Consider the following 115343-nt stretch of genomic DNA (forward strand, 5'->3'; position numbering starts at 1 on the left):
AAGTTCTTGAACAGGAAGACTTTTTCCAGCTGCATCACGCCGTCGCGAACTTCGATGTTCCAGTCAGGGATCTGCTTGATCAGCACCGGCAGTTCTTCGTCGCTGACCTGAGGGGCATCGGCGCGGCAGGCTTCGCAGTGGGCTTGGTTCAGAGCGGTCATGGTGTATTCCCGAAATCGATTCTTGTTGGGGCGGGCTGGGGAAAACTGCTGCGCTGGGCAATCTCTTCCGGGTGTCGGCGAAAAGTGTCGGTCCGAACTGGCCGGACCGCCATTTGCCACCTGTCCCAGGCGGGATTGCCTGCGCTCGTGAGATTTCGCGCAGCCCGTGGACGTTACTATCTTTCGCAGCGGCTCGCGAGTGCGGGCCGCTCAGGCCGCCTTGGGTTTTGGCGGAAACTTGGGTGCGTGCAGGCCCAGCTGCATGCCCTGGTGGACCAGGGCCATGATGTCTTCATGGGCCAGGTCGAACAGGCGCTTGAGCTCCGGCAGGACGAAGTAGATCGGCTGCAGGATGTCGATGCGATACGGCGTGCGCATGGCCTCCAGCGGATCGAAAGCCTGGTGCTCCGGTTCCCCGGACAGGCTGTAGACGGTCTCCTTGGGCGAAGACAGGATGCCGCCGCCATAGATGCGCCGGCCGGCTGGGGTCTCCACCAGGCCGAACTCGATGGTCATCCAGTACAGGCGGGCCAGGTATACCCGTTCTTCCTTGGTGGCTTGCAAGCCGAGCTTGCCGTAGGTGTGGGTGAACTCGGCGAACCAGGGGTTGGTCAGCAGCGGGCAGTGGCCGAAGATCTCGTGGAAGATGTCCGGTTCCTGCAGGTAGTCCAGTTCTTCGCGGGTACGGATGAAGGTCGCGACAGGGAAGCGCTTGCTGGCCAGCAGTTCGAAAAAGGTCTGGAAAGGAATCAGCGCCGGGACCCGGGCCACTTGCCAGCCGGTGGTTTCGCCCAGGACCTTGTTTATTTCGCCGAGTTGCGGAATGCGATCGTGGGGCAGTCCCAGCTTCTCGATGCCGTCCAGGTATTCCTGGCACGCACGGCCCTCGATCACTTTCAACTGGCGAGTGATCAGGGTGTTCCACACCGCGTGTTCTTCGGGTGGATAGTCGATAAAACCTTGCGCGTCGGGCTCGCGGGCCACGTACTGCGTCTGCTTCATGCTGCTCTCCTGCCAGGGGATGCGTTCTTGTTATGAATGACCCCAGTGATACGCCAGGGTGCGACGCTTTGCAGCAGGTGGCGGTGGTTGAAGGGGCGACTTTGAAGGGACTTGTCGTAAAGTTATCGTTACGAATATGGCCAAGGCCCTGCATTGTTGGGGATGAACCATTTGAAAATAGCGGAAGCTGTCACATAATCTTGACGATTATCTGCGGCATCCAGCAGAAACTTTGCTGGCCATGGCGCCAAAAGCGTCGCTCGTCGGCGTTTATGCCCTCCATATTTCCTTTCGGGCCTTTATTCCATGCGCATCAAGGTTCACTGCCAGAACCGTATCGGCATCCTGCGGGACATCCTCAATCTGCTGGTGGAGTACGGCATCAACGTTGCTCGGGGCGAAGTGGGCGGCGAGCATGGCAACGCCATCTATCTGCACTGCCCGAACCTGATCAACCTGCAGTTCCAGGCCCTGCGGCCCAAGTTCGAATCCATCGCCGGGGTGTTCGGGGTCAAGCGTGTCGGGCTGATGCCCAGCGAGCGCCGGCACATGGAGCTCAATGCGCTGCTGGGGGCCCTGGATTTTCCCGTACTGTCCATTGACATGGGCGGTTCCATCGTCGCTGCCAACCGCGCCGCCGCCCAGTTGCTGGGGGTGCGGGTGGACGAGGTACCGGGCATCCCGTTGTCGCGCTATGCCGAGGATTTCGACCTGCCGGAGCTGGTGCGGGCCAACAAGTCGCGGATCAACGGATTGCGGGTCAAGGTCAAGGGCGACGTATTCCTGGCGGATATCGCGCCCTTGCAGTCCGAGCATGACGACAGCGAGGCCATGGCCGGCGCGGTGCTGACCCTGCACCGCGCGGACCGGGTCGGCGAGCGCATCTACAACGTGCGCAAGCAGGAGCTGCGCGGCTTCGACAGTATCTTCCAGAGCTCCAAGGTGATGGCTGCGGTGGTGCGTGAGGCGCGGCGCATGGCGCCCCTGGACGCGCCCCTGCTGATCGAAGGGGAAACCGGTACCGGCAAGGAGCTGCTGGCCCGCGCCTGCCACCTGGCCAGCCCGCGCGGCCAGTCGCCGTTGATGGCGCTGAACTGCGCCGGGTTGCCTGAATCCATGGCCGAAACCGAACTGTTCGGTTACGGCCCCGGGGCGTTCGAAGGTGCGCGGGCGGAAGGCAAGCTGGGCCTGCTGGAGTTGACGGCGGGCGGTACCCTGTTCCTCGATGGCGTGGGGGAAATGAGCCCGCGGTTGCAGGTCAAGTTGCTGCGCTTTTTGCAGGACGGCTGTTTCCGCCGGGTCGGCAGCGACGAAGAGGTGTACCTGGATGTGCGGGTGATCTGCGCCACCCAGCTGGATCTTTCCGAGCTTTGTGCCCGTGGTGAGTTCCGCCAGGATCTCTACCATCGGCTCAATGTACTGTCCCTGCACATTCCGCCGCTGCGCGAGTGCCTGGATGGCCTCGGGCCCCTGGTGGAGCACTTTCTCGACCAGGCCAGCCGGCAGATCGGCTGCCCCTTGCCGCAGCTGGCGCCGGCGGCCATGGAGCGGCTCAGTCACTACCATTGGCCAGGCAACGTCCGGCAGTTGGAAAACGTACTGTTCCAGGCGGTGTCGTTGTGCGATGGCGGCATGGTCAAGGCCGAGCACATCCGCTTGCCGGACTATGGCGCGCGCCAGCCTCTTGGCGAGTTTTCCCTGGACGGCGGGCTGGAGCAGATCGTCGGGCGCTTCGAGAAAGCCGTGCTCGAAAGCCTTTACGCCGAATTTCCCAGCAGCCGGCAGTTGGGCAAGCGCCTGGGAGTGTCCCATACCACCATCGCCAACAAACTGCGCCAGTACGAGGTCGGCAAGGATTGCCAGGAATGAAAAAGCCCCGCTGTAGCGGGGCTTTTTCATGGGGCAGGTCGGGCTTCAGATGTGGAAGTAGCCGACGCAGGAGTCGAACGGCAGGCGCTTGAGTTCGATCTTGTTCATGTCGAACACTTCACGCAGGGCCTTGGTCTCGCCCGGGAAGTTGCGATAGGCGACTTCGTCGAGCACCACGATGGCGCCCTTGGGCATGTAGGGCAGGAAAGTTTCCAGGGCTACCTTGGTCGGTTCGTACAGGTCGGTGTCGAGGATCAGCATGGCCACCACCAGGTCTGGGCGCGACTTGACGAACTCCGGCGCGGTCTTGCAGATGTCGCCCTTGACCAGCTCGCAGCGAGGGATCCGATTGACCGGGCGCAGCAGGTCGTTGGCGTCGATCATGTCCTGGATCAGCGACTGGTCGGTGTCGGAGAACATGGTCTCGTTGATGTCGGCCGGGTCTTCATCCTTGTTGATGCTGGTGAAGCCTTCGAAAGTGTCGAAGCCGACGATGGAGCGGTTGATCGCATAGGGCTCGAGGATCATCGACAGGTGCATGTAGAGCATCAGCGAATTGCCCTTGTACACACCGCACTCGATGATCGCGCCGGGGACGTCCATGACTTTCTTGAACAGTTCCATGCGCGACAGCGCCGCAGTGACGTTGATGCGGTTGGCAAACACGAACGGCGCGTCGGCGACGTACTCGGCGTCGACCCGTTTGAGAACCCCGGCGCGGGTGGCGTTGTATTCGGCTTCGGCGGGGGTGAGGCGACGTTTGGTCATGGGTGGAATCCTTGGAAATTCGAGAAGTCGTGGGCGTGGAAATAGTCTTTGAAGCCGGAGCCGACGTCTGGGCAGGCGCTGTCGACGTTGGGGGCTCCGCGATTGTGTTTCAGGTCGTCCAGGTGCATCAGGCGGAAATCCACGCTGAAGCGCGTGCGGTCGGTGCGGTTGGCGACGGTACCGTGCAGGTGCGAGCCGGAGAAGACCAGCATCTCGCCGCAGTTGCCGGCGATGCGGATCTCCGATGAGGCGTCGATTTCGCCCAGGGGTACCGGGTGCACCCGTACCTCCTCGGTCAGGTTGTCCTTGGCCTTGTGGCGCTGGTTGCTGATCCAGTCCTTGAGGCTCCAGTCCTTTGACGTATTGGGTACCGGCTTATCGAAATAGCTCGGGTTGATCATCATGGTCTGGTCCGGGGTGATGCTGTAGACCGGCATCCAGGTGTTGATCTGGCAGTCGACGCTGCCGTACCAGCTGTCACGGTGGGGTTTGTAGGCGTAGCTGACGCCGGCGTGCAGGTAGTCGTAGTTGGGCACCACACGCAGGCGTGGCACGTCGAAGATGTATTCGCGCGGATCGATGCCGACTTCGTGGATGAAGCCGAGGATCAATTCCTTGACGCGCTGGCTATTGGTGAACTGGCCCTTGAGGCGGGTGACCCGGGTGACGAATTCTTCCACCGGCATCATGGTGTGCAGGGCTTGGTGGTTCTTCTCGCCGTCGAAGGCCGCGGTGATGTTTTCCTTGGCGAATTCGCATAGTTCCTTGGCGGTAGCCAGCTGGGTATCCAGGAAGATGTCTCCTGAATAGATGGCTTGCTTGAAGTCAGCTGTCTTGCTCAGCTGATTGAGATGCAGGTTCAAAGCGGTTCTCCTTGGCGGTCACTGGCTAGAGTGTCGGCCATCCCTGCGTAAACTGAAGTCGCGATGGCCGGACGCTATCCCTAGCAAGATCCGTTCTCAAAATCCTGCGGCCATGGAATTGTCCAAGGTGCGACCCGGCCTTGCCGGTAGCGGCATAAGTCCGCCGTTTTTTCGTCTCTGGGATTTCCCTCCGTAACCACCTGATTTGCGCCAGAGTCCCGGCCAGCATGGAGTGCGCCGCTAGAAATAAAAGTTGGTGCAGAAATTGCTTAGGCCATGCCCAGTACAGCGGCGGGCGGCAAACGTCCGGCAGATGAGGAACGACAGTGGACAAGTACCTTTATGTGGCGATGACCGGCGCCAGCCAGAACGCGCTGGCGCAAAAGGCCCATGCCAACAATTTGGCGAACATCTCCACCAACGGTTTTCAGCGTGACCTGGAACAGGCTCGCGCGATGCCGGTATTTGGTGACAGTTTTCCGGCACGGGCGTTTGCCATGAGCGAGCGTCCGGCGACGGATTTCTCCCAGGGTTCGCTGGTCGAGACCGGTCGTGACCTGGACGTGGCCGTCAGTGGCAGGGGCTGGATCGCCGTGCAGAGTCCCGACGGCAGCGAGAGCTACGTGCGTACCGGTAGCTTGAATGTCGATGCGCTGGGGGTTCTGCGTGCCGGCAACGGCATGCCGGTGATGGGTAACGGTGGTCCTATCGCCGTGCCGCCCGAGCAGAAGATCGAAGTTGGCCAGGATGGCACCATCACCATTCGCGCCATGGGCGAGGGGCCGCGAGTCATGGCCGAGGTCGACCGGATCAAGCTGGTCAATCCGGATACCCGCAACCTGGTCAAGGGCCTGGATGGCTCGATCAAGACCAAGGACGGGCAGCCAGCAGCGGCCGATGCCAACGTGCAGTTGGTCTCGGGTTTCCTCGAGTCGAGCAACGTCAATGCAGTGGAAGAAATGACCGCGGTGCTGGCCTTGTCCCGGCAGTTCGAGCTGCACGTCAAGATGATGAACAGCGCCAAAGAAGACGACCAGGCCATGGCTCGGGTCTTGCAGATCAGCTAATTACCAGTACCTAGCGCCGTAAAACAGGCGCGTGAGGAGAATCGAATGCTTCCGGCTCTATGGGTTGCCAAAACCGGTCTGTCCGCCCAGGACACCAACCTGAGTGTTATTTCCAACAACCTGGCGAACGTTTCGACCACGGGCTTCAAGCGTGACCGTGCCGAGTTCCAGGACCTTCTGTACCAAATCAAGCGCCAGCCGGGTGCCCAGTCGACCCAGGACAGCGAACTGCCCTCCGGCCTGCAGGTCGGTACCGGCGTGCGGATCGTCGGCACTCAGAAGAACTTCAGTGCCGGCAGCTTGCAGACCACCCAGCAGCCGCTGGACCTGGCGATCAACGGTCGTGGGTTCTTCCAGATCCTGCAGCCCGATGGCACTACTTCCTATACCCGTGACGGCACGTTCCACCTGAACTCCAATGGCCAGATCGTCACCGCCAATGGTTTCGCCCTGGAGCCGGCAATCGTCGTACCCGACAACGCGCAGACCTTCACTGTGGGCAACGACGGCACCGTCTCCATCACCGTGGCCGGCAACCCGGCGTCCCAGGTGATCGGCAACCTGCAGACCGCCGACTTCATCAACCCGGCAGGCCTGCAAGCGCTGGGCAATAACCTGTTCCTGGAGACCGCCGCCAGTGGTGCGCCGCAGGTTGGTACCCCGGGCCTGAACGGCTTCGGCACCACGCTGCAGAACACCCTGGAAGCGTCCAACGTCAGTACCGTGGAAGAGATGGTCAACATGATCACCACCCAGCGGGCCTACGAGATGAACTCCAAGGTGATCTCCACCGCCGACCAGATGCTGTCGTTCGTAACGCAGAAGCTGTAATCAAGTCTTGAGGCCGTCATGAGTCGATGACGTGCCGGTAACATCGTGAGGAAGGGTCATGAATCGGTTTATCTGTGTATTAGCGCTGAGTGGGAGTGCCGTGCTCGCGGGCTGTGTCGCCCCGCCACCCAAGCCCAATGACCCTTACTACGCGCCAGTGTTGCCGCGCACGCCGCTGCCTTCGGCCTCCAATAACGGTTCGATCTACCAGGCCGGCTTCGAGCAGAGCCTGTATACCGATCGCAAGGCGTTCCGGGTCGGTGACATCATCACCATCACCCTGAACGAGCGGACCGCGGCCAGTAAAGGCGCCAACTCGGCGTCGAGCAAGAACAGCAGCAACAGCATCGGCCTGACGTCGTTGTTCGGTGCTGTGCCCAACACCAACAACCCGTTCGGCGATGGCGACCTGAGCTTGAATGCCGGCTACAAGGGTGATCGCTCCACCAAGGGCGATAGCAAGGCGGCGCAAAGCAACAGCCTGACCGGTTCGATCACCGTCACCGTGGCCGACGTATTGCCCAACGGTATCCTCGCCGTGCGTGGCGAGAAGTGGATGACCCTCAATACCGGTGACGAGCTGGTGCGTATCGCCGGCCTGATCCGTGCGGACGATATCGCCACGGACAATACCGTGTCCTCGACCCGGGTGGCAGATGCGCGCATCACCTATTCGGGTACCGGGTCGTTCGCCGACGCCAACCAGCCTGGCTGGTTCGATCGTTTCTTCCTCAGCCCGCTGTTCCCTTTCTAGGCGCACTATGTTGAATTTCAAGCACCTGATGGCGGCCGCCTTGTTGCTGTCCGTGTCCCTCGGCGTCCAGGCCGAGCGGCTCAAGGACATCGCCAGTATTTCCGGCGTGCGTTCCAACCAGCTGATCGGCTATGGCCTGGTGGTGGGACTCAATGGCACGGGTGACCAGACAACCCAGACGCCGTTCACCCTGCAGACCTTCAACAACATGCTGTCGCAGTTCGGTATCAAGGTTCCGCCTGGGGCGGGCAACGTGCAGCTCAAGAACGTCGCCGCGGTATCGATCAGTGCCGACCTGCCGGCGTTCGCCAAGCCGGGCCAGCAGGTGGATGTCACGGTTTCGTCCATCGGTAACTCCAAGAGTCTGCGTGGCGGCACCTTGCTGTTGACTCCCCTCAAGGGTATCGACGGTAATGTCTACGCCATCGCCCAGGGCAACCTGGTGGTGGGTGGTTTCGATGCCGAGGGCCGGGATGGTTCGAAGATCACCGTCAACGTTCCGTCGGCGGGGCGAATCCCGGGTGGGGCCTCGGTGGAGCGCGCGGTGCCCAGTGGCTTCAACCAGGGCAACAGCCTGACCCTGAACCTCAACCGTTCGGACTTCACCACGGCCAAGCGCATCGTCGACAAGATCAACGACATGCTCGGCCCGGGCGTGGCCCAGGCCATCGATGGCGGCTCGATCCGCGTCACTGCACCGCTGGACCCGAGCCAGCGGGTGGACTACCTGTCGATCCTGGAGAACCTGGAGATCGATCCGGGCCAGGCGGTGGCCAAGGTCATCATCAACTCCCGCACCGGCACCATCGTGATCGGCCAGAACGTCAAGGTCTCGCCGGCGGCGGTGACCCACGGCAGTCTGACGGTGACCATCACCGAGGATCCGATCGTCAGCCAGCCCGGCCCCCTGTCCAGTGGGCAGACCGCCGTGGTGCCTCGCTCGCGGGTCAATGCCCAGCAGGAAGCCAAGCCGATGTTCAAGTTCGGCCCGGGCACCACCCTCGACGAGATCGTGCGGGCGGTGAACCAGGTGGGAGCAGCGCCAGGCGACCTGATGGCGATTCTCGAAGCCCTGAAACAGGCCGGCGCCTTGCAGGCCGACCTGATCGTGATTTGAGGGGTGGCCATGGATATACATAAGAGCGGTCTGGTCGCCAGCGGGGATTCCGGGGCCTATTCGGACCTCAATCGCCTGCAGCAGCTGAAGGTCGGCGATACCAACAGCGAGGCCAACGTGCGCAAGGTGGCGCAGGAGTTCGAGTCGTTGTTCCTCAACGAGATGCTCAAGTCCATGCGCAAGGCCACCGACGTGCTGGCCCAGGACAACCCGCTCAATACCCCGACCACCAAGCAGTACCAGGACATGTACGACCAGCAACTGGCGGTGTCCCTGTCCCGCGAGGGTGGTGGTATCGGCTTGGCCAACGTGCTGGTGCGCCAGATGATGCAGAACAAGCCAAGGGCGGCGCCTACCGGGCTGACCTCGGCGCCGCCGGTAGCTCCGCCAGTCGCGACGCCGACGCCGATCGCGGCCGGTACCGCGGCCCAGGATGGTCCTCTGAGCCGGCTCAATGGCCAGCGGCCGTTGTGGGCCTCCCGTACTGCCGATCCGGTGCGTACCAGCCTGGCCCATAACGACATGGCCTTGCTCAATCAGCGGCGCTTGTCGCTGCCGAGCAAGCTCACCGATCGCTTGCTGGCCGGCATCGTGCCTTCGGCGGGAGGTGTGGAAGTCACCGCACAGAACGCCGCGCCTACCCGCAATAGCGCGGCCGCCGATGCAGTGCTGCGTGGTGAGTGGCGGGTCAACCAGGGGTACGCCGCGGCCCAGGGCAAGATGCGTGTCTATGGCCGGGCCATGGCCCAGCCACCATTGGCGCCGGCCAAGCGCGCCTTCGGTTCGTCCGATGAATTCGTCGCCACCATGCTGCCCATGGCGGAGCAGGCGGCCAAGCGTATTGGTGTGGACCCACGCTACCTGGTGGCCCAGGCGGCCCTGGAAACCGGCTGGGGCAAGTCGGTCATGCGCCAGCAGGATGGTCGCAGCAGCCATAACCTGTTCGGCATCAAGGCCGGCAGCAGCTGGCAGGGCGGCCAGGCCCGGGCGATCACCAGCGAGTTCCGCAACGGCCAGATGGTCAAGGAGACGGCGGCGTTCCGTTCCTATGATTCCTACCAGGACAGCTTCCACGATCTGGTGACTTTGCTGCAGAGCAATAATCGCTATCAAGAAGTGCTGAAGGTTGCCGATAAACCAGAACAGTTTGTTCGCGAGTTGCAAAAAGCCGGGTATGCAACCGACCCGGATTACGCAAGCAAGATTTCGCAGATAGCCAAGCAGATGAAGAGTTACCAGAACTACGCTGCGGCAGGCGCTCCCACGAATTTATAAGGTCTGAATCATGAGTTTGCTCAATATCGGGATGTCCGGGCTGGCTGCCAGCCAATCGTCTTTGATGACCACGGGTAACAACATCGCCAACGCCGATACCGCCGGGTATTCGCGGCAGCAGACCGTACAGGGCACCAAGGCCTCCAGCCAGTTCGGCAACGTCTTCATCGGCACCGGCACCACCCTGGCCGATGTGCGCCGGGTGTACAACAGCTTCCTGGATGCCCAGCTGCGTACCGCGACTTCGCTCAACAGCGACGTGGCGGCCTACCAGCAGCAGATCACGCCGATCGACAAGCTGCTCTCCGAGGCCGGTACCGGCATGACTGGCGCCCTGACCAAGTTCTTCGCCTCGGTGCAGAACCTCAACGCCAAGCCTACCGACGAAGCCTCCCGGCAGTTGCTGCTCAGCGATGCCCAGGCCCTGAGCAATCGCTTCAACTCGGTTTCCAATCAGCTCAACGAGCAGAACAAAACCATCAACGGCAACCTGTCGACCATGGCCGATCAGGTGAACAAGCTGGCCACCACCGTGGCCCAGCTCAACCAGAAGATCTCCGAGCTGTCGAACGACGGCAAGGGCATGCCCAACGAGCTGCTCGACGCCCGTAACGAAACCGTGCGCCAGCTTTCGCAGTTCATCAAGGTCGACGTATCCGAGCGTGGCTCCAGCGTCGATCTGTACCTGGGCAGCGGTCAGCCGTTGGTGATGGGCAACAGCGCCAACTCCCTGGAAGTGGTGCAGGGCAAGAACGACCCGACCCGCTCCATGCTGCAGATCAATCGCGGTAGCAGCACCGTGGACATCACCAATCTCACCACCGGTGGCGAGATCGGCGGCCTGCTGCGTTATCGCAGCGAGGTGCTGGACCCGGCGATGAATGAACTGGGGCGTGTGGCCCTGGTGGTCGCCGACCAGATGAACAGCCAGATGGCCCAGGGCATCGACAAGAACGGTGATTTCGGCGGCAATCTGTTCAATGACATCAACAGCGCTCGCCTGATCAGTCAGCGCAGCATCGCCAGCGGCGGTAACAACACGGCGTCGGGCAACTTCGATGTCACCATCAAGGACTCCGGCAAGCTGACCACCAGCGACTACACGGTGACCTTCAGCAGCCCGACGGACTACAGCGTCAAGCGTTCCGATGGCACCGACCTGGGCTCCTTCAGCATCACCACCAACCCGCCGCCGGTCATCGATGGCTTCGCGTTGAAGCTCAATGGCAGCGCTGCCGTGGGCGACAGTTTCAAGATCACCCCGACCCGCAATGGTGCGAGCGCGATCCAGACCGAGATGACCGACGCCAAGCGCCTGGCGATCGCCGCACCGCTCAAGGCCGAGATCGCTGCCGGGGTCAAGAGCTCGCTGAGCATCGGCTCGCAACCATCGCTGGTAACGCCGATCGACAATTACGATGCGGCCGCCAAGCTGGAGCTGCAGACTGCGCTGAAGAACTCCGGCCCGGTGAAGGTGGTGTTCAACGCACCTGCCGGTGGCAGCCAGACTTATGACTACTTCGATGCCAAGGGCACGAAGATGGGCAGCGGCACCATCGTTCCCGGGCAGACCAACACCCTCAACCTGAACATCAAGATGGTCGATGCCAGCGGCGCACCGATCCTCGATGGCGCCGGTGTGCAGAAAACCTTCGCGGTGAAGATGGACGTGGCAGGTGCGCCGAACTCCGGCGACAGCATGAACATCTCGGTCAACGGCGCCGGCTCTTCGGACAACCGCAACGGCCTGGCGCTGGCTGGCCTGCAGAGCAAGCAGACCGTCGATACCGGTTCGGCGAGCAAGGGCATCACCTTGGTGGATGCCTACGGCAAGCTGATCGAGAACGTCGGCGCCAAGGCCAGCCAGGCCAAGCTCGATTCGGCCGCCAACGGGGTGATCCTGAGCAACGCCAAGGGCGCGCGTGATTCGCTGTCGGGGGTCAACCTGGACGACGAGACCGGCAACCTGGTCAAGTACCAGCAGTACTACACCGCGTCTTCGCAGATCATCAAGGCCGCACAAACCATCTTCAGCACGCTGATCAGCAGCCTTTAAGGAGCCGTAGCCCATGCGTATTTCCACTTCTCAGTTCTTCGAGACTTCGGCTGCCAACTACCAGCGCAACTTCTCCAATGCGATCAAGAGCAGTGAAGAGGCCAGCAGCCTGGTGCGGATCAATACCGCGGCCGACGATCCGGTAGGCGCGGCGCGCTTGTTGCAGCTCGGCCAGCAGGCCTCGCTGCTCGACCAGTACAAGACCAATACCACTTCGATCAAGGCCTCCCTGGGGCAGGCCGAATCGGTGATGACCAGCATCAACAACGTCCTGACCCGCGCCAAGGAACTGGCCGCTGGTGCCGGTAACGCCGGTTACACCGACAAGGACCGCCAGGCCAATGCTTCGGAGCTGGGACAGATCGAAGAACAATTGCTCAGCCTGATGAATACCCAGGATGAAAACGGCAAGTACATTTTCGGTGGTTCCAAGGATGACGTACCGCCGTTCAGCCGCAACTCCGACGGTACCTACAGCTACAACGGCGACCAGAGTAGCCTGAAGCTGCCAGTGGGCGACACCATGCTGATGGCCGCCAACAGCACCGGTTGGGATGTGTTCCAGAAGGCGCCGAACACCAGTCGTACCCAGGTCACCACCCAGACCGCGCCGGTCCCGGACAGCGGCAAGGTGTTCCTGTCCAACGGGCAGATGTCCAACGCCGGCAAGTACAACACCGATTTCCGCAAGGGCGAGCCCTACAGCGTGTCGTTCGTCAGTGGCACCCAGCTGAAGATCACCGATGCCGCTGGCAACGACGTGACGTCCGAGGCCAGCCAAGGTGGTGTGATCGGTAATACGCCAAACCAGACCGTGAGCTTCCGTGGTGTCGACTTGAGTCTGAATGTCAATCTCAAGGCCGGTGACAATGCCGCTGCACTACTGCCGCAGTATTCGTTCAGCCTGGGTTCCAAGCCGGATACCTTCAACGTCGCGCGCAGCCCGGGCAACCCCAGCACCGCCCAGGTCTCCAGCGCCAGCGTGACCAACCAGGCGGACTATAACTCGACCTTCCCCAGTGGCTCGGCAGTGCTGAAGTTCACCAGCGCCACCAATTTCGACCTGTATGCCGCGCCGCTGACCGCCGACAGCAAGCCGGTATCCTCCGGTACCCTGGCAGGCAACGTGGCCACTGCGGCGGGTGTGAGCTTCAACCTGAGCGGTACCCCGGCGGCCAACGACCAGTTCAGCGTCGCGGTCAACACCCACGAGACCCAGAACATCCTGGATACCGTGAGCCAGTTGAAAAGCGCCCTGAACACTCCGACCGACGGCAATACCGTAGCGACCCAGAAACAACTGGCCGACCTGGCTTCGGGCATGGCCAACCTGGCCAGTGGTACCGATCAGCTGACGATCGGCATCAGTTCGGTAGGTGGTCGTGGCTCGGCCCTGGATACCCAGATCGAGATCAACACCAACCTGGCGGCGGCCAACGTCACCACCCGTTCGGCGATCGCCGATTCCGATCCGGCCGAGGTGATGACCCGCCTGACCCTGCAGCAGACCATGTTGCAGGCCTCGCAACTGGCCTTCAGCAAGATCAGCCAGCTCGGCCTGTTCAACCAGGGCTGAGCCTGGTCCGTGGCGCCCTGAGCGGGGCGCCACGACCGTCGAGCCGCCAACCGTCTTTCTACAAGCGGTTCTGCAGTCCCGGCCCTGCTGCCGGGGCTCGCCGCTCGAGAGTTTCATGCCGTGAACCAAGCCCCTCTAGTCAGCATCGTCATTCCCGCCTTCAACCCGCGTTTTTTTGCCCAGGCCCTGGAAAGCGCCCTGGCGCAGACCTATCAACCGCTGGAAATCGTCGTGTGCGACGACAGTGCCGGTGATGAGATCGAGCGTATCGTCCAAGGTCTGGTCGAGCCGGCCCATCCTGTGCGCTATTTGCGTAATCCGCGGCGCCTGGGGTTACAGCGCAACATCCTGCGGTGCGTGGAAGAGGCCCGGGGGGAGCTGCTCAAGATCCTCTGCGACGACGATCGTCTGTTTGCTCCGAGCATTGCCTTGCAAGCCCCGGCCCTGGCTCAGCACCCGGAGGTCAGCCTGGTGTGCGGGCTGCGGATATTCAGTGATGCGGGGAGTTCGGCCCTGCCATCGCGGGTGGAAAACAGTTGTTTTTCCCTCTGCGACTCGCTGTTCAAGGGCGACGACATGCTGGCGATCCTCGAGGCTTGGCAGAGTAGCTACCTGGGTAATTTCAGCTCGTCGCTGATGCGTCGTGCCGATGTGCTGGAGCTGCTGCCGGAGTTGATCCAGGAGGGCGCCGGTTTTGTCGCACTGCTGGACACGGCCTTGTTCATCTGCCTGTTGCGGCGCGGCAACCTGGTGGCGCTCAATACCGTCTTGAGCAGCGAGCGGCTCTACCCTGGCCGCCTCAGTGGCACTCCGGAGATGCTCAAGCTGGCCGCTACCGAATGGGGCTGGCTGAAGCAAATGCTGGCTGCGCGGGCCGGTGAGTCGGCACCGGCTTCCGGTTGGGTGCGTTATGTGGACCTGGTTCGGGCCAGTGTGCAGCCGCGCCAGTGGCAAGAATTGTGCGTGACCCGGGTGCTGGGCAACCGCGAGACCGTGATCCATGGGCGAGTCGGTGGTGCGAGCCAGAGCTACGAGGAGTTCTACCGCGAGTGGCTGGCCAACCGCTGTTTGTCGAAACCGGAGCGGCGACACCTGTCGCAGCGTATCGATAGCTGGCCACGCCAGGTGCGCATCGTGCCGGTGGTCATCGATGTCGAGGGTTGCGCTGCGGCGCTCGAGCGTACCCTGGAGAGCCTGGATGCCCAGCTGTATCCATCCCAGGCGGTGCTCTTGCTGTCCGAGGCCGATTGTCCGCAGCGGCCATGGCTACTCCAGCAACCCCTGCGTAGCGATTGGGCCCGGCAGCTCAATGAACTGGTGCCGCAATTGGAAGGTTGTGACTGGTTCTATTTGCTGCAAGCCGGTGATCGCCTGTCGGCCTCGGCGTTGCTGGTGCTGGCCGAGCGCATTGCCCATACCCCGGCAATGCTTTGCGCCTACAGCGACGAGGGGGCCCTGGTGGAAGGGGAGTCCACCGAGCCGGTATTCAAGCCTGATTTCAACCTCGACCTCATGCGTTCCTACCCTTATGTCGGGCGTGCCCTGGCTTTCTCCCGTGAGCGTTTCCTCGCCGAGGGTGGGTTCGATCCGCTTCGCGACGAGCTGGCTGCCCACGATCTGCTCTGGCGCCTGGTGGAAGCCGCGGGTCCGCAGGCCATCGAGCATATCGCCGAGATCCAGCTGGAGTCGGAGTTTTCCTTTGCCCAATGGTTGTCGCGGCCGCAGGTGATCGAGGCCAGCGAGGGGCTGGTGAGCGCCCACTTGCAGCGCATCGGCGTGGAGCACCGGATCTACCACGATGATCTGCCATTGCTCAATCGCATTGATTACCTGCACGGCAAGCGACCGCTGGTGTCGATCATCGTTACCTGTGGTGATTCCCTGGTTGCCTTGCAGCGTTGCGTCGAAAGCCTGATCGAGCAAACGGCCTACAACCACTACGAGATCCTGCTGGTGGACTCCGGTAGCCGTGATCCGGCCATGGCCGACTGGCTGGCGGCCATGGCGCAGTTGGGTGCTTCCTTGCTGCGTGTATTGCCCTACGACGGCCCCGCCGGGCAGGTTGCGTTGATCAATGCTGTCGCGGCCCAGGCCCGCGGCGAGTACCTGCTGTTGCTCAGCCATGATGCGCGGATCTGTACCGGCGACTGGCTGGACGAGTTGCTCAACCAGGCCCAGCGTCCGGAAGTAGGAGTGGTGGGTGCGCGGATCCTGGCGGAAGATGGCTCCATCCTGCATGCCGGGCAGGTGCTGGGGCTGGCGGGCCCGGTGGGCTCGCCCTTCGTCGGGGAAGCCCTCGGTGCCCGTGGCTACATGCAGCGTTTGCAGGTGGTGCAGAACTGGAGCGCCGTCAGTGCCGATTGCCTGATGGTGCGCAAGGAGGTCTTCGACAACCTTGGCGGTTTGGATCAGGAGGGCTTCAGCGGTGCTCTGGGTGCTGCCGACCTGTGCTTGCGAGTCGAGCGCAATGGCTACCTGGTGGTCTGGACTCCCCATGCCACCTTGATGCAAGGGGCCGCCTCGGAGGCCGAGAGGTCTGTGGCGCAACAGGTGCAATTGGTCGACCAGGAGATTTTCCACAGTCGCTGGTTGCCGAAGATCGCTCGTGATCCGGCCTACAACCCGGCCCTGAGCCTGGGGTTCTCCAGCTTCAGCCTGGAGCCGACGTTGCGCAACAACTGGAACCCGTTCAGCAGTCGTGATCTGCCCCTGATCCTCGGATTGCCGGTCAACAGCACTGCAGCCGGACACTATCGGGTCACTGGGCCGCTCAGCGCCCTGGAAGAATCAGGCCGAGTGATCGCCCGGGTGTCCTACGAGTCGCCCTCGACGGTCGAGATCGAGCGCCTGTCTCCCGATACCATCGTGCTCCAGGGCCGCTACAGCGAGGGTGCGGTCAGTGACATTTTGCGCATGAAGAAGTACTCCAGCGCGCTGCGAATCTATGAGCTTGACGACTATGTGATCAGCGCGCCGAAGAAAAACAGCCACACCCGCAACAAGCCTGCCAATACCGAGCAGATGGTGCGTGACGGCATCGCCTTGTGCGATCGGGTGGTGGTGACCACCCAGCCCCTGGCCGACGCGTTGTCCAGCATGCACAGCGATATCCGGGTAGTGCCCAACATGCTCGCGCCGGACCCCTGGGCGACCCTGACCAGTCTCCGGGCTACCTCCAGCAAGCCGCGGGTGGGCTGGGGCGGTGGCACCAGCCATACCGGCGACCTGGAAATCATCGCCGATGTAGTGCGTGAGTTGGCCAACGACGTGGAGTGGGTGTTCTTCGGGATGTGCCCTGATGAACTGCGTCCGTATGTGCATGAGTTCTATCCAGCGATCAACTTGCAGAACTATCCGTACAAGCTGGCCAGCCTGAACCTGGACTTGGCCCTGGCGCCCCTGGAGTTCCATATCTTCAACGACTGCAAGAGCAACCTGCGGCTCTTGGAGTACGGTGCTTGCGGCTACCCGGTGATCTGCACCGACACCGAGGCCTATCGCGGTTTCCTGCCATGCACCAGGGTCTACAGCAACAGCACCGAAGAGTGGTTGCAGGCGATTCGCATGCACCTGGCCGATCCGGCTGCCAGCTATCGCATGGGCGATGAGCTGCGCGAGGCGGTGCATCGCGATTTCATGCTGCGCAGTGACAACCTGCAGCACTGGCTGTGGGGGTGGCTGCCGGACTGATCCGCCAGTCGAAGAAACCAGGCCAGGTCGGCCTGGTTTTTTTTCGCCCGGGTTTTTTCCAGTTGGCCTGGGCTCCGGTTCGAATGCCGGATCTGTGCATGGTCCCCTCCCGGCTCTTGTCGAATAGGCCCGGTGCAGGCTTGGCGAATAGCTGGCGCGTTTCCTGCAAGCCCCGTGGCAATCGCCATAAAACGAGCGTTTCCGGCTCGTTCGTCAGTGCAGAGCATGCCTTAGGCATCTCATTCGGAGCCCCGCCGGGCCGTTTCGACCCGGCCAAGGGTGCAGATGAGTCAGAGGGGGGAAAATGAAGGCAGTAATTCTGGCAGGTGGGTTGGGGACACGTATCAGCGAGGAGTCCCACCTCAAGCCCAAGCCCATGATCGAGATCGGTGGCAAGCCAATTCTTTGGCACATCATGAAGCAGTATTCCGCCCACGGGATCCATGATTTCGTGATTTGCCTGGGCTACAAGGGCTACGCGATCAAGGACTTCTTTGCCAACTACTTCCTGCACACCTCGGATGTGACCTTCGACATGCGCAACAACCGCATGGACGTGCACCAGAACTACAGCGAGCCCTGGAGCGTAACGCTGATCGACACTGGCGAGGAAACCATGACCGGCGGGCGCCTGCGCCGGGCCGGACGCTACCTGCAGGATGAAGAGGCGTTCTGCTTCACCTACGGTGACGGCGTATCGAACCTGGATATCGCTGCCCTGGTGCAGTTCCACAAATCCCACGGCAAGCTGGCCACGGTCACCGCAGTGCAGCCGCCCGGCCGCTACGGTGCCCTGGAGCGCGACGGCGACCAGGTTCGCGGATTCGTCGAGAAACCTCGTGGCGACGGTGGCTGGATCAATGGCGGGTTCTTCGTCCTGTCCCCCAAGGTCTTGTCCTATATCCAGGGCGACAGCACTACCTGGGAAGCGGAGCCGCTGATGCAACTGGCCCGGGACGAACAGCTGCGAGCCTTCGAGCACAACGGTTTCTGGCAGCCGATGGATACCCTGCGCGACAAGAATCATCTTGAGCAACTCTGGCAAAGCGGGGAGGCCCCGTGGAAGCAGTGGGACTGAGTGCGCAGTTCTGGCGGGGCAAGCGTGTCCTGCTCACCGGCCATACCGGCTTCAAGGGCAGTTGGCTGAGCCTGTGGCTGCAGAGCATGGGGGCCCAGGTCAGTGGCTTCGCCCTGGATCCGGGGACCGAGCCGAGCCTGTTCGAGCTGGCCCGAGTGGCCGAGGGCATCGAGGACCACCGTGGAGACCTGCGCGACCTGGGCAGCCTGCTGGAGCTGGTGGCCCGGGTGGAGCCGGAAATCGTCCTGCACCTGGCCGCCCAGCCGCTGGTTCGCGAGGCCTATCGCGATCCGCTGGGTACTTACTCGAGCAACGTCATGGGAACCTTGAACCTGTTGGAGGCGATCCGCCAGGTTGGAGGTGTGCGCGCCTGTGTGCTGGTGACCACCGACAAGGTCTATGCCAACCAGGAGTGGCTGTGGCCCTATCGGGAAAACGAGCCCCTGGGCGGGCACGATCCATACAGCAGCAGCAAGGCTTGCTGCGAGTTGCTGGCCCAGTCCTACGCGTCATCGTTCTTTGCTGCCCAGCGTTATGAGGAGCACGGCCTGGCCTTGGCCACGGCGCGTGCCGGCAATGTCCTGGGCGGCGGTGATTTCGCGCCCGAGCGGTTGATCCCCGATGTACTCAAGGCCTGGTCCGCCGATGAACCGGTGACCTTGCGTTATCCCCAGGCGGTGCGCCCCTGGCAGCATGCCCTGGAGCCGCTGGCCGGCTACCTGCAACTGGCAGCCGGGCTGTACCAGCAGGGGCCGGAGTTCGCCGGGGCCTGGAACTTCGGGCCTGGCGAGCAGGACATGTGCAGTGTCGGCGACGTGGTCGAGCTGCTGGCCCGGCGTTGGCCTGCCGCCCCCGGGCTGCGTATCGAACCCAGCGAGTTGCATGAAGCCGGGCTGTTGCGCCTGGACAGCAGCCGTGCGCGCCAGGTGCTTGGCTGGCAGCCGCGCTGGAGTCTGGAACAGTGCCTGGCACAGACCCTGGACTGGCACCTGGCGTGGAAGAGCGGTGCCGACATGCGTGCTGTCACCCTGGGGCAACTGGACCTGTACCGGGGTGCGTTGTGAGCGAGTTCCAGGTCCTGGCCCTGCCATTGCCCGGGCTGTATGAAGTACGCCACAAGCGTTTCGAGGACCAGCGTGGACATTTCTCCCGGCTGTTCTGCGAGGGCAGCTTGAGCGCCTTCGGCCAGCCGTTCCACATCCGCCAGATCAACCATTCCTGCACCCGCGAACGAGGCAGTGTGCGGGGCTTGCACTACCAGACTGCGGCCAGGCCCGAGGCCAAGCTCATCACCTGCCTGCGTGGCGAGGTCTGGGACGTGGCGGTGGACCTGCGTAGCGACTCGCCGACTTTCCTGCACTGGCATGCCGAGCACCTGCGTGCTGGCGACGGTCGCAGCTTGTTGTTGCCTGCCGGTTTCGCCCATGGCTTCCAGACCCTGAGCGAGGATGCCGAGCTGTTGTACCTGCACAGCGCCGACTATGCCCCGGACCATGAGGCGGGTTTGTCGGTACTGGATCCGAGGCTGGCGATCGATTGGCCACTGCCTGTCAATAATCTGTCGAGCCGTGATGCCAGCCATCCGTTGCTCGATGCCGCCTTCGCTGGAGTGAAACTATGAATTGCCGCGGTTGTGGCGCCTGCCTGAGCCTGCCCCTGATCGACCTGGGCACGTCGCCGCCGTCCAATGCCTACCTGCGCGAGGAGCAACTGGACCAGGCCGAGCAATGGGTGCCGCTCAAGGTCCAGGTCTGCCAGCAGTGCTGGCTGGTGCAGACCGAGGACTACACCCGCGCCGACTATCTGTTCGATGCCGACTACGCCTACTTCAGCTCGTTCTCCAGCACCTGGCTCAAGCATGCCCAGGGCTATGTGGCGCAGATGGTCGAGCGCTTCGGGCTCGATGCGCAGAGCCGGGTGGTGGAGATCGCGGCGAACGATGGCTACCTGTTGCAGTATGTGGCCGCGCGCGGCATTCCCTGTCTGGGGGTCGAGCCGACCCGCAGCACCGCCCAGGCGGCGCGGGACAAGGGCTTGCTGATTCGCGAATCGTTCTTCGGCCTGGATACCGCCCGTCAATTGGTGGAGGAGGGCTGGGCCGCGGATCTGATGGCGGCCAACAACGTCTTGGCCCATGTCCCGGACATCAACGATTTCCTGGCCGGATTCGCCACCTTGCTCAAGCCGGCGGGCGTGGCCACCTTCGAGTTCCCGCAACTGCTGAGCCTGATGGCCGGGCAGCAGTTCGATACCCTGTACCACGAGCACTATTCCTATCTGTCGCTGATCGCGGTCCAGGCGTTGTGCCAGCGCAATGGCCTGGAAGTCTTCGATGTGCAGGCCCTGGCGACCCACGGCGGTTCGCTGCGGGTCTTCGTCCAGCGCCAGGAGGCCGCGCGCCGGCCGGTGCAGGACAGCGTTGCCCAGCAACTGCGGCTGGAGCGCGAGGCAGGGGTCGACACTGCCGGCTACTACGGGACCCTGGCACCGGCCGCCGAGCGGATCAAGCATGAATTGCTGCGCTTCCTGCTCCAGGCCAAGGCCGAGGGCAAGCGCGTGGTGGGCTATGGCGCGGCGGCCAAGGGCAACACCTTGCTCAACTACGCCGGGGTCCGTTCCGACCTGCTGGCCTGGGTTGCCGATGCCAGCCCGCACAAGCAGGGCAAGTTCCTGCCCGGCAGCCGGATTCCGGTCGTCGCCCCCGAGCGCATCGACCAGGAACGGCCGGACTACGTGCTGGTGCTGCCATGGAACCTGCTTGCCGAGGTCAGTGAGCAACTGGCCCAGGTTCGCCAGTGGGGGGGGCGCTTCGTGATCGCCGTACCCGAGTTGAAGCTGCTGTGAGCGCCATGACGGTCCTGGTCACCGGCGCCACAGGTTTCGTCGGCCAGCATCTGGTCACGGCGCTGCTGGCCCGGGGTTGCCGGGTACGTGCCGTGGCCCGGGACCTGGACAAGGCGCAGCGGTTGCCATGGTTCGATGCCGTGGAATTTCGTGCGCTGGACGTGCATGACGCGAGTCTCGACATGGCGGCGCTGGTGGATGGAGTCGATGCCCTGGCCCACCTGGCCTGGCCCGGGTTGCCCGACTATCGGGCGCTGTTCCACCTGGAGCACAACCTGATGGCCGACTACCGCTTCATCAAGGCGGCGGTCGAGGCGGGAGTGCCGCAGGTGCTAGTCACCGGTACCTGCTTCGAATACGGCATGCAGAGCGGGCCGCTGGACGAGCAGGCCGAGGCTCGGCCTGACAATCCCTACGGCCTGGCCAAGCACAGCCTGCATCTGTTCCTCCAGGCCCTGCGCCAGCAGTTGCCGTTCAACCTGCAATGGGCCCGCCTCTTCTACCTGCACGGCCCGGGGCAGAACCCCAGGAGCCTGCTGGCGGCGCTGGACCGCGCCATCGATGCCGGTGATCCGGTCTTCGACATGTCCGGTGGTGAGCAACTGCGCGACTACCTGGCCATCGAGGAGGCCGCCGGTCACCTGGCGGCATTGCTTAAGCGGCGGGATTTTTCCGGGGTGGTCAACTGTTCCAGCGGGCGGCCGATATCCGTGCGTGCGCTGGTGGAGCAGCGCATTGCCGAGCGACGCTCGGCGATCCGCCCGAACCTGGGTCACTACCCCTATCCAGACTACGAACCCATGGCGTTCTGGGGCTTGAACCAACGCCTGCTGCAATTGACAGGAGCCGAACATGGCGCATGAGTTGTATCGGGTCGCCGACCTGCCGGTCTTGCAGAACCGTACCTTCGCCGATGCCCGCAGTGCCCGGGAGTCTGCCAGCGCGGACATGGTCCTGGTGCAGGACCTTGAGAGCGGGCTGATCTACAACCAGGCCTTCGATGCCGACAAGCTCAGCTATGACAGCGACTATCAGAACGAACAGGCGCATTCAGGGCAGTTCCAGCAACACCTGATGGATGTCGAGGGCATAGTCGCTCGTCATTTCAAGGACCGGCAACTGATCGAAGTCGGTTGCGGCAAGGGCTACTTCCTCGAACTGCTGCGCGGCCTGGGTTACTCGATCACCGGCATCGACCCGGCTTACGAGGGCGATAATCCGCAGGTGATCAAGGCGCCTTTCACGCGCCAGCTGGGGTTGTCCGCCGAGGCCATCGTGTTGCGTCACGTGCTGGAGCACATCGCCGATCCGCTGGCGTTCCTGCAGGCCATCGCCGAAGCCAACCAGGGTGGGCAGATCTACATCGAGGTACCCTGTTTCGACTGGATCCTCGAGCACCAGGCCTGGTTCGACGTGTTCTACGAGCATGTGAATTATTTCCGCCTCGAAGACTTGCAGCGGATGTTCGGCACCGTGCATGAGGCCGGGCATCTGTTCGGCGGCCAGTACCTGTATGTGGTGGCAGACCTGGGCAGCCTCAAGCCACGCCTGCAAGCGCCCGAGGGACCATTGCAGATGCCGGCCGGCTTCACCGCCAGCCTCGAACGGGCCAAGCGCATCATCGAGTCGGCACCGGGGACCGGTGCCGGCATCTGGGGCGCGTCCTCCAAGGGCGTGATCTATTCGCTGTTCCTGCAACGAGCCGGGGTGACAGTGGACCAGGTGGTGGATATCAACCCCGCCAAGCAGGGCCGCTACCTGCCACTGAGCGGCATGCGCGTGTCCTCGCCGCAAGAGGCCATGGAGGCGCTGCCGGTGGGGGCCAACCTGTTCGTGATGAACTCCAACTACCTAGAAGAAATCAAGCGCATGACCGATGGCCGTTATGTCTATCACGCCGTCGACAGCGCGTCGTTCCGATAATTTGCCTCGAGAAACCGAACATGAGCGAGAACAACGTCATTCAAGCCTTCGAACAAGAGTGCCAGGCGCAGGTCAGCGCCCAGGGCCAGGATGAGAAGCTCAAGGGGCTGGCCCGGGACTTCTTCAACCAGTCCGCGCAGCACAAGTACAGCTACCACTTCTCCTGGATGGGTCGGCCGATCATCCAGCTGCCCCAGGACATGCTGGCGATGCAGGAGATCATCTGGCGGGTCAAGCCGGACCTGGTGATCGAGTGTGGTATCGCCCACGGCGGGTCGATCATCTACTACGCCTCGCTGCTGGAGTTGCAGGGCCATGGCGAGGTGTTGGGCATCGACCTGGATATCCGTCCGCACAACCGTGAGGCCATCGAGCAGCACCCGATGAGCAAGCGTATCCGCATGATCGAGGGCTCGAGCATCGATCCGGCCATCGCCGAGCAGGTGCGGGCCGCGGCAGCCGGCAAGAAGGTGATCCTGGTGCTGGACTCCAACCACACCCATGAGCACGTACTCGAAGAGCTGCGCCTGTATGCGCCACTGGTGTCGGTGGACAGCTACTGCGTGGTGATGGATACCGTGGTCGAGGACATGCCGGCGGACTTCTTCCCGGATCGTCCATGGGGTCCGGGCGACAACCCGAAGACCGCGGTCTGGGCCTACCTGGAAGAGAATCGCGATTTCGAGATCGACCAGCAGATGCAGAACAAGCTGCTGCTGACCGTGGCGCCGGACGGCTACCTGCGCCGGATTCGCTGATCATCAATGGTTGCAGCAGGCTGTCGCCGGTTGTGGGGAAGTACCTATGTGGGTTGAAGACAAAGAAATGAATGACACAGTACCGCTCGATCAACGTTTCACCCTGGTGTTGTTGTCCCACAACCGCCAAGCGTTCATGCGTCGCGCCTTGCAGTTCTACAGCAGCTATCCGTGTTCGATCCTGGTGCTGGATTCCTCGCCCGAGGCGGATGAGTCCATCGCCCGGCGCTATCCGCAGGTGGATTACCGGCACTTGCCGCAATACGCCTACAGCGGCCTGCAGGACAAGCTGACCTTTGGCGTGAATCAGGTGACCACGCCCTACATGGCGTTCGCTGCCGATGACGACTTCCTGATCCATGATGCGCTGACCGCCTCGGTGGAGTTCCTCGAGGAGCATCCCGACTACGGGTTGTGCCACGGCTACGGGATGATGTACCTGGCCCGCGCGGCGCAGACCAACTATTACCGCCGCGACCGGCGGGTGCCCGAGGACTACGCCAGCACCGATCCCAAGGATCGGGTCATGGACTTCCTGGGCAATTTCCTGCCGCCGTTCTATGCAGTGACTCGTACCGAGCTGCTGCAGCGCTGGTATCGCCAGTTGCCGGCTGGCACCAGCTTCGAATGGCAGGAAATCGGCCACAGCTTCTACTTGCTGGCCTGCGCCAAGGCGCGGATCCTGCCGATCCCCTCCGCGGTGCGCGAGGTCAACTATGGGGCTTCCGAGCACAAGACCAACGTCCTGACGGTGTTGACGTTCAAGGATGCTCAATCGGTGGCGCAACGGGAGGCGTTTGCCGAGTTCCTCGCTTCGTTGCCCACTGATTTCAGCGACCGCGATCCAGTCCAGGTCAAGCAGATCGCCCTGGACAGCTTCGCCGCCATGGCCGAGTGCCTGCTCGCTGGGCGTTCGCTCAGGATGACCGCGATCTTCGGTTCGGCGTGGGTCGAGGTGGGTGAGGAGCCGGTGCGTTCCTTCGGGCCGGAACAGTTCGTCGAGATGCCGTTCTACAACAAGCCGATGTTCGACCTGTTGACCGAATTCGAATTCCTGTTGCATGTCATGCCTGCCGGGCGCTTGCAGCTCCAGGAGCTCGAAGGTGTCCTGTTGCGCCAGCAGGAACTGATGCGGGTACAGCCCAACGATACGCCGCGCTCCCTGCGTAGCCGATTGTGGGAGGCCCTGGGCTTGAACCTGTTCAACCGCCAGGTGGTCAAGCGCCTGGCCGAATCGATGCGTGATAGCGACGAGCCCGAGGAGGCGCGCAAGCTGCAGGCCTGGGCCGAGCGCCTGGACTCGGTGCCGGGCCCGGATAGCCAGGAGTTGCTCGATGCGACCGAGTCAGGGCGTTTGCTCAACTGGCTCGAGGCGCGTGTCCCGCAGCCTGCGCAACTGAGCGCCATTGCCGCGCACCAGGCCCGCCAGGGCGGCGTGCCCCAGGTGCAGATCCTGCTGCTGGACCTGGATGCCGACATGGTCAAGTTGCAGGCCACCCTCGACAGCCTGGTCGCCAGTCACTACAAGGCGTTCAAGCTGGTGGTCTTCACTACCGGTGACCTGCCGGCTACCACTACCGCCCAGGACACCCTGCATTTCGTCAGGGTCACCCGGGACAACCATGTGGAGCGACTCAACCAGGCACTGGCCCAGTCCCGGGCCGACTGGGTGCTGTTGGCCGAGGCTGGCGACCAGTTCACCGCCAGTGGCTTGCTGCGGGCCAGCCTGGAGTTGGCCGGCGCCGAAGGGATTCGTGCGGTGGCCATGGATGAGGTCCAGCGGCGCAGTGACTCGACCCTGGAGATGGTGTGGCGTCCCGGGATCAATCTGGATCAGTTGCAAGGCGTGCCATCGTTGATGGCGCGGCATTGGCTGCTGCAGCGCGAAGTCTTGCTGGAGATTGGCGGTTTCTCCACTGAGCTCAAGCAGGCGCTGGAGTTCGATGTGTTGCTGCGCCTGATCCAGCAAGGCGGCCTGGGTGGCCTGGCGCACCTGGCCGAACCGCTGCTGATCTGCCGCGTCCCGGGCGAGGAAGCCCATGCCGAGGAACGCCAGGTACTGACGCGCAGCCTTGCGGCGCGGGGCTATCGGGCCCAGGTGTCTTCGGCGCAGCCTGGTACCTACCAGGTCGATTACCAGCATGCCGAGCGGCCGCTGGTGTCCATCATCCTGGCCAGCCAGGACAACTTCGCCGAGTTGCAACGGTGCCTGGTCAGCGTGCTGCAACGCACTCGCTACCAACGCTACGAAGTGCTGATCGCCGAGAACCACAGCCAGGATGCCGAGCTCGACAGCTGGCTGGCTAGCCTCGAGAGCCGTGGCGAGCGCATCCGCGTGCTACGCAGCGCGCACCGCGTGAGCCGCTCGGCGCTGTACAACGCCGCTTCTCGGGAGGCCAAGGGTGAGTACCTGGTGTTGTTGTCCTCCGATGCCGAGGTGGTCAACGCCAACTGGATGGAAAGCCTGCTCAACCAGGCCCAGCGTCCGGAAGTCGGGGTGGTCGGTGCACGGTTGGTGGACCAGCAGGGCGCGACCACCCAGGCGGGCCTGGTGCTGGGGCTCAATGGGCATCTGGGGGCGGCCTTCGCCGGTGCGGCCAAGGATGTGTCGGGCTATATGAACAGCTTGTGGGTAGAGAAGAACTACTCGGCGGTGTCCGGCATCTGCCTGATGATCGCCAAGGCGCTCTACGAGGCTGTGGGTGGGCTGGACGAAGAACACTTCGACCAGGCCTTCGCCGATGTCGACCTGTGCCTGAAAACCGCCGATGCGGGTTATCTCACCGTGCTCACGCCGCAGGCGCAAATCCTGCATCCGGGCACCCTGGCCGAGGATTCGCAGGCTGCGGCGGCGTTGCGGGACAAATGGGTGGAACGTTTTGCCCAAGATGCCCACTACAACGAAAACCTGGTGCTGACCGGCAAGGGGTTCGTCCTGGACTCCGGCAGCCGGGTGGACTGGCAGCGACTGATTGCCGGTTGACCCTTCCCGGAGGCTCCGGCCGGATTCGCAGCCTGCGCTACCAGCGCTGCGAATCCGGGGTGGGGTTGCAAGTTTCGATTCCCGATTGTTGGCGCGCCGGGCGCGGATGAGGTGTGGGCCAGTCGGCCTTTAATGCGACAGATTGGCAAAATGGCGTGACCTGTGGGTCAGAACGTGCATCTTCACTGTAGTGTATGGCCCGGGAAGATGGCGCCAGCCCTGCGTGCCAGGTCCGTGATAGCCCTTGGTTCTTCCCGATAACGCTGTGCTCGACGGAATTATCCGTGTTTTTCGGCAGCCCCTGCCAGGCAACTGAGCGGGGGTATTGAGCTGTTTATTATTGGGAAGCCGTGATGATTGGCATAAAAAGCATTGCGAGCTACGTGCCTGTAGCCGGCCTGGACAACTACGCACAAGGTGCAAAATTCGGCAAGGATGAGGAGTTCATCCTCGGCAAGATCGGCTCGGCCTTCCTGCCGCGCAAGGAGGCTACGCAAGAGACCTCCGATCTGTGTGTCGAAGCTGTCAATGCATTGTTCGCCACCAACCCAGAGCTGAAGCGCGAAGCCATCGATGTGCTGATCGTCGTCACCCAGAACGGCGATGAAGAGGGTTTGCCCCATACAGCGGCGATCGTCCAGGACAAGCTCGGTCTTCCGACCAGCGTGGCGGCGTTCGATATCTCCCTGGGTTGCTCCGGTTATGTCTATGGCATCTACGCCATCAAGGGTTTCATGGAGGCGGCGGGGCTGAAGAACGGCCTGCTGGTGACCGCAGACCCTTATTCGAAGATCGTCGATCCCGAGGATCGCAATACCACCATGCTGTTCGGTGATGCCGCCACCGCCACATGGCTGGGCGAGGATGCGGCCTGGCAACTTGGCAAGGCCAAGTTCGGTACCGACGGTTCCGGGGCGCCGCACCTGAAGGTCACTGACGGTGTGTTCTTCATGAATGGCCGCCAGGTGTTCAACTTCGCCTTGCTCAAGGTTCCGGCCCACCTGCATGAGTTGCTGGAGGAGTCTAACCTTGTGCCTGGGGATATCGATGCCTTCTGCATCCATCAGGGCAGTGCGGCCATCGTCGACGCCGTGGCCCGGCGTTTCGAGGGCGATCCGGACAAGTTCGTCAAGGACATGGTGGAGACTGGCAATACCGTATCCTCGAGCATCCCTCTGCTGCTGGAGAAACACATGTTCGACTCCAGCTGGCAGCGAGTGGCCTTGAGTGGTTTTGGCGTCGGCTTGTCCTGGGGTTCGGCGATCATTTATCGCGCCTGATACCTGGCTCGCGGCGGCACAACAAGCGCTCAAGGTGTATCTTGAGCGCTTTTTTTTGCATGAAGGATAAGCGAGGCAACATGAGCGACAGCTTTGAACGCAACGCCCAGGTGATTGGCCGGCGCTGGCCGGGAGTGCTGGAGCGCTTGCAGGCCGAGGACGGTACCGCTTTGCAGGCTGACCTGGTGGAGGGGTTGGGCGCTACGTTGAGTGTTGCTGGTGTCCAGCTCAGTAGTCGCCATGATCGTGCCAGTGAGGCTCGGTTCCAGGCGACGAGCCTGCCTGATGACGCAGTTCTGCACCTGTATGGCTGTGGCCTGGGAGACCTGCAGCTGGAATTGTTGGCGCGTTCCCGGCTTCAGCGCCTGCATGTGCATATCCTCAATGGTGCGGTGTTCAAGCTGGTCCTGCAGTTGTTGGAGCAGGATGCCTGGCTGTCCGATCCGCGGGTGGAGTTGCAGTACGCTGGTGACCTGCGTGAAATCCAGTTGCCGTTCTTCGCCTCGCCGGCCGAGCTGGTGCTGGCCGATGACTACAACGCGAAGATTCGTGATCGGCTGATCAGCGAAACCCACCTGACATTCAACAATCGCGTCTTCAGCAAGGACTTGGCGCGGATTTCCGATCGTCTTGAAGCCAGCGAGCCCTGGGTGGCCAGGGATCGTGACGTGGCCGAGCTATTCGGGACCTATGCCGGGGAGGAGGTGTTCGTCATAGGAACCGGGCCCAGCCTGGAGCAGCACTTCGATGCGTTGCGTGCGCATGCCGCGAAAGCGCAGAGGCCACTGTTGATCTGTGTGGATACTGCCTACCAGCCCTTGCGCAGGGAAGGCATCCAGCCTGACCTGGTGATCAGCATCGATCAGCGTATTTCTATCCGCCACCTGCCGGCCGAGGGTAGCGAAAACACGGTTCTTGTCTATATGCCGCTGGCGGCTCCGCAGATACTGGAAGGCTGGTTGGGCCCCCGCTATGCCAGTTACTCCCCGAGCCCGATGTTCGAGGACCTGTCCCGGCGGATACCCCGCGGGCAATTGCATGCAGGCGGTAGCGTGATTCATCCTGCGGTGGATCTTGCGGTGAAGATGGGTGGCAAGCAAATCACCTTGTTCGGTGCCGATTTCTCCTTTCCGATGAACCGTACCCATGCTGGCTGGCAGGATGGCGAGCTGGGGCCGTTGCTCCGGGACGCCAGGCACTGGGTGTTGGATGGTCATGGCCAGCGGGTCAGAACCCAGCTCAACTTTCGGGGCTATCTATGCGAGTTGGAGCGTTATATCCACAGTCATCCAGAGGTTGCATTCTTCAATACCAGTCGTAGCGGTGCGCTGATCGCTGGCGCTGCCTTTCATGCGGATTTTGTTCAATGAATAAACTTGAACCGTTGTTGGCCCAGGCTCGGGAGATTGCCGGATTGTTTCGCCTGGGGCGGGACGTCGAGGCGGGTGTTGCCATGATCGAATTGTTCGACCCGATACAGTCGCTGGTCGACGGGGCGTCGCTGCCGGTCCGGCAGGACTGGAACGAATTGTTGCAGAGAATGCTGTCATGCCAGGAAGCGCAGGACTGGTTGGGGCTGGCCGACTATATCGAGTATGAACTGGTGGATTGGTTGCCGGCTTCGTTTGGTGGTTGAGCTCAGCTTGTAGTGGACAGGGTGTTGTCGAGAGGCGCTTTTTCTGGCGTCAGTTTTTCGTTCGGTCTGGGCTTAAGCCCTTGTATTTAAAGGGGTGGCAGGGTGATGGCAAATATTTTTCAAAAAGCCCTAAAGCAACTTGCCTCCGCGACGATAACTATTACGAAGGTTCTCTAGGCCATTACCCGGCGGTTGCCAGGGCCGGAAGCCGCAGTACCCAACCAACGAGGAATTCGTCATGGCTTTAACAGTAAACACCAACGTTACGTCGCTGAACGTTCAGAAAAACCTGAACCGCGCTTCCGACGCTCTGTCGACTTCGATGACTCGCCTGTCTTCCGGCCTGAAAATCAACAGCGCTAAAGACGACGCCGCCGGCCTGCAGATCGCTACCCGTATGACTTCGCAGATCCGTGGCCAGACCATGGCGATCAAGAACGCCAACGACGGTATCTCCATCGCCCAGACCGCTGAAGGCGCGATGCAAGAATCCACCAACATCCTGCAGCGTATGCGTGAACTGGCTGTTCAGTCGCGAAACGACTCCAACGGTACTGCAGACCGCGCCGCTCTGAACAAAGAATTTGGTCAGATGTCGGACGAACTGACCCGTATCGCCAAGTCGACCAACCTGAACGGCAAGAACCTGATCGACGGTTCCGCTGGCACCATGACCTTCCAGGTCGGTTCCAACACCGGTGCTGACAACCAGATCACCATCACCCTGGCCAGCGGCTTCGACGCTTCGACCCTGGGCGTTAACTCCGGCGCCATCGCCATCACCGGTACCGACAGCACCACTGCTGAAGCCAGCACCAAGGCTGCAATGATCGCTATCGACAAGGCTCTGCAGACCATCAACTCCAGCCGTGCCGACCTCGGTGCTGCCCAGAACCGTCTGACCAGCACCATCTCCAACCTGCAGAACATCAACGAAAACGCCAGTGCTGCACTGGGTCGCGTACAAGATACCGACTTCGCTGCTGAAACTGCCCAGCTGACCAAGCAGCAGACTCTGCAACAAGCTTCGACCGCAGTTCTGGCCCAGGCCAACCAACTGCCATCCGCTGTACTGAAACTGCTTCAGTAATAGCCGGCTAAGCTTTGGCGGGGGAGTGCGCTGGTCGTGCTCTCTCGCTTTTTTACTTTAAGAGGTGGTGGACATGGATATGAGCGTGAAGCTGAACTTGTCTTATCCTGTGGCCAAGCCCGCGACGCCTGTTGCTGACCACCCTGTGGAGAAGTCTCGAGACAGTGTTCCTGCTGTTGGCGCAATTGATCCAGCTGCGCATACACAGGTAGACAAGAAAGAGGCTCAATCCGAGCAGGAAAAAGTAAAGATGGCCGTGCAGGAAATCGAGAAGTTCGTCCAGTCGGTCAAGCGTAACCTGGAGTTCTCCATCGACGAGCCCTCCGGCAAGGTTGTAGTCAAGGTCATTGCCAGCGATTCGGGGGAGGTGGTTCGCCAGATTCCCAACGAAGAAGTTCTGAGGTTGGCCAATAGCTTGAATGATGCCAGCAGCCTGCTTTTTAGCGCCAAGGTCTGATAACTGGCACGAAATTTGTTTTTGCTCTTTTGATCGCTGTGGTGGTCAAAAGACCGGCGGCATACTGAAGGGAGATACACATGGCAAGTCCAATTCTACCGGGTACCGGTCTGGGTTCTGGTCTCGACACCGGTGCTATCGTCAAGGCGTTGGTAGCCGCTGACAAGGCGGCCAAGCAGGGTCAGATCGACCGTGCGACCGAGACCAACAGCGCGAGTATCTCCGGCATCGGCACTTTGCAATCGTTGTTGTCGTCCTTCCAGAGCACGCTATCCGTCGCGGGCCTGGGGAGTTCGGTCAACCCCTCCTTTACCGCGTATACCGCCACGACCACCGACGCCAAGTTCGTAACGGCCACCGCAGGCAATGATGCCGTGAAAGGTACGTACAAGGTGACGGTTTCCGATCTGGCAACTTCGTCGAAGGTGGCGAGTGCGGCCTTTGCCGGAGGCGCGTCCAGCGCGATTCCAAGTGGTACGTTGAACATCACTCAAAATGGCACCAGCTACCCGATTACCATAGGTCCCAATGCGACGTTGCAATCGGTGCGCGACGCTATCAACAACGATACCAACGCGAAAGCAGCCAGTATCAACGCCAACATCATCACCGACTCCTTTGGCTCGCGATTGGTCATCGGCTCCGGGAAAACCGGTGCTGGTTCCGACATTTCCGTGAGCGGTATTACCGGGCTGGCAATCGACGGTAACCAGGAGATGACCAAGCCACCCACCGCTACGTCTTCCGGTTCCATCGCTGGCCTGGCCCAGGATGCGAAGTTCACCGTTGATGGCATGGCGCTGACCAGTAAGAGCAACACCGTCAGCCAGGCAGTTTCCGGGTTGAAAATCACCCTGGTGGCCAAGACGACCGATCCGATCACGGTGGAAGTGAAAGACAACACCGACGGTCTCAAGGCCTCGGTTCAGAAGTTCATCGAGTCCTATAACGCGGTAGTCAATGGTATCGGCACCCTGACCAAGCCTTCCTTGGACGATAACGGCAAGCTGACCGTGCCGGCGCAGTTGACGGGTGATTCGTTGCCGCGCTCGATTCTGTCGGCCATTCGTGGTCCCTTGTCGGAAGTGGGTGCCGGTGACCGGTTGACTGTATTGTCGCAGTTGGGGATCACGACCAACCAGAAAACCGGCGCCCTGGATTTCGACGACAAGAAGTTCACCGCAGCGGTGCAGGACAAGGGGCTGGGCGGTGAGGTGCAGACCCTGTTCAGTGGCGATGGCACCAAGCCGGGTTTGCTTGAGCGCATGACCAATGCCATCAAGCCGTTCACCCAGGGTGTCGGCACGATGACCGAAGGGATCCTGACCACTCGCACCAAGACCCTCGACCTGACCAAGAAAAAACTGGCTGATCAGCAATTGGCGCTGGATCGACGGATTGAAACCCTGACGGCTGTACTGACCAAGAAGTACAACGACATGGATACCCTGGTTGGCAAGCTGAAGGCCACCGCCAGCAACATCACCTCCATGTTCGAAGCCATGAACGCGCAGAAGAAAGGCTGATATATAATCTGCGCCAAAAGCCCGGCAGCGTTTCCCAGCGCTCCGGGCTTTTGCATTTGACCTAAAGTTTTTTGACGTTGCGTCGATACGCTGTTTATACGAACCCTTGAGTTTTGAAGAGGTACCACATGAATCCGATGTTAGCCCTTCGGCAATATCAAAAGGTGGGTGGACAGGCACAGACTTCCGAGGCCAGTCCGCATCGCCTGGTGCAAATGCTGATGGAAGGTGGCCTGGACCGTATCGCTCAGGCCAAGGGCGCGATTGAGCGCAAGGACATTGCCAACAAGGGCGTGTTCATCAACAAGGCTATCGGCATCATCGGTGGTCTGCGCGAAGGCCTGGACCTGGATAACTCCATGGACACCCTGGGTGACCTGGATGGTCTGTATACCTACATGATGAAGCGCCTGACCGAGGCCAACATCAAGACCGATCCCAAGATCCTCGACGAAGTGGCTGGTCTGCTGCGCACGGTCAAAGAGGGCTGGGATGCCATTGCGGCTCCAGGCCCGCAGTTTTAAGGAGAAACCCCCATGAGTGCTGTCCTGCAACGCATTGAAGAAACGCGCGTGGCCCTGGTCGATGCCCTGGCCGAGCGCAACTGGCAAGCTATCGGTGAATTGGACCTGGCTTGTCGTTCATGCGTGGAAGACGTACTCGGAGAGGTCGAGGTCGACGAGGTTGCCCTCAGGAGCAATCTTGAAGAGTTGCTGGGGGTCTACCGGCAATTGCTGGAAGTGGCGACCGGTGAGCGCCAGGCGATATTCGACGAGATGTCGCAGATCCACCAAGCGCAGAACGCGGCAAAGGTTTACCATTTGTTCGGTTAATGTCGAGTTGATCCGAACGCTGCGCGCCATAAATTTGACTGTGCACGCTTTTTTGACTTAACTAGTGGCTGTTTTCAGATTTCAGGCGTCTATGAAGGCAGGCAAATGCCTTCAAGCGCGTCTAGCTTGCCCCTTAATTTCCGGGCATTGAGTTGACTAGGGAAGTTGCTATTGCATGTGGCGTGAAACCAAAATTCTGCTGATCGATGACGATAGCGTTCGCCGCCGCGACCTGGCGGTGATTTTAAATTTTCTCGGTGAAGAAAATTTACCCTGCGCTAGCCATGACTGGCAGCAGGCTGTCGGCTCTCTGTCGTCTAGTCGAGAAGTGATCTGCGTCCTCATCGGGACTGTAAATGCTCCTGGTGCGCTTCTGGGCTTGTTAAAGACACTCTCGACCTGGGATGAGTTCCTTCCAGTTTTGCTGATGGGTGAAAATTCTTCCGTCGAGCTGCCCGAAGACCAGCGTCGCCGGGTGTTGTCTAGCCTGGAGATGCCTCCCAGCTACAGCAAGTTGCTCGATTCCCTGCATCGGGCCCAGGTCTACCGCGAGATGTACGACCAGGCGCGTGAGCGCGGGCGTCATCGCGAGCCCAATCTGTTTCGTAGCCTGGTCGGCACCAGCCGGGCGATCCAGCATGTCCGGCAGATGATGCAGCAGGTTGCGGATACCGATGCCAGCGTGCTGATCCTTGGTGAGTCCGGCACTGGCAAGGAAGTGGTTGCACGCAACTTGCACTATCACTCCAAGCGCCGCGACGCGCCCTTCGTTCCGGTCAATTGTGGGGCGATTCCTGCCGAGTTGCTGGAAAGCGAGCTGTTCGGTCATGAGAAGGGCGCCTTCACCGGGGCCATCACCAGTCGTGCCGGGCGTTTCGAGCTGGCCAACGGCGGGACCCTGTTCCTCGACGAGATCGGCGACATGCCGCTGCCGATGCAGGTCAAGCTGTTGCGCGTGCTGCAGGAGCGCACCTTCGAGCGCGTGGGCAGCAACAAGACCCAGGGCGTCGACGTGCGCATCATTGCGGCGACCCACAAGAACCTGGAAAGCATGATCGAGGTGGGCAGTTTCCGTGAGGACCTGTACTACCGCCTCAATGTGTTCCCCATCGAAATGGCGCCGTTGCGTGAGCGGGTGGAAGATATTCCGCTGCTGATGAACGAATTGATTTCGCGCATGGAGCACGAAAAGCGCGGTTCGATCCGTTTCAATTCCGCCGCCATAATGTCCCTGTGCCGCCATGGCTGGCCGGGCAACGTCCGCGAGCTGGCCAACCTGGTGGAGCGCATGGCGATCATGCATCCCTATGGGGTGATCGGCGTGGTCGAGCTGCCGAAGAAGTTTCGCTACGTCGATGACGAAGACGAGCAATTGGTGGACAGCCTGCGTAGCGACCTGGAAGAGCGGGTGGCGATCAACGGCCATGCGCCGGACTTCTCCGCCACCGCCATGCTGCCGCCCGAGGGGCTGGACCTCAAGGATTACCTCGGCAGCCTGGAGCAGGGTCTGATCCAGCAGGCGCTGGACGATGCCAACGGCATCGTGGCGCGGGCCGCCGAGCGCTTGCGTATTCGCCGTACCACCCTGGTGGAGAAGATGCGCAAGTACGGTATGAGCCGTCGTGAAGGGGATGAGCAGGCGGATGATTGACGCCTGTTTTCCAGGTCACTGAAATCCGGGCGGTTTTTTTTAGGCACGGGTATTGCTAAGTCTCTCGCAACGTTCCGTTTAACTGACGGTCAGCCACGCGAGAGAGTCCCATGCCCCAAGCCGCCCAGATGTCTCCTGCCCCCGATACCCAGGGGCAATCGTCGTCCGTAGAGCGGGCGAGCCGGCTTGGTCTCGAGCAGGCCTTTGCCCTGTTCAACCAGATGTCGAGCCAACTTACTGACTCCTACAGCATGCTCGAAGCCCGGGTCACCGAGCTCAAGGGCGAGCTGGCGGTGGTCAGTGCCCAGCGCATGCAGGAGCTGGCGGAAAAAGAACGCTTGGCCAACCGCTTGCAGAACCTGCTGGACCTGTTGCCGGGCGGGGTCATCGTCATCGATGGCCATGGCATCGTCAGCGAGGCCAACCCGGCGGCCTGCGAGTTGCTGGGTTTGCCGTTGGAGGGGCAGTTGTGGCGCAATATCATCGCCCGCAGCTTCGCCCCCCGCGAGGATGACGGCCACGAGATCTCCCTGCGCGACGGCCGGCGCCTGTCCATCTCCACCCGTTCGCTGGATGCCGAGCCTGGACAGTTGGTGCTGCTCAATGACCTGACTGAAACCCGTCACCTGCAAGACCAACTGGCGCGCCACGAGCGTCTGTCCTCCCTGGGCAAGATGGTCGCCTCCCTGGCCCACCAGATTCGTACGCCGCTGTCCGCGGCGTTGCTGTACGCCAGTCACTTGACCGAACAAGAGCTGCCGGTGGCCACTCACCAGCGCTTTGCCGGGCGCCTCAAGGAGCGCCTGCATGAGCTCGAGCACCAGGTGCGCGACATGCTGGTATTCGCCCGTGGCGAGCTGCCGCTCACCGATCGCCTGACGCCCAAGTCGCTGTTGCAATCCCTGCAGGCCGCCGCCCTGACCCATGTCCAGGATGTTGCCGTGCGTTGGCAGTGCGACAGCCATGAGGGTGAACTGCTGTGCAATCGCGACACCCTGGTGGGGGCGTTGCTCAACCTGATCGAAAACGCGGTCCAGGCCAGTGCCGGTACTGCGCGGCTGAAGGTGCACCTGTATCGCCGGGACGACACTTTGCGCCTGTGTGTCAGTGACAGTGGCAGCGGTATCGAGACCGAGGTGCTGGAGCGCCTGGGCGAACCGTTTTTCACCACCAAGGCCAACGGCACCGGGCTCGGCCTGACGGTGGTCAAGGCAGTGGCGCGTGCCCATCAGGGAGAATTGTCCCTGCGCTCGCGTCCCGGGCGCGGTACTTGTGCACTGGTGACCCTGCCTCTGTTTTCCAGTGCCCCTGGAGTGGAGTGAAGGTAATGGCAATCAAGGTTCTACTGGTTGAAGACGATCGCGCCCTGCGCGAGGCCCTGGCGGATACCCTCTTGCTGGCTGGCCATGACTACAAGGCCGTGGGCAGTGCCGAGGCGGCTCTGGAGGCTGCGTCGGCCGAGTCCTTCAGCCTGGTGGTCAGTGACGTCAACATGCCAGGCATGGATGGCCATCAGCTGCTTGGCCTGTTGCGCGCGCGCCAGCCACAACTGCCGGTATTGCTGATGACCGCCCATGGCGCGGTGGAGCGTGCGGTGGATGCCATGCGCCAAGGGGCCGCCGACTACCTGGTCAAGCCTTTCGAGCCCAGGGCGCTGCTCGACCTGGTGGCCCGCCATGCCTTGGGTTGCCCGGGGGCGGTGGAGGAGGAGGGGCCGATAGCCTTCGAGCCTGCCAGCATGCAGTTGCTGGAGTTGGCGACGCGGGTGGCACGCAGCGACTCCACCGTACTGATTTCCGGCGAGTCCGGCACAGGCAAGGAGGTGTTGGCGCGTTATATCCATCAGCATTCCCATCGTGCCGGGCAACCGTTCATCGCCATCAACTGCGCGGCGATCCCCGACAACATGCTCGAGGCCACGTTGTTCGGCCATGAAAAGGGCTCGTTCACCGGCGCCATCGCTGCCCAGCCTGGCAAGTTCGAGCAGGCCGACGGCGGCACCATCCTGCTGGACGAGATCTCCGAGATGCCCCTGGGCCTGCAGGCCAAGTTGCTGCGAGTCCTGCAGGAGCGCGAAGTGGAGCGGGTCGGGGCGCGCAAGCCGATCAGCCTGGATATCAGGGTGGTGGCTACCACCAACCGTGACTTGGCGGGAGAAGTGGCCGCCGGCCGCTTCCGTGAAGACCTCTATTACCGCCTGTCGGTTTTCCCCCTGGCCTGGCGTCCATTGCGCGAGCGGCCTGCCGATATCTTGCCACTGGCCGAGCGCTTGCTGGTCAAGCACGTCAATAAAATGAAGCATGCCAGCGCCAAGCTGTCCGCCGAGGCCCGGGCCTGCCTGTTGGGTTATCCCTGGCCGGGCAATGTGCGGGAGCTGGACAACGCGTTGCAGCGAGCCTTGATCCTGCAGCAGGGAGGAGTGATCCGCCCGCAGGACTTCTGCCTGGCCGGTCCTGTGGCGTGCGCGCCATTGCCGGCGCTGGTCCCCGCAGGCCAGGTCGCGACGCCTGGCGTGGCGGGTGAAGCCGAGGTTGCGTTCCAGGAGCCGGGCGGCCTGGGCGACGATCTGCGACGCCGGGAATTCCAGATGATCATCGATACCCTGCGCTCCGAGCGCGGGCGACGCAAGGAGGCGGCGGAGCGCCTGGGCATCAGTCCGCGCACGCTGCGTTACAAGTTGGCGCAGATGCGTGACGCCGGGATGGATGTCGAGGCTTATCTGTTCGCTACTTGATGAGTGATCTGCAAGGCCAGGATGGCTTTTGTGGGGTTGGGCCATGGAGCTGGCACCCTTGTTGCTAACACCTCACTAACCGCGGAGTGAGCGTCAAAAAAATGCGGGTCGTCAGAGAGAGTGAGCCATGAGCCAAGGTATTGAATTTAATCGGTTGATGCTGGATATGCGGGCCATGCAAATGGACGCCATGTCGCAGCCAAAATCTGCCGCAGTAGCACAGGTCAGCGGTAGCAGCTTCGCTGATCTGCTTGGCCAGGCCGTGAACAAGGTCAACGACACCCAGCAGGCGTCCAATCAGCTGGCCAGTGCCTTCGAGATCGGCAAGAGCGGCGTCGATCTGACGGACGTGATGATTTCCTCGCAAAAGGCCAGCGTGTCTTTTCAAGCCTTGACCCAGGTGCGTAACAAGCTGGTTCAAGCGTATCAAGACATCATGCAGATGCCGGTTTAAGGACGAGATTGAGTCATGGCAGAAGCAGTCGCCGATAACGTACCGGCCAAGACCACGCCGCCGGTAGACGGGAAACCGCCGCTGTTCGGTTTGTCGTTCCTGGAAAACCTGTCCCAGATGACCATGTTGCGTCAGGTTGGCCTGTTGGTGGGCCTGGCCGCGAGCGTGGCGATCGGCTTCGCCGTGGTGTTGTGGTCCCAGCAGCCCGATTACCGGCCGCTTTACGGCAGCCTGGCGGGGATGGATGCCAAGCAGGTCATGGATACCCTGGCCTCTGCCGACATTCCCTACACCGTCGAGCCCAACTCCGGCGCTCTTCTGGTCAAGGCCGACGACCTGCCCCGGGCGCGCCTGAAGCTGGCCGCCGCTGGCGTGGCACCGGGCGACGGCAATGTCGGTTTCGAGATCCTCGATAAAGACCAAGGCCTGGGCACCAGTCAGTTCATGGAGGCCACCCGTTATCGTCGTGGCCTGGAGGGCGAGCTGGCTCGGACCATCTCCAGCCTGAACAACGTCAAGGGCGCCCGGGTGCACCTGGCCATTCCGAAAAGCTCGGTATTCGTCCGTGATGAACGCAAGCCCAGCGCTTCGGTCTTGGTCGAGCTGTATTCCGGCCGCTCCCTGGAGCCTGGCCAGGTCATGGCCATCGTCAACCTGGTGGCTACCAGCGTCCCCGAATTGAGCAAGTCCCAGGTCACCGTGGTCGACCAGAAGGGCAACCTGCTGTCCGACCAGGCGGAAAACTCCGCGCTGACCATGGCCGGCAAGCAGTTCGACTACAGCCGCCGCATGGAAAGCATGCTGACCCAACGGGTGCACAACATCCTGCAACCAGTGCTGGGTAACGATCGCTACAAGGCCGAAGTCTCGGCCGATGTCGATTTCAGCGCGGTGGAGTCCACCTCCGAGCAGTTCAACCCCGACCAGCCGGCCCTGCGCAGCGAGCAGTCGGTCAACGAGCAGCGCTCCAGCAGCAATGGCCCGCAAGGCGTGCCTGGTGCCCTGAGCAACCAGCCGCCGTCGCCTGCTTCGGCTCCGCAAACCACCGGTGGCGCTACCGCCTCGGCCGGCATGGTGCAGCCAGGCCAGCCTTTGCTGGACGCCAACGGCCAGCAGGTAATGGATCCGGCCACCGGCCAGCCGATGCTGGCACCGTATCCGTCGGATAAGCGTCAACAATCCACCAAGAACTTCGAGCTCGACCGTTCCATCAGCCATACCAAGCAGCAGCAGGGTCGCCTGAACCGCCTGTCGGTGGCCGTGGTGGTGGACGATCAGGTCAAGGTCAACCCGGCCAATGGCGAAACCACCCGTGCGCCGTGGAGCGCCGACGAATTGGCGCGTTTCACTCGCCTGGTGCAGGACGCCGTGGGCTTCGACGCCAGCCGCGGTGACAGCGTCAGCGTGATCAACGTGCCGTTCTCCGCCGACCGTGGGGAAGTGGTCGCCGATATTCCGTTCTACTCGCAGCCCTGGTTCTGGGACATCGTCAAGCAAGTGCTGGGCGTGCTGTTCATCCTGGTGCTGGTGTTCGGGGTCTTGCGTCCGGTGCTCAACAACATCACCGGCGGCGGCAAGGGCAAGCAGCTGGCAGGCCTGGGCAGCGACGTCGAGCTGGGCGGCATGGGCGGCCTGGATGGCGAACTGGCCAACGATCGGGTCAGCCTCGGCGGTCCGCAAAGCATCCTGCTGCCTAGCCCGAGCGAGGGTTATGACGCTCAGTTGAATGCAATCAAGAGTCTGGTGGCAGAAGACCCGGGTCGTGTGGCCCAGGTCGTGAAAGAGTGGATTAACGCAGATGAGTGATAACCGAGCCGCTACCGCCAAACTGACCCGGGTCGACAAGGCCGCGATCCTGCTGCTGTCCCTGGGTTCCACCGATGCTGCGCAAGTGCTGCGCCACATGGGGCCCAAGGAGGTCCAGCGGGTAGGCGTGGCCATGGCCCAGATGGGTAACGTGCACCGTGAGCAGGTCGAGCAGGTGATGAGCGAGTTCGTCGACATCGTCGGCGACCAGACCAGCCTCGGCGTAGGCTCCGACGACTATGTGCGCAAAATGCTCACCCAGGCCCTGGGCGAGGACAAGGCCAACGGCCTGATCGACCGTATCCTCCTGGGCGGCAACACCAGCGGCCTGGATAGCTTGAAGTGGATGGAGCCGCGGGCCGTGGCCGATGTGATCCGCTACGAACACCCGCAGATCCAGGCCATCGTGGTGGCCTACCTGGATCCGGACCAGGCGGGCGAGGTGTTGGGCAATTTCGACCACAAGGCGCGCCTGGACATCATCCTGCGCGTTTCCTCGCTCAATACCGTGCAACCTGCGGCCCTGAAAGAGCTGAACCAGATCCTCGAGAAGCAGTTCTCCGGCAACTCCAACGCTTCGCGTACCACCCTGGGCGGTATCAAGCGTGCGGCCGACATCATGAACTTCCTCGACAGCTCGATCGAAGGCCAGCTGATGGATTCGATCCGCGAAGTGGACGAAGACCTGTCCGGCCAGATCGAGGACCTGATGTTCGTCTTCAACAACCTGGCCGACGTCGACGACCGCGGTATCCAGGCGCTGTTGCGCGAGGTGTCTTCCGACGTACTGGTACTGGCCCTCAAGGGGTCGGACGAAGGGGTCAAGGAGAAGATCTTCAAGAACATGTCCAAGCGTGCCGCCGAGCTGCTGCGCGACGACCTGGAAGCCAAGGGCCCGGTACGCGTCAGCGACGTGGAGACCGCGCAGAAGGAAATCCTCACCATTGCCCGCCGTATGGCCGAAGCCGGAGAAATCGTCCTCGGCGGGAAGGGCGGCGAAGAAATGATCTAAGGTCGCTTTATGTCGTCCAGCAGTGATGAAACCCAGAGCGGCCTGATCCGTGCTCGGGACGTGGAGGGTTTCGACATCTGGGCATTGCCCAGCTTCGACCCGGAACCCGAGCCCGAGCCGGAACCGGAGCCAGAGGAAGTCGAGGAAGAAATCGAGGAGGTGCCGCTGGAGGAAGTCCAGCCACTGACCCTCGAGGAACTCGAGAGCATTCGCCAGGAAGCCTATAACGAAGGTTTCGCCACCGGCGAGCGCGAGGGCTTCCACAGCACCACGCTCAAGGTCCGGCAGGAAGCCGAAGTCGCGCTGAACGCCAAATTGCAGGCGCTCGAGCTGCTGATGGGCAACTTGTTCGAGCCGATCGCCGAGCAAGATACCCAGATCGAGAAAACCCTGGTGGACCTGGTCAGGCATATCGCCCGCCAGGTGATCCAGCGCGAACTGGCGATGGACTCCAGCCAGATCGAGCACGTGATGCGCGAGGCCCTCAAGCTGCTGCCCCTGGGCGTTGGCAACGTGCGGCTCTACATCAATCCGCAGGACTTCGAACAGGTCAAGAGCCTGCGCGACCGGCATGAGGAAAGCTGGCGCATCGTCGAGGACGAGTCACTGCTGCCGGGCGGTTGCCGGGTCGAGACCGAGCACAGCCGCATCGATGCCAGCGTCGAGACCCGGATTACCCAGGCCATGGACCAGCTCTTCGATCAACTGCACGAGCAATCGCTGCACCCGGCGTCGGCGGACCTGAGCCTGGAGCTCGGCCCGCGCACTCCGGACCTGCCGCAGGCGGCGGTCGATCCTGACGCCGACTCGGATGCCGGGCAGTCCGAGCCCGCAGGCCCCGACCATGCGTCTTGAGCGCACCAGCTTCGGCAAGCGCCTGGGCGGCTACGCCGAGGCGATCGCACTGCCGGGTCAGCCGATCCTCGAAGGGCGCCTGCTGCGCATGGTCGGCCTGACCCTGGAGGCCGAAGGCCTGCGGGCCGCCATGGGTACTCGCTGCCTGGTGATCAACGATGACAGCTACCATCCGGTCCAGGTCGAAGCCGAGGTCATGGGCTTCTCCGGGAGCAAGGTCTTCCTGATGCCGGTGGGCAGCGTCGCCGGGATCGCCCCGGGCGCGCGGGTAGTGCCTTTGGCCGACACCGGGCGCCTGCCCATGGGCATGAGCATGCTTGGCCGGGTGCTGGACGGCGCCGGCCGGGCGCTGGATGGCAAGGGCGGTATGCGCGCCGAGGACTGGGTGCCCATGGATGGTCCGACCATCAACCCGCTCAACCGTGATCCCATCAGCCAGCCGCTGGATGTGGGCATTCGCAGCATCAACGGTTTATTGACGGTGGGTCGCGGCCAGCGCCTGGGTCTCTTCGCCGGTACCGGCGTGGGCAAGAGTGTGCTGCTGGGGATGATGACCCGCTTCACCGAGGCCGACATCATCGTGGTCGGGCTGATCGGCGAGCGGGGCCGCGAGGTCAAGGAGTTCATCGAGCATATCCTCGGCGAGGAAGGGCTCAAGCGCTCGGTGGTGGTGGCCTCGCCAGCCGACGACGCGCCGTTGATGCGCCTGCGTGCGGCGATGTACTGCACGCGGATCGCCGAATACTTTCGTGACAAGGGCAAGAATGTCCTGTTGCTGATGGATTCTTTGACCCGTTTCGCCCAGGCCCAGCGGGAAATCGCCCTGGCGATCGGCGAGCCACCGGCGACCAAGGGTTATCCGCCGTCGGTGTTCGCCAAGCTGCCCAAGCTGGTGGAGCGTGCGGGCAACGCCGAGGCCGGTGGCGGTTCGATCACCGCCTTCTATACCGTGCTGTCCGAAGGCGACGACCAGCAGGATCCGATCGCCGACTCCGCCCGAGGCGTGCTCGACGGGCATATCGTGCTGTCCCGGCGTCTGGCCGAGGAGGGGCATTACCCGGCGATCGACATCGAGGCTTCCATCAGCCGGGTCATGCCGGCGGTGATCAGCCCCGAAAACATGGGACGGGCCCAGTATTTCAAGCAGCTGTGGTCGCGTTACCAGCAGGCTCGCGACCTGATCAGCGTCGGTGCCTACGTCGCCGGTGGCGACCGCGACACCGATACCGCGATTTCCCTGCATCCGGCGATGGTGGCCTACTTGCGCCAGGGGCTGAACGACAACGTCAGCCTGGGCCATAGCCAGACCCATCTGGAGATGCTGTTCTCCCAGATCGCGGGCGGGTAACCGATCATGGCCGATAGCCGTGCGGCGCGCCTGGCGCCGGTGGTGGACATGGCGGAAAGCGCCGAGCGCACCGCCGCCCAGCGCCTGGAGTACTTCCATGGCCAGGTGCGGGTCGCCGAGAGCAAGCTGGGCGACCTGGAGCGTTTTCGCAACGATTACCAGGAACAGTGGGTCGAGCGCGGCAAGCTTGGGGTTTCCGGTCACTGGTTGCTGAACTACCAGTTCTTTCTTGGCCAGCTGGATACCGCCGTGGGCCAGCAGCGCCAGAGCCTGGCCTGGCACCAGAACAATCTCGATCGTGCCCGCGAGGCCTGGCAGCAGGCCTATGCCCGGGTCGAAGGCCTGCGCAAGCTGGTGCAGCGCTACATCGACGAGGCCCGGGTCCTGGAAGACAAGCGCGAGCAGAAGTTGCTGGACGAACTGTCCCAGCGTTTACCCCGGCAATCCCCCTACTGATACGACGGATTTTTTCCCTGCAGGTTGTTCGGCTGTCCAGTGGGTGCTAAACCTTCTACACGTCGCCAATGACAAGGAAGCAGTCTCATGTCGGTCGTTACAGAAATATCCCCGGACGGGCAGAAACTCACGATTTCGATCAAGGGTCGTTTCGATTTCGGGCGGCACCAGGAATTTCGTGAATCCTACGAACGGCTCAACAAGACGCCGGAGTCCATCGTGGTGGATCTCAAGGAAGCCACCTATCTCGATAGTTCGGCCCTGGGCATGCTGTTGCTGCTGCGCGACCACGCCGGTGGCGACAATGCCGATGTCCGGGTGATCAACAGCAATTCGGACGTGCGCAAGATCCTCGCCATCTCCAATTTCGACAAGCTGTTCGATATCAGTTGAGCGGTATGCGGTCGATGACCGAGTCCTTGTGCGTGCTGATCGCCGAAGATGGCGCAGCCGATCGCATGCTGCTGTCCAGTATCGTCCGGCGCCAGGGGCACCAGGTGCTGGCGGCGAGCAATGGCGCCGAAGCGCTGGAACTGTTCCAGCGTGAGCGTCCGCATATCGTGCTGATGGATGCGATGATGCCGGTGATGGACGGGTTCGAGGCCGCGCGGCGGATTCGCGACCTGGCCGGCGAGGCCTTGGTGCCGATCATCTTCCTGACTTCCCTGAGTGAAGGGGAGGCGCTGGCCCGTTGCCTGGAGGCTGGGGGCGACGATTTTCTGGCGAAGCCCTACAACCCGGTGATCCTGGCCGCCAAGATCAACGCCATGGACCGCCTGCGGCGCTTGCAGGACACGGTGTTGCGCCAGCGCGACCAGATCACCCGTCACCATGACTACCTGCTCAATGAGCAGCGGGTGGCCAAGGCGGTGTTCGACAAGGTCGCCCACTCCGGTTGCCTGGACGCTCCGAACATCCGTTACCTGCAATCGCCCTATGCCCTGTTCAATGGCGACCTGTTGCTGGCTGCCTATACCCCGGCCGGGGACATGCATGTGCTGCTCGGCGACTTTACCGGCCACGGCCTGCCGGCAGCGGTGGGCGCCATGCCCCTGGCCGAGGTGTTCTATGGCATGACCGCCAAGGGTTATGGCCTGCCGGAAACCCTGCGGGAGATGAACGCCAAGCTCAAGCGCATCCTGCCGGTGGACATGTTCTGCTGCGCGACCATGGTCTGCCTGAGTGTCCAGCGGCGCTCCCTGGAGGTCTGGAACGGCGGCATGCCCGAGGGATACCTGTATGCATGCGCCAGTGGCGGGCGTACGCCCCTGGTATCCCGCCACCTGCCGCTGGGAGTGCTGAGCGCCGAGGTCTTCGAGGATCGCACCGAGGTGTTTCCCATGGTGCCGGGCGATCGGGTGTTCTTGCTCTCCGACGGGGTGATCGATACCTGCAATGCTGCCGAGGAGCTGTTCGGTGTGCAGCGTTTGCAGCAGGTCTTCGCTGCCAATCGGCACGCGCAGCATCTGCTCGACGAGGTGCGCCAGGCCCTGGAGGATTTCGGCGGCCAGGCCCGGGACGACCTGAGCATGGTCGAGGTCAGCCTGCCGGAGTTGGCCGAGCTGGCGCCGCCGGCACTGGTGTATTCCGACAGCGGCCAGTCGTGCCCCCTGGACTGGTCGGTGAGCTTCGAATTCCGGGCCCAGACCCTCAAGCGCTTCAATCCCTTGCCTTACCTGTTGCAGTTATTGCTGGAGGTCCACGGCCTGCGCTCCCAGAGCGGAGCCTTGTACAGCGTGCTCGCCGAGCTCTATTCCAATGCCCTGGAGCATGGCGTGCTCAAGCTCGACTCACGGCTCAAGCGCGATGCCGAAGGTTTCACCCGCTACTATCGGGAGCGTACTTGCCGCCTGGATGAGCTGCGCGACGGCTTCGTCCGCGTCCACCTGCGGGTCGAGCCGCTGGAGACGGGAGGGCGCCTGACCGTGCGGGTCGAGGACAGCGGCGAAGGTTTCGACGTGGCGGCGGTGATGGCCCGGCCCAGCGATATCGGGCGCCTGTCCGGACGTGGGGTCAGCCTGATCCGCCAGATGAGCCGCCAGGCACAGTGGGCGGACGACGGACGTAGCGTCTGCGTGGAGTTTTCCTGGGAGGCTCTGGCATAATTTCCAGGTTCTTGATCAAGGAGTGAACAAGTGGCTGAGATCCATCTGGACCACACTGTGCTCAACGCATTGCAGGAAGTCATGGAGGACGAGTATCCCGTCCTGCTGGATACCTTCGTCTGCGATTCCGAGGAGCGGGTGCGCTTGCTGCACAAATCCGAGGACAGCATCCAACTGGCCGCCGCCGCCCATAGCCTCAAGGGCAGCAGCAGCAACATGGGCGCCATTCGCCTGGCCGAGCTGTGCCATCAACTGGAGTTGCGTGCCGCCCGTTCGGGTGATGATGTGCGCGAGCTGGTGGGCGCCATCGACGGTGAGTTCGCCATTGTCCGGCGGCTGTGTGAGCAGGAGCTGCAGCGCTTCCATTGCTGAGGGCAGTATTTTTACCCACGCTTTATAGAACTGGCCCAAGCCTTGCATTGAAGTCTCCCACTGTACCTATGATTCCAGTGCAGCGGAGACTGTTCCATGGCTGTTACCCCCAATTCGCTTCTTCAGGCCACCGCCCAGGCCAGCCCTCAGGCCAAGACACCAGCGGCACCTGTCAGCCCTTTGGCAAACGTTGCCCAGCCTGGGGACAAGGCGCCCAGCTTCGCCCAGCTCTATGCCAAGGAATCCCAAGGCAAGCCCCAGGGCAAGTTCCAGCCCGTCGCCGATAACGCTCCGCAGCCGGTGCGCGACAAGAGTGCCGGCATCCCGCAGAAGCAGGAGGTCGGCAGCGATCAATCTGCCGCGCCGCAACCAGCGGTTGCCGATAGCGGCAAATCCTTGCCTGCCGACAAGCCCGCCGACAAACCTGCCGGCGGCGACGACAAGCCCGCGGCCAGCGATGATGGCAAGCCGGCCGAGACCGCCCAGGTTGAAACGCCGCCCAGCGCACAGCCGCCGTTGGACCCGAGCCTGGTGCAGAGTCCGCCTGTAGCCGCGGTCGAGCCGGCTCCCGTGGTGCCGCCAGCCCAGCCTCAGGTCGAGGCCGCCGCTGTGGTTGTGCCGGCCCAAGTGGCGGCGGCAGTGATGCCGACACCGCCGCCGGCGGCGGAACCGCCCAAGGAAGCGTTCGATCCTGAGGCCGATCCCCTGGATGCGTTGCCGGCGGTACGCCTGGCCATGGAGCAGGGTGGCCATGTGTCCGAATCCAGTCGCTCGCAACCCAAGGCGGCCTCGGCCAGTAACAACCCCGATGCCCAGTTGGCGTCGACGCAGAACATCGCCAGCGGCATGGCTGGCATGCTCGAGCAGGTTGGCAAGGGCAGCACCGAGCAGGGTGGCGAGAAGGCCTTCAGTGGCTTGATCACCGAGGGCCTGAAGGACCTCAAGGGCGCGTCCAGCGATACCCGGGTGGACGATTTCGCCAACCGCCTGGCAGCCCTCACGCAGGCGGCAACGCCCAAGACCGCCAATGCGGTCCCGGTCAACCAGCCGCTGGCCATGAACCAGGGGGGCTGGACCGACGAGGTGGTCAACCGGGTGATGTACCTGTCCAGTGTCAATCTCAAGTCAGCGGACATCCAGCTCCAGCCGGCCGAGCTCGGGCGCCTGGACATCCGTGTGCACATGATTCCCGACCAGCAGACCCAGGTCAGCTTCATGAGCGCCCACGCCGGTGTTCGCGAAGCCCTGGAGGGGCAGGTGCATCGCATGCGGGAAATGTTCCAGCAGCAGGGGTTGGGCCAGGTTGACGTCAACGTTTCCGACCAGTCCCGTGGCTGGCAGGGCCAGGAGCAGGCGCAGCAGGGGCAGAACCGTGCCAATGGCTCCTCGGGCAACGGCACGCGCCTGGATGGCGAAGCCGGCGATGACGGGCAGCCCCACGCCTTGGCCGAAGTCACAGCGCCGGTACAGACCGTGATCGGCAGCAGTGTCGTGGACTACTACGCCTGACCTGCTGGTGAGCGGGCGGCCAGGTAAGCTGGCCCCCGCTTCGATCCTCATGGCCGCGAGCCAGCTACCCGGCTGGTCAACTTCGCAGGACGCTCCCGTGCCTGCCTTCTCCTGTCATTCCTGACAAATCTGGCATAACACTTGCTCTTGCCTTGCCGTGCGACTGTGAACCCCCGAATAGTGACGGATTATTGGCATGGCGAAGAGCGAAGCAGCAGAAAAACCCACCGCAGGGAAAAGCAAACTCAAGCTTATCCTGTTGATTGTCCTGGCGTTGTTGCTGGCCATCGGCCTGTCGGTCGGTGCGACCTGGTACTTCATGCACGGTGCCCAGAGCAAGCCCGACCCGGCTGCGCAAACCGCTACCAACGTCAAGCCTGCGGCGATCTTCGAGCCCATGGCCCCGGCCTTCGTCGCCAACTACACACAGAATGGCCGGCAGCGCTACATGCAGGTGAGCATCACCATGTTGGCGCGCAACCAGGCGGATCTGGACGCACTGAAAGTGCATATGCCAGTGATCCGCAACAACCTGGTGATGCTGTTCTCCGCGCAGAATTTCGACACCCTGGCGACCCCGGTCGGCCAGGAAATGCTCCGTCAGAAAGCCACCGCCAGCGTCCAGGAAGTGGCCCAGAAAGAAGTGGGCAAGGTAGTGGTCGAGCAGTTGCTCTTTACTAACTTCGTATTGCAGTAGGAACACGACATGGCCGTGCAGGACCTGCTGTCCCAGGATGAGATCGACGCGCTGTTGCATGGCGTCGACGACGGTCTGGTACAGACCGAACACGCTGCCGAACCCGGTAGTGTCAAAAGCTACGACCTGACCAGCCAGGATCGCATCGTCCGTGGACGCATGCCGACCCTGGAGATGATCAACGAGCGTTTCGCCCGCTACACCCGGATCAGCATGTTCAACATGCTGCGTCGCTCCGCCGATGTGGCGGTGGGTGGTGTGCAAGTGATGAAGTTCGGCGAGTACGTGCACTCGCTGTACGTCCCCACCAGCTTGAACCTGGTGAAGATCAAGCCGCTGCGCGGCACGGCGCTGTTCATTCTCGACGCCAAGCTGGTGTTCAAGCTGGTGGACAACTTCTTCGGCGGCGATGGCCGCCACGCGAAGATCGAAGGGCGTGAGTTCACCCCCACCGAGCTGCGAGTGGTGCGCATGGTGCTGGAGCAGGCCTTCGTCGACCTCAAGGAAGCCTGGCAGGCGATCATGCCGGTCAACTTCGAGTACATAAACTCCGAAGTGAACCCGGCCATGGCCAACATCGTCGGCCCCAGCGAGGCGGTGGTGGTCTCGACCTTCCATATCGAGCTCGATGGCGGTGGCGGCGACCTGCACGTGACCATGCCGTACTCGATGATCGAGCCGATCCGGGAAATGCTCGATGCCGGTTTCCAATCCGACCTGGACGACCAGGACGAGCGCTGGAGCAAGGCGCTGCGCGAGGACGTGCTGGATGTGGCGGTGCCGCTCAGTGCCACGGTCGCCCGTCGCCAGTTGCGCCTGCGGGACATCCTGCACATGCAGCCTGGCGATGTGATCCCGGTGGAGCTGCCGGAAGACATGATCATGCGCGCCAATGGCGTACCGTCGTTCAAGGTCAAGCTGGGTTCCCACAAGGGCAACCTGGCGCTGCAAGTGATCGAAGCGATCGAGCGCCGTTGAGGCGCTCCAACCTGTTTGCTGTTCAATGAATTTTTGCCCGTCGAGGACCCAAGATGGCTGACGAAATTAACCCCCAGGACGACCAGGCGCTGGCCGACGAATGGGCTGCTGCGCTGGAAGAAACCGGTGATGCCGGCCAGGCCGATATCGACGCCTTGCTGGCTGCCGATGCCGGTGCCGCCTCGGCCAGTGGCCGCTTGCAGATGGAAGAGTTCGGCAGTGTGCCCAAGAGCCATGAGCCGGTGAGCCTCGAAGGGCCGAACCTGGACGTGATCCTCGATATCCCGGTGTCGATCTCCATGGAAGTGGGCAGTACCGATATCAACATCCGCAACCTGCTGCAGCTCAACCAGGGTTCGGTGATCGAGCTTGATCGCCTGGCCGGCGAGCCGCTGGATGTGCTGGTCAATGGCACCCTGATCGCCCACGGCGAGGTGGTAGTGGTCAACGAGAAGTTCGGCATTCGCCTGACTGACGTGATCAGCCCCAGCGAACGCATCAAGAAGCTGCGCTAAGTGAACAAGCTGCTTGGCGTACTGCTTGGCTTGCCGCTGAGTGCCCTGGCCGCAGAACCGGTGGCCAGTGCCGGGGCCGCCGCGACGGCCACGGCCCCGGCAGTGGGTAGCCTTGGCGGGCAGTTGGCCCAGCTGTTGCTGGGCCTGCTGCTGGTGATCGGGCTGATCTTTTTCCTCGCCTGGTTGTTGCGCCGCGTGCAGCAGGCCGGTCCTGCCGGCAAGGGCCAGGTGATCGAGCTGATCGGTTCCCGGGTCCTCGGGCCGCGCGACCGCCTGGTGCTGGTGCAGGTGGGCAAGGAGCAGATCCTCCTGGGCCTGAGCCCGGGCACCATCACCCCGCTGCATGTGCTCAAGGAGCCGGTGCAGGTGCCCAATGCCGAGCAGGCGACGCCCGAGTTCGCCCAGCGCCTGATGGAGCTGTTGGGCAAGGACCAGAAGGATAGGAAGTAATGCCGTTGCGCATCATCTTGATGTTGGCCCTGATGCTGGCTGCGCCGCTGGCGCTGGCGGCCGATCCGTTGTCGATCCCGGCGATCACCCTCGGCACCAATGCCGATGGCCAGCAGGAGTACTCGGTCAGCCTGCAGATCCTGCTGATCATGACCGCGCTGAGCTTCATCCCGGCGTTCGTCATGCTGATGACCAGCTTCACCCGGATCATCATCGTCTTCTCGATCCTGCGCCAGGCCCTGGGCTTGCAGCAGACGCCGTCGAACCAGATCCTCACCGGCATGGCACTGTTCCTCACCATGTTCATCATGGCCCCGGTGTTCGACCGGGTGAACCAGGACGCGCTGCAGCCTTACCTCGCGGAGAAGATCACCGCCCAGGATGCGGTGGCCAAGGCCGAGGTGCCGATCAAGGACTTCATGCTGGCGCAGACGCGCAGCAGCGACCTGGAGTTGTTCGTGCGCCTGTCCAAGCGGACCGACATCGCCAGCCCCGACCAGGCGCCGCTGACCATCCTGGTCCCGGCCTTCGTCACCTCGGAGCTCAAGACGGCGTTCCAGATCGGCTTCATGATCTTCATCCCGTTCCTGATCATCGACCTGGTGGTAGCCAGCGTGCTGATGGCTATGGGCATGATGATGCTGTCGCCGCTGATCATTTCCCTGCCGTTCAAGATCATGCTGTTCGTCCTGGTGGATGGCTGGGCCTTGATCATCGGCACCCTGGCCGGCAGTTTCGGCGGTGTCTAGAACCTTGTTTGCGGGTGATCGACTATGACTCCTGAAGTCGCGGTAGACCTGTTTCGCGAAGCCCTGTGGTTGACCACCATGATGGTTGCCGTACTGGTGGTGCCCAGCCTGCTGGTGGGCTTGATCGTGGCCATGTTCCAGGCGGCCACGCAGATCAACGAGCAGACCCTGAGCTTCCTGCCGCGCTTGCTGGTGATGCTGGTGACGCTGATCGTCGCCGGCCCCTGGCTGGTGCAAACCTTCATGGAATACATCCGCCAGTTGTACGGCAGTATTCCGCAGTTGATTGGCTGACCCCGTGTCGTTGCTGGCGCTGACCGATACCCAGATCGGCAGTTGGGTGGCGAGCTTCATGCTGCCGCTGTTTCGCGTCACCTCGTTGCTGATGGTGATGCCGATCTTCGGTACCACGCTGGTGCCGCGGCGGGTGCGCCTGTATTTCGCCCTGGCGATCACCGTGGTGATCGCCCCGGCGCTGCCGCCCATGCCCGAAGTACACGCCCTGGACCTCAGCGCCTTGCTGCTGGTGGCCGAGCAGATCCTGGTCGGCGCGGTGCTGGGGTTCTCGTTGCAGTTGTTTTTCCAGGCCTTCGTGGTTGCCGGGCAGATCGTGGCGATCCAGATGGGCATGGGCTTCGCTTCCATGGTCGATCCCACCAACGGGGTCTCGGTGGCGGTGATCGGGCAGTTCTTCACCATGCTGGTCACCCTGTTGTTTCTGGCCATGAACGGCCATCTGGTGGTGTTCGAGGTGCTGACCGAGAGCTTCACCACCTTGCCGGTCGGTGGCGGCCTGATGGTCAACCACTACTGGGACCTGGCGGGCAAGCTGGGCTGGGTCCTGGGGGCGGCGCTCTTGCTGGTGCTGCCGGCGATCACCGCGCTGTTGGTGGTCAACATTGCCTTCGGCGTCATGACCCGGGCGGCGCCGCAGTTGAATATCTTCTCCATCGGCTTCCCGCTGACCCTGGTGCTGGGCATGGGTATCGTCTGGATCAGCCTGGCCGACATCCTCAACCAGTATCAACCGCTGGCCTCCGAGGCCTTGCAGTTCTTGCGCGAATTGGCGAGGGCCCGTTGAGCCATGGCTGAGAGCGAGAGCGGTCAGGACAAGACAGAAGACCCCACGGAGAAACGCAAGAAGGACTCCCGGGAAAAGGGCGAGATCGCTCGCTCCAAGGAGCTCAACACCCTGGCCATCATGCTGGCCGGGGCTGGTGGCTTGCTGGTGTTCGGCGCGAACCTGGCGCAGAACCTCCTGGAAATCATGCGCCTGAACTTCTCCCTGCCGCGCGAGGTGCTGCTCAGCCCGCAAGCCATGGGCCTGTATCTGCTGCATTCGGGCAAGATCGCCATCCTGGCGGTGCAGCCCGTGCTGCTGACCCTGTTGCTGGCGGCCATCATCGGGCCGATTTCCCTCGGAGGCTGGCTGTTCGCCGGCAAGAGCCTGGCGCCCAAGTTCAGTCGCATGAATCCGGCCAACGGCCTGAAGCGGATGTTTTCCTCGACGGCCGTGATCGAATTGCTCAAGGCCCTGGCCAAGTTCAGCCTGGTGCTGTTCGTGGCGCTGTCAGTGCTGTCTTCGGATATCGACGATCTGCTGCGCATCGCCCATGAACCCATGGAGCTGGCGATCATCCACAGTGTCCAGGTGGTGGGTTGGAGTACCTTGTGGATGGCTTGCGGGCTGATCCTGATCGCCGCAGTGGATGTGCCGGTGCAGTTGTACCAGGCCCACAAGAAGCTGCTGATGACCAAGCAGGAAGTGCGCGACGAGCACAAGGACCAGGAAGGGCGTCCGGAGGTCAAGCAGCGGATTCGCCAGGTGCAGCGCGAGATGTCCCAACGGCGGATGATGGCGGCGATCCCGGAGGCCGACGTGGTCATCACCAACCCGACCCACTACGCCGTGGCGCTCAAGTACGACGCCGAAAAGGGCGGGGCGCCGGTGCTGCTGGCCAAGGGTACCGACTTCCTGGCGCAGCAGATTCGCGAGATCGCCACCGCCCACGAGATCATGCTGCTGCAGTCGCCGGCCCTGGCGCGGTCGATCTACTACTCCACTGAGCTTGAGGAAGAGATTCCGGCCGGCTTGTACCTGGCGGTGGCCCAGGTACTGGCCTACGTCTACCAGATCCGCCAATACCGCGCGGGCAAGGGCAAGCGCCCGGAACCGCTCAAGGACCCGCAGATTCCCGGCGATTTGCAGCGCGACAGCTCCGGCAATCGACCGGCCTCGGGTCCGGCCGACCCTGCTTAGTGCGGGGCTTGTCCTGATCGGGCCGGCTCGCCAGAAAAATGGCTGATTGCCATTAGCCCTCTCCACGGCCTGCGGGCCGCTGCTCCCTCCGTGATGAAATGCGTGCAAATACTTGATTGAGCTGCTCGGATGAAAGTTGGAAGGCTTCTTGCAGTAGCCGCCCTGTATCGCTTCAGGCGTCAAAAGTTTGCTTTACGGAACGGGGTAAATCGGTGGATCGCACTCAGTTAATCAGCACGGCTCGCAGTAACCTGGCCGGCCTTGGTCGGGGCAACCTGGGTGTGCCGGTGCTGTTGTTGGTCATGCTGGCCATGATGATGCTGCCGGTGCCGGCGTTCCTGCTGGATGTGTTCTTCACGTTCAACATCGCCCTGTCGATCGTGGTCCTGCTGGTCTGCGTCTACGCCCTGCGACCGTTGGATTTCGCGGTATTTCCCACCATCCTGCTGGTGGCCACTTTGCTGCGCCTGGCGCTCAACGTGGCCTCGACCCGGGTGGTGATGCTCCATGGCCAGGAAGGGCACGCCGCCGCGGGCAAGGTGATCCAGGCCTTCGGCGAGGTGGTGATCGGCGGCAATTACGTCGTGGGTATCGTGGTCTTCGCGATCCTCATGATCATCAACTTCGTGGTAGTGACCAAGGGTGCCGGGCGGATCTCCGAGGTGAGCGCGCGCTTCACCCTGGACGCCATGCCCGGCAAGCAGATGGCCATCGACGCCGACCTCAACGCCGGCCTGATCGACCAGAACCAGGCCAAGGCGCGCCGCGCCGAAGTGGCCCAGGAGGCCGAGTTCTACGGCTCCATGGACGGTGCCAGCAAGTTCGTTCGCGGTGATGCCATCGCCGGCTTGCTGATCTTGTTCATCAACCTGATCGGCGGTATGGCGGTCGGTATCTTCCAGCACAACATGACCTTTGCCGATGCTGGACGGGTCTATGCCTTGCTGACCATCGGTGACGGTTTGGTGGCGCAGCTGCCGTCGCTGCTGTTGTCCACCGCGGCGGCGATCATGGTCACCCGTGCCTCGGGCTCCGAGGACATGGGCAAGCAGATCAATCGGCAGATGTTCGCCTCGCCCAAGGCCCTGGCGGTAGCTGCCGGGCTGATGGCGATCATGGGTCTGGTGCCGGGCATGCCCCATGTATCCTTCCTCAGCCTGGCCCTGGTGGCCGGCGGTGCGGCGTACCTGCTCTGGCGCCAGCAGAACCAGGCCAAGGTCCAAGCCGAGGAAGAGCTCCAGCGCCAGCAGGACCTGCTGCCCTCGCCGGCACGGGCCATGGAGACCAAGGAGCTGGGCTGGGACGACGTGACCCCGATCGACATGATCGGCCTGGAAGTGGGTTATCGCTTGATCCCCCTGGTGGACCGCAACCAGGGCGGGCAACTGCTCGCGCGGATCAAGGGGGTGCGCAAGAAGTTGTCCCAGGACCTGGGTTTCCTCATGCCCACCGTGCATATCCGTGACAACCTCGACCTGGCCCCCAGCGCCTACCGCCTGACGCTGATGGGCGTGATCCTGGCCGAGGCCGAGATCTATCCGGATCGCGAATTGGCGATCAACCCGGGGCAGGTCTACGGCACCCTCAATGGTATCGCCGCCCGGGATCCGGCCTTTGGCCTGGAGGCGGTGTGGATCGAGATCAGCCAGCGGCCCCAGGCCCAGTCCCTGGGCTACACCGTGGTGGATGCCAGTACCGTGGTCGCCACTCACTTGAACCAGATTCTGTACAAACACTCCAGCGAACTGATCGGCCACGAAGAGGTCCAGCAACTGATGCAGGTGCTGGCCAAGAGTTCGCCGAAGCTGGCTGAAGAGCTGGTGCCGGGCGTGCTCTCGCTCTCGCAGCTGCTCAAGGTACTGCAGGCCTTGTTGGCCGAACAGGTGCCGGTCCGTGATATCCGCAGCATTGCCGAGGCCATCGCCAATAATGCCGCTAAGAGTCAAGATACCGCCGCTTTGGTTGCAGCAGTGCGCGTCGGATTGTCTCGCGCCATCGTCCAAAGCATTGTAGGTACTGAGTCCGAGCTGCCTGTGATCACCTTGGAGCCAAGGTTGGAACAGATTTTGCTCAGCAGTTTGCAGAAGGCAGGACAAGGCCAGGAAGAAGGCGTTCTGCTCGAGCCAAGCATGGCAGAGAAGCTGCAGCGTTCGCTGATCGAAGCGGCGCAGCGTCAAGAGATGCAAGGTCAACCGGTGATTCTGTTGGTAGCGGGTCCGGTCCGCGCCATGCTCTCGCGGTTCGGTCGTCTGGCCGTCCCGGGTTTGCATGTGCTGGCGTACCAGGAAATTCCCGACAACAAGCAAGTGACCATCGTTGCGACAGTAGGGCCCAACGGCTGAGGTAGTGGGTTATGCAAGTTAAGCGTTTTTTCGCCGCCGATATGCGTCAGGCCATGAAACTGGTTCGTGATGAGTTGGGGGCCGAGGCTGCCATCATCGGCAACCGCCGGATCGCCGGTGGCGTCGAGCTGACGGCGGCCCTGGATTACAAGTTGTCGGCCTTGTCGCCACGGATTCCGAACGTGGAACTCGAAGACGAGCTGCGCAAGACCCAGTCGCGGATCGTTACCGCCCAGGCCGAGCTGAGCCTGCGGGGCGAAGGTGACACTGCCTCGATCAGCAATCGCCAGTTGTTCGCCGGCCTGCCGCTGACGGCAGCCGAGCCCTTGATCGAGCCAACCCTGACCGAGCGCCCGCGCCCGGCTCCGGCCCCGGTCGCGCCGGCGGTGGACAACCGTGCCCTGGACTCCATGCGCTCCGAGCTCAACGGCTTGCGCGAGCTGCTGGAAGTACAGCTCGGTTCCCTGGCCTGGAGCCAGTTGCAGGGCAGTCGTCCCGAACAGGCCAACCTCTGGCGCCGCCTGCAGCGCATCGGCTTGTCCGGCCCGCTGGCTCGCGACCTGCTGGCCCTGATCACCGATATCAACGAGCCACGCCAGGCCTGGCGCATGCTCCTGGCGCATCTGGCGCGAATGATCCTGACGCCGGAAGTCGAGCCCCTGGAAGAGGGCGGGGTGATTGCCATGGTCGGTCCTGCCGGCATGGGCAAGACCACCACCCTGGCCAAGCTCGCGGCCCGCTACGTGCTCAAGTACGGCGCGCAGAACATTGCGCTGGTGAGCATGGACAGCTACCGCATCGGCGCCCAGGAGCAGCTCAAGACCCTGGGGCGGATCCTCAATGTCTCGGTGACCCATGTCGATCCTGGCCAGTCCCTGGCCCAGGCCCTGGACCCGCTGCTGCGCAAGCGCGTGGTGCTGATCGATACCGCCGGCTTGCAGGCCAGCGATCCGGCGCTGCGCATGCAGCTTGAAAGCCTGGCCGGTCGCGGGATCCGCGCGAAGAATTACCTGGTGCTGGCCACCACCAGCCAGAAGCAGGTGCTGACCGCCGCCTACCACAGCTACAAGCGCTGTGGCCTGGCCGGGTGCATCCTGACTAAACTGGATGAAACAGCCAGCCTTGGCGAGGTGTTGAGCCTGGCCATCAGTCATGAATTGCCGGTTGCCTATCTGACCGATGGCCCGCGGATTCCTGACGACCTGCACCTGCCGCGTCGGCACCAACTGGTGAGCCGTGCCGTGAGCGTGCAGATGCAGGAAGAACCCAGCGAAGAAGCCATGGCCGATATGTTCGCTGACCTGTACCACAACCCGGCCAAGCGGGTCGGCTGAGGTACTCATGAATAGATTGCAGTGTATCTACATCGATGGTCTGCCAGGCATTGTTCTCACGGTGAACACGCAGCCAGTTATGTGGCCCCGTCTAAGTAAGACAAGGTAAAGAAAGAACATGGGCAGCATGCATCCCGTACAGGTGATCGCGGTGACCGGCGGCAAAGGTGGCGTCGGCAAGACTAATGTGTCAGTGAACTTGTCCCTGGCTCTGGCTGAGCTCGGTCGACGGGTCTTGCTGCTGGATGCCGACCTGGGATTGGCCAATGTCGATGTCCTCTTGGGCCTGACCCCCAAACGCACCCTGGCCGATGTCATCGAAGGGCGCTGCGAGCTGCGCGACGTGCTGCTCCAGGGGCCGGGTGGCATCCGCATCGTTCCGGCCGCCTCGGGCACCCAGAGCATGGTGCACCTGAGCCCCGCCCAGCATGCAGGCCTGATCCAGGCCTTCAGCGACATCGGCGACAACCTCGATGTCCTGGTGATCGACACCGCTGCGGGTATTGGTGACTCGGTAGTCAGTTTTGTCCGCGCGGCCCAGGAAGTGCTGCTGGTGGTCTGCGACGAACCCACTTCGATCACCGACGCCTACGCGCTGATCAAGCTGCTCAACCGCGACTACGGCATGAACCGCTTCCGGGTCCTGGCCAACATGGCCCAGAGCCCCCAGGAAGGGCGCAACCTGTTTGCAAAGTTGACCAAGGTCACTGATCGCTTCCTGGACGTGGCCTTACAATATGTCGGCGCAGTTCCCTACGACGAAAGCGTGCGCAAGGCCGTGCAAAAGCAGCGTGCGGTCTATGAAGCCTTTCCTCGTTCGAAGTGTGCATTGGCGTTCAAGGCCATCGCACAGAAAGTCGATACCTGGCCGTTGCCGGCGAACCCACGCGGGCACCTGGAATTCTTTGTCGAGCGGCTAGTGCATCAAACAGCGGGACCGGTGCTATGACTGCCAGTGGCTACAACCTCTACAAGAAGTCGGCGCGTGACAGCCAATACGAACTGATCGAGCGCTATGCGCCTCTGGTCAAGCGTATCGCCTATCACCTGCTGGCGCGGTTGCCGGCCAGTGTCCAGGTAGAGGACCTGATCCAGGCCGGGATGATCGGTTTGCTCGAAGTGTCGACCAAGTACGACGCGAGCAAGGGCGCGAGTTTCGAGACCTACGCGGGTATCCGTATCCGTGGCGCGATGCTCGACGAGGTTCGTAAAGGCGACTGGGCACCGCGTTCGGTGCACCGTAATACGCGCATGGTCAGTGATGCCATTCGCGCAATTGAAGCTAAAACCGGTCGTGACGCTAAAGATCACGAGGTTGCGGCCGAACTTCAATTGAGTCTCGACGATTATTACGGGATTTTGAACGACACCCTGGGCAGCCGGCTGTTCAGTTTCGACGACCTGTTGCAGGACGGCGAACATGAAGGGCTGCACGAGGATGGCGCCAGTGCTCATCTCGAGCCGTCACGGGACCTGGAGGATGAACGCTTCCAGGCCGCGTTGGCGGATGCGATTGCCAATTTGCCGGAGCGCGAGCGACTGGTGTTGGCGCTGTACTACGACGAAGAGCTGAACCTCAAGGAAATCGGTGAGGTCCTGGGGGTCAGCGAATCGCGGGTCAGCCAGTTACACAGCCAGTGCGCGGCCCGCTTGCGGGGGCGTTTGGGGGAGTGGCGAGCGCGCTGACAGGCAGTGTGGGGACACTGCGCCCAAGACCGGTCAGGCCTTGCGCCTTGCCGGTTTTGCAGTATGTGCTCCATGCAGTCGTTGCGTGTTATGCCGGATTGATTGAATGGCGCGTCCAGGAACTGGATGCGTTTAAGACTGCTTGGAGGTCGAATTGGACAAGAACATGAAAATCCTCATCGTTGATGACTTCTCAACGATGCGGCGGATCATAAAAAACCTGTTGCGTGATCTGGGTTTCACCAACACGGTCGAGGCCGACGATGGCACTACCGCCATTCCGGTACTCAACAGCGGGAGTATCGACTTTCTGGTAACGGACTGGAACATGCCGGGCATGACCGGTATCGATCTGCTGCGCCACGTGCGCGCCGATGAAAAGCTCAAGCACCTGCCGGTACTGATGGTGACTGCCGAAGCCAAGCGCGAGCAGATCATCGAAGCCGCCCAGGCCGGCGTTAACGGCTATGTCGTCAAACCATTCACGGCCCAGGCGCTGAAAGAGAAGATCGAGAAGATCTTCGAACGCATCGGTTGAGATGCGTGGCCATTCCGCCACGGGGGAGCTATGGAGCATAACGAATCTTCACTGGGCGACTTTGAGTCGACCCTGAAAAAACATGCGCTGGAACTGGTCGAGAGTCTGGAGAAGGGCAAGTTCGGCGAAGCCGTGCAACTGATCCATGAGCTCAATCAGACCCGTGACCGCGGCCTGTACCAGGAAGTGGGCAAGCTCACCCGCGAGCTGCATAGCGCGATCGTCAATTTCCAGATTGACCCGCACATGCCGCAAGCCGAGGAAGTTTCACAGATCACGGATGCCACCGAGCGCCTGTCCTATGTGGTCCGGCTGACGGAAGCCGCAGCCAACCGCACCATGGACCTGGTGGAGAGCAGCACCCCGCTGGTCAACGGCCTGAGCACTGAAGCCCAGGCCTTGAGCGTGGACTGGGGCCGCTTCATGCGGCGCGAGGTCGGTGCCGAGGAGTTTCGCGAACTGGCGCGGCGGGTCGACGGTTTTCTGACTCGTAGCGAGCAGGAGACCCGTACCATCTCCGGCCACCTCAACGACATTCTGCTGGCGCAGGATTACCAGGACCTCACTGGCCAGGTGATCAAGCGCGTGACCCAGTTGGTCACGGAAGTCGAAAGCAATCTGCTCAAACTCGTCTTGATGGCCAGCCAGGTCGATCGTTTCGCAGGTATCGAACATGACCGCGCATCGATCCTGGCGGAAAAAGATCCGCAAAAACATCTCGCCAAGGGTGAAGGTCCGCAGATTCATGCCGATAAACGGGAAGACGTTATGTCCGGTCAGGACGATGTTGACGATTTGCTTTCCAGCCTTGGATTCTAGGAGCACCCATTAATGAGCTTCGGCGCCGATGAAGAGATCCTTCAGGATTTCCTGGTTGAGGCCGGCGAGATTCTAGAGCAACTGTCCGAACAATTGGTCGAGCTGGAAAGCCGGCCAGATGATGCGGATCTGCTCAACGCAATTTTTCGCGGTTTTCACACTGTTAAAGGGGGCGCCGGCTTCCTCCAGCTCAATGAGCTGGTGGAGTGCTGCCACATCGCCGAGAACGTTTTCGACATCCTGCGCAAGGGTGAGAGACGAGTCGACTCGGAACTGATGGACGTGGTGCTCGAGGCTCTGGACACGGTGAACAGCATGTTCGGCCAGGTCCGCGAGCGTACCGAGATCACTCCTGCGACACCTGAATTGCTATCCGCCCTGGCGCGCCTGGCCGAACCGGCCAGCGCGCAGCCCGCTCCTGCCCCCGTGGAAGAAGTGGTCGAGGCCGTGGCGGAACCCGAGCCCGAGCCGCAAGCGCCGGCGGGCGATATCACCGACAACGAATTCGAACTGTTGCTCGACTCGCTGAGCGCCGCCAAGGCCGATGCCGAGGCCGCGCCCGCCGCCGTATCTGCCACCGAGGGTGAGCCGGCCGGCGACGAGATCACCGACGCCGAGTTCGAGTCCCTGCTGGACCAGTTGCACGGCAAGGGCCAGTTCGCCCCCGATGCGCTCGCTCCCACTGCGGCCGATGCCGAGGGTGGCGCTGCTGCCGGCGGCGATGAGATCACCGACGACGAGTTCGAAGCCCTGCTGGACCAGTTGCATGGCAAGGGCAATTTCGCCGTTGACGCACTGGAATCGGCGGTAGCTGCCGCACCTGCCGCTGCTGCGCCAGATGCAGCTGCGGCTGGCAGTGACCTGATCACCGATCACGAATTCGAATCCCTGCTCGATGAGCTGCACGGCAAGGGCAAGTTCTCCGACACGCCAGGCACTGCCCAGCCGGCGGCCACGGTCGCTGCGGCTCCTGCCGTGGCGGCACCGGCGGCTGCCAGTGCCGCGGTGGCCAAGCCTGCGGCAGCCAAGCCGGCCGCCGCTGCCAAACCCGAGGCGCCAAAACCCGCCGCGGCTCCTGCTCCGGCCCGCGCGCCGGCCGCGCCAGCCGCCGAGAAACCGGCCAGCGAAGCGGAAACCACGGTGCGCGTGGATACTGCGCGCCTGGATGAAATCATGAACATGGTGGGCGAACTGGTGCTGGTGCGTAACCGCCTGGTGCGCCTGGGTCTCAACAGCGGCGACGAAGCCATGTCCAAGGCGGTGTCGAACCTCGACGTGGTCACCGCCGACTTGCAGACCGCGGTGATGAAGACCCGCATGCAGCCGATCAAGAAGGTCTTCGGGCGCTTCCCGCGCCTGGTTCGCGACCTGGCCCGGCAGCTCAAGAAAGAGATCAACCTGGAGCTGGTGGGGGAAGAAACCGACCTCGACAAGAACCTGGTGGAGGCCCTGGCCGACCCGTTGGTGCACTTGGTGCGCAACGCGGTGGACCACGGTATCGAATCTCCGGAAGAACGCGAGGAATCGGGCAAGTCGCGCCAGGGCAAGGTGGTGTTGGCCGCCGAGCAGGAAGGCGACCACATCCTGTTGTCGATCTCCGATGACGGCAAGGGCATGGATCCCAATGTCCTGCGCGCCATCGCGGTCAAGCGCGGGGTCATGGACAAGGACGCCGCCGACCGGCTGAGCGATACCGAGTGCTACAACCTGATCTTCGCCCCCGGGTTCTCCACCAAGACCGAGATCTCCGATGTCTCCGGTCGCGGTGTGGGCATGGACGTGGTCAAGACCAAGATTTCCCAGCTCAATGGTTCGATCAACATCTATTCGACCAAGGGCCAGGGTTCGAAGATCGTGATCAAGGTGCCGCTGACCCTGGCGATCATGCCGACGCTGATGGTCATGCTCGGCAACCAGGCGTTCGCCTTCCCGTTGGTCAACGTCAACGAAATCTTCCACCTCGACCTGTCGCGCACCAACGTGGTGGACGGCCAGGAAGTGGTGATCGTGCGGGACAAGGCCTTGCCCTTGTTCTACCTCAAACGCTGGCTGGTCAGTTCCGCCGCTCATGAAGAGCAGCGTGAGGGCCACGTAGTGATCCTTTCGGTGGGCACCCAGCGAATCGGCTTTGTCGTCGACCAGCTGGTGGGCCAGGAAGAAGTGGTCATCAAGCCCTTGGGCAAAATGCTCCAGGGGACCCCGGGCATGTCCGGCGCCACCATTACCGGTGACGGTCGCATCGCGCTGATCCTCGATGTCCCGAGCATGCTCAAGCGTTACGCCGCACGGCGTATTTGATTCGGCGGGGAGGGGCGCTTGGCCTCGCCCCACCTAACGGAGTGTTTATGGCAGTCAAAGTCCTGGTGGTGGACGATTCGGGTTTTTTCCGCCGCCGCGTCTCGGAAATTCTTTCAGCGGATTCGAGCATCCAGGTCGTCGGTACCGCGACCAATGGTAAAGAGGCGATCGATCAGGCCCTGGCCCTCAAGCCGGACGTGATCACCATGGACTACGAGATGCCGATGATGGATGGCATCACCGCAGTGCGGCACATCATGCAGCGCTGCCCGACCCCGGTCCTGATGTTCTCTTCCCTGACCCATGAAGGCGCGCGGGTGACCCTCGATGCGCTGGACGCCGGGGCGGTGGATTTCCTGCCGAAGAATTTCGAGGACATCTCGCGCAACCCCGAGAAGGTCAAGCAACTGTTGTGCGAGAAGGTCCACAGCATCTCGCGCAGCAACCGGCGCTTCAGCAGCTACAGTGCCCCGGCACCGCAGAGCAGTGCGCCGACTCCGGCCACCTCGAGCTTCGCCAGCAGCCGTCCGGCCGCACCGGCCCCGGTTCCGAGCCGTGCCCCGGCGCCCGCCGCGAGCCCCGCTGCGCCTGCACCGAAGCGCAAAGCCTACAAGCTGGTGGCCATCGGTACTTCCACCGGCGGCCCGGTGGCGTTGCAGCGGGTGCTGACCCAGCTGCCGGCCAACTTCCCGGCGCCGATCGTGCTGATCCAGCACATGCCGGCGGCCTTCACCAAGGCTTTCGCCGAGCGCCTGGACAAGCTTTGCAAGATCAGCGTCAAGGAGGCCGAGGACGGCGACATCCTGCGCCCAGGCCTGGCGCTGCTGGCCCCCGGCGGCAAGCAGATGATGGTCGACGGCCGTGGTGCGGTGAAGATCCTGCCTGGCGACGAGCGCTTGAACTACAAGCCGTGCGTGGACATCACCTTCGGCTCTGCAGCCAAGTCCTACAACGATAAAGTCCTGGCGGTGGTACTCACCGGCATGGGCGCCGACGGTCGTGAGGGCGCGCGCCTGCTCAAGCAGGGTGGCAGCGCGGTGTGGGCCCAGGATGAAGCCAGTTGCGTGATCTATGGCATGCCCATGGCTATCGTCAAGGCCAACCTGGCGGACGCGGTGTATAGCCTGGACGATATCGGCCGGCACCTGGTCGAGGCTTGCATGTAATGGATGTACTGAGCCTTATCGGGATCATCATGGCGTTCGTCGCCATCATCGGCGGCAACTACCTCGAAGGTGGTCATCTTTCGGCCCTGGCCAACGGCCCGGCTGCGCTGATCGTGCTCGGCGGCACCATCGGCGCGGCCTTGCTGCAGTCGCCGTTGAGCGCCTTCAAGCGCGCCATGCAGATCCTCGCCTGGATCCTGTTCCCGCCGCGGGTCGACCTGCCGGCGGGCATCGACCGGGTGGTCAACTGGAGCCTGACCGCGCGCAAGGAGGGCCTGCTGGGCCTGGAAGGCGTGGCGGATGCCGAGCCCGATACCTATTCACGCAAGGGCCTGCAGTTGCTGGTGGATGGCGCCGAGCCGGAAGCCATCCGCAGCATCCTCGAAGTGGACTTCTATACCCAGGAAAGCCGGGATATCGAGGCCGCCAAGGTTTTCGAGAGCATGGGCGGCTACGCGCCGACCATCGGGATCATCGGTGCGGTGATGGGCCTGATCCATGTCATGGGCAACCTGGCCGATCCATCGCAGTTGGGTAGCGGTATCGCCGTGGCCTTCGTCGCCACCATCTATGGTGTGGCCAGCGCCAACCTGGTGCTGCTGCCGATCGCGGCCAAGCTCAAGTCCATCGCCCTGCGCCAGTCGCGGTACCGGGAAATGCTCCTCGAGGGCCTCCTGTCGATCGCCGAAGGCGAGAACCCGCGTTCCATCGAGTTGAAGCTGCAAGGCTTCATGGACTGATCATGGCTCGTCGTCGTCAACATGAAGAACACGTCAACCACGAACGTTGGTTGGTTTCCTACGCCGACTTCATCACCCTGTTGTTCGCGTTTTTCGTGGTCATGTACTCGATTTCCTCGATCAACGAGGGCAAGTACAAGATCATCTCCGAAGCGCTGGTCGGGGTCTTCACCGATTCCGATCGCGCCCTCAAGCCGATCCCTATCGGCGAAGAGCGGCCCAGGACCGTGACCCCGGCCAAGCCGCTGGTCAAGGACAGCGAGCAGATCGATGCCGGCATCTCGGGCGGCAGCGACCCGCTCAAGAGCATTGCCGATGACATCAGCGCGGCCTTTGGCGATCTGATCAGCTCCGACCAGATGACCGTGCGTGGCAACGAGCTGTGGGTAGAGATCGAGCTCAACTCCAGCCTGCTGTTCGGCAGTGGCGATGCCATGCCCAGCGATATGGCGTTCACCATCATCGACAAGGTGGCGAAGATCCTCAAACCCTTCGACAATCCGATCCACGTCGAGGGTTTCACCGACAACCTGCCGATCCAGACTGCGCAATATCCCACCAACTGGGAGCTGTCTTCGGCGCGCTCGGCGAGTATCGTGCGGATGCTGGCGATGCAGGGGGTTAACCCGGCGCGCATGGCTTCGGTGGGGTATGGCGAATTCCAGCCGGTGGCCAACAATGCCACCGCCGAGGGCCGGGCGCGTAACCGCCGGGTGGTGCTGGTGGTCTCGCGCAATCTGGATGTGCGCCGTAGCCTGACCGGTACCGGCACCGCCAATGCGACCCCGGATGCGGCTCTGAAGCGGGCTGGCACACAAACTGCACCAACCGCGGTGAAATCGCCGGTACAGGGGAGTGCCGTCAATTCTCCGTCACCTGCTTTATAACTTAGCGCTATGTCTCGCCCTGCTGTGGCTGGGCGGGAGGAACAAACTGAATGAGAGTCTGGGCTGTTGCCAATCAAAAGGGTGGTGTCGGTAAAACCACCAGTTCCATCGCTTTAGCCGGCTTGCTGGCGGAGGCGGGCAAGCGCGTGGTCGTGGTCGACCTCGACCCCCACGGGTCCATGACCAGCTATTTCGGTTATGACCCCGACAGCCTGGAGCACAGCAGCTACGACCTGTTCCTGCACAAGGGCAGCGTGCCCGAGGATCTTCCTGGGCAACTGTTGCTGGGCACCAGCCACGAACGGATTTCCCTGTTGCCGTCGAGTACGGCCCTGGCCACCCTGGAGCGCCAGTCCCCCGGTCAGAGCGGCCTGGGCCTGGTGATCGCCAAGAGCCTGGCGCAGCTGTGGCAGGACTTCGACTATGCAGTCATCGACAGCCCGCCGCTGCTTGGGGTGTTGATGGTCAACGCCCTGGCGGCCAGCCAGCAACTGGTGATCCCGGTGCAGACCGAGCACCTGGCGGTCAAGGGGCTGGAGCGCATGGTCAACACCCTGGCGATGGTCAACCGCTCCCGCAAGCAGCCGTTACCGTTCACCATCGTGCCGACTCTGTTCGACCGGCGGACCCAGGCCTCGCTGGGCACCCTGCGGATTCTGCGGGACAAGTTCCCGGAGCAGATCTGGCAAGGCTACATTCCCGTGGATACACGCCTGCGCGATGCCAGTCGGGCCGGGGTCACGCCTTCGCAATTCGACGGCAAGAGCCGTGGTGTGCTGGCCTACAAGGCCTTGCTCAAGCATTTGCTGGCGCAACAAGCCGTGGCGCAGGTGGCCTGACGTGAAGCACCATTCAAGTCGCCCGGCAGCCCGGCCGATAACCCCTACAGTTCACTGTGTGGGGTTTTGTGCGTGGGTGTCCTCATGAGCCGTCCCCTGGATGTCAAGAACCGGCCGCAGCTGGCGCTGCAGTCGTACCTGGACGCTTTGCTGCAGGATGCCACCGAAGAAGAACCGCTTCCCGAGGTCGTTGCTGAGCCGATTCCACCTGTCGTTGAGGCCGGTACTGAAGCTTCCAGCGAGGTACTGGACGAATTCCAGGCTGCGGTACTCGAGGAGCAGGCCCGGGATGCACGGATCCAGCACCAGGCACCGCCTGCTGCTCGGGCCGAGGCGCCTGTTGTCGTGCCCGCGGCTCCCGTGCAGGATGCACCGGCACCCCTGCCGGCCTCGATCTCGCCCGTGGTGCCGATGCTCCAGGCCCTGGTGCCGCCCGTGGTGGAAGTCCATCTGCCACCTGGCAACACACCGCCGCCGGTCGCCGGCAGCGATCGCCCGTCATGGGCGGCCGAGCCTTTCGAATGTCTGTTGTTCGATGTCGCTGGCCTGACCCTGGCGGTACCCCTGGTGTGCCTGGGGTCGATCTATTCCCTGGCGGGTCAGGAGCTGACGCCGTTGTTCGGCCAGCCGGAATGGTTCCTCGGTATCTTGCCGAGCCAGGCCGGCAACCTGAAGGTGCTGGACACGGCGCGCTGGGTCATGCCGGATCGCTATCGCGACGATTTCCGCCAGGGCCTGCAATACGTTATTTCGGTCCAGGGCTATGAGTGGGGGCTGGCCGTGCACCAGGTCAGCCGTTCGTTGCGCCTGGACCCCAATGAAATCAAGTGGCGTAGCCACCGGGGCCAGCGTCCGTGGCTGGCCGGTACGGTTATCGAACACATGTGCGCGTTGCTCGACGTCGCCGAGTTGGCGGAATTGATCGCCACCGGGGGCGCCAAGCAGCTGGCAATCAGTCAAGCGGCCCACAAGCCGAAGTGAACCAACAACAGGCCGTGCCAATGGGGCGCGGCCATACAGAACACACGCCGTTGCCAACGGTATTTTGAGGGGTCAGGGTATGAATAAGTCGTCGTCTGCACAGGGTTCCGAAGATCCGATCCTGCAATGGGTCACCTTCAAGCTCGATAACGAGTCCTACGGCATCAACGTGATGCGCGTCCAGGAAGTCCTGCGCTACACCGAGATCGCCCCGGTGCCGGGTGCTCCGAGCTATGTGCTGGGCATCATCAACCTGCGCGGCAACGTGGTGACCGTGATCGACACCCGCCAGCGCTTTGGCCTGGTGCCCACCGAAGTCAACGACAACACCCGGATCGTCATCATCGAGGCTGACAAGCAGGTGGTCGGGATCATGGTCGACAGCGTGGCCGAGGTGGTCTACCTGCGCCAATCCGAAGTCGAGACCGCGCCGAATGTCGGCAACGAAGAATCGGCCAAGTTCATCCAGGGTGTCTGCAACAAGAACGGCGAGCTGCTGATCCTGGTGGAGCTGGACAAGATGATGAGCGAAGAGGAATGGTCGGAACTGGAGAGTATCTGATTGATCCTCGAGGTAGCGGTAATTGTCCTGGCGATCCTCTGGGTCGCCACTCTCGCGCTGTTCCTGTCCTTCGCCCGCAACCAGCGGCAGATCGCTGCGCAGCAGGCCGAGGGCGATGCCCTGCGCGACCTGCGAATCAAGGAGTTGGCCAAGCGGGTCGATCATTACCAGAACGGCACGGTGCGCATGGGCGAGGATTTGCACGAGCTGCGGGCTGTGGTGGCGCCGTTGCCGGACAAGCTGGCCCAGCTGGAACAGCGTGACCCTTCCACCTTGTCCTTTGCCCAGGCCGCACGGTTGGTGGGCATGGGCGCCAGCATCGACGAGCTGACCCAGTCCTGCGGCCTGACCCAGGCCGAGGCCGAGCTGGTGAGCAAGCTGCACAAAGGCTGAGCTTCAAGCTTCAAGCATGCAGCTTGCGGTTCATGGCTTGCAGTTGCTCTTCTAGTAATCGTCGCCGCGCTCGGTGATGTCCTTTTCCGACTCTATCTGCCGTGGATCGTGGCCTGCCGGGAACTTGCCCTTGAGGTTCCAGGCGAAGGCGATGATCTCGGCGATGGTCCGGTACAACTCCGGCGGGATGCTGTCGCCCAGCTCCAGGCGCGCCAGCAGCCTCACCAGTTCGGCGTTCTCATAGATCGGCACTTCATAGTCGCGGGCGATCTTCAGGATGGCTTCGGCCAGTTCGTCATCGCCCTTGGCGGTGAGTGTCGGAGCCTGCTGGCCATCGTATTTGAGGGCGATGGCCTGGCGAGGTGGGGCAGAGTGCTTCATGCGGTTTCGTCGACCCAGCGTTGTTCCAATCGGGTATGCGGGCCTTGGGGCGGGATGCCGAGATGGCAATCCAGATCGCCGACATCCAGGCCCGAGGCCAGCAGGCGCTCGCGCAGGCTGCCCAGGTGGCTTTCGATCAGGCTCGCGGTATAGGGGCGTTCGGCCCAGAGTTGGCTGGACAAGCGGCCCTGGAGCAGTTGCGCCTGGACCTGCAGCGGGCCCAGCGGCTCCAGGTCGAAGGCCAGGTCGACCCGCCACAAGGCCTGCCGGGGCTCGCGTTCTTCACGTTTGTCCGGGGTTTGCTGTTCTGCTTGCGCCGGCTCCTCGCGCTGCAACTTGACCTGCAGGGGCACGATGTCCTGCAGGTTGCGCATGGGGATTTCCAGCTGCCAGGTGGTCAGCTGGCGGCCATCGTCGGTACGCCCGCTTTGTTCCAGGCCCGCCAGTTGGTGGCTCTGCAGGCGCGATACCGCCGCAGCGGCCAGGCGCAGCAGTTGCTCCAGGCTGCCTGAGCCTTCCAGGCTTTGCAGCAAGCGCTCCGGCAGCGGGAAGCCGCCGGCAGTGGTCTTGGCGCTGACCTGGCCCAGGGTGCCCAGGGCGCTGCGTACAAAACTGGGTAGCGACTGGGCCAGGGTATTGGCGGCGAGGATCGCGTTGAAGCTGGTGGAGGAGGGCAGCGCCGGAGTCAATTGGGCGATCAGGCGTAGCAGGTCGGCCTTCAGGTCTGCGGCCTGGCCCGGGTTGCCTGCGGCCAGTTGGGCCTCGAGGAACACGCCGCTACCCAGCAGCGCCTGGGCCACGCCGCGGGCGGTGCTCATTTGCTGTGCATTGGGCAGGCTGCCCAGCAGGCGTTCGACTGCGGCGCGCAGGTCGCTGGCCGGGCCGGGCTGGTCGTCGACGGGCAAGTTCTGCAGGGCATTGAGCAGGCCGCCCAGGGAGCCCTGGCGACTTTGCTGGCTGGCCAACTGGGCGGCGATCGCCAGTTGGTCCTGGCGGTTGCTCAAGGGGACGAAGCTCAGGGTCCGGGCATCTGTCACCAGGGCGCTCAGCAAGCTGCCGATACGCAATGGCTGCGGGCTCTCGATGTCCAGGGTGCTGCCGCTCTGGGCGGTATTGAGCAGGCTCACCAGGGAACGGTACAGCGCTGGCTGGTTACTGCCCTGGGGTAGCAGTTGCGAGGTCAGGACCTTGCCCTGCAGCAGGGTGCCCGGAGGCAGCTGGGCGATATCCAGGCGGGTCAGGGCGGCGACACTGGACGCGATGGCCTGTTGCACGGTGATGGCCAGGTTGGCTGCCGATGGCTGGGTCACTGCCAGGCTGGTGCCCTGGGGCAGGGGTTGGTTGCTGGTGGCTTGCAGGGTGGTTTGCCGGCCATTGTCCAGGGTCAGCTTGAGCAGCAGCTCGAAGGTCTGGTTCGTCTGCTTGAGCGACAGCACTTCGGCCCGGGCGCTCTGGCCGGGCGCGATCAGCCCCTCCAGCGGCGGCGTCAGCTTGAGCAGTTCACCGCTGGGCAACTGCGCGCGCGAGGCTCCGGGAGCGGGCGTCGGTGGCAGCGGGGGGATGTTCATTTCGCCTGTCATTCGGACACAACCTGTGGAAATTAACCCCCTGTAAGGTAGGGACTCACATGTATAATGCCGCCCGTCTTTTAAGGAGTGGTAAAAACAATACAATTGTTTGACGCAGCTCTCTAGAACAGGCCGCCAATGCATTTATCCTGCATTCCTTTAACGGCCGCTCCACTGCCGACTTGAACCCGTAAAGGCCCGCTATCCCTTGACCAGCCCTCTTCTCGAAGCCGTTGCACTCGCTTGTGAGCGCGATTGGCGGATGCTCTTTGAACACCTCGAGTTGCGTTTGACGGCTGGAGACATGGTGCAGATCAGCGGTCCCAATGGCAGCGGCAAGACCAGCCTGTTGCGCCTGCTCGCCGGGCTGATGCAGCCCACCAGTGGCCAGGTGCTGCTCAACGGCCAGCCATTGCAGGCCCAGCGCGCCGAACTGGCCCGCAACCTGTTGTGGATCGGCCATGCCGCCGGCATCAAGGACTTGCTCACCGCCGAAGAGAACCTCAGCTGGCTCTGTGCCCTGCACCAGCCGGCCCGGAGCGAGGCGATCTGGCAGGCCCTGGCCGCCGTCGGCCTCAAGGGGTTCGAAGACGTTCCCTGCCATACCCTGTCCGCCGGCCAGCAGCGCCGTGTGGCCCTGGCCCGCCTGTACCTGGACAGCCCGCCGCTGTGGATCCTCGATGAACCCTTCACTGCCCTGGACAAGCAGGGCGTGGCGCAACTCGAGGAACACCTGGCCGGCCATTGCGAACGCGGCGGCACGGTGGTGCTGACCACCCACCACACTCTTGGCCGCATGCCCTCGGGATACCGCGATATCGATCTGGGACGGTGGGCCGCATGAGTGTCTTCGTCTTGTTGGTGGCCCGTGAGGCACGGCTGCTGTGCCGGCGCCCGGCGGAGTTGGCCAACCCCCTGGTATTTTTCGCGATAGTCGTCGCCTTGTTTCCGCTGGCGGTGGGACCTGAGACACAATTGTTGCAAACCTTGTCTCCTGGCCTGGTCTGGGTGGCGGCGCTATTGTCCGTCCTGCTCTCGCTGGACGGGCTTTTTCGCAGTGATTTCGAGGATGGATCCCTGGAGCAGTGGGTCCTTTCGTCGCACCCCCTGGCCCTTCTGGTGCTGGCCAAGGTGCTGGCACACTGGATCTTCTCCGGGTTGGCACTGGTATTGCTCGCGCCCTTGCTGGCGGTGATGCTCGGGCTGCCGGCCGCCTGCCTGCCAGTGCTGCTGCTCTCGTTGCTGCTGGGTACGCCGGTCCTCAGTTTGCTCGGGGCGGTGGGCGCGGCGCTGACGGTAGGGCTCAAGCGCGGCGGCTTGTTGTTGGCGCTGTTGATCCTGCCGTTGTACATCCCGGTGTTGATTCTCGGCAGTGGCGCCTTGCAGGCGGCATTGCAGGGCCTACCGACTACAGGGTTCCTGCTGTGGCTTGGTAGCCTGGCTGCGCTGGCAGTGACCCTGACACCCTTTGCAATAGCTGCTGGCCTGAAGATCAGCGTCGGCGAATAATGAGGTCTGGTTGTTTTTTAACCAGTAAAGACCCTGGCTGTTCGTATAGACGAAGAGCAACCGTGATGGAAGCAACGAATGAACTGGACCTGGTTTCACAAGCTCGGCTCGCCTAAATGGTTTTACGGCATCAGCGGCAAGCTGCTGCCCTGGCTGAGCGTCGCCGCCGTGTTGCTGATTGGTATCGGCGTGGTCTGGGGCCTGGCCTTCGCGCCACCGGACTACCAGCAAGGCAACAGCTTTCGCATCATCTATATTCATGTGCCAATGGCGATGCTGGCCCAGTCTTGCTATGTGATGCTGGCGGTGTGCGGGGTGGTCGGGCTGGTATGGAAAATGAAGCTGGCCGACGTTGCCCTGCAATGCGCCGCGCCCATTGGCCATTCCATCACGTTCCTGGCGCTGGTGACCGGGGCCATCTGGGGCAAGCCGACCTGGGGTTCCTGGTGGGTCTGGGATGCCCGGCTGACCTCGATGCTGATCCTGTTGTTCCTGTACGCCGGCCTCATGGCCCTGAACGCCGCCATCAGCAACCGTGACAGCGCCGCCAAGGCCTGTGCGGTGTTGGCGATCGTCGGGGTGGTGAACATCCCGATCATCAAGTACTCGGTGGAGTGGTGGAACACCCTGCACCAGGGGGCGACCTTCACCCTGACCGAAAGGCCCGCCATGCCGGTGGAAATGTGGCTGCCGCTGTTGCTGACGGTACTGGGTTTCTATTGTTTCTTCGCCGTGGTCCTGCTGCTGCGCATGCGCCTTGAAGTACTCAAGCGCGAAGCCCGGACCAGCTGGGTCAAGGCCGAAGTCCAACGCAGCCTGGAGGCCGCACAATGAGTTTTGCATCCTTCAGCGACTTTCTCGCCATGGGCCATCACGGCCTGTACGTCTGGTCGGCCTACGGTATCTGCCTGGTGGTCCTGGTGCGTGAACTGGTGGCGCCGATCCTGGACCGCAGGAGCTATCTGCAACAAGAGGCGCGTCGTCTGCGCCGGGAGAACGGTAAGTGAATCCGCTGCGTAAAAAGCGTCTTTTGATCATCCTGGCGATCCTGGTGGGTGTCGGCATCGCCGTCGGCCTGGCCCTCAGCGCGCTGAAGGAAAACATCAACCTGTTCTACACCCCGACCCAGATCGCCAATGGCGAAGCCCCCCATGACACCCGCATCCGCGCCGGTGGCATGGTCCAGGCCGGCTCGCTGGAGCGCTCCGCCGATTCGCTGGACGTCAAGTTCGTGGTCACCGACTTCAACAAGTCGGTAACCATCACCTACCGCGGCATCCTTCCGGACCTGTTCCGCGAAGGGCAGGGCATCGTCGCCCTGGGCAAGATCAACGCCGATGGCGTGGTGGTCGCCGATGAAGTACTGGCCAAGCACGACGAGAAGTACATGCCGCCGGAAGTCACCAAGGCCCTGAAAGACAGTGGCCAGTCGGCACCGACGCCGTCCAAGGAGGGTTGAGCCATGAGTTCCGCTTTGTTCGTTCCCGAGCTCGGCCACCTGGCGATGATCCTGGCGCTGTGCCTGGCCCTGGTCCAGGCGGTGGTGCCGTTGCTGGGCGCCTGGCGTGGCGACCGGTTGTGGATGAGCCTGGCGCAGCCGGCGGCCTGGGGGCAGTTCGCCTTCTTGGTATTCGCCTTCGGCTGCCTGACCTACGCCTTCATGAATGACGATTTCTCGGTGGCCTACGTCGCCCACAACTCCAACAGCGCCTTGCCCTGGTACTACAAGTTCAGCGCCGTATGGGGTGCTCACGAAGGCTCGCTGCTGCTCTGGGCGCTGATCCTGGGTGGCTGGACCTTCGCCGTGTCGGTGTTCTCGCGGCAGTTGCCGCAAGTGATGCTGGCCCGGGTGTTGGCGATCATGGGCATGATCAGCACCGGCTTCCTGTCGTTCCTGATCGTCACCTCCAACCCTTTCGCGCGGATCCTGCCCCAGGTCCCGGCCGATGGCCGCGATCTCAACCCGCTGTTGCAGGACATCGGCCTGATCGTCCACCCACCGATGCTCTACATGGGCTATGTGGGATTCTCGGTGGCCTTCGCCTTCGCCATCGCCGCGTTGCTCGGCGGTCGCCTCGATGCCGCCTGGGCCCGCTGGTCGCGGCCCTGGACCATAGTCGCCTGGGCCTTCCTCGGCATCGGCATCACCCTGGGCTCCTGGTGGGCCTACTACGAGCTGGGCTGGGGTGGCTGGTGGTTCTGGGACCCGGTGGAAAACGCCTCCTTCATGCCTTGGCTGGTAGGCACCGCGCTGATCCATTCCCTGGCTGTCACCGAGAAGCGCGGGGTGTTCAAGAGCTGGACCGTGCTGCTGGCCATCGCTGCCTTCTCTCTGAGCCTGCTGGGCACTTTCCTGGTCCGCTCCGGGGTCCTGACCTCGGTCCATGCCTTTGCCGCCGACCCTGAGCGTGGCGTGTTCATCCTGTTCTTCCTGTTGTTCGTGGTGGGGGGCTCGCTGACCCTGTTCGCCTTGCGCGCACCGGTGGTCAAGAGCCAGGTGGGCTTCAACCTGTGGTCCCGGGAAACCCTGTTGCTGGGCAACAACCTGGTGCTGGTGGTGGCGGCCTCGATGATCCTCCTGGGGACCTTGTACCCGCTGGTGCTGGACGCCCTGAGCGGCGCCAAGCTGTCGGTGGGGCCGCCGTACTTCAATGCGCTGTTCATCCCGCTGATGGCCCTGTTGATGGTGGTGCTGGCGGTGGGCGTGCTGGTGCGCTGGAAAGACACCCCGGTCAAATGGCTGCTGGGCATGCTGGCTCCGGTGCTGCTGGGCAGCGTGGCCCTGGCCGTGGTGGCGGGCATCGCCTATGGCGACTTCAACTGGGCGGTGCTGGCGACTTTCCTGCTGGCGGCCTGGGTGGTGTTGTCCGGAGTACGGGATATCTTCGACAAGACTCGCCACAAGGGCCTGGTCAAGGGCCTGCCGAGCCTGACCCGCAGCTACTGGGGCATGCACCTGGCGCACCTGGGGATCGCGGTCTGTGCCCTGGGCGTGGTGCTGTCGAGCCAGAACAGCGCCGAGCGCGACCTGCGCCTGGAGCCGGGCGAGTCCATGGAGCTGGCGGGCTACCACTTCATCTTCGAGGGTGCCAAGCATTTCGAAGGCCCCAACTTCACTTCCGACAAGGGCACTGTCCGCGTCGTGCGCAACGGCAAGGAAGTGGCCGTGCTGCATCCGGAAAAGCGCCTGTACACCGTGCAGAGCTCGATGATGACCGAAGCCGGGATCGACGCCGGTTTCACCCGCGACCTGTATGTCGCCCTCGGCGAGCCCCTGGGCAATGGCGCCTGGGCGGTGCGGGTGCACGTCAAGCCGTTCGTGCGCTGGATCTGGCTCGGCGGCCTGCTGACCGGCCTTGGCGGCGTGCTGGCGGCGATGGACCGGCGCTATCGAGTCAAGGTGAAGAGCCGGGTGCGTGAAGCGCTGGGCATGACAGGAGCCACTGCATGAAACGCTGGATGATGATGTTGCCCCTGGCGCTGTTCCTGGTGGTGGCGGTGTTCCTCTATCGCGGGTTGTACCTGGACCCGGCCGAGCTGCCGTCGGCGATGATCGGCAAGCCGTTCCCGGAGTTTTCCCTGCCTTCGGTGCAGGGCGACAAGACCCTGACCCGTGCCGACCTGCTGGGCAAGCCGGCGCTGGTCAACGTCTGGGGCACCTGGTGCATTTCCTGCCGGGTCGAGCACCCGGTGCTGAACAAGCTGGCCGAGCGTGGCGTGGTGATCTACGGGATCAACTACAAGGACGTTAACACCGATGCCCTGAAGTGGCTGGCCGAGTTCCACAATCCCTACCTGCTGGACGTGCGCGACGAGGAGGGCTCCCTGGGCCTGAATCTCGGTGTGTATGGCGCCCCGGAAACCTTCTTCATCGACGCCAAGGGCATCATCCGCGACAAGTACGTCGGGGTGATCGACGAAGTGGTCTGGCGCGAGCAGCTGGCCGCCAAGTACCAGGCCCTGGTCGACGAGGCCAAGCCATGAAGCGCTGGTTGATCGCGGCCCTGCTGGGCCTGGGTATCGTCGGGGTGGCCCAGGCCGCCATCGACACCTACCAGTTCGCCAATGATGGCGAGCGTGAACGGTTCCACGAGCTGACCAAGGAGCTGCGCTGTCCCAAGTGCCAGAACCAGGACATCGCCGACTCCAATGCCCCCATCGCCGCGGACCTGCGCAAGGAAATCTTCCGCATGCTCGGCGAAGGCAAGGACAATCAGCAGATCATCGACTTCATGGTCGATCGCTACGGTGATTTCGTGCGCTACAACCCGGCCTTGACCGGCAAGACCGCCTTGCTCTGGTTCGGCCCTGCCGGGCTGCTGCTGGGCGGCATGGTGATCATCGCCGTGATTGTCCGGCGCCGCCGCGCCCAGCGCAGCGATAGCCCGAACACGCTTTCCGCCGAAGAGCGGCAGCGCCTCGACCAACTGCTGGATAAAAACCACCCATGACTGATTTCTGGCTCGCGGCAGGCCTGTTGCTCCTGATCGCCTTGAGTTTCCTGCTGATCCCGATACTGCGTGAGCGTCGCGCCCAACGCGAAGAGGACCGGACCGCGCTCAACGTTGCGCTGTATGAAGAACGCCTGGCCGAGCTGCAGGGCCAGCAGCAGGAGGGCGTGCTCAGCGCCGAGCAATTGGACAGCGGCCGGGCCGAGGCCGCCCGTGAGCTGCTGGCGGACACCGAAGGCAACGGCCAGGTGCGCAATTCGCGGCTGGGCAAGCCGCTGCCCTTGCTGGCGGCAGTGCTGGTACCGCTCCTGGGCCTGGGCCTGTACCTGCACTTCGGAGCCAGCGACAAGGTCGAGCTGACCCGCGAGTTCGCCCAGGCGCCGCAGACCATGGAAGAAATGACCCAGCGCCTGGAGCGTGCGGTGGCGGCCCAGCCGGACTCCGCCGAAGGCCTGTACTTCCTCGGGCGCACCTACATGGCCCAGGATCGGCCGGCGGATGCGGCGAAGATCTTCGAGCGTACCGTAGCCCTGGCCGGGCGCCAGCCCGAGCTGCTGGGGCAGTGGGCCCAGGCCCAGTATTTCGCCGATGACAAGAAGTGGTCGGACAAGGTCCAGGCCCTCACCGACGAAGCGCTCAAGGCCGATCCCAACGAGGTCACCAGCCTGGGTCTGCTGGGTATCGCCGCCTTTGAAAGCGAGCGATTCCAGGATGCCATCGACTACTGGAAGCGTCTGCAGGCGCAATTGCCGCCGGACGACAATTCCCGTGCAGCCCTGCAAGGCGGGATCGACCGGGCCAGCGAGAAGCTGGTGGCAAGCGGTGGCAAAGTGGCCGCCGAGCCGGCGGCCAAGGCCAAGGGCGCGCTGCTCAAGGTCCGGGTCGACCTGGCCGCCGAGCTCAAGGCCAAGGTCCAGCCGGGCGACAGCGTGTTCATCTTCGCCCGCGCCACCCAGGGACCACCGGCGCCCTTGGCGGCCAAGCGCCTGACCGTGGCCGATTTGCCGGCCACTGTCGAGCTGGGGGATGCCGACGCGATGATGCCGCAGCTGAAACTGTCGAACTTCCCTGAAGTCCAACTGGTTGCGCGTGTTTCCCGCGCTGGCCAGCCAACGGCCGGTGAATGGGTCGGACACAGCCAGCCCCTGGCCAGCAGCACCACCACGGCCCAGCAGCTGACCATCGACAGCCCGGATAAATAAAGAGAAACCACCATGACCGCCATCGCTCGCATCACCCTGTTGTCCCTGGTCCTGGGGTTGAGCGCTTGTACGGTCCAGCGGCCAGTACCCACCAGTTCCGAGCCCATCCCGCCAGCGGAGCCGAGCACGCGCCCGGCTCCTTCCACGGCGCCCTCCGGCAAGCCTGCCACGCCCCATGCACCAGCGCCTGCAACCAAGGCCCTGCCACGCACTTCGGCCAGCTTCGCTCCGCCTCCGGGCGGGCACAGCCACTGGGACCCACGACTGGGGGTCTACGTGCTGGATAACCAAAGCAACACCTTCTACCGCCAGCGCACCTACTATCGCTGGAACAACGGCTGGAGCCGCTCCATCAGCCCCGACGGCCCCTGGGAAGATACCGATATCCATGGCGTGCCCGCCGGGCTCGGCCGCCAGTTCCAGTAACGCTGCTGGCGCTTGTACCGCCAGACCCTCGCCAAGGCCCATCCCAGGGCCTTTGTCGCAAATGCTTAAGCCTCGTGGGCCTTGGCCGATACAGCGAGGTGTTCCTGAGCCGCTGCCGTTGAGCGACCGATGAAAAAATCCCTGAACAAACCCTATTTCCTGCCGATGCTGTTCTGGCTGGCGCTAAGCGGCGTGCTGTTGCTGCTCTACGGATTGGGCCCGGCCGAAGTGCCGGAACTGATCTACCTGTCGGTGCAGCCACTGTCCTGGCTGGTGGTCTTCGCGTTTTTCTATTACTTCTGCTGCTGGACCCTCATCTCGGTTTTCCCGCTCACCGAGGTGGGTTGGAAGAAGGTGGACTACGGCTGGCTGACGCTGGCGTCTCTGGCCCTGATCAGTGCCACCCAGGTGGTGCGGGTGGATTGGTTCCAGAGCGACTATCGCCTGGCGCAGAGCACCCAGGCCGGATTGCAGCGGGGTGTCGCGGCGGATATCGACGACCTGCTGGGCAAGCAGCACTGCCAGGCCGCCACCCAGCTGCACGAACCCCAGGACGCCGCCCAGGTGCTCAACCTGTGCGAACGTTTTGCCAGCTTGCCGCGCATGGACGATGGCCGATTGTCGATACTGGCCGTGACCCGGGTACAACAGGCCCTGGGGGATCTGCGCGGCGAGTACTCCTCGGCCGTGGTCGGCCAGTGGCTGGAGCGCCTGGCCGAAGACTTCGCCGAACAGCAGCGCCAGCGCAAGGAGGTCGATCGCCTGCGCGCGCTGACCGAAACCAGCCAGGCCGAGAAAATCTATAGCTACTTCGCCCCCTTGCTGCTGGTGTTCGCCCTGGCCCTGCGGGCCTCGAAGGTCACCGGCGAAGTACGGCTCAAGGTGCCGAAACGGCGCAAGCTGTGGCTGATCGTCAACCGCCGCGTAGTGCTCGACGGCCTGGGATTTGCCCGGGGCGCACGGGCCCGGCTCGACGAGGCGCTGGGCAACTGGCGGGTGGCGGGTTGGGGCGTGGTGCACCTGGCCTGCGACTTCATCACCGCGGCCGGCCCCCAGGACACCCCGGTGGCGGTGAGCGCCGGCTTCTACGAGAACGAATTCCACCTCGCCAGCGCGGCCGACTTCGATGGCAGCGAGTTCGTCGAGTGGGCGGCCACCCAGGTCATCGATACCCTCTACCTGGTGGGCGAAACCGATCCGCAACTGCTCGCGCTGGTTCGCCGCTGGGGCGCGGCGGCGAACATCGAGGTGCTGATCCGCGAGCGGATCTGAGCCTTGGCCATGGACAGGCCAGGTGCCGCCAGTCGGCCCAGGCGCCGGCCAGGCATTTACTTGGCTCGCGCCTGGTAGCAGGCTGGTGGTCTTTCCGGGCCGGCTGCTGGCTCGGCCCTGTACCGCTTCGCTCAGCCGAGGACCTTGTTGCCATGAAACGATCTCTGCCTGGTGTGTTGTGCGTTATCCAATGCTTCGCCCTGATGGCCCTGCTCGGCAGTGCCCTGGCCCAGGATGCGCCCGGCATGCGCATCGGCGTGCGGGGGGAAATCACCGGCCTTGGCGGCGATGTGCTGCGGGTGCATGCCAATAGCGGGGAGAACGTCAGCATCGAGTTGACGCCGCAGACCCAGGTCCGCGCCGTGACCCTGGCCAATATCGAGGACATCAAACCGGGCAGCTACATCGGCTCGGCGGCCATGCCCATGGCCGATGGCACCCTCAAGGCCCTGGAAGTGCATGTGTTCCCGCCGCAGATGGCTGGCACCGGCGACGGCCACCGGCCTTTCGACCTGGCCAAGGGCAGCAGCATGACCAACGGTAGCGTCGGCGACCTGGTGGTGAGCAATGGCCGGACCCTGACCGTCAACTACAAGGGCGGCCAGCAGAAGATCCTGGTGCCTGACGATGTGCCCATCGTCAACCTGGTGCCGGGGGATCGCAGCTTGCTCAAGACCGGGGTCAAGGTGGTGATGTTCGTCACCCAGGGCGCCGACGGCAAGCTGATCGCGCAATCGATTTCCGCCGGCAAGGACGGGGTGACGCCTCCGATGTAGGTCCGCCGTCCGCTGTTGCGTTGCCGGATGTTGCTGCGCCGGGCTGGCGCTGGAAGTCCGCGGGGCCCTGGTTTAGGGTTTGCGGTCGTTCATCGAGGCGGAGGTCCTTATGCAAAAGTCGACGTTCAATCCCGGCAGCGTGTTCGATTCACTGCAGTACGGCTTCAGCCAGGCCGTGGAAGTGCGGGGCGGGCGGCGCCTGCTGCTGTCCGGCCAGGTGGGAGTGGATGAACATGAACGCACCGTGGGCCCGGGCCTGCGGGAGCAGACCGAGCAGGCCTTCGACAATATCCAGCGGGTGCTGGCCGAGGCCGGTGGGACGCTGGCGGATGTGGTGATGTTGCGGATCTATATCGCCGAAGCGGCCCGCGATCAGCAGGAGCACATCAGCGCGGTCTTGCTGGAGCGCTTCGCCAGCCAGCCGCCGGCGTCTTCATGGATCATCGTCAGCGGCCTGTCGCTGCCCGAGTGGCTGATCGAAGTCGAGGCCGAGGCGGTGCTGGAGGAGCGGCATCAGGCCGCCGAAGCGGCGCTGTTCAATCCGGCGCTGGCCCTCTGACTGCCACCTGAAGCATAAAAAAGCGACCGTGGAGGTTGATGGGTGCCGGTCAGTCAAACAGAGGTGATTCTCTGCCATTGCCTTGACTGATCGGCATTAACCTTACAGGTCGCTTTTTTCATTCACCCGCGAGGGGGTCACTTGGCGTTGGTGTAGATCTGGTCGAAGATCCCGCCATCGTTGAAGTGGGTCTTCTGTACGCTGCGCCAGTCGCCGAAGGTCTTCTCCACCGAGAGGAAGTCGACTTTCGGGAAGCGGTCGGTGAACTTGGCCAGCACCTTCGGATCCCGTGGGCGCAGGTAGTTGTTGGCGGCGATCTCCTGGCCTTCCGGCGACCACAGGTACTTCAGGTATTCCTCGGCGGCGGCGCGGGTGCCTTTCTTCTCCACCACCTTGTCCACTACCGACACCGGAGGCTCGGCTTCGGCGGAGACGCTCGGGTAGATCACCTCGAACTGGTCGCGGCCGAATTCGCGGGCGATCATTTCCGCCTCGTTCTCGAAGGTCACCAGCACGTCGCCGATCTGGTTGGTCATGAAGGTCGTGGTGGCGGCGCGGCCACCGGTGTCCAGCACCGGCGCCTGCTTGAACAGCTTGCCGACGAAGTCCTTGGCCTTGTTCTCGTCGCCGCCGTTCTTGAGCACGTAGCCCCAGGCCGAGAGGTAGGTGTAGCGACCGTTACCCGAGGTCTTGGGGTTGGGCACGATCACCTGCACGCCGTCCTTGAGCAGGTCCGGCCAGTCCTTCAATGCCTTGGGGTTGCCCTTGCGCACGATGAACACCGTGGCCGAGGTGAAGGGGGCGCTGTTGTCCGGCAGGCGGGTGACCCAGTTATCCGGGACCAGCTTGCCGTTGTCCGCCAGGGCATTGATGTCGGTGGCCATGTTCATGGTGATGACGTCCGCCGGCAGGCCGTCGATCACCGAGCGCGCTTGCTTGCTGGAGCCGCCGAAGGACATCTGCAGGGTGATGTTCTCGTTGTGCTCGGCCTTCCAGTGTTTCTGGAAGGCGCTGTTGTAGTCCTTGTAGAAGTCGCGCATCACGTCGTAGGAAACGTTGAGCAGGGTCGGTGCGGCCTGGGCGGCGCCAGCCAGGGCCAGGCCGGCGGCCAGGAGCGAAGCGCTGAAGAGTTTTTTCACTGCACATTTCCTTTTATTCGAGAGTGAAGGCAATTTGCCGCCGACTATAGCCGGGGCGCTATATCTCTTTAAAGATTGAAAAGTACTTTGCTTATTCCATTTTCTTGAACAGCGCATTGCCGCAGCGTGAGCAGAAGGCGGCGGCCGGCTCGTGGCTGTTCTTGCGGCACACCGGGCAGTCGTGTTTCTGCTGCTCGCCGCGCATGGCGCTGGCCAGCTCGGCGGTGAAGATCCCGGTGGGCACGGCGATGATCGAGTAACCGGTGATCATCACCATGGACGAGATCACCTGGCCGATCACCGTCTTGGGCACGATATCGCCGTAGCCCACGGTGGTCAGGGTGACGATGGCCCAGTAGATGCCCTTGGGAATGCTGGTGAAGCCGTGCTCCGGGCCTTCGACCACGTACATCAGGGTGCCGAACACCGTGACCAGGGTGCAGACGCTGAGCAGGAACACCAGGATCTTCTGCTTGCTGCCGCGCAGGGCGTCGAGCAGGTAGTGGGCCTGCTTGAGGTAGGGCGCCAGCTTGAGCACGCGGAAGATCCGCAGCATGCGGATGATGCGGATGATCAGCAGGTACTGGGCGTCGCTGTAGTACAGGGCGAGGATCCCGGGGACGATCGCCAACAGGTCCACCAGGCCGTAGAAGCTGAAGGCATAGCGCAGCGGCTTGGGCGAGCAGTACAGGCGCAGCCCGTATTCGATGGCGAAGATCAGGGTGAAGCCCCATTCGATGTACGCCAGGACGTTGGCGTAGTCGCGGTGCACCTGGTCGATGCTGTCGAGGATCACGATCACCAGGCTGGCGAGGATGATCAGCAGCAAGGTGGTATCGAAGCGTCTTCCAGCCACGGTGTCGGTCTGGAAGATCATCACGTAGAGGCGTTGCCGCCAGTTGTCGCTGTTACCCATGGAAATCGCCTGAATCGAAGATCAGCGAAGCCTAGGTGGATTCGTTGCGCTAGCGCAAGGCGCGTCGCGGCGCGGGGTGCGGCCCAACACCCGGTTGCAGGCCAGCACCAGCCAGCAAGCGAGGACGAAGGGGCCGGTAAGTGGGGGCAAGCCTATCGCGGCGATGCCGGGGGTGATCAGCAGCGCCAGGACCATGCCCAGCAGCGGCCACCAGGGGCGCAGGCCGATCTGGCTCAGCGCCAGCGCCACCAGCGCACAGTTGTAGCCGGCCAGTCCCGAGAGCGCCTGGCCGGGCTCCTGCAGCATCGCCGCCACGCCCAGGCCGAACCCCGAGCCGCCCAGGGCCCAGATCGCCGCCCGGCGGTTGGCCAGCAGCAGGCCGGCGAAGACCAGCAGCCCCGCCAGCCAGTCGCCGAGGAGCATCACCTGGCCCAGGCCCTGGAACAGGCCGCCCAGCAGCCCCATGGGCGATAGCCCGGTGGGTGCCGGGTTGGCGGCCAGCGGCGTGAACAGGCCGGCCAGGAGCCAGCCGAGGCCGACGAAGGGCGCGGTGTAGGCCGGCAGCCGGGCGGGTTGCCGGGCACGCTTGAGCCACTGCTGGGTGATGATCGCGCTCAGGCCGCCGGCGGCGATGATCAAGGGCGGCAGCAAGATCGTCCAGGGCAGGTACAGGCTCAGCAGCAGCCCAAGCAGCACGCCGTTGTAGCTGAACAGCCCGGCTTGGCGATCGGCCTTGGCGTAGCCCCGTTGCTGGGCCGTCAGCAGCCCGGCCAGGGCGCCGAGCAGGGCGCCACCGAGCAGCGCCGGGGCGCAGGCCAGGATCGCCAGCAGGCACAGCAGGCCGCACAGCGGGTCGCGCTGGAGAAAGATCTGGCTGAAGCCATTGAGCAGGGCAGTGGCCCAATCGGGGCAGAAAGCGTTGAACGACTGTGACGGCATGATGGATATCGGTCAGTGCGGCCGCTGTTGGCTGCATCCGGGCCATCAGGCTCCCTCTCTGGAAAGCTCTGAATGGACCGGGGTCGCAGCACCGGCAGTGGGGCAGGTCAGAGAAGGGTTTCGACACGCAAGGAGTTAGTCGTCCCCGGCTGGCCGAACGGCACACCGGCGGTGATCACTACCGTGTCCCCACGCTGCGCCAGGCCTTGGGCCTGGGCGATCTCCAGGGCCGTACTGCAGACTTCGTCGACCTGGCGCAGGCGGTCGTTGACCACCGAGTGCACGCCCCAGGCCAGGGACAGGCGGCGCGCGGCCTGCAAGTTGGGGGTCAGGTTGAGGATCGGCACCGACGGCCGTTCCCGGGCGGCGCGCAGGGTCGAGCTGCCGGACTCGCTGTAGTTCACCAGTACCGCCACCGGCAGGATGCTGCAGATACGCCGGATCGCGCAGCTGATGGCATCGGACACTGTGGCTTCGGCCTGGGGCCGGTTGACGTCCAGTTGGGTTTGGTAGTCCGGTCCGGTTTCCACCTGGCGGATGATCTTGCTCATCATCTGCACGGCCTCCAGCGGGTATTCCCCGGAAGCGGTTTCCGCCGACAGCATCACGGCGTCGGTGCCTTCGGCCACGGCATTGGCCACATCGGTGACTTCGGCCCGGGTGGGTGCCGGGGAGAAGCGCATGGACTCCAGCATCTGCGTGGCCACCACCACCGGCCGGCCCAGCTGGCGGCAGGTGGCGATGATGTCCTTCTGGATCTGCGGCACGGCTTCGGCCGGCACCTCGACCCCCAGGTCGCCCCGGGCCACCATGATCGCGTCGCTGAGTTCGGCGATGTCCCGCAGTTGGGCCACCGCCGAGGGTTTCTCGATCTTGGCCATCAACAAGGCCTGGTTGCCGATCAGTTCCCGGGCTTCGCGAATATCCTGCGCGCGCTGCACGAACGACAGCGCCACCCAGTCCACTCCCAGTTCCAGGCCGAAGCTCAGGTCGCGGCGGTCCTTGGCGGTCAGCGGGCTCAGCTCCAGCACCGCCTGGGGCACGTTGACACCCTTGCGATCCGACAGCTCGCCACCGGCCAGCACCGTGGTATCGATGGCCTCGGCATGCCTGGCGTCGACCCGCAGGCGCAGCTTGCCGTCATCCAGCAGCAGGTCCATGCCGGGCTCCAGCGCGGCGATGATTTCCGGATGGGGCAGGTTGACCCGCCGGGCATCGCCCGGGGTCGGGTCCAGGTCCAGGCGCAGGGCCTGGCCGCGTATCAACTGGACCTTGCCGGCGCTGAAGGTGCCGACCCGCAGCTTCGGCCCCTGCAGGTCCATGAGAATCCCCAGGGGTCGGTTCAGCTCGCTTTCCACCTGGCGGATCCAGGCGTGGCGCTGGGCGTGGTCGGCATGGCTGCCGTGGCTGAAGTTGAGGCGGAAGATATTCACCCCGGCTTGCACCAGCTCACGGATATCCTCGATACCGTCGGTGGCCGGGCCCAGGGTGGCGAGGATCTTGACCTTCTTGTCAGGCGTCATGTTTGGTGGTCTCGAGAATCAGGATGGCGCGGAAGTCGTTGACGTTGGTACGGGTCGGCTCCGTGACGATCAAGCTGTCCAGGGCCGCGAAGTAGCCGTAGCCATTGTTGTTGTCCAGCTCGTCGCTGGCGTTCAGGCCCAGGGCCGTGGCACGGGCGAAGCTGTCCGGGGTCATGATGGCCCCGGCGTTGTCCTCGGAGCCGTCGATGCCGTCGGTGTCGCCAGCCAGGGCGTAGATGCCGGGATGGCCCTTGAGGCTGTCGGTCAGGCTCAGCAGGAACTCGGCATTGCGTCCGCCACGGCCGTTGCCGCGTACCGTGACCGTGGTCTCGCCGCCGGACAGGATCACGCAGGGCGCGGCCAGGGGTTGGCCATGCTGGGCCACCTGGCGGGCAATCCCGGCGTGGACCTTGGCCACCTCGCGGGACTCGCCCTCCAGGTCGCCGAGGATCAACGGGCTGAAACCCGCCTGGCGCGCCTTGACTGCCGCCGCCTCCAGGGATTGCTGGGGCCGGGCGATCAGCTGGAAATGACTGCGGGCCAGGCACGGGTCGCCGGGCTTGACGGTTTCCGACTCGGGGCTCTGCAGCCAGGCGCGCACCGCCGACGGTACCTCGATGGCGTAGCGCTGGAGAATCGCCAGGGCCTGGGCCGAAGTGCTGGGATCGGCCACGGTGGGCCCGGAGGCGATGACCGTCGCCAAATCGCCGGGCACATCGGAAATCGCGTAGGTGTGCACTGTGGCCGGCCAGCAGGCCTTGGCCAGGCGCCCGCCCTTGATCGCCGAGAGGTGCTTGCGTACGCAATTCATCTCGCCGATGGTGGCGCCGGACTTGAGCAGCGCCTTGTTGAGCGCCTGCTTGTCGGCCAGGGTGATGCCGGCGGCGGGCAGGGCCAGCAGCGCCGAGCCACCGCCGGACAGCAAGAAAATCACCCGGTCCTGTTCCGTCAGGTCGCTGACCAACTCCAGCACGCGCCGGGCCACGTCCAGGCCGGCGGCATCGGGCACCGGATGGGCGGCCTCGACCACTTCGATCTTGTGACAAGGGGCGCCGTGGCCATAGCGGGTCACCACCAGCCCGCGGACTTCGCCCTGCCAACTGCGTTCGACCACCTGGGCCATGGCCGCGGCGGCCTTGCCGGCGCCGATGACGATGACCCGGCCGCTGCGATCGCTGGGCAGGTGGGCTTCGAGGACATGTTGCGGATGGGCGGCGTCGATGGCTGTGGCGAACAGCTCACGCAGCAATTGTTGCGGATCGGCCGGCATGGCGGGCTCCCGGATTCTTGTTATGGGGGGCGTGGAACAGGTGTAGTCGCCGCCGGGGGCGGCGCCAGGGTCGGCGGGGCCCGTCCATGGCCCGCAGCGATGCGTTTCCCGCGGACCTCGGTACAGCCCGGGGCGGCGACTACGAATACGGCTTACTGCTTGTCGCGGATCGAGAAGTTGGCCATGTGCTCCAGGCCCTTGATCAGGGCCGAGTGGTCCCAGTTGCCACCACCGATGGCGTTGCAGGTGCTGAATACCTGCTGGGCGTTGGCGGTGTTGGGCAGGTTGATGCCCAGCTCGCGGGCGCCGCTGAGGGCCAGGTTGAGGTCCTTCTGGTGCAGGTTGATACGGAAGCCCGGGTCGAAGGTGCCCTTGATCATGCGTTCGCCATGCACTTCCAGGATGCGCGAGGAGGCGAAGCCGCCCATCAGCGCTTCGCGCACCTTGGCCGGGTCGGCGCCGTTCTTCGCGGCGAACAGCAGCGCTTCGGCCACGGCCTGGATGTTCAGGGCGACGATGATCTGGTTGGCCACCTTGGCGGTCTGGCCGTCACCATTGCCGCCGACCAGGGTGATGTTCTTGCCCATGCTCTGGAACAGCGGCAAGGCGCGTTCGAAGGCCTGGCTGTCGCCGCCGACCATGATGCTCAGGGTCGCGGCCTTGGCCCCGACTTCACCACCGGACACCGGGGCGTCCAGGTATTGCGCGCCTTTCTCGTTGATCTTGGCGGCGAAGGCCTTGGTCGCGGTGGGCGAGATCGAACTCATGTCGATGACGATCTTGCCCTTGCCGATCCCGGCGGCCACGCCGTCGGCGCGCAGCAGCACGTCTTCGACCTGTGGGGTGTCGGGCACCATGATGATCACGAACTCGGCTTCCTGGGCCACGTCCTTGGGGGAGGCCAGGGCTACGGCGCCGGCGGCGATCAGGTCGGCCGGAGCCTTGCTGTGGTGTTCCGAGAGCAGCAGGCTGTGGCCGGCCTTCTGCAGGTTGGCGGCCATGGGGTGGCCCATGATGCCGGTGCCGATGAATCCGATTTTAGCCATGGGGAAAATCCTCTTTTTATTGCTCTATAAGGTTGCGGGTGCCAAGGCATTCGTCTCGCGGGCAGCCTGGCTCCTACCGTAGGAGCGAGCCGGCGGCGATCCGACTGGCCCCAGATGAACGATGACGCGGTTGCCGATCAGATGGCGTTGTGGCTCTTGAGCCAGCCCAGGCCCGCTTCGGTGGTGGTCAGCGGCTTGTACTCGCAGCCGACCCAGCCCTGGTAGCCGATGCGCTCCAGGTGCTCGAAAAGGAAGCGGTAGTTGATCTCGCCGGTGCCCGGTTCGTTGCGCCCGGGGTTGTCCGCCAGCTGCACGTGGTTGATCTGCTCCAGGTGGTTGGCCAGGGTCCGGGCCAGGTCTCCTTCCATGACCTGCATGTGATAGATGTCGTACTGCAGGAACAGGTTGGCACTGCCGACCTGTTCGCGGATCGACAGCGCCTGAGCGGTGTTGTTGAGGTAGAAGCCGGGAATGTCGCGAGTGTTGATGGCCTCCATTACCAGCTTGATGCCCACGGCCTGGAGCTTGTCGGCGGCGTACCTGAGGTTGTCGACGAAGGTCTTTTGCACCAGGGCCTCGTCCACGCCCTGGGGGCGGATGCCGGCCAGGCAGTTGACCTGGGTATTGCCCAGGACCTGGGCATAGGCGATGGCCAGGTCGACCCCGGCGCGGAACTCCGCGACCCGGTCGGGCAGGCAAGCGATACCGCGCTCGCCCTTGGCCCAGTCGCCGGCCGGCAGGTTGAACAGCACCTGGGTCAGGCCGTGGGCGTCGAGCTGGGCCTTGATTTCGGCCGAGCTGAATTCATAGGGAAACAGGTACTCGACTCCGCTGAAGCCGGCATCGGCGGCAGCCTTGAAGCGAGCGAGGAAATCCTGCTCGGTGAACAGCATGGACAGGTTGGCGGCAAAACGCGGCATGGTGGTCTCCTGTGGATCTATCAAGTCCCGTAGTCGCCGGGGCAGTAGGCGCCAAGGCCCGGTGGACCCTGGCGGCTCGCGAAGACGGCGTTGGCTTGGCGCTCGAGCGCGGTCCTGGGCGGCTACGGGAGTTGTGCTGGCTGGTTAGTCGAGCAGGGCGATGGCGGTGGGGGCGTCGTTGCCCACCAGCGCCAGGTCCTCGAACTCGTTGACGGCGTTGATCTCGGTACCCATGGAGATATTGGTCACCCGTTCCAGGATGATCTCCACCACCACTGGCACCTTGAAGGTTTCGACCAGTTCCTGGGCCTGGCGCAGGGCCGGTTGGATGTCCTTGGGCTCGAATACTCGCAGGGCCTTGCAGCCCAGGCCTTCGGCCACCGCGACATGGTCCACGCCGTAGCCATTGAGCTCGGGAGCGTTGAGGTTGTCGAAGGACAGCTGTACGCAATAGTCCATGTCGAAGCCGCGCTGGGCCTGGCGGATCAGCCCCAGGTAGGAGTTGTTCACCACCACGTGGATATACGGCAGGTTGAACTGCGCACCCACCGCCAGCTCTTCGATCATGAACTGGAAGTCGTAGTCCCCGGACAGTGCCACCACCTTGCGGCTCGGGTCGGCCTTGACCACCCCCAGGGCTGCCGGAATGGTCCAGCCCAACGGGCCGGCCTGGCCGCAGTTGATCCAATGGCGCGGCTTGTAGACGTGGAGGAACTGCGCGCCGGCGATCTGCGACAGGCCGATGGTGCTGACGTAGCAGGTGTCCTTGCCGAACACCTGGTTCATTTCCTCGTAGACCCGCTGCGGCTTGACCGGCACGTTGTCGAAGTGGGTCTTGCGTTGCAGGCTGGCCTTGCGCTGCTGGCAGTCATGCAACCAGGCGCTGCGGTCCTTGAGCTTGCCGGCCGCCTGCCACTCGCGGGCCACTTCCAGCAGTACGGTGAGGGCGCTGCCAGCGTCGGAAACGATGCCCAGGTCGGGAGTGAAGACCCGGCCGATCTGGGTCGGCTCGATGTCCACGTGGATGAACTTGCGGCCTTCGGTATAGACGTCCACCGAGCCGGTGTGGCGGTTGGCCCAGCGGTTGCCGATGCCCAGCACCACATCGGACTTGAGCAGGGTGGCGTTGCCGTAGCGATGGGAGGTTTGCAGGCCGACCATGCCCACCATCTGCGGGTGATCGTCGGGAATGCTGCCCCAGCCCATCAGGGTCGGGATCACCGGGATGCCGGTGAGTTCGGCGAACTCCACCAGTAGCTCGCTGGCATCGGCGTTGATCACCCCGCCGCCGGCCACCAGCAGCGGCCGCTCGGCCTGGGCCAGCATGGCCAGGGCTTTCTCGGCCTGGACCCGGGTGGCCGAGGGCTTAGCCAGGGGCAGGGGCTGGTAGGCGTCGATATCGAATTCGATTTCCGCCATCTGCACGTCGAACGGCAGGTCGATCAGTACCGGGCCAGGGCGGCCGGAGCGCATTTCATGGAAGGCTTTCTGGAAGGCGTAGGGCACCTGGCCCGGCTCCAGCACGGTGGTGGCCCACTTGGTCACCGGCTTGACGATGCTGGTGATGTCCACGGCCTGGAAGTCTTCCTTGTGCAGGCGGGCACGGGGAGCCTGGCCGGTGATGCAGAGGATCGGGATGGAGTCGGCCGAGGCACTGTACAGGCCGGTGACCATGTCGGTGCCGGCGGGGCCCGAGGTGCCGATGCACACGCCGATGTTGCCGGCCTTGGTACGTGTGTAGCCCTCGGCCATATGCGAGGCGCCTTCGACGTGGCGAGCGAGCACATGATCGATGCCGCCGACCTTCTGCAAGGCAGAGTACAGCGGGTTGATGGCGGCGCCCGGGATGCCAAAGGCGGTGTCGACCCCTTCACGGCGCATCACCAGAACGGCGGCTTCGATTGCTCTCATTTTGCTCATGGTTTTGTGCCTCTTACGTTTTGTAATTGTATACAAGTGGCTTTGCGCAGAGTGTATTCATGGCGAGCAGCACAGGTCAATGGCTTTTCTTGGAAGCGATCAGCTGCGCTTTGAGCCCTGATAAACCGGTGTCATTTTGTCGCATGGGCTATATTTCAATAAATATTGTATACAAAAACAAAGTTCATTGTGTTCCATTCGTTGTATTGAGCTTCTCCTGAAAGAAGCTTCACCAGGCTTTCCAATAACAAGATGAGGACGGCACCCATGAGCGCTTTAACCTTGAAAGTCGCAGTCAACCTGGCCAACCAGGCCATCCAGGCGGGGCGCAACATCAGTGCCGCGCCACTGGCCATCGCGGTACTCGATGCCGGTGGTCATCTGGTGACCTTGCAAAGGGAGGATGGCGCCAGCCTGCTGCGCCCGCAGATCGCCATCGGCAAGGCCTGGGGGGCGATCGCCCTGGGCAAGGGCTCGCGCCTGCTGGCGCTGGATGCCCAGCAGCGTCCGGCCTTCATCGGCGCGCTCAACAGCCTGGGGCAGGGCAGTGTGGTGCCGGCACCGGGCGGGGTATTGATTCGTGATCAGGCGGGCCTGGTGATTGGCGCCATCGGCATCAGTGGCGATACCTCGGACATTGACGAGCAGTGCGCCATCAGCGCCATCGAAGCCCAGGGCCTGGCCGCGGATGCCGGCGTCAGCGCCTAGGTCGCGCAGTACGTGTAGCCGCTGTCGAGCCTGCGAGGCTGCGATCGGGTGCGCAGCGCCCACCAAACCGGGCGACGCGGTACCTCAGGTTGATTGCCGATAGCCACCAGGCGGCTCGTGCCGGGTCGTGCGCAGCCTGGGGCTGCGGCCACACGAACCCCGTGGCGCCCGTGAACCGGGCGACGTCATGAGGGTGGGTTATGCGGATTCGGGCTCGCAGCCCTTGAGCACCAGGCGGATGATGGTCTGGGCGGCGGCTTCGTAGTCTTCTTCGGTCAACTTGGCCTTGCCGGTGACCACCGAGATCTGCCAGTCGAAGTCGGCGTAGGTCTGGGTCGCGGCCCAGATGCTGAACATCAGGTGGTGCGGGTCCAGCGGTGCGATCTGGCCACGGTCGATCCAGGTCTGGATGCATTCGATGTTGTGCTTGGCCTGGGCGTTGAGCTGTTCCACCTGGTCCGGGCTCAGGTGCGGCGCGCCATGCATGATCTCGCTGGCAAACACCTTGGAGGCGAAGGGCAGGTCGCGGGAGATGCGGATCTTCGAGCGAATGTAGCCGCTGAGCACCTCGCTGGGCACGCCATCGGCATTGAATGGAGTGGAGGCCTGGAGAATCGGCTCGATGATGCTTTCAAGCACCTCGCGGTAGAGGTTTTCCTTGGACTTGAAGTAGTAGTAGACGTTGGGCTTGGGCAGCCCGGCCTTGGCGGCGATATCGCTGGTCTTGGTCGCGGCGAAGCCCTTGTCGGCGAATTCTTCACTGGCGGCCCGCAGGATCAGTTCTTTATTGCGCTCGCGGATGGTGCTCATAAACCGGGGGATTCCTTGCCTGTTCGGCGGTTGCGCATGGTAGCACCGGGCTCGCGAAAGGCTCAAGAATGCCCATTGGCCGTGGTCTTGCCAGCATTCGAGAGGAGGTGGCGACCGCTTGCCGGCATCTCGCCTGGCCCTCCTGCGGCGCGGTATGCTGCGCGCCTCATTTCACGCAGGGAAGCCTGGCCCATGGCAGGAAGCAGTTTGCTGGTTTTGCTCGACGATATCGCCGCGGTGCTGGACGACGTGGCCCTGATGACCAAGATGGCGGCGAAGAAGACCGCCGGTGTGCTGGGCGATGACCTGGCCCTCAATGCCCAGCAGGTGTCTGGGGTTCGCGCCGAACGGGAGGTCCCGGTGGTCTGGGCCGTGGCCAAGGGCTCGTTTCGCAACAAGTTGATCCTGGTGCCGGCGGCCCTGGCCATCAGCGCCTTCGCTCCCTGGCTGGTAATTCCACTGCTGATGCTCGGAGGCGCCTACCTGTGCTTCGAGGGTTTCGAGAAGCTGGCCCACAAGTTCCTCCACAGCAAGGCCCAGGACCAGGCGGCCCATGACCAGCTGATCGAGGCCGTGGCGGATCCGGCCACCGACCTGGTGGCCTTCGAAAAGGACAAGATCAAGGGTGCGGTGCGCACTGACTTCATCCTCTCCGCCGAAATCATCGCCATTACCCTGGGTACCGTTGCCGACGCGCCGCTGGCCCAGCAAGTGGTGGTGCTGTCGGGTATCGCCATCGTGATGACCGTCGGCGTCTATGGCTTGGTGGCCGGCATCGTCAAGCTCGATGACCTGGGCTTGTGGCTGGCGCGCAAGCCGGGACAACTGGCCAGGAGCGTGGGTGGGGCGATCCTGCGGGCCGCGCCCTACATGATGAAGAGCCTGTCGGTGATCGGTACCGCGGCCATGTTCATGGTCGGCGGCGGCATCCTCACCCACGGCGTGCCGGCGGCCCACCACCTGATCGAAGAGCTCACCGCGCGCAGCGCCAGCCTGGTGGGTGGTTTTTCGTTGCTCATGCCGACCCTGCTCAATGCCGTGGCCGGGATCGTCGCCGGTGCCGTGGTCTTGCTCGGCGTGACCCTGGCCAGCAAGGCCTGGCGCGCTGTCCGCGGCCAAGCGGCCTAGACCGGCAGCAGCGTGGCCAGGTAGCGGGCCACGGCTTCCTCGCCGCAGTGGCCGATCACTGCGGCCTCCGGCAAGGCCCGCCGGACATCGTGGTGGGCGCTATCCATCACCACCGCTTGCCCGGCCTTGGCCAGCATCGACACATCGTTCATGCCATCGCCAAAGGCCACGCAGCGCTTGAGGGCAACCCCCAGCAGCTGCGCCAGGCGCTGCAGGGCATGGCCTTTGCTGACCCCGCCGGCCATCACCTCCAGGCACCAGGGAAAGGAGAAGACGCTGCTGATCCGCGCGCCGAAGCAGGCGTCGAGGCGCGATTGCAGGCGCGCCAACGCCGCGTGGTCCTGGTCGTGATGGAAAAAGAACAGCTTCTGTATCCCTTGCTCGGGAAAATCCGCCGGCGCGCAGAGCGTCGGTTGGAACGCCGGGTTCTGGCTGAAGCTGTCCAGGTTCGGGTAGTGGTCGCTGATCAGCCACTGTGCCTGGCAGTAGGCGTTGATCACCCACTGGCGGTCCGTGGCACTGGCGATCAGCTCGCGCACCAGCTCGTGGTCCAGTTCCTGGACCAGGCGCAGGTTGCCGCAGGCGCTGGCGATGCTGGCGCCATTGGCGGTGATCAAGTGCACCGGCGGTAGCCGCTTGCCCATCAGCGAGCGGACATCGCGTTGGTGGCGGCCGGTGGCCAGCACTATCTGGCGGCCGTCCTGGTGCAGCTGCCAGAGGGTATTGCAGGTGTAGTCGCCGATCCGGTCCCCTGGCAACAGCAGGGTTCCGTCCAGGTCGGACGCTATCAGGTCGTACATCGCAGGCTCCGGTTGGCACGGGCCGGGTCATGCCAATGGGCCGACCCGGCCGTCGGGAGGGGCGGTATGCGCCTCAGGCGGGTTTCGCGGCGCTCTGGGCCAGCAGCTCCAGGGACTTGGCCTTGGTGAAGGTCATGCGCTCTTCAAGGCGCAGATTGTCCCGTTCGTAGTAGATGCTCATCTGCCCATGGTCCTGGGGCACCGGGGTGATGCGGTAGATCAGCGGCAGGCTGTCGCTGAGCAGTTGCCGGGCATACCCCATGGCGCGCTGGTAGGTGTCGCCGACCTCTTCGAACTCGGGAAAGATATCGAACGCCACCTGGCTGAGGATCGGGCCGTCGTCGATGCCCTCGTTGATTTCGTGGAGGGTCACGCCGTGGCGCCGCTCGCCGTTCTTCAGTGCCCAGTTCACCGGACGCACGCCCCGGTAATGGGGCAGGTAGGACAGGTGCAGGTTGAGGATCTTGGCGCAGCAATCGATGAAGGCCCTGGGCAGGATCCGCTTGTGGAAGATCACCAGGCACAGGTCGCAGGAGAACGCCTGCTCGGCGTATCCCGGCAGGTTCTCGAAACGCCCGTCCTCGACCACCGGGATCTGCTGCTGGTGGCAGTAGTCGATCAGCGTCTGTTCGCTGCTCACCGGTTCGAACGGGTCGGCGACCACGTGGCTGAGCAGGTAGTCCGGGTGGTCCTGGAAGTAGCGGCAGGCGAAGATCGCCAGTTCGCCCTTGCCGCAGATCACCACGCGCTTAGGCGAATGCATGGTCGTTCTCCTGTTGATGGGCATGGCCATGATGACGGGCCAGTTGTGCCATGACGTTCTTGAGGGCCAGCAGCAGCTCGATGTTTTCCTCGCGGGTGCGGCAGGAAATCCTCAGGTACTGGTCGGAACCCTCGTTGCGTTTGCCCGAGCATTCCTTGACGTAGATGTGATGCTGCTCCAGGAGCAGGCGGCAGAGGGTCCGGGCGTCGGCGTAGTGGGTCTTGCAATAGACGAAGTTCGATTCGGTTTCGAAGCTGCTGAGGCCGTCGATGTCGTTCAGAGCGATCTGCAGGTCCAGGGTGTCGCCGATCACCGTCTGGCAACTTGCCAGGTACTGGTCCTTGTACTGCGGCAGGTGCAGCAGGAATTCCTCGGCGAAGCCGTTGAGGTTCCAGATCGGCAACTGCGCGTTCAGGGCCTTGAGCAGCGCCTGGTCGGCGCTGGCCAGGTAGCCAATGCGAATGCCACCGATGCCGAAGGTCTTGCTCATGCTGCGGATCACCACCAGGTTGGGATGTTCGTCCAGGGCGTGGAGCAGGGTCTGGTCGGCATGGCGGGAGAAGTCCAGGAACGATTCGTCGACGATCAACGCGATCTGCAGCGCCTGCAGCTCGCGGGCCAGGGCCTGGAGCGTGGCCGCCGGGGTGAGGGCGCCCGTGGGGTTGTTCGGCGACTCGATCACCACCACCGAGGGGCGCTGTTCATGGCAGAGCGCCAACAGCGCCTGGGTGTCGATGGCGAATGCCTCGGCTTCGCGAGTGTGCAGGCATAGGGTGCGGTCTTCGCCGAAGACGTTGGCGTACTCGTTGAACGAGGGCACGGTGACCAGCACCTTGCCCGGGTACAGGTCCGGCAGGATCTTGATGATCTCCGCCGCGCCGTTGGCCACGCACAGCCGTTGGGCCGGGACATCGATGAACTCGGCCAGCGACTCCTCGATCAGCCGGCGGCCGCCCGGGTAGTTGAGCAGGATGTGTTCGAAGTTGTCCTTGATCTTGTCCTTGAGCTGTTGCGGCGGGAAATGGAAGTTGTAGATCAGCGCGAAGTCGCGCAGCGGGTAGCGCCAGTAGCCGCCGTGGCGGTTCTGCACGAAGCCCAGGCGATCCTGGTGGGAGATGTAGTTGCAGATGGTCAGGTCGTAGTAGTTGTCGACTTCGTACCACTGGGTGTTGTCGACGATCACCGGCTGGATGTTCCACTGGCTGTCCAGCGAGGCCTGCTTGAAGACATCTTCGTAGTAGGTGTTCTTGTCGCCCCGGGCGATGTACAGGTCCAGTTGACGGACCACATAGCGGGCGAACTCCTGCGTACCGATCTTGTACAGGTTGACGGTCTTGTAGTGGCTGTCCAGGGTCTGGTGCCCAGCCTCCTTGGTGGAGCCGAAACCCAGCAGCCGGTCGTTCTCGATGGTGGTGTAGGTGCCTTCCATGTTCGGCCCAAGGGCGGACACCAGGGTGACCAGGTCAGCCGACTTGGCCATCAGCTGTTCCAGGCAGTGCTGGGAAAAGTAGATGTCGCCTTCGATGATCAGCGTGTCCCGGCCGATATGTTCCCGGGCCAGGTACAGCGAATAGATGTTGTTGGTGGTGGCCCAGTCCGGGTTGTAGACGAACTCGAAGCAAAGGCTGGTGTTCATCTGCTCCAGGTGCGCGGTGATGGTCTCGGCCTGGTAGCCGACCACGACCACCACCTTGCCGGCGCCGAGCCGTTCCAGGTTGGCCAGGGCGTTGTCGATGAAGGCGATGTCGTTGGTCTGGACCAACGGCTTCGGAGTGTTTTCGGTTCGGTTGGCCAGGCGGCTGCCTCGGCCCGCGCAAAGCAGGATGGCTGTATTGTTATTCATTGGAATTTCCTTATTTACCAAATATCAATCCGGGCACTACGTGCTGGTAGACCCATACGCCGTCGATCCGCCCGGAAAAGCTTTCTTCGCCGCCACTGTCGCCACCGGTCTTGATGCCTGAGCCGAGGCCGAAGGTATGGAAGTCCTCCAGCGCCCGGCCATCCACGGCCATGGGGTTGAGGCGGGCATTGGTCAGCAGGCCGTGGGCGTCCTGCTGCAACTGGATCGGGTGGCTGTCGGCGTCCAGCAACTCCACGGCCCTGGCGCTGTAGCCGGTGCTGTTGAGCAAGACCGCACTGGCGTTGATCAAGGCGTCGACCTGCTCCGGGGACCGGGTGGAGATATCCACCACCTGGAGGTTGTCGATCTGCCCTTGCTGCACCTTGCGGGCGAACTCGAAGGAGTCGTAGCGCAGCCCCGAGTAGCGGTTGATCCGCCCGCTGGCGTTGCACACGTCAGCGTCGGTGAAGTGATAGCCCTGGGCCCGGGCGCTCTCGGCACAGTCGAAGAACAGCTTGAAGTCGCGCTTGGCCAGCAGGGTGACGGGGCCCCGGTAATCCAGTTGCTCCACCAGGCGGATCAGGCAGGACACCGCACTGTGGGACGAGCCGAGGATGGCCACCGAGTCCGGGGCCGATGTGCGAAATTGCCGGTCGTGCAGACCCTTGATGAACTCGTCGGAGTTGATGTTGCAAGAGGCGTGGCGCGGGCCGCGTTGCTGGGGCTGCCCGCCGAGGTTGCAAATGACCTTGCGGCACTGGGCCTGCATCAGCACGCCATCCAGGCTGTAGCTGACCAGGTAGCCGCCCTCGGGCAATTGGCGGATCGCCTGGACGCAGCTATCGGTGGAGAACACGAAGCGCTGGCGCAGGGCCTTGTCGGCCATGACGAAGGCGGCGATCTGTTCGAGGAAGGCGCCGACCTGGCTCAGCTCGACGGCCCGATCCTGGTTTTCGCGCAAGTAGCGCCATTGCGGGGTGTCTTTGAGGAAGCGGCTGAGCCGATCTTCCTGGTCCTGGAATTTTTCCAGGAATACGCCCCCCAGGGAGTTGGCGGTGATCCGGTACTGGCCGATTTCCCCGGCGCCTACGACATGGTTCTTTTCCAGGATCAGGCAGCGGCCGGCTTGTTCGTTCCGAATCAGCTCCGGCAGCAGCGAAATATTGGCCGGACCGGCACCGCACAAGATCACGTCATAGTTCTGGATGGGCATCTAATGCTCCTGGTTGAAGTTATATAAGCGATAGAAGTTGCAGGCGAGGCTGGGCCGCTGAGATATCAGTTGAAGTTGTAGGAATTGATATAGAAGTCGTTTGTCGCGCCGACTTTATTCAGCCGCTGGATACGGGGGATGCCGTGCCGGAACTGTCATCTGCTGTTTGGCGGGGCTTGCCGGCATGTTTGAAGATACTGAAGAAGATATAAGTCATGAGGCTGCTGGCAATGCCCAGGAAGATGAACAGCGCAGTACCGTCGAGCCATTGTATGAAGAGCCCGCCAACGATGGGCGACAGGGAAAATCCAACTCCATACAAAGAAGCGGCACCGAAGTAGGCTCCCCGCAAGTTGTTGGGAGCCAGGCTGTCGACGAACATATTGATGCAGGGGAACAGAATGGTCTGGCTGATGCTCATGAGTAATACGGCGCTGTACCACAGGGCCTTGGTTTCATAGTGGTGGGCGGCCAGGGCGAAGATGAATTCGCTGGCGATCAGCAGGACGCTGCCGACATAGATCTTCGCGTTCAGGCTCCAGGATGCCAGCGCGCCGGACAGCGGCAGTTGCAAAAGGACGATGGTGGTGGCGTGCAGGACGATCAGCGAGGCGATGAAGCCCAGGTAGCCTTCGAAGCCGATGGCGGTGATCAGCTGGGGCAGGCTGGAGTCGAAGTTGCCGAAGATGAACATCATCAGGATGTTGTTGAGCACCAGGGCGAGGAAGATGTGGTCCCGGGACAGGACCTTCATGGTGTTGGCGAAGCTGGTGCTGTTGATGGCCTTGAGCACGATGCCACGGCCGAACACCACCACGCCGAGCAGCAGCAGGACATAGGACAGGGTCACCAGGACGAAGGCCAGGGAGCCGGCGCTGATCCCCAGTTGCAGGCCGAGGTAGGGACCTACCGCGGCGCCGGCGTTGAGGAAGAAGTAGCGCAGGTGCATGGCCCGCTCCACCAGGGGGCGGGACTCGATGATGTCGCCGATCACGGTCTTGATCGGGTTGTTGACCAGGGCCCAGGACAGGTTGGCCAGCAAGGTGCCGGCAATGTAGCCCTGGGCGCTGCCGGACAGGCCGAGCAGGCAGTAGGACAGGGTGGCGACCACACAGCCGAGGATGATGATCTTCAGCCGGCCGATCTTGTCCGAGATGTAGCCGCTGTAGAAGCTGACTGCCGAGGAGATGGCGATCGAAAGGGTCAGCACCAGCCCGATGAAGGTCGGGCTGAAGTCGAAGCGGGTATAGAGCACCACGGAGATGAATGGCCAGACCATCATCGAGGTCGCTCGGGTAATGAAGGTCCCGATGAACAGGATCCAGATGAAAAGAGGCAACTCGCTAAAGTAACGCTGCACGCGGGACTGGGGTCTGGCCGATAGTTTCATGGTAACGGATGTCTGAATTACTTTACGGAATACTGGCCCGGTCGAATACATCGACCAGCCCTCGTTAGTTGCCGGAATCTGCCTGTTTGGTTTTCAGCGGGCAATAGCGATGCACTTCCCGGGAACCGACACGCAATGGCCTGGATCTTGGGGGAGTTAATGTGTTTCGTATTGGCTGGAAGTTACCGGCAGTTCAGCGGGCAAACATCTGCACAGCAATAATCACGGGCGCAAGTTGACCATGATCGACCTGTGCGGTAGTTGGTGCTGAAGATTGGCGGGTGAACGCCGGGGAGGAATAGCGAGGATGGACGACATCAGTCCCTGATTATCGTAGAACACGTTACTGCTTCCTTAGCTGTGTTGCGCTGGAGCTTACACCGACCGTCACAATAAGTTAATAAAAAATTCACATTTGTTTTTTTAAGTTCGTTTGTGCGCTACGAGGCCTCGGTTTTTCCGGGGTTTCACGGCCATGGCGGCTGGATCGCGGCGGGTTGCAGGCAGTGTGAATCGCGCTGCTGTCGAGGCTGGAAGTACCGGGCTAGAGCATTTCGCGGGGCGTGTGGCGAGCCCGGAGGCCCGGGCTTGCCGTGACGGAAGGTTACTCGGCGATCTGCAGTTTGCGCGCTTCGGTATAGACGTAGCGCACTTGTTCGTACTCGAACGGCGAGTTCAGCTCGCCATAGCGGAAGTTGGTCTGGTAGCGCTTGTCGACGCCACGCAACAGCCAGAGCTCCGGATGGTTCTTGCTGACTTCGGCGACGTTGAGGAAGTTGATCGCCGACTCGGCGCTGTAGTCCACCGCCAGGCCCGCGGTGTCGCGCAGGTTCGAGGGGCCCAGGAGCGGTAGCACCAGGTAGGCTCCGCTCGGCACCCCGTAGAAGCCCAGGGTCTGGCCGAAGTCCTCGCTCTGGCGCGGCAGGCCCATCTTGGTGGCCGGGTCCCACAGGCCGGCAATGCCGATGGTGGTGTTGACCAGCAGGCGGGCGGTGGTCTCCATGGAGCGCTGGCCCTTGAACTGCAGCAGGCTGTTGAGCAGGCTGGGTACATCGCCCAGGTTGTTGAAGAAGTTGCTCACTCCGGTGCGCAGGAAGCTCGGGGTGATGTAGCGGTAGCCGTCCACCACGGGCAGGAACACCCATTGGTCGAAGCGATAGTTGAAGTGATAGACCCGGCGGTTCCAGGACTCCAGCGGGTCGTAGACGTTCAGCGCGCTGAGGGTCGAGCGTTCGAACTCGCGCTGGTCCAGCCCCGGGTTGAACTTGAGCTGTTTCAGCGGCTCGGTGAAGCCGTCGGCATCGGGCGCGCTGGTGGTGCCGGCATGGCCGTCGTCGGCGTGGACATAGCCTGCGCAGAGCAACGCAGCGATAAGCAGGAGATGTTTAGCCACGGAAGAACTCCAGCATGGCGTCGCTGTTGACGCGGTAGTTGAGGTTGCCGCAATGGCCACCATGGGGGTAGACGGTCAGGCGATCGCCAAAGGTCTTGCGCAGGAAGCCCAGGTCGCCCGGGCCCAGGATGACGTCGTCGGCGTTGTGCATCACGGCGATCTTCGGGCTGGCCTTGAGGTAGTCCTGCAGGGCGTAGAGGCTCACCTGGTCGACCAGTTGCAGCAGGCTGCCGCCATCGGTACGGGCGCGCCACATCGGGATCACCTGCTCGGTCAGGTAGCAGTCGAAGTCGCACTGCAGGGCGCGCTTGAAGAATGGAGTGAGACTGGTGCCCTCGCGGATCGGGTATTTGGGTGGGGTGATCAGGCCGCGCCGGTTGATCAGGTCCGAGGTGAAGGCGATGTCCGCCGCCGAGAAGCGGAAGGCGGTGCCGATCAGCATCGCCAGTTGTTCGTTGCTCAGGTGCTGCTTGGATTGCTGCAGGTCATAGAGCAGGGCGTCGTTGAGATCGATATAGCCCTTCTGCTGGAAGTAGCGGGTCAGCTTGGCCAGCATCAGCTCGTAGAACGTGGTGCTGCTGCTGATGCCCTTGACCTCGGTCTGTACCAGCTTGTCCAGGTTGCTGATCGAGGTGTAGAGGTTGACCGGCGGGTTGAGCAGCAGGACCTTCTTGAAGTTGAAGGTGCGCCGGGTCTCGTCGAGCTTGCTGATGAACGCCGCATCCAGGGCGCCCAGGCTGTAGCCGGTGAGGTAGTAGTCGGTGACCGGCAGCTTGGAGTTCTGCGCGCGCACCGCTTGCATCACCCGGTACATGTCCTGGGCGTCCTCGGCGGTCACCCCGGGAGTGGCGAAGCGCGATGCGGCGCTGATGAAGTCGAAGCTGGTGGGCGAGGACAGCTGCACCACGTGGTAGCCGGCCTTGTAGTAGAGCTTCTTCAGGTATTCGTTGAGGGTGCTGTCGTAGCGCGCGCCGGTACCGGCGATCAGGAAGATCAACGGGGCGGCGTGGTCCTGGGTGGCGATGCGGTAGGTGAGTTTCTTCACTGCCCAGAAATTGTCCGGCAGGGTGAATTCGCGTTCCGGGCGCAGGGTCAGGCTGTAGTCGGACTGGCGGATGTCATCGTCCGAGGGCAGCTCCGGGCGCAAGTCCGGCGGTGTGGTGGCGATGGTGGCTTCGAAGGGATTGGTCAACGGGTAGCCGTAGCTGGCCGGATCGACATCGACCGCCAGTGCGGACGCACTCAGGATAAGGCCACCGAACAGGGCGGTGAGGCGCAAGGAACGAAGCATGACTGTATCCCTAGAAGGAAGGTGCCGAATGAGGTTCGCAGGCTATGACCACCGTGCTGCTGCCGAAGTGCCATGTGCGGGCGCAAATAACGTCCGTGGCAGTCTGGCCTGGGGGTAGTGGTGATAGTAGCCGGACGATACACGTTGCCACCCTCGGCTGAATAGCTATGCGTGCATGGTGCTTGCCAAGTGTTTCCGGGGGATTATGCTGGGCGCCGTTTTGATTGCCTGGAGTGCCCCATGTCTCGCCGCTTTCCCCTGTTCTTGCTGCTGTTGGCCCTGGTGCTGTGGCTGGCCGCCAGCTATGGCTTGCGCTATGGCTTCATGGAGGATGCCCGCTGGGTGGGCGTATGCATCGATGAGGCAGGCCGCTGGGAGTGCTCGTTGCGCTCTAGCCTGGGGTGGATGATTCATTTCAAGGTATTGGGCTGGAGCGCCCTGGGCGCGGCGTTGCTGGCTTTCGTCGTGCCAGGGCGGCTGGGCTGGGGGCTGGCGCTGCTGGCCATGGCGGCCGGGATCCCGGCCCTGGTGCTGTACAACACCAGCCTGGCGGTGTTCGCTCTGGTGATCGCCAGCCTGCGCCTGGTGCGCGCTCCTCGCTCCTAGCCGGGCGGATCAGCCGGCCCGCGCCCGCAAGCTGCGCCACAGCGCGGCGACCAGCAGCAGGCTGACCAGGGCCCAGCCCCAGGCCTGCTGGTTGGCCAGGCCTTCCTGGTACAGCTGCGGCGCGATGCCGGCACCGATGATGAAGGTCAGCAGGGCGACCTCGCGCCGTGGTACTCGCACCGGTCGGCAGAGGAAGGCCAGGGCCGGCACCAGCAGGGCGGCGCTGGGGAAGCTGCGATAGCGCGGATCGAACACCAGCTCGAGCATCATCACCGCTGCGGCGAAACCGGCTGCCGCCAGGAGCCAGCCGGCACGCTTTTCCAGGATGCTGAACAGCCGCCGGCGCCAGCCTTCACGCGAGCCCAGGGCCAACGCGGCGTGGGCCAGGATCAGCAGGTTCAGGCCCAGCAGCAGGGCGGCCCAGGCCCACTCGCTGGCGAAGCGACTGGTGACCCGCGTCAATTCGGCGAAGGTGCCGATGCTGCAGGCCGCCACGGCACCCAGCAGTGGCAGAAGGACGGCCGCCCGAGTGCTGCCGACCCTGCCACCCAGCAGCAGGGTACCGCCCAGAAGCGCCGCTCCCAGGCCCAGCCAGAGGGGCCAGTAGGGCAGGTTGGATACCGGACCTTCGAGGATCCCCTTGTCTTGGCGATCGGCGTCGAACAGCCCCCAGTAACCACCGACCGCGCCTTCGCTGGCGCGTTTCCAGGGTTGGTCGAAGGCCTCGATCAGGTTGTAGTGCCAGCCATTCTGCTCGGCCAGGGCGACGAAACCGCGGATGAACCGGGCTTCGTTGACCCGGCTGGGGATCGCGGTCTCGCGCTGGCGACCTTCGCTGGGCCAGCCGGTCTCGCCGATCAGCACGTCCTTGGGGGCGAAGCGGTTGCCGAACACCTGGCGTACCTGGGCCACATGGTCCAGGGCCACGTCGATGTTCGATGGATCGTCTTCCCAGTAGGGCAGCAGGTGGATGGTCAGGAAGTCCACGGCCGGGGCCACTTCCGGGTGCTTGAGCCAGAACTCCCAGACATCGGCGTAGGTCACTGGTTGCTTGACGTTGTGCTTGACCTTGGTGATCAGCCGGGCCAGCTGGGCGCCGGTGATTTCCTTGCGCAGCAGTGCCTCGTTGCCGACGATCACCGCGCTGATCACATCCGGGTTGGCGTTGGCCGAGGCGATCAGCAGGTCCACCTCTCTTTCGTTATCCGCCGGGTTGCTGTTGATCCAGGCTCCGATCATCAGCTTCAGGCCGTGCTTGCGCGCCAGCTCCGGCAGGGCCCCCAGGCCGCTCATGGAATAGGTGCGGATGCACTCGAAGCGGGTCGCCAGCAGCGCCAGGTCGGCGTCCATGCGCTCGGGGCGCAGCTTGAACGGCTGGTCGAACGGCGACTGGTCCTTGTCGAACGGAGTGTAGGAGGCGCATTGCAGCTTGTGGCTGGCGCTGGCGACGTCGGGCAGTTGCACCGGCCGGCCGAGGCCGTACCAGTAGCTGCACAGGGCCAGCAGGGCGATCAGGCAGGCGCACAGGTAGGCGAGGAGGGGGAAGCGTGGAGTGGCGGGCATGGTCAGGCCGTCAGGGGGGCAAAGCCGGGCATCTTACCTGTATTCGGCTGTGCCTTGGGGCTGCCATGCGAAGTTCGCGCAGGCTTGCCGTCGCGGGGAGCAGGGGGGGCTACTGGCTTTCTGATGTCGCTGACTGTTGCCTTGAGGTCGCAGCCAGAGCAGGTCGCCGCTGGTGGCGGGTTGATGATCCAGGCATCAGTACTCCGCTGATGATCGAACGTGTTCGCGGTCGGGCGTGATGGAGGCGCCGAGCACCATAACCATACGTTGATGTGCCCGGCAGCTGCCCGGCACTGCACTTTTCGGGGAAGTAACGATGAAGATGCGACGACTCTTAGGCGCAGGTGCCGCAATGGTACTTGCCATCAGCTCCACCTTGGCCAGCGCCGACAGCAAGACCCTGAGCATCGGCTATGTCGACGGCTGGTCCGACAGCGTGGCGACGACCCATGTGGCGGCGGAGGTGATCAAGAAGCTCGGTTATGACGTCAAGCTGCAGGCCGTGGCGACCGGGATCATGTGGCAGGGCGTGGCCACCGGCAAGCTCGACGCCATGCTCTCGGCCTGGTTGCCGGTGACCCATGGCGAGTACTGGGCCAAGAACAAGGACAAGGTGGTGGACTATGGCCCCAACTTCAAGGACGCCAAGATCGGCCTGATCGTGCCGGAGTACGTCAAGGCCAAGTCCATCGCTGACCTGAAGGGCGATGCCAGCTTCAAGAACAAGATCGTCGGGATCGATGCCGGCTCAGGGGTGATGCTCAAGACCGACCAGGCGATCAAGGACTATGGGCTGGACTACAAGCTGCAGGCCAGTTCCGGGGCGGCGATGATCGCCGAGCTGACCCGCGCCGAGGAAAAACAGGATTCCATCGCGGTGACCGGCTGGGTGCCGCACTGGATGTTCGCCAAATGGAAACTGCGCTTCCTCGAGGATCCCAAGGGCGTGTATGGCGCCGCCGAGACCGTCAACAGCATCGGCAGCAAGGAACTGGAGAAGAAGGCGCCTGAGGTGGCGGCGTTCCTGAAGAAGTTCCAGTGGGCGTCGAAAGACGAAATCGGCGAAGTGATGCTGGCCATCCAGGAGGGCGCCAAGCCTGATGCGGCGGCCAAGGACTGGGTGGGCAAGCACCCGGAGCGGGTGGCCGAGTGGACCGCTAAATAGTAGCGCAGCGTCTATTTCAAGGGTCTTGGGGGTGTCTGCGACGGCGTCGCGGATGCCCCCGTTTTTTTGCGGGGGAGAATTGGCGCGGGGGTTAATGTCGTTCTAATACTAAGGTCGTCTAGAACGCGTTTGAGAGCTGCATAGAGTGGATTAGGTTCCACCTAAAATCTGTGCTGCGAGGATAAAAACAATGAACGACAGCATTTACCTCTCGATTCAAAACAGCCCGCGCTTCAAGGAGCTGGTGAGCAAACGGGAGCGGTTCGCCTGGATTCTTTCGGCGATCATGCTTGGGCTTTACTCGGCTTTCATTCTGTTGATCGCCTATGGACCCCAGATCCTGGGGAGCAAACTCAGTCCTTCATCATCCATCACCTGGGGCATTCCCATCGGTGTCGGCTTGATTGTCTCGGCCTTCATCCTGACGGCCATCTATGTGCGGCGCGCCAACGGTGAGTTCGACGAGCTGAACAACGCGATCCTGAAGGAGGCTCAGCAATGATCCGCCGTCTATTCGCAGCGCTCGGCCTGGCCGCTTTCGCTCCCGCTCTGTGGGCCGCAGACGCCCTGACGGGAGAAGTCCACAAGCAACCTCTCAACGTATCGGCGATCGTGATGTTCGTGGTGTTCGTCGGTGCCACCCTGTGCATCACCTACTGGGCTTCCAAACGCAACAAGTCGGCTGCCGACTATTACGCGGCGGGCGGCAAGATCACCGGATTCCAGAACGGTCTGGCAATTGCCGGCGACTACATGTCGGCGGCGTCCTTCCTGGGGATTTCCGCCCTGGTGTTCACCTCCGGCTATGACGGGCTGATCTACTCCATCGGCTTTTTGGTGGGCTGGCCGATCATCTTGTTCCTGATCGCCGAACGCTTGCGCAACCTGGGCAAGTACACCTTCGCCGACGTGGCGTCCTATCGCCTCGGGCAAACCCAGATCCGCACCCTGTCGGCCTGTGGTTCGCTGGTGGTGGTGGCGTTCTACCTGATCGCGCAGATGGTGGGTGCCGGCAAGCTGATCCAGCTGCTGTTCGGTCTCGATTACCACGTGGCGGTGATCCTGGTGGGCATCCTGATGTGCCTGTACGTATTGTTCGGCGGCATGCTGGCCACTACCTGGGTACAGATCATCAAGGCGGTGCTGTTGCTCTCCGGCGCATCGTTCATGGCGTTGATGGTGATGAAGCACGTGGGCTTCGACTTCAACGTGCTGTTCTCCGAAGCGATCAAGGTCCACCCCAAGGGTGAGGCGATCATGAGCCCGGGTGGCCTGGTGAAGGATCCGATCTCGGCGTTCTCCCTAGGCCTGGCGCTGATGTTCGGTACCGCCGGCCTGCCGCATATCCTGATGCGCTTCTTCACCGTGAGCGACGCCAAGGAAGCTCGCAAGAGCGTGCTCTATGCCACTGGTTTCATCGGCTACTTCTACATCCTGACCTTCATCATCGGTTTTGGCGCGATCTTGCTGGTGAGTACCAATCCGGACTTCAAGGACGCCGCAGGCGCCTTGCTGGGCGGTAACAACATGGCGGCGGTGCACCTGGCCAATGCGGTGGGCGGCAGCGTGTTCCTGGGCTTCATCTCGGCGGTGGCCTTCGCCACCATCCTGGCTGTGGTGGCGGGCCTGACCCTGGCCGGTGCTTCGGCGGTGTCCCATGACCTGTATGCCAGCGTGATCAAGAAGGGCAAGGCCAACGAGAAGGACGAGATCCGCGTCTCCAAGATCACCACTGTGACCCTGGGCGTGCTGGCCATCGGCCTGGGCATCCTGTTCGAGAGCCAGAACATCGCGTTCATGGTGGGCCTGGCGTTCTCCATCGCTGCCAGCTGCAACTTCCCGGTACTGCTGCTTTCCATGTACTGGAAGAAACTCACTACCCGTGGCGCCATGATCGGTGGCTGGATGGGCCTGGTGAGCGCAGTGGCGCTGATGATCCTCGGTCCGACCATCTGGGTGCAGATTCTGCATCATGAGAAGCCGATCTATCCGTACGAATACCCGGCGCTGTTCTCGATGATCATCGCCTTCGTCGGTATCTGGTTCTTCTCCATCACCGACAAGTCGGCGGCGGCAGCCAATGAGCGGGCGCTGTTCTTCCCGCAGTTCGTGCGTTCGCAGACCGGCCTCGGTGCCAGCGGGGCGGTGTCGCACTAAGTTCCTGGCACTGGGCTTCTATCTATATAGGGGTTCGATGATGGCGAAATGCCCTGGTCGCAAGGCCAGGGCATTTTTATTGGCCGTGGATCTGCTGGTTGCGTCGGGTGGGGAGGTGCCGGTGTCAGGGGGCGGCAGAGAGCTTGTACAGGCGCTTGCGCTGATGGCTGCAGGCCTTGTGCCGTGGTCGGGGGAAGGGGAGGGGGAAAAGAATACGGCCCCTGTTCAGGGGCCGTATGCGGTGTAGCTAAGACGGGAGCGCAAGGCCGGTCTTACTTGCGGTCTTCCAGCTTGGTGATGTCGCGCGACTCGTAGCCGGTGTACAGCTGGCGAGGACGGCCGATCTTGTAAGGGCTGGAGAGCATTTCCTTCCAGTGGGAGATCCAGCCGACGGTACGCGCCAGGGCGAAGATCACGGTGAACATGCTGGTTGGAATGCCGATCGCCTTGAGGATGATCCCCGAGTAGAAGTCGACGTTCGGGTACAGCGAGCGCTCGATGAAGTACGGGTCGGTCAGGGCGATCTCTTCCAGGCGCATGGCCAGTTCGAGTTGTGGATCGTTGTTGATGCCCAGTTCCTTGAGGACCTCGTCGCAGGTCTGCTTCATCACGGTGGCGCGTGGGTCGCGGTTCTTGTAGACGCGGTGACCGAAGCCCATGAGCTTGAACGGATCGTTCTTGTCCTTGGCCTTGGCGATGAACTTGTCGATGTTCGACACGTCGCCGATTTCATCGAGCATGGTCAGCACGGCTTCGTTCGCACCGCCGTGGGCAGGACCCCAGAGGGCCGCGATACCGGCAGCGATACAGGCGAACGGGTTGGCGCCCGAGGAGCCCGCCAGGCGCACGGTGGAAGTGGAGGCGTTCTGCTCGTGGTCGGCATGGAGGATGAAGATCCGGTCCATCGCCTTGGCCAGCACCGGGCTGATCGGTTTGATCTCGCACGGGGTGTTGAACATCATGTGCAGGAAGTTCTCCGCGTACGACAGGTCGTTGCGCGGATACATCATCGGCTGGCCCATGGAGTACTTGTAGACCATCGCTGCCAGGGTCGGCATCTTGGCGACCAGGCGCACGGCGGAGATCTCGCGGTGCTGCGGGTTATTGATGTCCAGGGAGTCGTGGTAGAACGCCGAGAGGGCGCCGACTACGCCGCACATGACGGCCATCGGGTGGGCGTCGCGACGGAAGCCGTTGAAGAAGCTCTTCAGCTGCTCGTGAACCATGGTGTGGTTCTTCACGGTGCTGACGAACTGGGCCTTCTGCTCGGCATTGGGTAGTTCGCCGTTGAGCAGCAGGTAGCAGGTTTCCAGGTAGTCCGATTTCTCGGCCAGCTGTTCGATCGGGTAGCCGCGGTGCAGCAGGATACCCTGGTCGCCATCGATATAGGTGATCTTCGACTCGCAGGAGGCGGTCGACATGAAACCGGGGTCGAAAGTGAAGCGGCCCGTGGCCGTCAGGCCCCTAACATCGATTACATCGGGACCAACGGTGCCGGTTAAAATGGGCAGCTCGACGGGGGCTGCGCCCTCGATGATCAACTGCGCTTTTTTGTCAGCCATGTGGCCTCCTATTTATGCTTGAAATCATCAGACAGACCCCCCACGCAGGGCCCGCACCACTATAGTGGGATAAATCTGAATGTCAATTTGCCTAAAGTCTTGTCCCAGAAGGCTTTGAGAGGGATTTTTTAGCGAAATTCACTGCCATTTACGCCTTTTATAAAGCTAACGCAATCAGCTATTAGGGGAAGGCGTTTGCGTTGTCATTAGTAGCCTAACTGTCTATACTCGGCCACCGACCGCCATGGGCTTCTGGGCCTGTTTTGATGGGGGTCGCACTCCCTGGGTGGTGGTTACCTGACCAGTGCACTCCCCAACAACTTTGCCCTGATTGTTAGGGGCTCTTCAGTGTGAAAAAAAGCCGTGAATAGCCAACGACCTGTAAACCTAGACCTAAGGACCATCAAACTCCCCATTACCGGCGTTACGTCGTTTCTCCACCGTGTTTCCGGCATCATCCTCTTCCTGGGCATCGGCATCATGCTGTACGCATTGAGCAAGTCCCTGGGCTCCGAGGAAGGTTATGCCGAGGTGAAGGCGTGCTTGACCAGTCCGCTGGCCAAATTCGTTGCATGGGGCCTCCTGTCCGCCTTGCTGTATCACTTGGTGGCCGGTGTACGCCATCTGATTATGGACATGGGCATCGGTGAGACGCTGGAAGGCGGCAAGCTGGGCTCGAAAATCGTTATCGCCGTATCCGTGGTGGTAATCGTTCTGGCGGGAGTTTGGATATGGTAACCAGCGTTACGAACCTGTCGCGTTCGGGCCTTTATGACTGGATGGCGCAGCGTGTCTCTGCGGTCGTTCTCGCGGCTTATTTCATTTTTCTGATCGGGTACCTCGTAGCGAATCCGGGCATTGACTACACCCAGTGGCATGGCCTGTTCGCAAACAACTGGATGCGTATCTTCAGTCTGCTGGCCCTGGTGGCCCTTGGCGCTCACGCCTGGGTCGGCATGTGGACCATCTCGACCGACTACCTGACGCATATGGCGCTGGGCAAGTCGGCGACAGCGGTACGTTTCCTTTTCCAGGCAGTATGCGGCGTCGCAATGTTCGCTTACTTCGTCTGGGGTGTGCAGATTCTCTGGGGTATCTGATTCATGGCTAACATTCCAACCATTTCTTTCGACGCCATCATCATTGGCGGCGGTGGCGCCGGCATGCGTGCCGCACTGCAGTTGGCCCAGGGCGGTCACAAGACTGCTGTAGTCACCAAGGTCTTCCCGACCCGCTCGCACACTGTATCCGCCCAGGGTGGCATCACCTGCGCCATCGCTTCGGCCGACCCGAACGATGACTGGCGCTGGCACATGTACGATACCGTCAAGGGTTCCGACTACATCGGTGACCAGGACGCTATCGAATACATGTGTCAGGAAGGCCCGGCCGCGGTCTTCGAGCTGGATCACATGGGCCTGCCGTTCTCCCGTACCGAAACTGGTCGTATCTACCAGCGTCCGTTCGGCGGCCAGTCCAAGGACTTCGGTAAAGGTGGCCAGGCCGCCCGTACCTGTGCCGCTTCCGACCGTACCGGTCACGCGCTGCTGCACACCCTGTACCAGGGCAACCTGAAGGCCGGCACCACTTTCCTCAACGAGTACTACGCAGTTGACCTGGTGAAGAACCAGGATGGCGCGTTCGTTGGTGTGATCGCGATCTGCATCGAAACCGGCGAAACCCTGTACATCAAGTCCAAGGCCACCGTTCTGGCCACTGGCGGTGCGGGTCGTATCTACGCCTCGACCACCAACGCCCTGATCAACACCGGCGACGGCGTGGGCATGGCCCTGCGTGCCGGCGTTCCGGTGCAGGACATCGAGATGTGGCAGTTCCACCCGACCGGTATCGCCGGCGCTGGTGTTCTGGTTACCGAGGGTTGCCGCGGCGAAGGTGGCTACCTGATCAACAAGCACGGCGAGCGCTTCATGGAGCGTTATGCTCCGAACGCCAAGGACCTGGCTGGCCGCGACGTAGTGGCACGCTCCATGGTCAAGGAAATCATCGCTGGCAACGGTTGTGGTCCTAACGGCGACCACGTGATGCTCAAGCTGGACCACCTGGGCGAGGAAGTGCTGCACAGCCGCCTGCCAGGTATCTGCGAGCTGTCCAAGACCTTCGCCCACGTCGACCCTGTAGTCGCTCCGGTTCCGGTCGTGCCTACCTGCCACTACATGATGGGCGGCGTTGCCACCAACATCCATGGCCAGGCCATCACCCAGAACGCCGCTGGCGAAGACACCATCATCCCTGGCCTGTTCGCAGTGGGTGAAGTGGCTTGCGTATCGGTACACGGTGCCAACCGCCTGGGCGGCAACTCGCTGCTGGATCTGGTGGTATTTGGTCGTGCGGCTGGCCTGCACCTGGAGAAAGCGCTGACCGACGGTATCGAATACCGCGATGCCAGCGATACCGATGTGGACGTTGCCCTGAGCCGCCTGGCCAAGCTCAACGAGCGTACCACCGGCGAAGACGTCGCCAGCCTGCGTCGCGAACTGCAGAGCTGCATGCAGAACTACTTCGGTGTATTCCGTACCGGCGAATACATGCAGAAGGGTATTGCCCAGTTGGCCGACCTGCGTGAGCGCATCGCCAACGTCAAGATCAACGACAAATCCATGGCGTTCAATACTGCCCGTATCGAAGCTCTGGAACTGCAAAACCTGCTGGAAGTGGCTGAAGCCACCGCCATCGCCGCTGAAGTGCGTAAAGAGTCCCGCGGAGCTCACGCCCGTGAAGACTACGAAGATCGCGACGATGAAAACTGGCTGTGCCACACCCTGTACTTCCCGGGTGAGAAGCGCGTTGCCAAGCGTGGTGTTAACTTCTCGCCGAAAACCGTACCGGCTTTCGAGCCTAAAGTCCGGACTTACTAAGGGTGGCAGTCATGTTGCAAGTCGAAGTTTATCGTTACAACCCTGACACCGACTCTGCCCCGAAAACCCAGGTTTTCCAGGTCGATACCGGTGGCAAGGACCTGATGGTGCTGGACGTGCTGGCGCTGATCAAGGAGCAGGACGAGGGTTTCTCCTACCGTCGCTCCTGCCGTGAAGGCGTTTGCGGTTCCGACGGCATGAACATCAACGGCAAGAACGGCCTGGCGTGCATCACGCCGCTGTCCGCCGTGGTCAAGAAGAACAAGCTGGTCATCCGCCCTCTGCCAGGCCTGCCGGTTATCCGTGACCTGGTCGTCGATATGAGCATCTTCTACAAGCAATACGAGAAGGTGAAGCCATTCCTGCAGAACGATACTCCGGCTCCGGCCATCGAGCGTCTGCAGTCGCCGGAAGAACGTGAGAAGCTCGACGGTCTGTACGAGTGCATCCTGTGCGCCTGCTGCTCGACCTCTTGCCCATCCTTCTGGTGGAACCCGGACAAGTTCCTGGGTCCAGCCGCTCTGCTGCAAGCCTATCGCTTCCTGGCAGACAGCCGCGACACCAAGACTTCCGAGCGCCTGGCTTCGCTGGATGACCCGTTCAGCGTATTCCGCTGCCGTGGCATCATGAACTGCGTCAACGTTTGTCCGAAAGGCCTGAACCCGACTAAGGCCATCGGTCACATTCGTAACATGCTGCTGCAGAGCGGCGTGTGATTCAGCTGTTGTACCCGTAGGACCGCTGTACCGTAAAAGCCGAGGCGCGGGCTTCAACCCGCGTCCTGGCTCTAACCTGAGCAGCAGCTCACGAAGTGGCTGCTCTATATTTTGAAGAAATGAGACAAGCAGGGGCATCCGGGCTGGTACCCGGACTATCAGCGTGATCCTAAGTGGCTTGTTTTGGTCGCTGCATTCGGACTTCTGCAAGCTTGCTCGGTGTCGTCGCCGGTGGTGTTCCCCTAACCGAGGGTGACCAAGCATGCAAGAAAGCGTGATGCAGCGCATGTGGAACAGCGCCTACCTATCCGGTAGCAACGCTGCATATGTGGAAGAGCTCTACGAGCTCTACCTGCACGACCCTAACGCTGTGCCAGAAGAGTGGCGCACTTACTTTGATAAGTTGCCTACCGACGGCAACACTGCCATCGATGTTTCGCACTCGACGATCCGCGATCATTTCGTCTTGCTGGCAAAGAACCAGCGCCGCGCCCAACCGGTTTCCGCCGGGAGCGTGAGCAGTGAGCACGAGAAGAAGCAAGTTGAAGTGCTGCGATTGATCCAGGCCTATCGGATGCGTGGCCACCAGGCATCCCAGCTGGACCCGCTGGGACTGTGGCAGCGTCCTGCACCTGCAGACCTGTCGATCAATCATTACGGCTTGACCAATGCCGATCTTGATACGACCTTCCGTGCCGGCGACCTGTTCATCGGCAAAGAGGAAGCGAGCCTACGCGAAATTCACGAAGCGTTGCAGCAGACATATTGCCGCACCATCGGCGCTGAATTTACGCACATCACCGATTCCGAGCAGCGCCACTGGTTCCAGCAACGTCTGGAAAGCGTACGTGGCCGCCCAGCCTATTCGGCTGATATCAAGAGCCACCTGCTCGAGCGCGTAACCGCGGCGGAAGGCCTGGAGAAGTACCTGGGCACCAAATACCCGGGCACCAAGCGCTTCGGCCTGGAAGGCGGCGAAAGCCTGATCCCGATGCTCGACGAGCTGATCCAGCGCTCCGGCTCCTACGGCACCAAGGAAGTCGTGATCGGCATGGCCCACCGTGGCCGCCTGAACGTGCTGGTCAACACCTTCGGCAAGAACCCGCGCGAGCTGTTCGACGAGTTCGAAGGCAAGAAGAAGGTCGAGTTGGGTTCCGGTGACGTGAAGTATCACCAGGGCTTCTCCTCCAACGTGATGACTTCCGGTGGCGAAGTGCACCTGGCCATGGCCTTCAACCCATCCCACCTGGAAATCGTTTCCCCGGTGGTCGAGGGTTCGGTACGTGCCCGTCAGGACCGCCGCAACGATTCGAGCGGCGACAAGGTCCTGCCGATCTCCATCCACGGTGACGCGGCATTCGCCGGTCAGGGCGTGGTCCTGGAAACTTTCCAGATGTCGCAGACCCGCGGTTTCAAGACCGGCGGTACCGTGCATATCGTGGTCAACAACCAGGTTGGTTTCACCATCAGCAACCCGCTGGATTCGCGTTCCACCGAGTACGCCACCGACGTTGCGAAGATGATCCAGGCGCCGATCCTCCATGTGAATGGCGATGATCCGGAAGCCGTGCTGTTTGTCACCCAGCTGGCCATCGACTACCGCATGCAGTTCAAGCGTGACGTGGTCATCGACCTGGTCTGCTACCGCCGCCGTGGCCACAACGAGGCCGACGAGCCAAGCGGCACCCAGCCGCTGATGTACCAGCAGATCACCAAGCAGCGCACCACTCGCGAGCTGTATGCCGAGCGCTTGACCCAGGGCGGCGTGCTCGATGCCGAGCGCGTCCAGGCCAAGGTCGACGAGTATCGCAATGCGCTGGACAACGGCCTGCATGTGGTCAAGAGCCTGGTCAAGGAACCGAACAAGGAATTGTTCGTGGACTGGCGTCCATACCTGGGCCACACCTGGACCGCGCGTCATGACACTCGCTTCGACCTGAAGACCCTGCAGGAACTGTCCGCCAAGCTGCTGGAAGTGCCTGATAGCTTCGTGGTCCAGCGTCAGGTCTCGAAGATCTACGAAGATCGCCAGAAGATGCAAGCCGGTGGCCTGCCGATCAACTGGGGTTATGCCGAGACTATGGCCTACGCCACCCTGTTGTTCGAAGGCCACCCGATCCGCATGACCGGCCAGGACATCGGCCGCGGTACGTTCTCGCACCGCCATGCGGTCCTGCACAACCAGAAAGATGCCAGCACCTACGTGCCGCTCAAGCATCTGTTCGAAGGTCAGCCGCGTTTCGACCTGTACGACTCGTTCCTGTCGGAAGAGGCCGTGCTGGCGTTCGAATACGGCTACTCGACCACCACGCCGAATGCGCTGGTGATCTGGGAAGCCCAGTTCGGCGACTTCGCCAACGGTGCCCAGGTGGTGATCGACCAGTTCATCACCAGTGGCGAGCACAAGTGGGGTCGCCTGTGCGGCCTGACCATGCTGCTGCCGCATGGCTATGAAGGGCAAGGTCCAGAGCACTCTTCGGCACGCCTCGAGCGTTACCTGCAGTTGTGCGCCGAGCACAACATCCAGGTGTGCATGCCGACCACGCCGGCACAGATCTACCATTTGCTGCGCCGTCAGGTGATCCGTCCGCTGCGCAAGCCGCTGGTGGTCCTGACTCCGAAGTCGCTGCTGCGCCACAAGCTGGCCATCTCGACCCTGGAAGATCTGGCTGAAGGTTCGTTCCAGACCGTTATCCCGGAAATCGATGCTCTGGATCCGAAGAAGGTCGAGCGCGTGGTTCTGTGCAGCGGCAAGGTCTACTACGACCTGCTGGAAAAACGCCGTGCCGAAGGCCGCGAAGATATCGCCATCGTGCGTATCGAGCAGCTGTACCCATTCCCTGAGGACGACTTGAAAGAAGTCCTGGCTCCCTACACCAATGCCAAAGCGGCCGTCTGGTGCCAGGAAGAGCCGATGAACCAGGGCGCCTGGTACTGCAGCCAGCACCACCTGCGTCGCAGCATCAGCAACCTCAACAAGTCTCTCGTACTCGAGTACGCGGGCCGTGAGGCTTCTGCTGCTCCAGCATGTGGTTACGCATCGATGCACGCTGAGCAGCAGGAAAAACTGCTGCAAGACGCGTTTACCGTTTAACGCCTTCGCGCACCTGAAACCGAATTTAAGGAACCACAGATAATGGCTATCGAGATCAAAGCCCCCACTTTCCCGGAATCGGTTGCCGATGGCACCGTTGCCACCTGGCACAAGCAACCGGGCGACGCCGTCAAGCGTGACGAGCTGATCGTCGACATCGAGACCGACAAAGTCGTACTGGAAGTGCTGGCTACCGCCGACGGCGTGCTGGGCGCTATCGTCAAGAACGAAGGCGACACCGTTCTGTCCGACGAAGTCCTGGGCTCCATCGTCGAGGGTGCTGCTGCCGCAGCTCCAGCCGCAGCAGCTGCTCCTGCCGCCGCTGCCGCTGCCCCGGCTGCTGCCGAAGGCGAAGACGATCCAATCGCCGCACCTGCTGCGCGCAAGCTGGCTGAAGAAAACGGCATCAACATCGCTTCCGTTGCCGGCACCGGCAAGGGCGGTCGTGTGACCAAGGAAGACGTGGTGGCTGCCA

General features: G+C 62.8%; 109 protein-coding genes (2 of these 109 cut by a window edge). 85 read left to right on the top strand and 24 right to left on the bottom strand.

Going from position 1 to position 115343, the window contains the following annotated elements; all coding sequences use genetic code 11:
• Both GDH07_RS06410 and phhA read right to left on the bottom strand, forming a co-directional pair.
• Positions 1-161, bottom strand: the beginning of a protein-coding gene (locus GDH07_RS06410) for a 4a-hydroxytetrahydrobiopterin dehydratase (RefSeq protein ID WP_007930096.1). Its footprint begins 196 nt before the window's first position; only the first 161 of its 357 coding nucleotides appear in the window; its start codon is at positions 159-161; its stop codon lies beyond the left edge, outside the window.
• A gap of 210 nt (positions 162-371) precedes the next feature.
• Positions 372-1163 carry a phenylalanine 4-monooxygenase gene (phhA, locus tag GDH07_RS06415; RefSeq protein ID WP_022643007.1) on the bottom strand — a complete coding sequence of 264 codons (792 nt, stop codon included), beginning with the start codon at positions 1161-1163 and terminating at the stop codon, positions 372-374.
• A 306-nt stretch (positions 1164-1469) separates the two neighbouring features.
• On the opposite strand from phhA, the gene GDH07_RS06420 reads away from it, so the two are divergent.
• The gene (locus GDH07_RS06420; RefSeq protein ID WP_152896945.1) at positions 1470-3032 is read left to right on the top strand and encodes a sigma-54-dependent transcriptional regulator; all 1563 of its coding nucleotides are present in this window, start codon (positions 1470-1472) and stop codon (positions 3030-3032) included.
• 45 nt (positions 3033-3077) lie between these two features.
• On the opposite strand, the gene GDH07_RS06425 is transcribed toward GDH07_RS06420, so the two are convergent.
• Complete coding sequence (locus GDH07_RS06425) at positions 3078-3800, bottom strand: TylF/MycF/NovP-related O-methyltransferase (RefSeq protein WP_103324857.1); 723 nt, start codon at positions 3798-3800, stop codon at positions 3078-3080.
• The gene (locus GDH07_RS06430) at positions 3797-4663 is read right to left on the bottom strand and encodes a phytanoyl-CoA dioxygenase family protein (protein ID WP_152896946.1); all 867 of its coding nucleotides are present in this window, start codon (positions 4661-4663) and stop codon (positions 3797-3799) included. The genes GDH07_RS06425 and GDH07_RS06430 overlap by 4 nt, the downstream gene beginning before the upstream one ends.
• 326 nt (positions 4664-4989) lie before the next feature.
• Here GDH07_RS06430 and GDH07_RS06435 point away from each other — a divergent pair, with 326 nt between their 5' ends.
• From GDH07_RS06435 to GDH07_RS06725, 59 genes are all read left to right on the top strand, one after another.
• Complete coding sequence (locus tag GDH07_RS06435; protein ID WP_343038178.1) at positions 4990-5730, top strand: flagellar basal body rod protein FlgF; 741 nt, start codon at positions 4990-4992, stop codon at positions 5728-5730.
• A gap of 45 nt (positions 5731-5775) precedes the next feature.
• Positions 5776-6561, top strand: a complete 786-nt coding sequence (flgG, locus tag GDH07_RS06440; protein WP_152896947.1) for a flagellar basal-body rod protein FlgG — start codon at positions 5776-5778, stop codon at positions 6559-6561.
• Positions 6562-6619: 58 nt separating this feature from the next.
• Positions 6620-7315 (top strand): flagellar basal body L-ring protein FlgH, encoded by a 696-nt coding sequence (flgH, locus tag GDH07_RS06445; protein WP_152896948.1) that lies wholly within the window; start codon positions 6620-6622, stop codon positions 7313-7315.
• A 7-nt stretch (positions 7316-7322) separates the two neighbouring features.
• Positions 7323-8432, top strand: a complete 1110-nt coding sequence (locus tag GDH07_RS06450; protein WP_152896949.1) for a flagellar basal body P-ring protein FlgI — start codon at positions 7323-7325, stop codon at positions 8430-8432.
• Positions 8433-8441: 9 nt separating this feature from the next.
• Positions 8442-9707 carry a flagellar assembly peptidoglycan hydrolase FlgJ gene (gene flgJ / locus GDH07_RS06455; RefSeq protein WP_152896950.1) on the top strand — a complete coding sequence of 422 codons (1266 nt, stop codon included), beginning with the start codon at positions 8442-8444 and terminating at the stop codon, positions 9705-9707.
• 10 nt (positions 9708-9717) lie between these two features.
• Positions 9718-11763, top strand: a complete 2046-nt coding sequence (flgK, locus tag GDH07_RS06460; RefSeq protein ID WP_152896951.1) for a flagellar hook-associated protein FlgK — start codon at positions 9718-9720, stop codon at positions 11761-11763.
• Positions 11764-11776: 13 nt separating this feature from the next.
• Complete coding sequence (locus GDH07_RS06465; protein ID WP_152896952.1) at positions 11777-13339, top strand: flagellar hook-associated protein 3; 1563 nt, start codon at positions 11777-11779, stop codon at positions 13337-13339.
• A gap of 120 nt (positions 13340-13459) precedes the next feature.
• The gene (locus tag GDH07_RS06470) at positions 13460-17029 is read left to right on the top strand and encodes a glycosyltransferase (protein ID WP_343038179.1); all 3570 of its coding nucleotides are present in this window, start codon (positions 13460-13462) and stop codon (positions 17027-17029) included.
• 304 nt (positions 17030-17333) lie between these two features.
• Positions 17334-18107 carry a glucose-1-phosphate cytidylyltransferase gene (gene rfbF, locus GDH07_RS06475; protein WP_152896954.1) on the top strand — a complete coding sequence of 258 codons (774 nt, stop codon included), beginning with the start codon at positions 17334-17336 and terminating at the stop codon, positions 18105-18107.
• A complete protein-coding gene (rfbG, locus tag GDH07_RS06480) occupies positions 18089-19171 on the top strand; it encodes a CDP-glucose 4,6-dehydratase (RefSeq protein ID WP_343038180.1) in 1083 nt (360 codons plus the stop codon). Before rfbF ends, rfbG begins: the two co-directional genes overlap by 19 nt.
• Entirely contained in the window at positions 19168-19728 is a 561-nt protein-coding gene (locus tag GDH07_RS06485; protein ID WP_103324850.1) for a dTDP-4-dehydrorhamnose 3,5-epimerase family protein, read from the top strand. The genes rfbG and GDH07_RS06485 overlap by 4 nt, the downstream gene beginning before the upstream one ends.
• On the top strand, positions 19725-20951 hold the full coding sequence (locus tag GDH07_RS06490) for a class I SAM-dependent methyltransferase (RefSeq protein ID WP_152896956.1): 1227 nt from the start codon (positions 19725-19727) through the stop codon (positions 20949-20951). Before GDH07_RS06485 ends, GDH07_RS06490 begins: the two co-directional genes overlap by 4 nt.
• Before the next feature lie 5 nt (positions 20952-20956).
• Complete coding sequence (locus tag GDH07_RS06495) at positions 20957-21814, top strand: NAD-dependent epimerase/dehydratase family protein (protein ID WP_152897342.1); 858 nt, start codon at positions 20957-20959, stop codon at positions 21812-21814.
• On the top strand, positions 21804-22874 hold the full coding sequence (locus tag GDH07_RS06500; protein WP_152896957.1) for a class I SAM-dependent methyltransferase: 1071 nt from the start codon (positions 21804-21806) through the stop codon (positions 22872-22874). Before GDH07_RS06495 ends, GDH07_RS06500 begins: the two co-directional genes overlap by 11 nt.
• 20 nt (positions 22875-22894) lie before the next feature.
• Positions 22895-23632 carry a cephalosporin hydroxylase family protein gene (locus GDH07_RS06505; RefSeq protein WP_152896958.1) on the top strand — a complete coding sequence of 246 codons (738 nt, stop codon included), beginning with the start codon at positions 22895-22897 and terminating at the stop codon, positions 23630-23632.
• Between the two features lie 46 nt (positions 23633-23678).
• Entirely contained in the window at positions 23679-26615 is a 2937-nt protein-coding gene (locus GDH07_RS06510) for a glycosyltransferase family 2 protein (RefSeq protein ID WP_152896959.1), read from the top strand.
• A 353-nt stretch (positions 26616-26968) separates the two neighbouring features.
• On the top strand, positions 26969-27895 hold the full coding sequence (locus GDH07_RS06515) for a ketoacyl-ACP synthase III (RefSeq protein WP_152896960.1): 927 nt from the start codon (positions 26969-26971) through the stop codon (positions 27893-27895).
• An 80-nt stretch (positions 27896-27975) separates the two neighbouring features.
• Positions 27976-29265, top strand: a complete 1290-nt coding sequence (locus tag GDH07_RS06520; protein ID WP_152896961.1) for a motility associated factor glycosyltransferase family protein — start codon at positions 27976-27978, stop codon at positions 29263-29265.
• Entirely contained in the window at positions 29262-29531 is a 270-nt protein-coding gene (locus tag GDH07_RS06525) for a hypothetical protein (RefSeq protein ID WP_152896962.1), read from the top strand. Before GDH07_RS06520 ends, GDH07_RS06525 begins: the two co-directional genes overlap by 4 nt.
• 238 nt (positions 29532-29769) lie before the next feature.
• Positions 29770-30621: a flagellin domain-containing protein gene (locus GDH07_RS06530; RefSeq protein WP_152896963.1), complete on the top strand. Its 852-nt coding sequence runs from the start codon at positions 29770-29772 to the stop codon at positions 30619-30621.
• A 73-nt stretch (positions 30622-30694) separates the two neighbouring features.
• Positions 30695-31078: a flagellar protein FlaG gene (locus tag GDH07_RS06535; RefSeq protein ID WP_152896964.1), complete on the top strand. Its 384-nt coding sequence runs from the start codon at positions 30695-30697 to the stop codon at positions 31076-31078.
• 80 nt (positions 31079-31158) lie between these two features.
• A complete protein-coding gene (gene fliD, locus GDH07_RS06540; RefSeq protein WP_152896965.1) occupies positions 31159-32604 on the top strand; it encodes a flagellar filament capping protein FliD in 1446 nt (481 codons plus the stop codon).
• A gap of 128 nt (positions 32605-32732) precedes the next feature.
• Positions 32733-33128 (top strand): flagellar export chaperone FliS, encoded by a 396-nt coding sequence (gene fliS, locus GDH07_RS06545; RefSeq protein WP_152896966.1) that lies wholly within the window; start codon positions 32733-32735, stop codon positions 33126-33128.
• Positions 33129-33140: 12 nt separating this feature from the next.
• Positions 33141-33437, top strand: a complete 297-nt coding sequence (locus GDH07_RS06550; RefSeq protein WP_152896967.1) for a flagellar protein FliT — start codon at positions 33141-33143, stop codon at positions 33435-33437.
• 175 nt (positions 33438-33612) lie between these two features.
• Positions 33613-35088 carry a sigma-54 dependent transcriptional regulator gene (locus GDH07_RS06555; RefSeq protein ID WP_031321151.1) on the top strand — a complete coding sequence of 492 codons (1476 nt, stop codon included), beginning with the start codon at positions 33613-33615 and terminating at the stop codon, positions 35086-35088.
• Between the two features lie 110 nt (positions 35089-35198).
• Positions 35199-36410, top strand: coding sequence for a sensor histidine kinase (locus GDH07_RS06560; protein ID WP_152896968.1), 1212 nt, complete (start codon positions 35199-35201; stop codon positions 36408-36410).
• 5 nt (positions 36411-36415) lie between these two features.
• A complete protein-coding gene (gene fleR / locus GDH07_RS06565) occupies positions 36416-37822 on the top strand; it encodes a sigma-54-dependent response regulator transcription factor FleR (RefSeq protein ID WP_152896969.1) in 1407 nt (468 codons plus the stop codon).
• Positions 37823-37949: 127 nt separating this feature from the next.
• Entirely contained in the window at positions 37950-38276 is a 327-nt protein-coding gene (fliE, locus tag GDH07_RS06570; protein WP_031321153.1) for a flagellar hook-basal body complex protein FliE, read from the top strand.
• A 15-nt stretch (positions 38277-38291) separates the two neighbouring features.
• A complete protein-coding gene (gene fliF / locus GDH07_RS06575) occupies positions 38292-40082 on the top strand; it encodes a flagellar basal-body MS-ring/collar protein FliF (RefSeq protein ID WP_152896970.1) in 1791 nt (596 codons plus the stop codon).
• A complete protein-coding gene (fliG, locus tag GDH07_RS06580) occupies positions 40075-41094 on the top strand; it encodes a flagellar motor switch protein FliG (protein ID WP_011059975.1) in 1020 nt (339 codons plus the stop codon). Before fliF ends, fliG begins: the two co-directional genes overlap by 8 nt.
• Before the next feature lie 9 nt (positions 41095-41103).
• Entirely contained in the window at positions 41104-41949 is an 846-nt protein-coding gene (gene fliH, locus GDH07_RS06585) for a flagellar assembly protein FliH (protein WP_152896971.1), read from the top strand.
• Complete coding sequence (fliI, locus tag GDH07_RS06590; RefSeq protein ID WP_031321159.1) at positions 41939-43297, top strand: flagellar protein export ATPase FliI; 1359 nt, start codon at positions 41939-41941, stop codon at positions 43295-43297. The genes fliH and fliI overlap by 11 nt, the downstream gene beginning before the upstream one ends.
• Positions 43298-43303: 6 nt before the next feature.
• Positions 43304-43753 (top strand): flagellar export protein FliJ, encoded by a 450-nt coding sequence (gene fliJ, locus GDH07_RS06595; protein WP_152896972.1) that lies wholly within the window; start codon positions 43304-43306, stop codon positions 43751-43753.
• Between the two features lie 87 nt (positions 43754-43840).
• A complete protein-coding gene (locus GDH07_RS06600) occupies positions 43841-44146 on the top strand; it encodes an STAS domain-containing protein (protein ID WP_022643029.1) in 306 nt (101 codons plus the stop codon).
• Between the two features lie 5 nt (positions 44147-44151).
• The gene (locus GDH07_RS06605) at positions 44152-45858 is read left to right on the top strand and encodes an ATP-binding SpoIIE family protein phosphatase (protein WP_152896973.1); all 1707 of its coding nucleotides are present in this window, start codon (positions 44152-44154) and stop codon (positions 45856-45858) included.
• A gap of 30 nt (positions 45859-45888) precedes the next feature.
• Positions 45889-46230: an Hpt domain-containing protein gene (locus tag GDH07_RS06610; RefSeq protein ID WP_343038181.1), complete on the top strand. Its 342-nt coding sequence runs from the start codon at positions 45889-45891 to the stop codon at positions 46228-46230.
• Positions 46231-46326: 96 nt separating this feature from the next.
• Positions 46327-47739, top strand: a complete 1413-nt coding sequence (locus GDH07_RS06615) for a flagellar hook-length control protein FliK (protein ID WP_152896974.1) — start codon at positions 46327-46329, stop codon at positions 47737-47739.
• A gap of 196 nt (positions 47740-47935) precedes the next feature.
• Positions 47936-48436 (top strand): flagellar basal body-associated protein FliL, encoded by a 501-nt coding sequence (gene fliL, locus GDH07_RS06620; RefSeq protein WP_152896975.1) that lies wholly within the window; start codon positions 47936-47938, stop codon positions 48434-48436.
• 9 nt (positions 48437-48445) lie between these two features.
• On the top strand, positions 48446-49414 hold the full coding sequence (fliM, locus tag GDH07_RS06625; protein ID WP_022643034.1) for a flagellar motor switch protein FliM: 969 nt from the start codon (positions 48446-48448) through the stop codon (positions 49412-49414).
• Positions 49415-49467: 53 nt separating this feature from the next.
• On the top strand, positions 49468-49929 hold the full coding sequence (gene fliN / locus GDH07_RS06630; protein ID WP_152896976.1) for a flagellar motor switch protein FliN: 462 nt from the start codon (positions 49468-49470) through the stop codon (positions 49927-49929).
• Entirely contained in the window at positions 49930-50379 is a 450-nt protein-coding gene (gene fliO, locus GDH07_RS06635; protein WP_022643036.1) for a flagellar biosynthetic protein FliO, read from the top strand.
• A complete protein-coding gene (fliP, locus tag GDH07_RS06640; protein ID WP_022643037.1) occupies positions 50379-51128 on the top strand; it encodes a flagellar type III secretion system pore protein FliP in 750 nt (249 codons plus the stop codon). The genes fliO and fliP overlap by 1 nt, the downstream gene beginning before the upstream one ends.
• A 24-nt stretch (positions 51129-51152) precedes the next feature.
• Positions 51153-51422, top strand: a complete 270-nt coding sequence (gene fliQ / locus GDH07_RS06645) for a flagellar biosynthesis protein FliQ (RefSeq protein WP_022643038.1) — start codon at positions 51153-51155, stop codon at positions 51420-51422.
• Positions 51423-51432: 10 nt separating this feature from the next.
• Positions 51433-52209, top strand: a complete 777-nt coding sequence (fliR, locus tag GDH07_RS06650; RefSeq protein ID WP_022643039.1) for a flagellar biosynthetic protein FliR — start codon at positions 51433-51435, stop codon at positions 52207-52209.
• A 3-nt stretch (positions 52210-52212) separates the two neighbouring features.
• The gene (gene flhB, locus GDH07_RS06655) at positions 52213-53388 is read left to right on the top strand and encodes a flagellar biosynthesis protein FlhB (protein WP_152896977.1); all 1176 of its coding nucleotides are present in this window, start codon (positions 52213-52215) and stop codon (positions 53386-53388) included.
• A gap of 212 nt (positions 53389-53600) precedes the next feature.
• Entirely contained in the window at positions 53601-55730 is a 2130-nt protein-coding gene (flhA, locus tag GDH07_RS06660; RefSeq protein ID WP_343038182.1) for a flagellar biosynthesis protein FlhA, read from the top strand.
• Positions 55731-55741: 11 nt separating this feature from the next.
• Positions 55742-57064 carry a flagellar biosynthesis GTPase FlhF gene (gene flhF, locus GDH07_RS06665; protein WP_152896978.1) on the top strand — a complete coding sequence of 441 codons (1323 nt, stop codon included), beginning with the start codon at positions 55742-55744 and terminating at the stop codon, positions 57062-57064.
• A gap of 118 nt (positions 57065-57182) precedes the next feature.
• Complete coding sequence (gene fleN, locus GDH07_RS06670) at positions 57183-58013, top strand: flagellar synthesis regulator FleN (protein ID WP_016963180.1); 831 nt, start codon at positions 57183-57185, stop codon at positions 58011-58013.
• Entirely contained in the window at positions 58010-58750 is a 741-nt protein-coding gene (fliA, locus tag GDH07_RS06675) for an RNA polymerase sigma factor FliA (RefSeq protein WP_011060003.1), read from the top strand. Before fleN ends, fliA begins: the two co-directional genes overlap by 4 nt.
• Positions 58751-58916: 166 nt before the next feature.
• Complete coding sequence (locus GDH07_RS06680; protein ID WP_003183998.1) at positions 58917-59288, top strand: chemotaxis response regulator CheY; 372 nt, start codon at positions 58917-58919, stop codon at positions 59286-59288.
• 30 nt (positions 59289-59318) lie between these two features.
• On the top strand, positions 59319-60107 hold the full coding sequence (locus tag GDH07_RS06685; RefSeq protein ID WP_053135074.1) for a protein phosphatase CheZ: 789 nt from the start codon (positions 59319-59321) through the stop codon (positions 60105-60107).
• 12 nt (positions 60108-60119) lie between these two features.
• Positions 60120-62405, top strand: coding sequence for a chemotaxis protein CheA (locus GDH07_RS06690; RefSeq protein WP_152896979.1), 2286 nt, complete (start codon positions 60120-60122; stop codon positions 62403-62405).
• A gap of 47 nt (positions 62406-62452) precedes the next feature.
• The gene (locus tag GDH07_RS06695; RefSeq protein ID WP_053135069.1) at positions 62453-63571 is read left to right on the top strand and encodes a protein-glutamate methylesterase/protein-glutamine glutaminase; all 1119 of its coding nucleotides are present in this window, start codon (positions 62453-62455) and stop codon (positions 63569-63571) included.
• A complete protein-coding gene (locus tag GDH07_RS06700) occupies positions 63571-64311 on the top strand; it encodes a flagellar motor protein (RefSeq protein ID WP_022643060.1) in 741 nt (246 codons plus the stop codon). Before GDH07_RS06695 ends, GDH07_RS06700 begins: the two co-directional genes overlap by 1 nt.
• 2 nt (positions 64312-64313) lie before the next feature.
• A complete protein-coding gene (motD, locus tag GDH07_RS06705) occupies positions 64314-65198 on the top strand; it encodes a flagellar motor protein MotD (protein WP_152896980.1) in 885 nt (294 codons plus the stop codon).
• 50 nt (positions 65199-65248) lie between these two features.
• Complete coding sequence (locus GDH07_RS06710; protein ID WP_022643062.1) at positions 65249-66037, top strand: ParA family protein; 789 nt, start codon at positions 65249-65251, stop codon at positions 66035-66037.
• Positions 66038-66121: 84 nt separating this feature from the next.
• Complete coding sequence (locus GDH07_RS06715; protein WP_152896981.1) at positions 66122-67018, top strand: CheW domain-containing protein; 897 nt, start codon at positions 66122-66124, stop codon at positions 67016-67018.
• 79 nt (positions 67019-67097) lie between these two features.
• Complete coding sequence (locus tag GDH07_RS06720; protein WP_011060011.1) at positions 67098-67580, top strand: chemotaxis protein CheW; 483 nt, start codon at positions 67098-67100, stop codon at positions 67578-67580.
• A complete protein-coding gene (locus GDH07_RS06725) occupies positions 67581-67973 on the top strand; it encodes a DUF2802 domain-containing protein (protein WP_053135067.1) in 393 nt (130 codons plus the stop codon).
• A 51-nt stretch (positions 67974-68024) separates the two neighbouring features.
• Here GDH07_RS06725 and GDH07_RS06730 read toward each other — a convergent pair whose 3' ends face one another.
• On the bottom strand, positions 68025-68354 hold the full coding sequence (locus GDH07_RS06730; RefSeq protein WP_022643065.1) for an EscU/YscU/HrcU family type III secretion system export apparatus switch protein: 330 nt from the start codon (positions 68352-68354) through the stop codon (positions 68025-68027).
• Positions 68351-69934, bottom strand: coding sequence for a flagellar hook-length control protein FliK (gene fliK, locus GDH07_RS06735; protein ID WP_152896982.1), 1584 nt, complete (start codon positions 69932-69934; stop codon positions 68351-68353). Before fliK ends, GDH07_RS06730 begins: the two co-directional genes overlap by 4 nt.
• Before the next feature lie 196 nt (positions 69935-70130).
• Between fliK and ccmA the strand changes: the two genes are divergently transcribed.
• The 13 genes from ccmA to GDH07_RS06800 all read left to right on the top strand — a co-directional run bounded on the left by ccmA (position 70131) and on the right by GDH07_RS06800 (position 80117).
• A complete protein-coding gene (ccmA, locus tag GDH07_RS06740) occupies positions 70131-70766 on the top strand; it encodes a cytochrome c biogenesis heme-transporting ATPase CcmA (RefSeq protein WP_103324828.1) in 636 nt (211 codons plus the stop codon).
• A complete protein-coding gene (ccmB, locus tag GDH07_RS06745; RefSeq protein ID WP_022643068.1) occupies positions 70763-71431 on the top strand; it encodes a heme exporter protein CcmB in 669 nt (222 codons plus the stop codon). The genes ccmA and ccmB overlap by 4 nt, the downstream gene beginning before the upstream one ends.
• Before the next feature lie 78 nt (positions 71432-71509).
• A complete protein-coding gene (locus GDH07_RS06750; protein WP_068578478.1) occupies positions 71510-72265 on the top strand; it encodes a heme ABC transporter permease in 756 nt (251 codons plus the stop codon).
• Complete coding sequence (gene ccmD / locus GDH07_RS06755; protein WP_022643069.1) at positions 72262-72438, top strand: heme exporter protein CcmD; 177 nt, start codon at positions 72262-72264, stop codon at positions 72436-72438. Before GDH07_RS06750 ends, ccmD begins: the two co-directional genes overlap by 4 nt.
• A complete protein-coding gene (gene ccmE / locus GDH07_RS06760; RefSeq protein ID WP_343038183.1) occupies positions 72435-72890 on the top strand; it encodes a cytochrome c maturation protein CcmE in 456 nt (151 codons plus the stop codon). Before ccmD ends, ccmE begins: the two co-directional genes overlap by 4 nt.
• A gap of 3 nt (positions 72891-72893) precedes the next feature.
• Positions 72894-74882 carry a heme lyase CcmF/NrfE family subunit gene (locus GDH07_RS06765; protein ID WP_022643071.1) on the top strand — a complete coding sequence of 663 codons (1989 nt, stop codon included), beginning with the start codon at positions 72894-72896 and terminating at the stop codon, positions 74880-74882.
• Entirely contained in the window at positions 74879-75415 is a 537-nt protein-coding gene (locus tag GDH07_RS06770) for a DsbE family thiol:disulfide interchange protein (RefSeq protein ID WP_152896983.1), read from the top strand. Before GDH07_RS06765 ends, GDH07_RS06770 begins: the two co-directional genes overlap by 4 nt.
• The gene (locus GDH07_RS06775) at positions 75412-75882 is read left to right on the top strand and encodes a cytochrome c-type biogenesis protein (RefSeq protein WP_053135052.1); all 471 of its coding nucleotides are present in this window, start codon (positions 75412-75414) and stop codon (positions 75880-75882) included. The genes GDH07_RS06770 and GDH07_RS06775 overlap by 4 nt, the downstream gene beginning before the upstream one ends.
• Positions 75879-77084, top strand: coding sequence for a c-type cytochrome biogenesis protein CcmI (ccmI, locus tag GDH07_RS06780; protein ID WP_152896984.1), 1206 nt, complete (start codon positions 75879-75881; stop codon positions 77082-77084). Before GDH07_RS06775 ends, ccmI begins: the two co-directional genes overlap by 4 nt.
• Positions 77085-77096: 12 nt before the next feature.
• Positions 77097-77510, top strand: a complete 414-nt coding sequence (locus GDH07_RS06785; protein WP_022643074.1) for a hypothetical protein — start codon at positions 77097-77099, stop codon at positions 77508-77510.
• 129 nt (positions 77511-77639) lie between these two features.
• Positions 77640-78782, top strand: a complete 1143-nt coding sequence (locus GDH07_RS06790; RefSeq protein ID WP_152896985.1) for a BAR domain-containing protein — start codon at positions 77640-77642, stop codon at positions 78780-78782.
• Between the two features lie 203 nt (positions 78783-78985).
• Positions 78986-79558 (top strand): hypothetical protein, encoded by a 573-nt coding sequence (locus GDH07_RS06795; RefSeq protein WP_022643077.1) that lies wholly within the window; start codon positions 78986-78988, stop codon positions 79556-79558.
• A 109-nt stretch (positions 79559-79667) separates the two neighbouring features.
• Complete coding sequence (locus GDH07_RS06800) at positions 79668-80117, top strand: RidA family protein (protein ID WP_085595824.1); 450 nt, start codon at positions 79668-79670, stop codon at positions 80115-80117.
• 137 nt (positions 80118-80254) lie between these two features.
• On the opposite strand, the gene GDH07_RS06805 is transcribed toward GDH07_RS06800, so the two are convergent.
• From GDH07_RS06805 to gcl, 8 genes are all read right to left on the bottom strand, one after another.
• On the bottom strand, positions 80255-81256 hold the full coding sequence (locus GDH07_RS06805) for a sulfate ABC transporter substrate-binding protein (protein WP_343038184.1): 1002 nt from the start codon (positions 81254-81256) through the stop codon (positions 80255-80257).
• Between the two features lie 91 nt (positions 81257-81347).
• Positions 81348-82172, bottom strand: a complete 825-nt coding sequence (locus GDH07_RS06810) for an ion transporter (protein WP_022643080.1) — start codon at positions 82170-82172, stop codon at positions 81348-81350.
• 21 nt (positions 82173-82193) lie between these two features.
• Positions 82194-83111, bottom strand: coding sequence for an urea transporter (locus GDH07_RS06815; RefSeq protein ID WP_152896988.1), 918 nt, complete (start codon positions 83109-83111; stop codon positions 82194-82196).
• A 107-nt stretch (positions 83112-83218) separates the two neighbouring features.
• A complete protein-coding gene (gene pyk, locus GDH07_RS06820) occupies positions 83219-84634 on the bottom strand; it encodes a pyruvate kinase (RefSeq protein WP_152896989.1) in 1416 nt (471 codons plus the stop codon).
• On the bottom strand, positions 84624-85904 hold the full coding sequence (locus GDH07_RS06825) for a glycerate kinase type-2 family protein (RefSeq protein ID WP_022643084.1): 1281 nt from the start codon (positions 85902-85904) through the stop codon (positions 84624-84626). Before GDH07_RS06825 ends, pyk begins: the two co-directional genes overlap by 11 nt.
• A gap of 152 nt (positions 85905-86056) precedes the next feature.
• Positions 86057-86950, bottom strand: a complete 894-nt coding sequence (locus tag GDH07_RS06830) for a 2-hydroxy-3-oxopropionate reductase (RefSeq protein WP_152896990.1) — start codon at positions 86948-86950, stop codon at positions 86057-86059.
• A 137-nt stretch (positions 86951-87087) separates the two neighbouring features.
• Positions 87088-87870, bottom strand: coding sequence for a hydroxypyruvate isomerase (hyi, locus tag GDH07_RS06835; protein WP_053135028.1), 783 nt, complete (start codon positions 87868-87870; stop codon positions 87088-87090).
• A 144-nt stretch (positions 87871-88014) separates the two neighbouring features.
• The gene (gene gcl / locus GDH07_RS06840) at positions 88015-89790 is read right to left on the bottom strand and encodes a glyoxylate carboligase (protein WP_085595814.1); all 1776 of its coding nucleotides are present in this window, start codon (positions 89788-89790) and stop codon (positions 88015-88017) included.
• Between the two features lie 267 nt (positions 89791-90057).
• Here gcl and GDH07_RS06845 point away from each other — a divergent pair, with 267 nt between their 5' ends.
• Positions 90058-90498 carry a GlcG/HbpS family heme-binding protein gene (locus GDH07_RS06845; RefSeq protein ID WP_031321203.1) on the top strand — a complete coding sequence of 147 codons (441 nt, stop codon included), beginning with the start codon at positions 90058-90060 and terminating at the stop codon, positions 90496-90498.
• A gap of 198 nt (positions 90499-90696) precedes the next feature.
• On the opposite strand, the gene GDH07_RS06850 is transcribed toward GDH07_RS06845, so the two are convergent.
• Positions 90697-91308: a TetR/AcrR family transcriptional regulator gene (locus tag GDH07_RS06850; protein ID WP_022643088.1), complete on the bottom strand. Its 612-nt coding sequence runs from the start codon at positions 91306-91308 to the stop codon at positions 90697-90699.
• Positions 91309-91500: 192 nt separating this feature from the next.
• On the opposite strand from GDH07_RS06850, the gene GDH07_RS06855 reads away from it, so the two are divergent.
• Positions 91501-92436, top strand: coding sequence for a DUF808 domain-containing protein (locus GDH07_RS06855; protein ID WP_031321205.1), 936 nt, complete (start codon positions 91501-91503; stop codon positions 92434-92436).
• Here GDH07_RS06855 and GDH07_RS06860 read toward each other — a convergent pair.
• The 7 genes from GDH07_RS06860 to GDH07_RS06890 all read right to left on the bottom strand — a co-directional run bounded on the left by GDH07_RS06860 (position 92433) and on the right by GDH07_RS06890 (position 101129).
• Complete coding sequence (locus tag GDH07_RS06860; RefSeq protein WP_152896991.1) at positions 92433-93236, bottom strand: Cof-type HAD-IIB family hydrolase; 804 nt, start codon at positions 93234-93236, stop codon at positions 92433-92435. The genes GDH07_RS06855 and GDH07_RS06860 overlap by 4 nt on opposite strands.
• A gap of 73 nt (positions 93237-93309) precedes the next feature.
• A complete protein-coding gene (locus tag GDH07_RS06865; protein ID WP_022643091.1) occupies positions 93310-93999 on the bottom strand; it encodes a formyl transferase in 690 nt (229 codons plus the stop codon).
• The gene (locus GDH07_RS06870) at positions 93986-95842 is read right to left on the bottom strand and encodes an aminotransferase class I/II-fold pyridoxal phosphate-dependent enzyme (protein WP_152896992.1); all 1857 of its coding nucleotides are present in this window, start codon (positions 95840-95842) and stop codon (positions 93986-93988) included. The genes GDH07_RS06865 and GDH07_RS06870 overlap by 14 nt, the downstream gene beginning before the upstream one ends.
• Before the next feature lie 10 nt (positions 95843-95852).
• Positions 95853-97055, bottom strand: coding sequence for an FAD/NAD(P)-binding protein (locus GDH07_RS06875; RefSeq protein WP_152896993.1), 1203 nt, complete (start codon positions 97053-97055; stop codon positions 95853-95855).
• Between the two features lie 118 nt (positions 97056-97173).
• Positions 97174-98415 (bottom strand): MFS transporter, encoded by a 1242-nt coding sequence (locus GDH07_RS06880; RefSeq protein ID WP_343038185.1) that lies wholly within the window; start codon positions 98413-98415, stop codon positions 97174-97176.
• Between the two features lie 634 nt (positions 98416-99049).
• Positions 99050-99808 carry an MlaA family lipoprotein gene (locus GDH07_RS06885; protein ID WP_425502106.1) on the bottom strand — a complete coding sequence of 253 codons (759 nt, stop codon included), beginning with the start codon at positions 99806-99808 and terminating at the stop codon, positions 99050-99052.
• A 22-nt stretch (positions 99809-99830) separates the two neighbouring features.
• Positions 99831-101129, bottom strand: coding sequence for a serine/threonine protein kinase (locus tag GDH07_RS06890; RefSeq protein ID WP_152896995.1), 1299 nt, complete (start codon positions 101127-101129; stop codon positions 99831-99833).
• Between the two features lie 240 nt (positions 101130-101369).
• Between GDH07_RS06890 and GDH07_RS06895 the strand changes: the two genes are divergently transcribed.
• Positions 101370-101735 carry a hypothetical protein gene (locus GDH07_RS06895; RefSeq protein WP_152896996.1) on the top strand — a complete coding sequence of 122 codons (366 nt, stop codon included), beginning with the start codon at positions 101370-101372 and terminating at the stop codon, positions 101733-101735.
• A gap of 9 nt (positions 101736-101744) precedes the next feature.
• Here the strand turns inward: GDH07_RS06895 and GDH07_RS06900 are convergent, their stop codons facing one another.
• Positions 101745-103298 (bottom strand): glycoside hydrolase family 17 protein, encoded by a 1554-nt coding sequence (locus GDH07_RS06900; RefSeq protein ID WP_152896997.1) that lies wholly within the window; start codon positions 103296-103298, stop codon positions 101745-101747.
• A 316-nt stretch (positions 103299-103614) separates the two neighbouring features.
• Between GDH07_RS06900 and GDH07_RS06905 the strand changes: the two genes are divergently transcribed.
• From GDH07_RS06905 to GDH07_RS06915, 3 genes are all read left to right on the top strand, one after another.
• On the top strand, positions 103615-104463 hold the full coding sequence (locus GDH07_RS06905) for a glycine betaine ABC transporter substrate-binding protein (RefSeq protein ID WP_053135012.1): 849 nt from the start codon (positions 103615-103617) through the stop codon (positions 104461-104463).
• Between the two features lie 190 nt (positions 104464-104653).
• Positions 104654-104965, top strand: a complete 312-nt coding sequence (locus GDH07_RS06910; RefSeq protein WP_022643099.1) for a DUF485 domain-containing protein — start codon at positions 104654-104656, stop codon at positions 104963-104965.
• Entirely contained in the window at positions 104962-106620 is a 1659-nt protein-coding gene (locus GDH07_RS06915; protein WP_022643100.1) for a cation acetate symporter, read from the top strand. Before GDH07_RS06910 ends, GDH07_RS06915 begins: the two co-directional genes overlap by 4 nt.
• Positions 106621-106892: 272 nt before the next feature.
• Here the strand turns inward: GDH07_RS06915 and gltA are convergent, their stop codons facing one another.
• Complete coding sequence (gltA, locus tag GDH07_RS06920) at positions 106893-108182, bottom strand: citrate synthase (protein WP_022643101.1); 1290 nt, start codon at positions 108180-108182, stop codon at positions 106893-106895.
• Between the two features lie 363 nt (positions 108183-108545).
• Here gltA and sdhC point away from each other — a divergent pair, with 363 nt between their 5' ends.
• From sdhC to odhB, 6 genes are all read left to right on the top strand, one after another.
• Positions 108546-108920 carry a succinate dehydrogenase, cytochrome b556 subunit gene (gene sdhC / locus GDH07_RS06925; RefSeq protein WP_011060048.1) on the top strand — a complete coding sequence of 125 codons (375 nt, stop codon included), beginning with the start codon at positions 108546-108548 and terminating at the stop codon, positions 108918-108920.
• A complete protein-coding gene (sdhD, locus tag GDH07_RS06930) occupies positions 108914-109282 on the top strand; it encodes a succinate dehydrogenase, hydrophobic membrane anchor protein (RefSeq protein ID WP_022643102.1) in 369 nt (122 codons plus the stop codon). Before sdhC ends, sdhD begins: the two co-directional genes overlap by 7 nt.
• Positions 109283-109285: 3 nt before the next feature.
• Positions 109286-111058: a succinate dehydrogenase flavoprotein subunit gene (sdhA, locus tag GDH07_RS06935; RefSeq protein ID WP_022643103.1), complete on the top strand. Its 1773-nt coding sequence runs from the start codon at positions 109286-109288 to the stop codon at positions 111056-111058.
• Positions 111059-111069: 11 nt separating this feature from the next.
• A complete protein-coding gene (locus GDH07_RS06940) occupies positions 111070-111774 on the top strand; it encodes a succinate dehydrogenase iron-sulfur subunit (RefSeq protein ID WP_022643104.1) in 705 nt (234 codons plus the stop codon).
• Positions 111775-112036: 262 nt separating this feature from the next.
• A complete protein-coding gene (locus tag GDH07_RS06945; protein ID WP_031321213.1) occupies positions 112037-114868 on the top strand; it encodes a 2-oxoglutarate dehydrogenase E1 component in 2832 nt (943 codons plus the stop codon).
• Positions 114869-114910: 42 nt separating this feature from the next.
• A protein-coding gene (gene odhB, locus GDH07_RS06950) for a 2-oxoglutarate dehydrogenase complex dihydrolipoyllysine-residue succinyltransferase (protein WP_152896998.1) crosses the window boundary here: on the top strand, positions 114911-115343 show its beginning. 788 nt of this gene lie beyond the right edge of the window; the window shows 433 of its 1221 coding nt (coding positions 1-433); it begins with the start codon at positions 114911-114913; the stop codon falls past the right edge of the window.

This window comes from Pseudomonas piscis (genome assembly GCF_009380155.1).
GTDB classification, from domain to species: Bacteria; Pseudomonadota; Gammaproteobacteria; order Pseudomonadales; family Pseudomonadaceae; genus Aquipseudomonas; species Aquipseudomonas piscis.

Bases quoted from the DNA above. Each gene is read 5' to 3' on its own strand.
- phhA (WP_022643007.1), bottom strand. From the start codon at position 1,163: ATGAAGCAGACGCAGTACGTGGCCCGCGAGCCCGACGCGCAAGGTTTT.
- GDH07_RS06420 (WP_152896945.1), top strand. From the start codon at position 1,470: ATGCGCATCAAGGTTCACTGCCAGAACCGTATCGGCATCCTGCGGGAC.
- GDH07_RS06425 (WP_103324857.1), bottom strand. From the start codon at position 3,800: ATGACCAAACGTCGCCTCACCCCCGCCGAAGCCGAATACAACGCCACC.
- flgG (WP_152896947.1), top strand. From the start codon at position 5,776: ATGCTTCCGGCTCTATGGGTTGCCAAAACCGGTCTGTCCGCCCAGGAC.
- flgH (WP_152896948.1), top strand. From the start codon at position 6,620: ATGAATCGGTTTATCTGTGTATTAGCGCTGAGTGGGAGTGCCGTGCTC.
- GDH07_RS06450 (WP_152896949.1), top strand. From the start codon at position 7,323: ATGTTGAATTTCAAGCACCTGATGGCGGCCGCCTTGTTGCTGTCCGTG.
- flgJ (WP_152896950.1), top strand. From the start codon at position 8,442: ATGGATATACATAAGAGCGGTCTGGTCGCCAGCGGGGATTCCGGGGCC.
- flgK (WP_152896951.1), top strand. From the start codon at position 9,718: ATGAGTTTGCTCAATATCGGGATGTCCGGGCTGGCTGCCAGCCAATCG.
- GDH07_RS06465 (WP_152896952.1), top strand. From the start codon at position 11,777: ATGCGTATTTCCACTTCTCAGTTCTTCGAGACTTCGGCTGCCAACTAC.
- rfbF (WP_152896954.1), top strand. From the start codon at position 17,334: ATGAAGGCAGTAATTCTGGCAGGTGGGTTGGGGACACGTATCAGCGAG.
- GDH07_RS06490 (WP_152896956.1), top strand. From the start codon at position 19,725: ATGAATTGCCGCGGTTGTGGCGCCTGCCTGAGCCTGCCCCTGATCGAC.
- GDH07_RS06495 (WP_152897342.1), top strand. From the start codon at position 20,957: ATGACGGTCCTGGTCACCGGCGCCACAGGTTTCGTCGGCCAGCATCTG.
- GDH07_RS06500 (WP_152896957.1), top strand. From the start codon at position 21,804: ATGGCGCATGAGTTGTATCGGGTCGCCGACCTGCCGGTCTTGCAGAAC.
- GDH07_RS06505 (WP_152896958.1), top strand. From the start codon at position 22,895: ATGAGCGAGAACAACGTCATTCAAGCCTTCGAACAAGAGTGCCAGGCG.
- GDH07_RS06510 (WP_152896959.1), top strand. From the start codon at position 23,679: ATGTGGGTTGAAGACAAAGAAATGAATGACACAGTACCGCTCGATCAA.
- GDH07_RS06515 (WP_152896960.1), top strand. From the start codon at position 26,969: ATGATTGGCATAAAAAGCATTGCGAGCTACGTGCCTGTAGCCGGCCTG.
- GDH07_RS06520 (WP_152896961.1), top strand. From the start codon at position 27,976: ATGAGCGACAGCTTTGAACGCAACGCCCAGGTGATTGGCCGGCGCTGG.
- GDH07_RS06525 (WP_152896962.1), top strand. From the start codon at position 29,262: ATGAATAAACTTGAACCGTTGTTGGCCCAGGCTCGGGAGATTGCCGGA.
- GDH07_RS06530 (WP_152896963.1), top strand. From the start codon at position 29,770: ATGGCTTTAACAGTAAACACCAACGTTACGTCGCTGAACGTTCAGAAA.
- GDH07_RS06535 (WP_152896964.1), top strand. From the start codon at position 30,695: ATGGATATGAGCGTGAAGCTGAACTTGTCTTATCCTGTGGCCAAGCCC.
- fliD (WP_152896965.1), top strand. From the start codon at position 31,159: ATGGCAAGTCCAATTCTACCGGGTACCGGTCTGGGTTCTGGTCTCGAC.
- fliS (WP_152896966.1), top strand. From the start codon at position 32,733: ATGAATCCGATGTTAGCCCTTCGGCAATATCAAAAGGTGGGTGGACAG.
- GDH07_RS06550 (WP_152896967.1), top strand. From the start codon at position 33,141: ATGAGTGCTGTCCTGCAACGCATTGAAGAAACGCGCGTGGCCCTGGTC.
- GDH07_RS06555 (WP_031321151.1), top strand. From the start codon at position 33,613: ATGTGGCGTGAAACCAAAATTCTGCTGATCGATGACGATAGCGTTCGC.
- GDH07_RS06560 (WP_152896968.1), top strand. From the start codon at position 35,199: ATGCCCCAAGCCGCCCAGATGTCTCCTGCCCCCGATACCCAGGGGCAA.
- fleR (WP_152896969.1), top strand. From the start codon at position 36,416: ATGGCAATCAAGGTTCTACTGGTTGAAGACGATCGCGCCCTGCGCGAG.
- fliE (WP_031321153.1), top strand. From the start codon at position 37,950: ATGAGCCAAGGTATTGAATTTAATCGGTTGATGCTGGATATGCGGGCC.
- fliF (WP_152896970.1), top strand. From the start codon at position 38,292: ATGGCAGAAGCAGTCGCCGATAACGTACCGGCCAAGACCACGCCGCCG.
- fliG (WP_011059975.1), top strand. From the start codon at position 40,075: ATGAGTGATAACCGAGCCGCTACCGCCAAACTGACCCGGGTCGACAAG.
- fliH (WP_152896971.1), top strand. From the start codon at position 41,104: ATGTCGTCCAGCAGTGATGAAACCCAGAGCGGCCTGATCCGTGCTCGG.
- fliI (WP_031321159.1), top strand. From the start codon at position 41,939: ATGCGTCTTGAGCGCACCAGCTTCGGCAAGCGCCTGGGCGGCTACGCC.
- fliJ (WP_152896972.1), top strand. From the start codon at position 43,304: ATGGCCGATAGCCGTGCGGCGCGCCTGGCGCCGGTGGTGGACATGGCG.
- GDH07_RS06600 (WP_022643029.1), top strand. From the start codon at position 43,841: ATGTCGGTCGTTACAGAAATATCCCCGGACGGGCAGAAACTCACGATT.
- GDH07_RS06605 (WP_152896973.1), top strand. From the start codon at position 44,152: ATGCGGTCGATGACCGAGTCCTTGTGCGTGCTGATCGCCGAAGATGGC.
- GDH07_RS06615 (WP_152896974.1), top strand. From the start codon at position 46,327: ATGGCTGTTACCCCCAATTCGCTTCTTCAGGCCACCGCCCAGGCCAGC.
- fliL (WP_152896975.1), top strand. From the start codon at position 47,936: ATGGCGAAGAGCGAAGCAGCAGAAAAACCCACCGCAGGGAAAAGCAAA.
- fliM (WP_022643034.1), top strand. From the start codon at position 48,446: ATGGCCGTGCAGGACCTGCTGTCCCAGGATGAGATCGACGCGCTGTTG.
- fliN (WP_152896976.1), top strand. From the start codon at position 49,468: ATGGCTGACGAAATTAACCCCCAGGACGACCAGGCGCTGGCCGACGAA.
- fliP (WP_022643037.1), top strand. From the start codon at position 50,379: ATGCCGTTGCGCATCATCTTGATGTTGGCCCTGATGCTGGCTGCGCCG.
- fliQ (WP_022643038.1), top strand. From the start codon at position 51,153: ATGACTCCTGAAGTCGCGGTAGACCTGTTTCGCGAAGCCCTGTGGTTG.
- flhB (WP_152896977.1), top strand. From the start codon at position 52,213: ATGGCTGAGAGCGAGAGCGGTCAGGACAAGACAGAAGACCCCACGGAG.
- flhF (WP_152896978.1), top strand. From the start codon at position 55,742: ATGCAAGTTAAGCGTTTTTTCGCCGCCGATATGCGTCAGGCCATGAAA.
- fleN (WP_016963180.1), top strand. From the start codon at position 57,183: ATGGGCAGCATGCATCCCGTACAGGTGATCGCGGTGACCGGCGGCAAA.
- fliA (WP_011060003.1), top strand. From the start codon at position 58,010: ATGACTGCCAGTGGCTACAACCTCTACAAGAAGTCGGCGCGTGACAGC.
- GDH07_RS06680 (WP_003183998.1), top strand. From the start codon at position 58,917: ATGAAAATCCTCATCGTTGATGACTTCTCAACGATGCGGCGGATCATA.
- GDH07_RS06685 (WP_053135074.1), top strand. From the start codon at position 59,319: ATGGAGCATAACGAATCTTCACTGGGCGACTTTGAGTCGACCCTGAAA.
- GDH07_RS06690 (WP_152896979.1), top strand. From the start codon at position 60,120: ATGAGCTTCGGCGCCGATGAAGAGATCCTTCAGGATTTCCTGGTTGAG.
- GDH07_RS06695 (WP_053135069.1), top strand. From the start codon at position 62,453: ATGGCAGTCAAAGTCCTGGTGGTGGACGATTCGGGTTTTTTCCGCCGC.
- GDH07_RS06700 (WP_022643060.1), top strand. From the start codon at position 63,571: ATGGATGTACTGAGCCTTATCGGGATCATCATGGCGTTCGTCGCCATC.
- motD (WP_152896980.1), top strand. From the start codon at position 64,314: ATGGCTCGTCGTCGTCAACATGAAGAACACGTCAACCACGAACGTTGG.
- GDH07_RS06710 (WP_022643062.1), top strand. From the start codon at position 65,249: ATGAGAGTCTGGGCTGTTGCCAATCAAAAGGGTGGTGTCGGTAAAACC.
- GDH07_RS06715 (WP_152896981.1), top strand. From the start codon at position 66,122: ATGAGCCGTCCCCTGGATGTCAAGAACCGGCCGCAGCTGGCGCTGCAG.
- GDH07_RS06720 (WP_011060011.1), top strand. From the start codon at position 67,098: ATGAATAAGTCGTCGTCTGCACAGGGTTCCGAAGATCCGATCCTGCAA.
- GDH07_RS06730 (WP_022643065.1), bottom strand. From the start codon at position 68,354: ATGAAGCACTCTGCCCCACCTCGCCAGGCCATCGCCCTCAAATACGAT.
- fliK (WP_152896982.1), bottom strand. From the start codon at position 69,934: ATGACAGGCGAAATGAACATCCCCCCGCTGCCACCGACGCCCGCTCCC.
- ccmB (WP_022643068.1), top strand. From the start codon at position 70,763: ATGAGTGTCTTCGTCTTGTTGGTGGCCCGTGAGGCACGGCTGCTGTGC.
- GDH07_RS06750 (WP_068578478.1), top strand. From the start codon at position 71,510: ATGAACTGGACCTGGTTTCACAAGCTCGGCTCGCCTAAATGGTTTTAC.
- ccmD (WP_022643069.1), top strand. From the start codon at position 72,262: ATGAGTTTTGCATCCTTCAGCGACTTTCTCGCCATGGGCCATCACGGC.
- GDH07_RS06765 (WP_022643071.1), top strand. From the start codon at position 72,894: ATGAGTTCCGCTTTGTTCGTTCCCGAGCTCGGCCACCTGGCGATGATC.
- GDH07_RS06770 (WP_152896983.1), top strand. From the start codon at position 74,879: ATGAAACGCTGGATGATGATGTTGCCCCTGGCGCTGTTCCTGGTGGTG.
- GDH07_RS06775 (WP_053135052.1), top strand. From the start codon at position 75,412: ATGAAGCGCTGGTTGATCGCGGCCCTGCTGGGCCTGGGTATCGTCGGG.
- ccmI (WP_152896984.1), top strand. From the start codon at position 75,879: ATGACTGATTTCTGGCTCGCGGCAGGCCTGTTGCTCCTGATCGCCTTG.
- GDH07_RS06785 (WP_022643074.1), top strand. From the start codon at position 77,097: ATGACCGCCATCGCTCGCATCACCCTGTTGTCCCTGGTCCTGGGGTTG.
- GDH07_RS06790 (WP_152896985.1), top strand. From the start codon at position 77,640: ATGAAAAAATCCCTGAACAAACCCTATTTCCTGCCGATGCTGTTCTGG.
- GDH07_RS06795 (WP_022643077.1), top strand. From the start codon at position 78,986: ATGGCCCTGCTCGGCAGTGCCCTGGCCCAGGATGCGCCCGGCATGCGC.
- GDH07_RS06800 (WP_085595824.1), top strand. From the start codon at position 79,668: ATGCAAAAGTCGACGTTCAATCCCGGCAGCGTGTTCGATTCACTGCAG.
- GDH07_RS06810 (WP_022643080.1), bottom strand. From the start codon at position 82,172: ATGGGTAACAGCGACAACTGGCGGCAACGCCTCTACGTGATGATCTTC.
- GDH07_RS06815 (WP_152896988.1), bottom strand. From the start codon at position 83,111: ATGCCGTCACAGTCGTTCAACGCTTTCTGCCCCGATTGGGCCACTGCC.
- pyk (WP_152896989.1), bottom strand. From the start codon at position 84,634: ATGACGCCTGACAAGAAGGTCAAGATCCTCGCCACCCTGGGCCCGGCC.
- GDH07_RS06825 (WP_022643084.1), bottom strand. From the start codon at position 85,904: ATGCCGGCCGATCCGCAACAATTGCTGCGTGAGCTGTTCGCCACAGCC.
- GDH07_RS06830 (WP_152896990.1), bottom strand. From the start codon at position 86,950: ATGGCTAAAATCGGATTCATCGGCACCGGCATCATGGGCCACCCCATG.
- hyi (WP_053135028.1), bottom strand. From the start codon at position 87,870: ATGCCGCGTTTTGCCGCCAACCTGTCCATGCTGTTCACCGAGCAGGAT.
- gcl (WP_085595814.1), bottom strand. From the start codon at position 89,790: ATGAGCAAAATGAGAGCAATCGAAGCCGCCGTTCTGGTGATGCGCCGT.
- GDH07_RS06845 (WP_031321203.1), top strand. From the start codon at position 90,058: ATGAGCGCTTTAACCTTGAAAGTCGCAGTCAACCTGGCCAACCAGGCC.
- GDH07_RS06850 (WP_022643088.1), bottom strand. From the start codon at position 91,308: ATGAGCACCATCCGCGAGCGCAATAAAGAACTGATCCTGCGGGCCGCC.
- GDH07_RS06855 (WP_031321205.1), top strand. From the start codon at position 91,501: ATGGCAGGAAGCAGTTTGCTGGTTTTGCTCGACGATATCGCCGCGGTG.
- GDH07_RS06860 (WP_152896991.1), bottom strand. From the start codon at position 93,236: ATGTACGACCTGATAGCGTCCGACCTGGACGGAACCCTGCTGTTGCCA.
- GDH07_RS06865 (WP_022643091.1), bottom strand. From the start codon at position 93,999: ATGCATTCGCCTAAGCGCGTGGTGATCTGCGGCAAGGGCGAACTGGCG.
- GDH07_RS06870 (WP_152896992.1), bottom strand. From the start codon at position 95,842: ATGAATAACAATACAGCCATCCTGCTTTGCGCGGGCCGAGGCAGCCGC.
- GDH07_RS06875 (WP_152896993.1), bottom strand. From the start codon at position 97,055: ATGCCCATCCAGAACTATGACGTGATCTTGTGCGGTGCCGGTCCGGCC.
- GDH07_RS06890 (WP_152896995.1), bottom strand. From the start codon at position 101,129: ATGCTTCGTTCCTTGCGCCTCACCGCCCTGTTCGGTGGCCTTATCCTG.
- GDH07_RS06895 (WP_152896996.1), top strand. From the start codon at position 101,370: ATGTCTCGCCGCTTTCCCCTGTTCTTGCTGCTGTTGGCCCTGGTGCTG.
- GDH07_RS06900 (WP_152896997.1), bottom strand. From the start codon at position 103,298: ATGCCCGCCACTCCACGCTTCCCCCTCCTCGCCTACCTGTGCGCCTGC.
- GDH07_RS06905 (WP_053135012.1), top strand. From the start codon at position 103,615: ATGAAGATGCGACGACTCTTAGGCGCAGGTGCCGCAATGGTACTTGCC.
- GDH07_RS06910 (WP_022643099.1), top strand. From the start codon at position 104,654: ATGAACGACAGCATTTACCTCTCGATTCAAAACAGCCCGCGCTTCAAG.
- GDH07_RS06915 (WP_022643100.1), top strand. From the start codon at position 104,962: ATGATCCGCCGTCTATTCGCAGCGCTCGGCCTGGCCGCTTTCGCTCCC.
- gltA (WP_022643101.1), bottom strand. From the start codon at position 108,182: ATGGCTGACAAAAAAGCGCAGTTGATCATCGAGGGCGCAGCCCCCGTC.
- sdhD (WP_022643102.1), top strand. From the start codon at position 108,914: ATGGTAACCAGCGTTACGAACCTGTCGCGTTCGGGCCTTTATGACTGG.
- sdhA (WP_022643103.1), top strand. From the start codon at position 109,286: ATGGCTAACATTCCAACCATTTCTTTCGACGCCATCATCATTGGCGGC.
- GDH07_RS06940 (WP_022643104.1), top strand. From the start codon at position 111,070: ATGTTGCAAGTCGAAGTTTATCGTTACAACCCTGACACCGACTCTGCC.
- GDH07_RS06945 (WP_031321213.1), top strand. From the start codon at position 112,037: ATGCAAGAAAGCGTGATGCAGCGCATGTGGAACAGCGCCTACCTATCC.